This is a genomic window from Chitinophaga sancti (assembly GCF_034087045.1).
GTDB lineage: Bacteria > Bacteroidota > Bacteroidia > Chitinophagales > Chitinophagaceae > Chitinophaga > Chitinophaga sancti_B.
In genome coordinates this window covers 7429642-7544984 of sequence record NZ_CP139247.1, presented here as the reverse complement: position 1 = coordinate 7544984, position 115343 = coordinate 7429642, and the positions used below count along the sequence as shown (strand labels likewise).

Annotated in this window: 94 protein-coding genes, 1 tRNA gene and 1 pseudogene (2 of these 96 only partly in view); 62 read left to right on the top strand and 34 right to left on the bottom strand. The window is 42.8% G+C overall.

What is annotated here, in order from left to right; all coding sequences use genetic code 11:
* The 6 genes from SIO70_RS30150 to SIO70_RS30135 form a co-directional block, all read left to right on the top strand.
* Positions 1 to 160, top strand: the 3' portion of a protein-coding gene (locus SIO70_RS30150; RefSeq protein WP_320577175.1) for a transposase. Its footprint begins 713 nt before the window's first position; the window shows 160 of its 873 coding nt (coding positions 714-873); its start codon lies beyond the left edge, outside the window; the stop codon is at positions 158 to 160.
* A 117-nt stretch (positions 161 to 277) separates the two neighbouring features.
* Positions 278 to 1003, top strand: a complete 726-nt coding sequence (locus SIO70_RS33595; RefSeq protein WP_414017887.1) for a reverse transcriptase domain-containing protein — start codon at positions 278 to 280, stop codon at positions 1001 to 1003.
* Positions 964 to 1584 carry a hypothetical protein gene (locus SIO70_RS33590; RefSeq protein WP_414017886.1) on the top strand — a complete coding sequence of 207 codons (621 nt, stop codon included), beginning with the start codon at positions 964 to 966 and terminating at the stop codon, positions 1582 to 1584. Before SIO70_RS33595 ends, SIO70_RS33590 begins: the two co-directional genes overlap by 40 nt.
* Before the next feature lie 444 nt (positions 1585 to 2028).
* A complete protein-coding gene (locus SIO70_RS33585) occupies positions 2029 to 2238 on the top strand; it encodes a helix-turn-helix transcriptional regulator (RefSeq protein ID WP_414017885.1) in 210 nt (69 codons plus the stop codon).
* On the top strand, positions 2231 to 2560 hold the full coding sequence (locus tag SIO70_RS30140) for a HipA N-terminal domain-containing protein (protein WP_320577173.1): 330 nt from the start codon (positions 2231 to 2233) through the stop codon (positions 2558 to 2560). Before SIO70_RS33585 ends, SIO70_RS30140 begins: the two co-directional genes overlap by 8 nt.
* A gap of 1 nt (position 2561) precedes the next feature.
* On the top strand, positions 2562 to 3500 hold the full coding sequence (locus tag SIO70_RS30135) for a HipA domain-containing protein (protein ID WP_320577171.1): 939 nt from the start codon (positions 2562 to 2564) through the stop codon (positions 3498 to 3500).
* Between the two features lie 127 nt (positions 3501 to 3627).
* Here the strand turns inward: SIO70_RS30135 and SIO70_RS30130 are convergent.
* Positions 3628 to 3701: transfer RNA gene (locus tag SIO70_RS30130), tRNA-Asp, on the bottom strand.
* Between the two features lie 169 nt (positions 3702 to 3870).
* Between SIO70_RS30130 and SIO70_RS30125 the strand changes: the two genes are divergently transcribed.
* The 8 genes from SIO70_RS30125 (at position 3871) to SIO70_RS30090 (ending at position 15795) form a co-directional block, all read left to right on the top strand.
* Positions 3871 to 4455, top strand: coding sequence for an RNA polymerase sigma-70 factor (locus SIO70_RS30125; RefSeq protein ID WP_320577169.1), 585 nt, complete (start codon positions 3871 to 3873; stop codon positions 4453 to 4455).
* Positions 4456 to 4694: 239 nt separating this feature from the next.
* Positions 4695 to 5828 (top strand): FecR domain-containing protein, encoded by a 1134-nt coding sequence (locus SIO70_RS30120; protein ID WP_320577167.1) that lies wholly within the window; start codon positions 4695 to 4697, stop codon positions 5826 to 5828.
* 309 nt (positions 5829 to 6137) lie between these two features.
* On the top strand, positions 6138 to 9494 hold the full coding sequence (locus SIO70_RS30115; RefSeq protein ID WP_320577165.1) for a TonB-dependent receptor: 3357 nt from the start codon (positions 6138 to 6140) through the stop codon (positions 9492 to 9494).
* A 23-nt stretch (positions 9495 to 9517) separates the two neighbouring features.
* Positions 9518 to 11071: a RagB/SusD family nutrient uptake outer membrane protein gene (locus SIO70_RS30110; RefSeq protein WP_320577164.1), complete on the top strand. Its 1554-nt coding sequence runs from the start codon at positions 9518 to 9520 to the stop codon at positions 11069 to 11071.
* Positions 11072 to 11089: 18 nt separating this feature from the next.
* Positions 11090 to 11911, top strand: a complete 822-nt coding sequence (locus SIO70_RS30105) for a PKD domain-containing protein (protein WP_320577162.1) — start codon at positions 11090 to 11092, stop codon at positions 11909 to 11911.
* A gap of 119 nt (positions 11912 to 12030) precedes the next feature.
* Positions 12031 to 12882: a glycoside hydrolase family 16 protein gene (locus tag SIO70_RS30100; RefSeq protein ID WP_320577161.1), complete on the top strand. Its 852-nt coding sequence runs from the start codon at positions 12031 to 12033 to the stop codon at positions 12880 to 12882.
* Positions 12879 to 14312 carry a glycoside hydrolase family 30 protein gene (locus tag SIO70_RS30095; protein WP_320577160.1) on the top strand — a complete coding sequence of 478 codons (1434 nt, stop codon included), beginning with the start codon at positions 12879 to 12881 and terminating at the stop codon, positions 14310 to 14312. The genes SIO70_RS30100 and SIO70_RS30095 overlap by 4 nt, the downstream gene beginning before the upstream one ends.
* A gap of 34 nt (positions 14313 to 14346) precedes the next feature.
* On the top strand, positions 14347 to 15795 hold the full coding sequence (locus SIO70_RS30090) for a glycoside hydrolase family 30 protein (protein WP_320577158.1): 1449 nt from the start codon (positions 14347 to 14349) through the stop codon (positions 15793 to 15795).
* A 201-nt stretch (positions 15796 to 15996) separates the two neighbouring features.
* Here the strand turns inward: SIO70_RS30090 and SIO70_RS30085 are convergent, their stop codons facing one another.
* The 4 genes from SIO70_RS30085 to SIO70_RS30070 all read right to left on the bottom strand — a co-directional run bounded on the left by SIO70_RS30085 (position 15997) and on the right by SIO70_RS30070 (position 23096).
* Positions 15997 to 17592, bottom strand: a complete 1596-nt coding sequence (locus tag SIO70_RS30085; protein ID WP_320577156.1) for a RagB/SusD family nutrient uptake outer membrane protein — start codon at positions 17590 to 17592, stop codon at positions 15997 to 15999.
* A 20-nt stretch (positions 17593 to 17612) separates the two neighbouring features.
* On the bottom strand, positions 17613 to 20906 hold the full coding sequence (locus SIO70_RS30080; RefSeq protein WP_320577155.1) for a SusC/RagA family TonB-linked outer membrane protein: 3294 nt from the start codon (positions 20904 to 20906) through the stop codon (positions 17613 to 17615).
* A 318-nt stretch (positions 20907 to 21224) separates the two neighbouring features.
* Positions 21225 to 22400 carry a FecR family protein gene (locus SIO70_RS30075; RefSeq protein WP_320577153.1) on the bottom strand — a complete coding sequence of 392 codons (1176 nt, stop codon included), beginning with the start codon at positions 22398 to 22400 and terminating at the stop codon, positions 21225 to 21227.
* Positions 22401 to 22544: 144 nt separating this feature from the next.
* Entirely contained in the window at positions 22545 to 23096 is a 552-nt protein-coding gene (locus tag SIO70_RS30070) for an RNA polymerase sigma factor (protein WP_320577152.1), read from the bottom strand.
* 189 nt (positions 23097 to 23285) lie between these two features.
* Between SIO70_RS30070 and SIO70_RS30065 the strand changes: the two genes are divergently transcribed.
* The 9 genes from SIO70_RS30065 (at position 23286) to SIO70_RS30025 (ending at position 40215) form a co-directional block, all read left to right on the top strand.
* Positions 23286 to 24266, top strand: coding sequence for a glycoside hydrolase family 43 protein (locus SIO70_RS30065; protein WP_320577150.1), 981 nt, complete (start codon positions 23286 to 23288; stop codon positions 24264 to 24266).
* Positions 24267 to 25248: 982 nt separating this feature from the next.
* Positions 25249 to 28347 carry a SusC/RagA family TonB-linked outer membrane protein gene (locus tag SIO70_RS30060; protein ID WP_320577148.1) on the top strand — a complete coding sequence of 1033 codons (3099 nt, stop codon included), beginning with the start codon at positions 25249 to 25251 and terminating at the stop codon, positions 28345 to 28347.
* Positions 28348 to 28352: 5 nt separating this feature from the next.
* Entirely contained in the window at positions 28353 to 29954 is a 1602-nt protein-coding gene (locus tag SIO70_RS30055) for a SusD/RagB family nutrient-binding outer membrane lipoprotein (protein WP_320577146.1), read from the top strand.
* Positions 29955 to 30057: 103 nt separating this feature from the next.
* Positions 30058 to 33339, top strand: a complete 3282-nt coding sequence (locus SIO70_RS30050) for a VCBS repeat-containing protein (protein WP_320577144.1) — start codon at positions 30058 to 30060, stop codon at positions 33337 to 33339.
* A gap of 58 nt (positions 33340 to 33397) precedes the next feature.
* Positions 33398 to 34729, top strand: a complete 1332-nt coding sequence (locus SIO70_RS30045; protein ID WP_320577142.1) for a vanadium-dependent haloperoxidase — start codon at positions 33398 to 33400, stop codon at positions 34727 to 34729.
* Positions 34730 to 34785: 56 nt separating this feature from the next.
* Positions 34786 to 35463 (top strand): LytTR family DNA-binding domain-containing protein, encoded by a 678-nt coding sequence (locus SIO70_RS30040; protein WP_320577141.1) that lies wholly within the window; start codon positions 34786 to 34788, stop codon positions 35461 to 35463.
* Between the two features lie 126 nt (positions 35464 to 35589).
* Positions 35590 to 36702, top strand: a complete 1113-nt coding sequence (locus SIO70_RS30035; RefSeq protein ID WP_320577140.1) for a DUF3500 domain-containing protein — start codon at positions 35590 to 35592, stop codon at positions 36700 to 36702.
* Between the two features lie 9 nt (positions 36703 to 36711).
* Positions 36712 to 37836 (top strand): HupE/UreJ family protein, encoded by a 1125-nt coding sequence (locus SIO70_RS30030; protein ID WP_320577138.1) that lies wholly within the window; start codon positions 36712 to 36714, stop codon positions 37834 to 37836.
* A 207-nt stretch (positions 37837 to 38043) separates the two neighbouring features.
* Positions 38044 to 40215, top strand: a complete 2172-nt coding sequence (locus SIO70_RS30025) for a TonB-dependent receptor family protein (RefSeq protein WP_320577136.1) — start codon at positions 38044 to 38046, stop codon at positions 40213 to 40215.
* A 71-nt stretch (positions 40216 to 40286) separates the two neighbouring features.
* Here the strand turns inward: SIO70_RS30025 and SIO70_RS30020 are convergent, their stop codons facing one another.
* From SIO70_RS30020 to allB, 6 genes are read right to left on the bottom strand one after another with little or no spacing between them, the layout of a single operon-like run.
* A complete protein-coding gene (locus tag SIO70_RS30020; protein ID WP_320577135.1) occupies positions 40287 to 41642 on the bottom strand; it encodes a DUF6986 family protein in 1356 nt (451 codons plus the stop codon).
* Positions 41643 to 41654: 12 nt separating this feature from the next.
* A complete protein-coding gene (gene uraH / locus SIO70_RS30015; protein WP_320577133.1) occupies positions 41655 to 41993 on the bottom strand; it encodes a hydroxyisourate hydrolase in 339 nt (112 codons plus the stop codon).
* Positions 41990 to 42460 (bottom strand): 2-oxo-4-hydroxy-4-carboxy-5-ureidoimidazoline decarboxylase, encoded by a 471-nt coding sequence (gene uraD, locus SIO70_RS30010; protein ID WP_320577131.1) that lies wholly within the window; start codon positions 42458 to 42460, stop codon positions 41990 to 41992. The genes uraH and uraD overlap by 4 nt, the downstream gene beginning before the upstream one ends.
* Positions 42457 to 43191, bottom strand: coding sequence for a (S)-ureidoglycine aminohydrolase (gene allE / locus SIO70_RS30005; RefSeq protein ID WP_320577129.1), 735 nt, complete (start codon positions 43189 to 43191; stop codon positions 42457 to 42459). The genes uraD and allE overlap by 4 nt, the downstream gene beginning before the upstream one ends.
* A gap of 4 nt (positions 43192 to 43195) precedes the next feature.
* On the bottom strand, positions 43196 to 44407 hold the full coding sequence (locus tag SIO70_RS30000) for a M20 family metallo-hydrolase (protein WP_320577127.1): 1212 nt from the start codon (positions 44405 to 44407) through the stop codon (positions 43196 to 43198).
* Complete coding sequence (allB, locus tag SIO70_RS29995; protein WP_320577125.1) at positions 44404 to 45720, bottom strand: allantoinase AllB; 1317 nt, start codon at positions 45718 to 45720, stop codon at positions 44404 to 44406. The genes SIO70_RS30000 and allB overlap by 4 nt, the downstream gene beginning before the upstream one ends.
* Positions 45721 to 45785: 65 nt before the next feature.
* Here allB and pucL point away from each other — a divergent pair, with 65 nt between their 5' ends.
* The gene (gene pucL, locus SIO70_RS29990; RefSeq protein ID WP_320577123.1) at positions 45786 to 46610 is read left to right on the top strand and encodes a factor-independent urate hydroxylase; all 825 of its coding nucleotides are present in this window, start codon (positions 45786 to 45788) and stop codon (positions 46608 to 46610) included.
* Positions 46611 to 46650: 40 nt separating this feature from the next.
* Here the strand turns inward: pucL and SIO70_RS29985 are convergent, their stop codons facing one another.
* The 4 genes from SIO70_RS29985 to SIO70_RS29970 form a co-directional block, all read right to left on the bottom strand.
* Entirely contained in the window at positions 46651 to 47619 is a 969-nt protein-coding gene (locus SIO70_RS29985) for an XdhC family protein (RefSeq protein ID WP_320577122.1), read from the bottom strand.
* Positions 47582 to 49882 (bottom strand): molybdopterin cofactor-binding domain-containing protein, encoded by a 2301-nt coding sequence (locus SIO70_RS29980; RefSeq protein ID WP_320577120.1) that lies wholly within the window; start codon positions 49880 to 49882, stop codon positions 47582 to 47584. Before SIO70_RS29980 ends, SIO70_RS29985 begins: the two co-directional genes overlap by 38 nt.
* Positions 49879 to 51285: an FAD binding domain-containing protein gene (locus SIO70_RS29975; RefSeq protein WP_320577118.1), complete on the bottom strand. Its 1407-nt coding sequence runs from the start codon at positions 51283 to 51285 to the stop codon at positions 49879 to 49881. The genes SIO70_RS29980 and SIO70_RS29975 overlap by 4 nt, the downstream gene beginning before the upstream one ends.
* A gap of 65 nt (positions 51286 to 51350) precedes the next feature.
* On the bottom strand, positions 51351 to 52244 hold the full coding sequence (locus SIO70_RS29970; protein WP_320577116.1) for an Abi family protein: 894 nt from the start codon (positions 52242 to 52244) through the stop codon (positions 51351 to 51353).
* A gap of 409 nt (positions 52245 to 52653) precedes the next feature.
* On the opposite strand from SIO70_RS29970, the gene SIO70_RS29965 reads away from it, so the two are divergent.
* From SIO70_RS29965 to SIO70_RS29955, 3 genes are all read left to right on the top strand, one after another.
* The gene (locus SIO70_RS29965) at positions 52654 to 53466 is read left to right on the top strand and encodes a ThuA domain-containing protein (RefSeq protein ID WP_320577115.1); all 813 of its coding nucleotides are present in this window, start codon (positions 52654 to 52656) and stop codon (positions 53464 to 53466) included.
* Between the two features lie 67 nt (positions 53467 to 53533).
* Complete coding sequence (locus SIO70_RS29960; protein WP_320577113.1) at positions 53534 to 54136, top strand: class I SAM-dependent methyltransferase; 603 nt, start codon at positions 53534 to 53536, stop codon at positions 54134 to 54136.
* A 20-nt stretch (positions 54137 to 54156) separates the two neighbouring features.
* Entirely contained in the window at positions 54157 to 54399 is a 243-nt protein-coding gene (locus tag SIO70_RS29955; RefSeq protein ID WP_320577111.1) for a hypothetical protein, read from the top strand.
* A gap of 75 nt (positions 54400 to 54474) precedes the next feature.
* Here SIO70_RS29955 and SIO70_RS29950 read toward each other — a convergent pair whose 3' ends face one another.
* Positions 54475 to 55143 (bottom strand): hypothetical protein, encoded by a 669-nt coding sequence (locus SIO70_RS29950; protein ID WP_320577110.1) that lies wholly within the window; start codon positions 55141 to 55143, stop codon positions 54475 to 54477.
* Positions 55144 to 55567: 424 nt separating this feature from the next.
* Here SIO70_RS29950 and SIO70_RS29945 point away from each other — a divergent pair, with 424 nt between their 5' ends.
* Positions 55568 to 56224 (top strand): class I SAM-dependent methyltransferase, encoded by a 657-nt coding sequence (locus SIO70_RS29945; protein WP_320577108.1) that lies wholly within the window; start codon positions 55568 to 55570, stop codon positions 56222 to 56224.
* Between the two features lie 82 nt (positions 56225 to 56306).
* Positions 56307 to 56729, top strand: a complete 423-nt coding sequence (locus SIO70_RS29940) for an OsmC family protein (protein WP_320577107.1) — start codon at positions 56307 to 56309, stop codon at positions 56727 to 56729.
* A gap of 80 nt (positions 56730 to 56809) precedes the next feature.
* Here the strand turns inward: SIO70_RS29940 and SIO70_RS29935 are convergent, their stop codons facing one another.
* Positions 56810 to 57586: a hypothetical protein gene (locus SIO70_RS29935; protein WP_083726869.1), complete on the bottom strand. Its 777-nt coding sequence runs from the start codon at positions 57584 to 57586 to the stop codon at positions 56810 to 56812.
* Between the two features lie 121 nt (positions 57587 to 57707).
* Between SIO70_RS29935 and SIO70_RS29930 the strand changes: the two genes are divergently transcribed.
* Together SIO70_RS29930 and SIO70_RS29925 are read left to right on the top strand one after the other, a co-directional pair.
* Positions 57708 to 58658: a bifunctional helix-turn-helix transcriptional regulator/GNAT family N-acetyltransferase gene (locus SIO70_RS29930; protein ID WP_320577104.1), complete on the top strand. Its 951-nt coding sequence runs from the start codon at positions 57708 to 57710 to the stop codon at positions 58656 to 58658.
* Positions 58659 to 58833: 175 nt separating this feature from the next.
* A complete protein-coding gene (locus SIO70_RS29925) occupies positions 58834 to 60063 on the top strand; it encodes an IS110 family transposase (protein WP_320577102.1) in 1230 nt (409 codons plus the stop codon).
* A gap of 287 nt (positions 60064 to 60350) precedes the next feature.
* Here SIO70_RS29925 and SIO70_RS29920 read toward each other — a convergent pair whose 3' ends face one another.
* Together SIO70_RS29920 and SIO70_RS29915 are read right to left on the bottom strand one after the other, a co-directional pair.
* On the bottom strand, positions 60351 to 61349 hold the full coding sequence (locus tag SIO70_RS29920; protein WP_320577099.1) for an aldo/keto reductase: 999 nt from the start codon (positions 61347 to 61349) through the stop codon (positions 60351 to 60353).
* An 84-nt stretch (positions 61350 to 61433) separates the two neighbouring features.
* Positions 61434 to 62330: a helix-turn-helix transcriptional regulator gene (locus SIO70_RS29915; RefSeq protein ID WP_320577097.1), complete on the bottom strand. Its 897-nt coding sequence runs from the start codon at positions 62328 to 62330 to the stop codon at positions 61434 to 61436.
* Positions 62331 to 62541: 211 nt separating this feature from the next.
* Here SIO70_RS29915 and SIO70_RS29910 point away from each other — a divergent pair, with 211 nt between their 5' ends.
* Positions 62542 to 62688, top strand: coding sequence for a hypothetical protein (locus SIO70_RS29910; RefSeq protein ID WP_320577096.1), 147 nt, complete (start codon positions 62542 to 62544; stop codon positions 62686 to 62688).
* A 25-nt stretch (positions 62689 to 62713) separates the two neighbouring features.
* Positions 62714 to 63124, top strand: coding sequence for an SRPBCC family protein (locus tag SIO70_RS29905; protein WP_320577094.1), 411 nt, complete (start codon positions 62714 to 62716; stop codon positions 63122 to 63124).
* Between the two features lie 53 nt (positions 63125 to 63177).
* Here SIO70_RS29905 and SIO70_RS29900 read toward each other — a convergent pair whose 3' ends face one another.
* Entirely contained in the window at positions 63178 to 63774 is a 597-nt protein-coding gene (locus SIO70_RS29900) for a phosphatase PAP2 family protein (RefSeq protein WP_320577092.1), read from the bottom strand.
* 371 nt (positions 63775 to 64145) lie between these two features.
* Here SIO70_RS29900 and SIO70_RS29895 point away from each other — a divergent pair, with 371 nt between their 5' ends.
* Both SIO70_RS29895 and SIO70_RS29890 read left to right on the top strand, forming a co-directional pair.
* Positions 64146 to 66632 (top strand): DUF5686 and carboxypeptidase-like regulatory domain-containing protein, encoded by a 2487-nt coding sequence (locus tag SIO70_RS29895; RefSeq protein ID WP_320577090.1) that lies wholly within the window; start codon positions 64146 to 64148, stop codon positions 66630 to 66632.
* Positions 66633 to 66661: 29 nt separating this feature from the next.
* Complete coding sequence (locus SIO70_RS29890) at positions 66662 to 67066, top strand: response regulator (RefSeq protein WP_320577088.1); 405 nt, start codon at positions 66662 to 66664, stop codon at positions 67064 to 67066.
* Positions 67067 to 67224: 158 nt separating this feature from the next.
* Here the strand turns inward: SIO70_RS29890 and SIO70_RS29885 are convergent, their stop codons facing one another.
* On the bottom strand, positions 67225 to 68400 hold the full coding sequence (locus tag SIO70_RS29885) for a sensor histidine kinase (RefSeq protein ID WP_320577086.1): 1176 nt from the start codon (positions 68398 to 68400) through the stop codon (positions 67225 to 67227).
* 83 nt (positions 68401 to 68483) lie between these two features.
* Here SIO70_RS29885 and SIO70_RS29880 point away from each other — a divergent pair, with 83 nt between their 5' ends.
* Positions 68484 to 70304: a beta-N-acetylhexosaminidase gene (locus tag SIO70_RS29880; protein ID WP_320577084.1), complete on the top strand. Its 1821-nt coding sequence runs from the start codon at positions 68484 to 68486 to the stop codon at positions 70302 to 70304.
* An 18-nt stretch (positions 70305 to 70322) separates the two neighbouring features.
* On the opposite strand, the gene SIO70_RS29875 is transcribed toward SIO70_RS29880, so the two are convergent.
* Positions 70323 to 70682: an iron chaperone gene (locus tag SIO70_RS29875; RefSeq protein WP_320577082.1), complete on the bottom strand. Its 360-nt coding sequence runs from the start codon at positions 70680 to 70682 to the stop codon at positions 70323 to 70325.
* A gap of 57 nt (positions 70683 to 70739) precedes the next feature.
* Here SIO70_RS29875 and SIO70_RS29870 point away from each other — a divergent pair, with 57 nt between their 5' ends.
* Both SIO70_RS29870 and SIO70_RS29865 read left to right on the top strand, forming a co-directional pair.
* A complete protein-coding gene (locus SIO70_RS29870; RefSeq protein ID WP_320577080.1) occupies positions 70740 to 72029 on the top strand; it encodes a hypothetical protein in 1290 nt (429 codons plus the stop codon).
* Positions 72030 to 72059: 30 nt separating this feature from the next.
* On the top strand, positions 72060 to 72308 hold the full coding sequence (locus tag SIO70_RS29865) for a hypothetical protein (protein ID WP_320577078.1): 249 nt from the start codon (positions 72060 to 72062) through the stop codon (positions 72306 to 72308).
* Between the two features lie 64 nt (positions 72309 to 72372).
* On the opposite strand, the gene SIO70_RS29860 is transcribed toward SIO70_RS29865, so the two are convergent.
* Together SIO70_RS29860 and SIO70_RS29855 are read right to left on the bottom strand one after the other, a co-directional pair.
* A complete protein-coding gene (locus SIO70_RS29860; protein WP_320577076.1) occupies positions 72373 to 72879 on the bottom strand; it encodes a YkgJ family cysteine cluster protein in 507 nt (168 codons plus the stop codon).
* Between the two features lie 259 nt (positions 72880 to 73138).
* Positions 73139 to 74011 carry a MerR family transcriptional regulator gene (locus tag SIO70_RS29855; protein WP_320577074.1) on the bottom strand — a complete coding sequence of 291 codons (873 nt, stop codon included), beginning with the start codon at positions 74009 to 74011 and terminating at the stop codon, positions 73139 to 73141.
* A 115-nt stretch (positions 74012 to 74126) separates the two neighbouring features.
* Here SIO70_RS29855 and SIO70_RS29850 point away from each other — a divergent pair, with 115 nt between their 5' ends.
* Genes SIO70_RS29850 through SIO70_RS29835 form a run of 4 tightly spaced genes read left to right on the top strand, consistent with a single transcriptional unit; the run spans position 74127 to position 77625 of the window.
* Complete coding sequence (locus tag SIO70_RS29850) at positions 74127 to 75632, top strand: phytoene desaturase family protein (protein ID WP_320577072.1); 1506 nt, start codon at positions 74127 to 74129, stop codon at positions 75630 to 75632.
* The gene (locus SIO70_RS29845) at positions 75616 to 76455 is read left to right on the top strand and encodes a phytoene/squalene synthase family protein (protein WP_320577070.1); all 840 of its coding nucleotides are present in this window, start codon (positions 75616 to 75618) and stop codon (positions 76453 to 76455) included. Before SIO70_RS29850 ends, SIO70_RS29845 begins: the two co-directional genes overlap by 17 nt.
* Positions 76452 to 76916, top strand: coding sequence for a sterol desaturase family protein (locus SIO70_RS29840; RefSeq protein WP_320577069.1), 465 nt, complete (start codon positions 76452 to 76454; stop codon positions 76914 to 76916). Before SIO70_RS29845 ends, SIO70_RS29840 begins: the two co-directional genes overlap by 4 nt.
* Entirely contained in the window at positions 76849 to 77625 is a 777-nt protein-coding gene (locus SIO70_RS29835; protein WP_320577068.1) for a lycopene cyclase domain-containing protein, read from the top strand. The genes SIO70_RS29840 and SIO70_RS29835 overlap by 68 nt, the downstream gene beginning before the upstream one ends.
* A 255-nt stretch (positions 77626 to 77880) precedes the next feature.
* On the opposite strand, the gene SIO70_RS29830 is transcribed toward SIO70_RS29835, so the two are convergent.
* The 5 genes from SIO70_RS29830 to SIO70_RS29810 all read right to left on the bottom strand — a co-directional run bounded on the left by SIO70_RS29830 (position 77881) and on the right by SIO70_RS29810 (position 85430).
* Positions 77881 to 78780 (bottom strand): PorP/SprF family type IX secretion system membrane protein, encoded by a 900-nt coding sequence (locus SIO70_RS29830; RefSeq protein ID WP_320577067.1) that lies wholly within the window; start codon positions 78778 to 78780, stop codon positions 77881 to 77883.
* A gap of 5 nt (positions 78781 to 78785) precedes the next feature.
* Entirely contained in the window at positions 78786 to 83534 is a 4749-nt protein-coding gene (locus SIO70_RS29825) for a tandem-95 repeat protein (RefSeq protein ID WP_320577066.1), read from the bottom strand.
* Between the two features lie 236 nt (positions 83535 to 83770).
* On the bottom strand, positions 83771 to 83974 hold the full coding sequence (locus SIO70_RS29820; protein ID WP_320577064.1) for a helix-turn-helix transcriptional regulator: 204 nt from the start codon (positions 83972 to 83974) through the stop codon (positions 83771 to 83773).
* A 2-nt stretch (positions 83975 to 83976) separates the two neighbouring features.
* Positions 83977 to 84600, bottom strand: a complete 624-nt coding sequence (locus SIO70_RS29815; RefSeq protein ID WP_320577063.1) for a DUF2975 domain-containing protein — start codon at positions 84598 to 84600, stop codon at positions 83977 to 83979.
* 212 nt (positions 84601 to 84812) lie between these two features.
* A complete protein-coding gene (locus SIO70_RS29810; protein WP_320577062.1) occupies positions 84813 to 85430 on the bottom strand; it encodes a hypothetical protein in 618 nt (205 codons plus the stop codon).
* Between the two features lie 103 nt (positions 85431 to 85533).
* On the opposite strand from SIO70_RS29810, the gene SIO70_RS29805 reads away from it, so the two are divergent.
* Complete coding sequence (locus tag SIO70_RS29805) at positions 85534 to 86421, top strand: winged helix-turn-helix domain-containing protein (protein WP_320577061.1); 888 nt, start codon at positions 85534 to 85536, stop codon at positions 86419 to 86421.
* A gap of 204 nt (positions 86422 to 86625) precedes the next feature.
* On the opposite strand, the gene SIO70_RS29800 is transcribed toward SIO70_RS29805, so the two are convergent.
* From SIO70_RS29800 to nhaA, 3 genes are read right to left on the bottom strand one after another with little or no spacing between them, the layout of a single operon-like run.
* The gene (locus SIO70_RS29800; protein ID WP_320577060.1) at positions 86626 to 88515 is read right to left on the bottom strand and encodes a mechanosensitive ion channel family protein; all 1890 of its coding nucleotides are present in this window, start codon (positions 88513 to 88515) and stop codon (positions 86626 to 86628) included.
* A 30-nt stretch (positions 88516 to 88545) separates the two neighbouring features.
* Entirely contained in the window at positions 88546 to 89874 is a 1329-nt protein-coding gene (locus tag SIO70_RS29795; RefSeq protein WP_320577058.1) for a TIGR00341 family protein, read from the bottom strand.
* A gap of 43 nt (positions 89875 to 89917) precedes the next feature.
* Positions 89918 to 91237 carry a Na+/H+ antiporter NhaA gene (gene nhaA, locus SIO70_RS29790; protein WP_320577057.1) on the bottom strand — a complete coding sequence of 440 codons (1320 nt, stop codon included), beginning with the start codon at positions 91235 to 91237 and terminating at the stop codon, positions 89918 to 89920.
* Between the two features lie 144 nt (positions 91238 to 91381).
* Between nhaA and SIO70_RS29785 the strand changes: the two genes are divergently transcribed.
* From SIO70_RS29785 to SIO70_RS29775, 3 genes are all read left to right on the top strand, one after another.
* Positions 91382 to 93118 (top strand): APC family permease, encoded by a 1737-nt coding sequence (locus SIO70_RS29785; RefSeq protein ID WP_320577055.1) that lies wholly within the window; start codon positions 91382 to 91384, stop codon positions 93116 to 93118.
* A 45-nt stretch (positions 93119 to 93163) separates the two neighbouring features.
* Positions 93164 to 94396, top strand: a complete 1233-nt coding sequence (locus SIO70_RS29780) for a sodium:proton antiporter (RefSeq protein ID WP_320577053.1) — start codon at positions 93164 to 93166, stop codon at positions 94394 to 94396.
* 83 nt (positions 94397 to 94479) lie between these two features.
* Positions 94480 to 94923 (top strand): DUF305 domain-containing protein, encoded by a 444-nt coding sequence (locus SIO70_RS29775; protein ID WP_320577051.1) that lies wholly within the window; start codon positions 94480 to 94482, stop codon positions 94921 to 94923.
* A gap of 102 nt (positions 94924 to 95025) precedes the next feature.
* On the opposite strand, the gene SIO70_RS29770 is transcribed toward SIO70_RS29775, so the two are convergent.
* Both SIO70_RS29770 and SIO70_RS29765 read right to left on the bottom strand, forming a co-directional pair.
* Positions 95026 to 96408, bottom strand: coding sequence for a HAMP domain-containing sensor histidine kinase (locus tag SIO70_RS29770; protein WP_320577049.1), 1383 nt, complete (start codon positions 96406 to 96408; stop codon positions 95026 to 95028).
* A gap of 3 nt (positions 96409 to 96411) precedes the next feature.
* Positions 96412 to 97095, bottom strand: a complete 684-nt coding sequence (locus SIO70_RS29765; protein ID WP_320577047.1) for a response regulator transcription factor — start codon at positions 97093 to 97095, stop codon at positions 96412 to 96414.
* Between the two features lie 377 nt (positions 97096 to 97472).
* Here SIO70_RS29765 and SIO70_RS29760 point away from each other — a divergent pair, with 377 nt between their 5' ends.
* From SIO70_RS29760 to SIO70_RS33575, 16 genes and pseudogenes are all read left to right on the top strand, one after another.
* Complete coding sequence (locus SIO70_RS29760; RefSeq protein ID WP_320577046.1) at positions 97473 to 97661, top strand: hypothetical protein; 189 nt, start codon at positions 97473 to 97475, stop codon at positions 97659 to 97661.
* A gap of 40 nt (positions 97662 to 97701) precedes the next feature.
* Entirely contained in the window at positions 97702 to 99558 is a 1857-nt protein-coding gene (locus SIO70_RS29755; RefSeq protein WP_320577044.1) for a chloride channel protein, read from the top strand.
* Between the two features lie 488 nt (positions 99559 to 100046).
* Positions 100047 to 100960: pseudogene (locus SIO70_RS33580) on the top strand (reverse transcriptase domain-containing protein).
* Between the two features lie 7 nt (positions 100961 to 100967).
* On the top strand, positions 100968 to 101213 hold the full coding sequence (locus tag SIO70_RS29740) for a hypothetical protein (protein WP_320577038.1): 246 nt from the start codon (positions 100968 to 100970) through the stop codon (positions 101211 to 101213).
* Between the two features lie 377 nt (positions 101214 to 101590).
* A complete protein-coding gene (locus SIO70_RS29735) occupies positions 101591 to 104110 on the top strand; it encodes a histidine kinase dimerization/phosphoacceptor domain -containing protein (RefSeq protein ID WP_320577036.1) in 2520 nt (839 codons plus the stop codon).
* A gap of 19 nt (positions 104111 to 104129) precedes the next feature.
* Positions 104130 to 106097: a sigma-54 dependent transcriptional regulator gene (locus SIO70_RS29730; protein WP_320577034.1), complete on the top strand. Its 1968-nt coding sequence runs from the start codon at positions 104130 to 104132 to the stop codon at positions 106095 to 106097.
* Positions 106098 to 106322: 225 nt separating this feature from the next.
* Entirely contained in the window at positions 106323 to 106892 is a 570-nt protein-coding gene (locus SIO70_RS29725) for a Crp/Fnr family transcriptional regulator (protein ID WP_320577032.1), read from the top strand.
* A 229-nt stretch (positions 106893 to 107121) separates the two neighbouring features.
* Positions 107122 to 107310: a 2TM domain-containing protein gene (locus SIO70_RS29720; RefSeq protein WP_320577030.1), complete on the top strand. Its 189-nt coding sequence runs from the start codon at positions 107122 to 107124 to the stop codon at positions 107308 to 107310.
* Between the two features lie 22 nt (positions 107311 to 107332).
* Positions 107333 to 107902, top strand: coding sequence for a cupin domain-containing protein (locus SIO70_RS29715; RefSeq protein WP_320577028.1), 570 nt, complete (start codon positions 107333 to 107335; stop codon positions 107900 to 107902).
* 251 nt (positions 107903 to 108153) lie between these two features.
* Positions 108154 to 108489 carry a hypothetical protein gene (locus SIO70_RS29710; protein ID WP_320577027.1) on the top strand — a complete coding sequence of 112 codons (336 nt, stop codon included), beginning with the start codon at positions 108154 to 108156 and terminating at the stop codon, positions 108487 to 108489.
* Positions 108490 to 108525: 36 nt separating this feature from the next.
* Positions 108526 to 110754 carry an FAD-dependent oxidoreductase gene (locus tag SIO70_RS29705; RefSeq protein ID WP_320577025.1) on the top strand — a complete coding sequence of 743 codons (2229 nt, stop codon included), beginning with the start codon at positions 108526 to 108528 and terminating at the stop codon, positions 110752 to 110754.
* A 384-nt stretch (positions 110755 to 111138) separates the two neighbouring features.
* Positions 111139 to 111951 (top strand): alpha/beta fold hydrolase, encoded by an 813-nt coding sequence (locus SIO70_RS29700; RefSeq protein WP_320577023.1) that lies wholly within the window; start codon positions 111139 to 111141, stop codon positions 111949 to 111951.
* A 242-nt stretch (positions 111952 to 112193) separates the two neighbouring features.
* Positions 112194 to 113516 (top strand): antibiotic biosynthesis monooxygenase, encoded by a 1323-nt coding sequence (locus SIO70_RS29695; protein ID WP_320577022.1) that lies wholly within the window; start codon positions 112194 to 112196, stop codon positions 113514 to 113516.
* Positions 113517 to 113541: 25 nt separating this feature from the next.
* On the top strand, positions 113542 to 114363 hold the full coding sequence (locus SIO70_RS29690) for a type 1 glutamine amidotransferase domain-containing protein (RefSeq protein WP_320577019.1): 822 nt from the start codon (positions 113542 to 113544) through the stop codon (positions 114361 to 114363).
* Between the two features lie 38 nt (positions 114364 to 114401).
* On the top strand, positions 114402 to 114746 hold the full coding sequence (locus tag SIO70_RS29685) for a hypothetical protein (RefSeq protein ID WP_320577017.1): 345 nt from the start codon (positions 114402 to 114404) through the stop codon (positions 114744 to 114746).
* Positions 114747 to 115053: 307 nt separating this feature from the next.
* A protein-coding gene (locus tag SIO70_RS33575) for a group II intron maturase-specific domain-containing protein (protein WP_414017884.1) crosses the window boundary here: on the top strand, positions 115054 to 115343 show its 5' portion. 73 nt of this gene lie beyond the right edge of the window; 290 of the gene's 363 nt are visible here — the first part of the coding sequence; it begins with the start codon at positions 115054 to 115056; its stop codon lies beyond the right edge, outside the window.

The window sequence follows — 115343 nt, the reverse complement described above, 5'->3', positions numbered from 1 at the left end:
AGCAACCGCCAATAAAATAGCAACTATTTACTATAAAATGGTTACAAATAAGGTAGAGTTCAATCCTTTAGATTTGCAACAATATCAGGAACAGCGGAAAAATGCCAAAATCGCTTACTTGGAAAGAAAGCTGGAATCACTAAAAAAACATGTCGCTTAGTTATATGGAAGTACTGTTAGAAAGGTGGAAAATCAGCTCTATGAAAGCCACTGAGTAAGGAAGGGGGATGTCTGTTTACGGAACTAACATCTTAGCAACACTAAATGTACCAGAGACATGAAAGAAGTGTTAACAGTAGAGATGCAGATAGCGGCACGGGCAAAGAAATATCCGGGAGAAGCCTTGACGAACCTGCATGAGTTTATTAATGTTGATATGTTAAATACCTGCTTCGATAGCCTCAATAAGAAAGTGGCAAGCGGAGCAGATGGAGAAAAATGGATCGATTATAATAAGCAAAGACAAGAAAGAATACCTCAATTATTGACTGCATTTAAGAGCGGTGTTTATCGTGCGCCCCATATCCGACGCGTACTTATACCTAAAGGAGCGGGCAAATACCGGCCGCTTGGCTTGCCTACGTTAGAAGTTAAATTACTTCGGACTTCGGTAACCCGAGTCCTGACACCAGTCTACGAGGAAATATTCTATCCATGTTCGTATGGTTTTAGACCGGGGAAATCTCAACATCATGCATTGGAGGAATTATCCAGAGAAATAAGTGTAAACCGGATGCGCTATATAATAGACGCTGACATGCAAAACTACTTTGGCAGTATCAATCATCAATGTTTACGGGAGTTCCTTGACCTGAAGATAAAAGATGGCGTGATAAGGAAAATGATCGACAAGTGGTTAAAGGCCGGCATATTTGAAAATGGCCAGGTGATGTATCCGACAGAAGGAACGCCGCAGGGTGAACCCTATCCCCGTTGCTTAGCAACATTTATTTACACTATGTTTTGGACACCTGGTTCAAAGAGCAGATCCAGCCATTATTGAGAGGTGGCAGCTTTATCATCCGCAAAGCGGATGATTTTCTGTTGGGTTTTACAAACAGGGAAGATGCTTTACGGGTGATGGATGTACTGCCGAAGCGACTAGGGAAATTTGGCTTGACCTTACACCCTGAAAAGACCAGACTAATTGATCTGGAAGAAGAAAGGAAGGGCGGAAATCATCCAATTAAAACGTTTGACTTTTTAGGATTTACCCATTACATGAGTAAAAGCCGAAAAGGAAAACCAATCCTGAAGCGCAAAACAAACAGTAAGAAACTGAACCAGGCTTTGAAACGCTTAAGCGACTGGATCAAGTGCTACCGACATAAGCTACCGATAAGGGAACTGATCGAAGAGCTGAACCAAAAGCTGCGTGGCCATTATGCTTACTACGGTATAACGTTCAACTGTAGGAAGCTGCATACTTATTACAACGGAACAAAACATCTGCTCCATAAATGGCTCAACCATCGGGGTGGAAAACGAGTCTGGACATGGAATAAGATTGCAAAGCTGACTACAGAGTGGATACCCCTTGTACAACCGAAGATCTATCACAGCTATCAATTGGCGAAACCGTAAATAGAGGAACCGTGTACAGGAAATCTGCTCGCACGGGACTGTGGGGGAGCGGGGAGGCAACGAACCGCTCTACCCGGAACCAGTTTGTGGAGAGTTTATCTGAAATCCATATGTTTATTAGTGAAAATAATTGCATAACATGATATTGATGATAAATAATTGGGGCACTGTCATTGTTTTGCCTTGAATCAGAATGAAAAAAGCTATCCACATTTGAGAAGACGATTTCCATGATAAATGGAATACCAGAATAACAAACAGGCCCAATTCCCCAACAAAATTGCGTTTAGTTAATTGAAATACAGCCGTATTAATATTGTTTATAATTATATATTTTAGAAATTTATACCCCTTAAGGTATAGTTTGCCGACATTTCTATTTTTTATACCTTTTAGGGTATAGAAATGTAATATTTTGTATTTTTATACCTTAAAAGGTATAAAATGACTCTCTTGTCGAAGACGATTAAAGCCAAGCGAAAAGAAAACGGTTTAACACAAGAAGACCTATCCATAAAATCTGGATTGGGATTACGGCTAATCCGGGAAATTGAACAGGGAAAGACAACGATGCGTATGGACAAGGTGAATCAGTTACTTAACTTATTTGGGATGGAACTTGTACCTGCACCTAAATCAAGATCTAATGAGTAAAATAGCAAAAGTATATTATAACAGCATACTTGCTGGTACGCTTACAGAATATGATGGTGGTTATAAGTTTATATACCATGAAGATTATTTGGTTGATGAATTGGCAATGCCAATAAGCTTAACTATGCCCTTACAAAAGGAAACCTATCACAGTTTTACGCTCTTCGCTTTCTTTGATGGACTAATTCCTGAAGGTTGGTTATTAGACATAGCCAAAGATCATTGGAAAGTCAAAGGCAATGATCGCTTTGAATTATTATTACTTACATGCAGAGATACCATCGGTGCGGTAAGCATAGAACCTGAAAATGAAATTGAATAATATGTCCAATTGTTTATTCTGCTATAAAGATTCTGGGGATAAGGAGTATCATATTAAATGTGCAAAACGATTTTTTGGTACTGAAACAATGCCGGAGCTTAATCTGGACAAACAACTTTTAAAAGATCTGGCAGAAAAGACTATTAGCAGGCATATAGCCCTGACAGGAGTGCAACCTAAGTTATCTGTTACACTAGAAAGGAATAAAAACAATGGCAGACTTACAATCGTGGGACTATGGGGAGAATACATATTGAAACCTCAACATGAGAAACTGAAAGCCATGCCAGAAACGGAAGACCTTACCATGCATCTTGCGGAAGTATTTGGGATTCTAATATGTAAGCATACGTTGCTCAGGGCTACCGATGGAAATCTTGTTTATATTGCCAGGCGTTTTGATAGAGTGATGGGGAAAAAAATTCATGTTGAGGACTTCTGTCAACTATCTGGTTTTTTAACAGAAAATAAGTACAAAGGATCTTATGAAAAAGCGGGAAAACTAATACTTCAGTATTGTACTAATTCAGGACTTGATGTACTGAAATATTTCGAATTACTGCTTTTCTGTTATTTGACAGGAAATAATGATATGCATCTTAAGAACTTTTCTATACTCCATCTTGAGAATAGCATTGCATTAAGTCCTGCTTATGACCTGCTGAATGTTAACCTCGTTTTCCCCAAAGACCAGGAAGAGATGGCATTATTGCTAAATGGCAAAAAGAAGCATATAAAATTAAGAGATTTTGAAGCGTTGGGAACTGTCTTAAACATCCCTGAAAAAGTGAGACATAATACTTATCGAAAATTCAAGTCTCTTAGTTCAGAGGTACACATACTAATTAATAGCTCTTTTCTGAGCAGCGAAAAAAAGGAAAACTATTGGGAAATATGGAATAAAAAACAACGGATCTTTGAAGAAGATTTTCAATTGTAAATTGGTTCAAAAAATCAATTCATATTATTTCGAACACGCAAAAAATTAAATACAAACAATTTGTAGATTCATTATTAGTCATTTAAAAAGCAAAACCCGCTCTTAGAGCGGGTTTTGCTTTTCCTTGCGGACCAGACGGGACTCGAACCCGCGACCTCCGCCGTGACAGGGCGGCATTCTAACCAACTGAACTACTGATCCTTACACCCCGTTTTCTCTGTGTCGGGGGTGCAAATATATGTACTTTTATTTCAATTGTGCAAATAATTCATATAAAAATCTTTCCCTACCCGCAATCCCCATCTTTTCTTTAGCTTTACACCCTCCGGGGGCAGGAGCCAAAACGATTTGATTTTTAACTATGGATCGTATGCCATCAGATGAAGAAGTACTGATCAAAATGAAGCAGGGAGATGAAGCTGCATTCTCAACAATCTACCGTCATTATCACGCTTCTCTTTACATATACCTCTTACGGTTTTGCAAAATACCTTCGCTGGCAGAAGACCTCGTCCACGACGTATTTCTGAAAATCTGGGAAATCAGAGACCGTATAAATCCTCAATTGTCTTTTTCAGGATATCTATACCGTATTGCCCGTAACCATGTAATTAAAACAATTGACAAACTAGCCACTGACCAGGCCATGCGGGAACAACTGTTCGCACAACTTAATGAACCCGTTTCCTCCACACCAGAACAAATGGTCCGGGCCAAAGAATATGACAGGCTTTTTCAGGAAGCATTGGCCCAAATGCCACCACAACGGTTACGGGTATTCCAACTCTGCCGGCAGGAAGGAAAAAGCTATGACGAAACTGCCCAACTACTCGGCATCTCCCGCAATGCTGTAAAAAAACACATGGTGCTGGGTATGCGCTTTATTTATGAATATGTTCATCGCTATGGCGATATCATGGTCGCTGTTTACGTAGCCCAAAATCTGCTCTCCTAAAAATACTCCCCCAAAATCTACTCTCCTAAAACCTGCCCTCCCAAAACTTGCTTTCCCAAAATCTGCTCTCCCCCCAAAGAACCCTTAAAATACTCCCCCTAAAAATTCCCCTCCCAAACCCTATCCCCAAACCCCACCTCCAAACCATCCCCTCCAAAAAAATCTCAAAAAATATTTCCCCCCCGAGGTACCCTAAACCATCATTTCCGGATAATATATACAGACACCTAAATAAAATTATGTCAACAACCACGGAACATTACGAAAAACTGTTAGCAAAATACCTTGACGGTCAATGTAATGCAGCTGAAACTGCCGAGCTGTACTCCTGGCTACAAGCCTCCGGCTCACACCGTGCGCTGTTGAAAACCATGCAACAGGAATTTCAAAAAGCCCTCGACTCTCAGCCGGAAATCCCCGCTGAAATCTCCGATCGCATTGAAACCAAACTGCTGCAATCCATCTCTACAAAGAAAGTCCGCACCCTCTGGTATTACGTAGCAGGCGCTGCCTCCATCGCCGCCGCCGTATTCCTCCTGATAATATTAACACAACCTGCCACCCAACCCGCGAACACGCAAATCGCAACTACCTCCGTCGCCCCCGGCACCAACAAAGCCATCCTCACCCTCTCCAATGGCTCCACCGTCATCCTCGACTCCGCCGGTAACCAAACCATCCTCCAGGGCGCCACCACCGTACTCCAAAAAAATGGCCAGTTGCAATACGACGCAAAAGCTACCGACGACGCCATCGTATACAACACCCTGACCGTTCCCCGTGGCGGTCAATTCAATATAATCCTGCCCGACGGCAGCCACGTATGGCTCAATGCCGCCAGCAGCCTCCGCTATCCTACCTCCTTCAATGGAAAAGAAAGAAGAGTGGACATCTCCGGCCAGGGATACTTCGAAGTCACTCCCAACGCCAAACAACCCTTCATCGTCCAGGTCAATAACATGGAAGTACAAGTACTCGGTACCACCTTCGACATCATGGCCTATTCAGATGAAAAAAGCGTAAACACCACGCTGGTACAGGGTGCCGTAAAAGTGAACGACAAACGCCTCTTCCCCGGTCAGCAAGCCGTAATGGACCCGTCCACCGGCCAGATCACCATCCACGAAGCAGACGTAGAACAAGTGATCGCCTGGAAAACCGGCTTCTTTGAATTCGACAACGCCCGCCTGTCAGACATCTTAAGACAGCTCTCCAGGTGGTACGACATAGATATTAATTACAATCAGAAAGGAAACGAAAAGCTGCTCGGCGGCCGTATCAGCCGAAGCCTTCCCCTCACTGATATCCTCCATATGCTGGAAGCAAATGGACCTGTATTCGAACTTGTTGGAAGAAAATTAACTGTCAGATAAGGCTGGTATTCCACGTAAAATACACCAGTCATTCATAAACCTAAAACAACGTTATGGAAGTAGCAGAAACAAATTAATCATGTGTGGCCGTACATAAAAAAAACCGGAAGCGCTTGCAACACTCCCGGTATATAATGTCTGGGCCCAAAAAGAAAACAACATCCCGTTACGAATTATTGATTTCAAATTCCCAAACACTACAAAAGTATGGATTTAAACTTATGTGGTAGGGCTTCCTATTCCCGGAAGCACTCATCAACCAAAAATTATTTCGGAATCCACGTTTTCCGAAGTCAAATTTTACTCGTTATGAAACTGACTACCTTTTTGTTGCTAGTGGCCTGCCTGCAGATCAGCGCAAAAGGATTATCCCAGCAAATATCCCTGTCTGAAACGAAAGCACCCCTCAAAAAGGTGTTAAAATCAGTAGCTCGTCAGGCGGGTATCTCCATCATTTATGATGAAGATTTGCTGGCTACTGCTCATCCTGTCACTATTGAGGTTAAAAACGTACCAGTACGACAAGTCCTGGATATGGCACTCGCAGACCAGCCCTTCTCCTATGTGGTGGATGGCGCCCGCATCATCGTCAAAAGTCTGCCCGAAATAAAACCTGCCGACGCTGATACCATTATCACCCTTACCGGCCGTATCACGGATGAAAAAGGTGACCCTTTACCCGGCACCAGCATCCGTATAAAAGATAGCAAAAGTGGTACTGTGACCGATGGTACAGGTTTCTATTCAATCAAGGTTCCTCCCGGCTCCACCCTGATCGTGAGCGCGGTGGGCTTTGAACCTGTCAACTGGGCGGTGACTAAGTCATCTATGAACTTTATCCTGAAAATATCACAGACTGCCCTCACCGAAACTGTGGTAGTTGGTTATGGTGTACAAAAGAAAAGTGTTGTCACCGGCGCCATCTCCAGCGTAAGAGCTGCTGACCTGGAAAGCCAGCCTGTTACCCGCCTCGAAGGTGCCCTCCAGGGCCGTACTTCAGGTGTTACCATCGCTGCCGGTTCTGGTCAGCCAGGTTCCAGTGCTACTGTACGTGTGAGAGGTCTCACTACCTTTAATAACAACGATCCTCTCTGGGTAATTGATGGAGTGGTGGTAGACAATGGCGGTATCGGTTACTTAAACCAATACGATATCGAATCTATCGAAGTATTGAAAGATGCCGCTTCCCAGGCTATTTATGGTGCCCGTGCTGCTGCGGGTGTAATTCTCGTGACTACCAAAAAAGGTAAAGCCGGTACCCTGCAGGTGAACTACAATGGTTACTATGGTAACTCTGAACCTGCCCGCAAACTGAAGCTCCTCAATGCTACGCAATATGCTACCCTGCGTAATGAAGCTTCTGTAGCTGCCGGCAATGGCATCGTCTACGCTGATCCTGCTTCTTTAGGTAAAGGCACCGACTGGCAATCCCTCATCTTCAACAACAGCGCTGCGCGCCAAAACCATGAAGTGAGTGTAAGCGGTGGTAATGACAAATCTACTTTCTATTCCTCTTTCGGTTACCTGAAACAGGATGGTATCGTTGCGACCGACATCTCTAAATATGAACGCATCAACCTGCGTCTGAACTCTACACACAAACTTTCCAAATACGTAACCCTCGGCGAAAACGTAGGCTATGCTTACGACAAAGCCCTGGGCGTAGGTAATACCAACAGCGAATTCGGTGGGCCCCTTAGTTCCGCTATCAACCTGGATCCAACTACGCCTGCAGTAATTACGGATCCTGCTGTTGCCGCTGCCGCACCTTATACCAACACCGGTATTCGCCGCGATAAGAACGGTAATCCTTATGGTATTTCCAGCGCTGTAGGACAGGAGATCACAAACCCGCTCGCCTATATTTCCACACGTCTGGGTAACTATAACTGGTCACACAACATTGTGGGTAATACCTACCTGGAAATAGTGCCTGTTAAAGGCTTGAAACTCCGCTCCACCCTCGGCACTAAAATCGCCTTCTGGGGATCTGAGACTTTCACACCCATCTCTTACCTGAACTCATCTACCATCTCTTCCCGTACTTCTTTTTCACGTAATCAGAATTCAGGATTTGCATGGAATATAGAAAATACCGCGTCTTATACTAAAGATATCCGTAAGAACTCCTTCACCATCCTCTTAGGTCAGGGCGCTTATATGGACAACCGTACAAGAGCAACCACCGTTACTTTCTACGACGTGCCTGCTAACACTTTTGAAGAAGCAAGCATGAACTTCAAAGTAGCTTCCGACAACCGTACTTCCGACGGTAGTGAAGGCGCTGACCATAGGATCTCTTCCCTCTTTGCCCGTGTCAATTACGCTTACGATGAAAAGTACCTCATCGAAGGTATCGTACGTCGTGATGGTTCTTCCCGCTTCGGTGCCAATAACAAGTATGGTACTTTCCCATCCTTCTCTCTGGGTTGGAATATCTCTAAAGAAGGCTTCTGGCCTCAACAGAATCTCGTAAATTTCCTCAAACTGAGAGGTGGTTATGGTGTGGTGGGTAATGATAACATCGGTGACTTTGCCTACCTGTCTACCATCGGTAGCGGCAGAAACTATGCCTTCGGTAATTCCGGTAGTTACCAGATCGGTTACAGTCCGAACGCCCCTTCTAACCCTGACCTGAAATGGGAATCTACCAGTCAGACAAACGTTGGTTTTGAAGCCACTGTTTACAACGACTTCAGGGTAGCTTTCGACTGGTATAAAAAGGTGACTAAAGACATCTTGCAGAACCCACGCATTCCTTCATACGTTGGTGCGATCTCTAACCCTGCTGCGAACGTGGCTGATATGGAAAACACCGGTGTGGAACTGGAGCTGGGGTATCACAAAAAGGTAGGCGAAGTAGACCTGAATGTAAATGCGAACGTTTCTTATACGACTAACAAAGTAACCAACCTGGGTACAGGTATCAAATACCTCTCCGGTGGTCAGACGTTCCAGTCTTCCAGCTACCCAATTACCCGTACTGCCCTTGGTCAGCCACTGAATAGCTTCTATGGTTTCAAGACAAACGGCATCTTCCAGAACCAGTCCGAAGTAGATAACTACACCAGCAAAGCAGGTGGTAAAATTCAACCTGATGCAAAACCCGGTGATTTCCGTTGGGTAGATACTGATGGTGATGGTACAATCACAGAAGCTGACCGTCAGTTCCTCGGCAATCCTACACCTACCTGGACATACGGTGGTACTATCAATGCTGCTTACAAAGGCATCGACATCGTATTATTCATTCAGGGTTCCGCTGGCAACAAGATCTTCCAGGGTCTTCGTCGTCTGGATATCCTGAATGCAAACTGGCAGACAAAAGCCCTGGGTCGCTGGACTGGCGAGGGTTCTACAAACGATTATCCAAGGCTGATATCTACTGATCCTAACAGGAACTTTACCAATCCTTCCGATTTCTATCTGGAAAATGGTAGCTATTGCAGGATCAAATCTTTACAGCTGGGTTACTCCATTCCTAACACGATCACCAAAAGAGTGGGCATCGAGAAATTCAGAATTTATGTAATGAGCGAAAACCTGCTCACATTCACCAAGTACACCGGTTATGATCCTGAAATCGGAGGTGGCGTATTCAGCATCGACAGAGGTATCTATCCTCAGGCAAGATCCTTCATGCTGGGTGTGAACGCTACTTTCTGATAAACTGATAAAAGCAAATTACAATGAAGAAAAAATACATTCCACATATATTGACATTCGCTATTGGCCTGCAAATAATGAGCGGCTGTAGCAGTAGTTTCCTTGAAGTAAAACCAAAAGGTACAGACCTCGAAGCGAACTATTATAAAGATCAGACAGAGGCTTTCAACGGGCTTGTAGCTTGTTACGATGTAGTAGGCTGGCAGGGTGGTAACTACGTGACCAAAGTTGGCGCCATGAACGCCGGTTCTGACGATCACTATGCTGGTGGTGGTGGTGCCAATGACGTAACCGCTTTCCAGGTATTCGCCAATTATACACTGACACCTGATCAGGGGCCACAGGATGAGCTCTGGAAGAAAGGTTTCTCTGGTATCTTCCGTGCAAACACACTGCTGGAAAAGCTCCCGGGTGTCCCCATGGACGAAGCGACCAAAGCCCGTTATACTGCGGAAGCAAAATACCTTCGTGCATTCTTCTACTTCGACCTGGTACGTTTGTTTAAAAATATACCACTCTTCACCAAACCTGTTTCTACCAGCGACATGTACAACGTGTTGCAGGCGACTCCTGAAGAGGTGTACAAACAAATTGAAACAGACCTGCAGGATGCCATTGCAGAAACCAATCTGCCTGATCAGGTACCTATTGCTACCGAAGGTGGTCGCGCTACCAAAGGTGCTGCACACGCACTGTTAGGTAAAGTATATCTCTATGAACAAAAATATAGTGCTGCTGCAACAGAACTGGCCGAAGTAAATGGTACAGTGCCTGGTAGTACCAATGCAAAATATGGTTATAACCTGCTGGCTAACTTCGCCGATCTCTGGAAGTCAGACAACGGTACCAAGTTTAACAGCGAGTCTGTTTTCGAAGTAGCATTTACAGCTAGTTCCGCAGGCTCATGGGATTGCGTGTCTTGTACAGAAGGTAATGTGCTGAACATTATGGTGGGCCCAAGAGGTTACAAAGCATTGAAAGCAGGTGCACCTGATTACGTATCAGGATGGAGTTTCCTCGTAGTGACAAAGGAACTGTTTGATGCCATTCACTACGATCCCCGTTATAATGCAACCGTTGCCAACCTGGATAGCTTACAGGCCAATGGCATTGCCAGCTATGAACCTGGTTATAAAAACACCGGTTACTTCCTGCAAAAGCTCATTGGTTTTAACTACAATAAAACTACCGGTGGTGGTAATATTGAGTTGAACTTTCCACAGGATCTGTACGAAATCCGTTTAGCTGATACGTACCTCATGGAAGCAGAAGCACTCGTGAAAGCAGGACAAGGTGGTGGCGCCGGTACCCGTGCCTACCAGTTGCTGAATGCAGTACGTGCCCGTGTAGGTCTTACTGCTATCGAAGCGACAGATGACAACATCTTCAATGAAAGAAGACTGGAACTGGCTGGCGAAGGTCATCGCTGGTTCGACCTAGTACGTACTGGCAGAGCACCATCAGTGCTTGGTGGCCGTGGCTTTGTTGCTGGCAAGCATGAAATATTACCAATTCCATTGTTAGAGTTGGAAAATACAAAGCTGGAACAAAGCAAAGAATGGGGAGGAACTAAATAACATATCAAACCGATTTATATGAAACGCTATATAGGTACTTTGGCAGTGGCAGCTATGTTGTCCTGCGCTATGCCGGCTTGTACGCCGGAATCATCCACAAAGGAGCTGGGCGCTTTGCCTACTGCCTCTTTCTCCGCTACTCCCTTATCGTCAAATCCGAATAGGGTAGTGGTCACTTCTACTACCAAAGGAGGCTTTATCTGGAACTGGACGATCAGCGATGGAACGACTGCCACAGGGGAATTTGACACACTGCATTTCTCCAAAGCAGGAGAGTATACAGTACAACTTACCGTATTCACCAACGGTGGTTATGCCACGACTGCACAGAAACTTACGATTGCCAATGATGCACCCACAAAAGATTTGCTGAATGCAACAGACTGGACGATCCTGAATACAGGGGGTACGCAAACCACCATCACCAATACAAATGGTACATTGAATTTCTCCAACACCGGCAATACCAATGGTGCAATCTACCAGATGGTAATGGTCAAAGCACACACACCTTACACCGTGGCTGCTAATATCAAAGGTGCTGGTGCTACAAATAGCTGGTTGGAATTATATTGTGACACCATCGCGCCAGTTCAGGGCAAAGATTATGGTGGAACAAAATACATAGCGATGAATACCTGGTCCGGTTGTGGTTCCATTCCATTCGATGGCAACATCGCTACAATAGGCTGTGATGGCGGTGGAAAAGGGAAGAATGGGTATATGGAATTTTCCAAAGCTGATACTGTATGGGTAGTGATAAAAGGTGGTAGCTCCGGTGGTACATTGGGTACTGGCGGAATGACGCTGTCTAATATTCAATTCCTCGAAGAACAATAATTCTAACTCTTACCAGCTGTTTTTTGGAGCTGCCTCAGGTAGCTCCAAAAAAACAGCCAAACCCGATTTTCATCGCCGCCGAAGGCGGCAATCAAAATCAGGAAATTCAATCCACGCTTATGCTCGCAAGATACCTCCCTCTTCTCCTCCTCATCTTTACCTCCTGCTCCGGCAAAGGTAGTACCGACACTACCTCCACCGGGCCCGTCACCCCCACATCCCCCGTCGATAGTGGCTGGACCTTCGAATCTACTCCCACCTGGGCAGATGAATTCGACTACACCGGTGCTCCCGACCCCAACAAATGGGGCTACGACCTGGGCGGCAGTGGCTGGGGCAACAACGAGCTGGAATACTACACGAACTCCACCGACAATGCCAGCGTGGCAAACGGTGTACTGAGCATCACTGCCAGGAAAGAAACAAAAGAAAACAGGAACTACACATCTGCCAGGATGGTTACCACCAACAAAGGCGACTGGCTTTATGGCCGTTTTGAAATCAAAGCAAAACTTCCCGCCGGCAAAGGCACCTGGCCTGCCATCTGGATGCTACCCACTGACTGGGCATACGGCGACTGGCCTAAATCAGGCGAAATCGACATCATGGAACATGTCGGTTACGACCCTGGAAATGTACACATCAGTGCCCACACAGAAGCTTATTATTTCAAAATAAACACCCAGAAAACAAGTACGAAAAAGGTAGACAACGTTACCTCCGCCTTCCACCTCTACAGATTAGACTGGACACCATATGCCCTTAGGGGTTATATCGATGACATGCTGGTGTTCCAGTTTGTAAACGAAGGGAAAGGGTACACTGTATGGCCATTCGACAAACGCTTCCACATCCTCCTGAACCTCGCTGTAGGTGGTGACTGGGGTGGAGTGCAGGGCGTAGATGACAGCATCTTCCCGGTAGCAATGGAAGTCGATTATGTAAGGGTATATAAAATGAAAAGTAAATGAGACTAAACCATATATGCTTCTCCCTGCTCTTCTGCTTTGCCAGTTGTAAGGGAGGTAGCAATGATACGACTACCATCATCGTCCCACCTCCCGTAGGTGAATTAACTACTGACGTCACTTTCTGGCTCACCAAAGCTGATAAAAGTGTACTGCTGTCAAAGCAAAACGTAAGTCTGCTATTTAAAGATACTGTCAATGTGTATCCTACTATTAAGGTAGAAGATGGCACCACTTACCAATCTATCGATGGTTTCGGTTATTGCCTCACCGGTGGTAGTGCAACACTCATTAATAAGTTGCCATCCACCACCCAGGATGCCCTGCTCAAAGAGTTGTTCGCTACCGACAGTGGATGCATCGGCGTTAGTTATCTCCGCATCAGCATCGGTGCCTCCGACCTGAGTGCAGCACCTTTCACATACGATGACATGCCTACCGGTCAAACGGATGTAAACCTTGCCCAGTTCAGCATCAGCAAGGAGCAAACCGACCTGATACCCGTACTGAAAAAGATCATAGCCATCGCACCGAATATCAAAATACTCGGCTCTCCATGGTCCGCACCAGTATGGATGAAAGACAACGGTGGCTTTGTAGGGGGTAGCCTCAAACCTGAATACTACACTACCTATGCACAATACTTTGTAAAATACATCCAGGCTATGAAAGCGGAAGGTATCACGATCGATGCTATCACTCCGCAAAATGAACCTTTGCATGGTGGCAATAACCCCAGCATGGTCATGCAGGCTACTGAACAGGCAGCATTTATTAAGTCTGCTTTAGGTCCCGCATTTAAATCAGCAGGTATCACGACGAAGATCATCACCTACGATCACAACGCTGACAGACCTGACTATCCTGCCACCGTACTGCAGGATGCAGATGCCAAACAATATGTAGATGGCTCTGCATTTCACCTGTATGGCGGTGATATCAGTGCATTGACACAGGTACATAATGCATTTCCTGATAAAAATGTCTACTTTACAGAGCAATGGGTAGGTGCCCCTGGCGATTTTGCTTCTAATCTGCAATGGCATATAACAAATCTCATCATCGGCGCCACCCGCAACTGGAGCAGGAATGTGCTGGAATGGAATCTGGCCGCCGATCCTAACTATAATCCACATACGGATGGCGGTTGCAGTACCTGTATGGGAGCACTCACTATCAGTGCCGACGTTACAAGGAATGTATCTTATTATATTATTGCACATGCATCAAAGTTCGTAAGGCCCGGTTCCACGAGGATTGCTACCAATGTCACCAGCCAGCTGGACAATGTGGCGTTCAAAACGCCTGATGGGAAAAGAGTATTAATTGTGATCAATAATGCCAACGCTCCCCAATCATTCAACATCCAGTTCAATGGCAAAATCGTTACATCCACGTTGACAAATGGTGCCGTAGGTACGTATATCTGGTAAGATGAACACGTTTAAACTGGTAATAATTAAAACAATGAAGAGAGCAATTTTGGCAGGGCTGTTGCTGGCTACTTACGCCGGTTACGCAAAAGGTCCTCAACCGGGAGATACCCTTTCCCGCAAAACAGTGACCGTTTACACTACTGCCGCGAGTACACAGTTAAGAATGTCAGCAACGGACAAGTTATCCTTTACCTCCGCAAAGCAACCGTTTGAAACAGAAGCCTGCATTTTCGTAGATCCTGCAAAGACCTTCCAGACCATGACTGGTATTGGTGGTGCACTGACAGATGCTTCTGCAGAAGTATTTGCAAAACTCCCGAAGGAGAAGCAGGCAGAACTCCTGAAAGCTTACTTTGATCCCGTTAATGGCATTGGCTATACATTGGCCCGTACCAATATTCATAGCTGCGATTTTTCCAGCGATAGTTATACCTATATTGAAGAAGGCGATAGTGCGTTGAAGACATTCAATGTAAAGCATGATATGACTTACCGCGTACCATTTATCAAAGCTGCCATTGCAGCTGCGGGTGGTAAGCTCACACTCTTTGCAAGTCCATGGAGCCCTCCGGCATTCATGAAAGATAATGGTAGCATGCTGCATGGTGGTAAACTCCTGCCTCGTTACTATCAGGCATGGGCAAATTACTATGTGAAGTTCATTAAGGCATACGAATCTCTCGGTATTCCGGTATGGGGTTTAAGTGTGCAGAATGAACCGATGGCAAAACAAATATGGGAATCCTGCAACTTTACTGCGGAAGAAGAAAGAGATTTCATTAAGTATTATTTAGGTCCCACCTTACAACGTGCGGGTATGAGCACGAAGAAACTCATCGCTTGGGATCATAACCGTGACCTGATCTATCACCGCGCCAGCACAATTCTTGAAGACCCTGCAGCTGCAAAGTTTGTATGGGGTATTGGTTACCATTGGTATGAAACGTGGACTGGTAGTACCATGGAATTTGATAATGTACGAAATGTAAAAGAAGCATTTCCTGGTAAGAACCTCATCTTCACAGAAGGTTGTGTAGAAGCGTTCAAACTGGATAAAGTCAATGATTGGGCACTGGGTGAGCGTTATGGTAACTCTTTATTGAATGATTTCAATAGTGGTACTGTCGCCTGGACTGACTGGAATATCCTGCTGGATGATAAAGGTGGTCCTAATCACGTAGGTAATTTCTGTTTTGCACCTGTGCATGCAGATACAAAGACGGGTGAACTGATTTATACGAATGCTTATTACTATATGGGGCATTTTTCTAAATTCATACGTCCTGGTGCAAAGCGTATCGTCGCATCTTCAAACAGGAGTGATCTCCAAACGACTGCTTTTGTAAATAAAGATGGTAAGACGGTAGTAGTGGTGCTGAATACAAGTGATAAAGAATTCGCTTATAAGCTGTGGATAAAAGGGAATAGTACAGATGTAAAGAGCTTACCACACTCAATTGAAACCTTAGTCATCAACTAGCAATTTATACTTCGCTAATTAGTACTTCGCGCTATTTCGTGCTTTATGGTGCTTGCCCTCTGGCAAGCACCATAAAGCACGCGAGCCGATTAAACCGTTCGCGAAGCGAACGGTTTAATCGGCTCAACAAAAGCAAACAACTATAAACTAAAAGCCCCGCCTCAACCGAGGCGGGGCTTTTAGTTTTATACATCACACGACTTAATTCTTATCCCACCACATATGCGTAGCCGCATTATCAACCCCACCTAACAATGAAATCCCCTTATTCAACTCCGTCGCATTCGTATTATACTCCTGCTGTGGATAAGGCAACCTTCTCACACCTTCCGCATCACTCACCACACCTGAACTCTGATTATGCGCCACAGGGAACAGTTTAGGATACCCTGTTCTCCTATGCTCTGTCCACGCTTCCTGCCCCTCAGGGAACATCGCAATCCATTTCTGTGTAATAATACGCTCCATTTTCACCTCCGTACTTGCTGCATCATCCCACTGAATAGTAATAGTAGACTGTGCCTCCTTATCATTCGCACTATTCTTCGGATCTACATAAGCCGCAGGCGTACTTGTAGCATCACTCAGATAACTACCAATCGTTGCACTCCACTGGTTCATTGACGTAGTAATACCTTCATTATACAACTCCTGTGCACTTCCACCAGCATTTGCCCAACCACGTACCGCAGCTTCGGCTCTCAGAAAGTATACTTCCGCAGCTGTCATAATCTGCACAGGTGTAGCCAGTGAAAATGAAGAACCCAGTGCAGAATACCCGAGATAATCATCTTTAGTATTAGAGCTGGTCACCGCACCTAAACGGATACCAATATATTGCGAAGTAATTTTGGAATCGGTAGACATGCCCAGGTACTTGCTGATCCTTGGATCATTGTACCCATTCAGATAACAGGCAATATCAGCACCTATACGGGTATCCCCCCAGTTCCTGTCGATATACACCAGCGGATTAGTAAAGCTACCACCCAATTGTACGTTCATGTTACCACTATTAGCAGTGATTACACCACCATTGGAAGGATTCAGTGCTTTCTCTGCCTGCGCCTGTGCTGTAGTTGCATCCGCTTTCACAATGTGCATCGCTAAGCGCAGACGAAGAGAGTTGGCGAACTGTAACCACTTGGTGAAGTTACCGCTATACACCAGGTCGAAGTTTGCAAAGGTGAAAGGCAGTGAATCACCATTGTTGATAAAACTCTGCAAATTGGCAGTAGCTGTATCCAGCTCCAGGAAAAAACGTTTGTAGATATCTTCCTGGCTGTCATAAGGCAGATCAGTCTTTGAACTACCAGCCTGGCTGTATGGAATAGGACCATAGATGTCAGTCACACGGCTCATACCTGCTACCCGTATGATCTGTGCTACCGCCCATACTGCAGGATATGCAGTATCGATTCGGTTAGTACGCAGTTTGGAGATAGGAGACATGATGTTCAGATAACCTACTTTAAAAGCCTCACCATTCCATCCTGTCATCATAAAGTAGTTGGTATTATTCAGACCTCCATTGAATGGGTTGGGAGACATAAAGTAACCTGAAAACAAATCCGCATTCAGGTTCTGCTGTACCTGGTAAGAGTTAGGGTCGCCACCACCGGAAAAGTTGATGATGGAACGCTCTGCCTGCAACAGGTAAATGCCCACATCATTAAAGTCAGGTTTCAGCTGACCAGTGGAAACACCAGTATTATCCGTATTATAGTCCTCAAAGTTCTTCGTACATGCAGTAGCACCCAAAAGTAGTACTGCAATAATTATATAGTAGCGTTTCATTTTTTCGATCAGTTTTACAGTTAGAAAGTAGCATTCAGACTCAGACCATAACTGCGTAATGCAGGCTGCATGAAAATATCTACACCAGACAAACCATTTGCTGTAGACATTGTCAACTCAGGATCAAACGGTGCTTTCTTATAGAAATAAAGCAGGTTACGTCCGGTCAGGGAGAATTTCAGCGCCTTGATAAATACATCTTTCAGCGGAACGGTATAACCCAGTGCCATTTCACGCAGACGAACAGTCGTCGCATTGTACATGTACTCGCCAGACACCGCTTCACGACCACCTACAGTAGAATACCAGGTATGTGCATCAACAGATGTAACAGCATTACCACTTGGATCAACACCGTTTATTTTTACACCGCCAGCATCTCTTGCATCACCAGATGCTTTAGACACACCGTACAGGTCCATCATAGACTGAGTCACAGACATTACCTTGCCACCGAATTTACCATCAATCAGCATAGACAGGGTGAAGTTCTTATAACCGAAGTTGTTATTCCATCCCAGTTGGAATTTGGTGTTGGAATTACCGATATACACCATGTCGCCAGTCTGTTTAATAGGCGTACCAGCTGCATCCACCATAATCCTGCCTTGTGCATCTTTCTTCAGTACTGTACCATAGATGTCACCAAAAGATCCACCTACTTTGAATTTAGATGCATAGTTGGAACCAGAAGCACCTGTCAGGGTGAAGTAGTCTACACCATCCGCCAGTTCGATGATCTTGTTTTGATTGGTAGCGAAGTTCACACCGGTGTTCCATTTAAATTTGGAATCACGGAATACATCGTAACGAACTACTGCTTCCACACCCTGGTTCTGAATGTTGCCAGCATTGATATAATAAGAATCATAGTAAGAAGCCTGGCTTGCAGAGATCTGCAAAGTCTGGTTCTTGGTATTCGTCTTATAATAAGTCGCATCCACGCTCAGCCTGTTGTTGAAGAAGCGCCATTCAGTACCGAATTCCAGTGAATTTGTTTTCTCTGGTTTCAGATCAGTGAAAGGAGCGACGGTATTACCAACGATGGAACCACCCGCACCAAGGGTATTCAGGGCAGGATAGGATTGGTAGGCTAGAGGAGCGTTACCCACCTGGGCATAGGAACCACGCACTTTGGCGAAGCTCACCCATTCAGGCAACCTGGTTACAGAACTAAGGATGACATTAAGACCGACTGAAGGATAGAAATAAGAATAAGTAGAAGTAAAGGCCAGGTTGGATGACCAGTCGTTACGGGCAGTCAGATCCAGGTAGAACCAGTCTTTGAAAGAGATATTTGCACTTCCGAATACAGACTGGAACTGGCTATGATTGTTAGGCAGTGTACCGGAGTTCGCTGCGTTCATGGTTACAAAGTTCTGAAGGGTGAAAATGTTCGGAATATGCAGACCATCTTTACCGGAGTTGAATTTCTCACCGGTAGTCTTCACATCGCGCAGCGCACCACCTACAACACCTGTTACGCGCCAATCTTTTCCGATAGGAACATTGAAGTTCAGCAACAGGTCGCCGTACTGCTGGTTGGTAGTCAGGTTCTGGTATACATATACCCCACTGGAATCAGATACATAAGTAGCATTGTCAGCATATACTTTCTGATCGTATACGTCATTGATCCTGTCAATACTTCCTCTTGCCTGTACGCTCAGGTATTTGTTGATTTCATATTTCAGGCTGGCATTCAGCAGAATGCGGTTTCTGTCCAGCTGGTTAGGATCGCGGTACAGGATCCACCATGGATTTTGCTGTACATCTTCATTGAAAGCCCAGTTCTGCACCATCAGGCCGTTTCTGGCCGGATCGGCTACTTCAAAATTATTTTTGTACTGAGACAGGTTGCTGCCACGAGGGTAGAGGTATAAACCTGTAAGCGGATTGAAATAAAAACCGGAGAGCGGTGTATTGTCAATCTTCTGGGTCACGTAGTTTACATCCGCTTCAGCAGTCAGCTTATCATTCAGGAATTTACCGGTTTCTTTAAAGCTGATGTTGTTACGACCCAGTTTATTGGTTGGCTGAATACCTTTTGCACTGGTATTAGCATAAGAGAAATAAGTCTGTGTCTTATCAGTACCACCTGCAAGGCTGATCGCATTGGTGATATTATTACCTGTCTGGAAAAAATCACCCAGGTTATCATGCGCTTTGGTGGTCAGTTTGTCGCCCCAGCTCTGGGTACTACCATCTGTGGTCTGGCCATAAGTGTTCTGGAACTCAGGTTTGTAGGCAGCCTTGCTCAGGGTAAGACCTGAAGAGAAGTTGATGGTAGTACGACCTGCTTTACCACTCTTGGTCGTGATCAGTACCACTCCGTTTGCACCCTGGCTACCATACAGCGCAGCTGCAGAAGCACCTTTCAGAATAGAGATGCTCTCGATATCTTCAGGGTTCATGTTAGAGATAGGGTCACCACCATCATAAGCGGTGCTACCACCATACGCACTGTTTGGCTGGTTGGTAAGGGTGTTGTTCATAGGCACCCCATCAATTACATAGAGTGCCTGGTTATTACCCAGACCAGATTTGCTACCACGCAGTATTACTTTTGCAGAACCACCCACACCTGAAGCGCTGCTGGAAATAGTCAGACCAGCTACTTTACCATTCAGGGTGTTCATCAGGTTGGGATCTTTTGCCTTGGTCAGTTCCACACCGCTCACCTGTTGGGTGGCATAAGTGATGGATTTCTCAGAGCGTTTGATACCCAGTGCTGTAACGACTACAGTGCCCAGCTGTTTGTTGGTTTCAGCGAGTTTGATCGTCAGGGAGGTGTTATTACCTACAATAATTTCCTGCTTGTCAAAGCCAATGTAGCTGATAACCAGTACGTCTGTAGGTTGTGCCTCCAGGGTAAAATGACCGCTTGCATCCGTCATCGCACCTCTGGTTGTACCTTTTACCTGGATACTTACATTCTGAAGCGGATGGCCAGCAGAGTCAGTAACAGTACCAGAGACAGCAGCTGTAGGAATGGGAGCGGGAGCGACTTCCCGGGGAGCCTTTTTAGGACTGATCACGATGATCTTGTCCACAATAGAATAAGTCAATGCTTTGTCGTTCAGACAGTTGTTCAGTACAGCTGTAAGCGCTTGTCCCTGGGCATTGATATTAATGGCGCCTTTGCCTTCCAGCAATTTGGCGTCGTACACAAATTCATAACCCGTCTGCTTGCTGATGGAATTGAACACCTCATACAGAGAAAGGTGCTTTCCTGAGATGCTAACGGTTTGGGAATAGGTTTTAGCAGATAGCTGGAGTGTAAATACCAGCGTTAAAATGGCAGTTAATTTCATAACTAACAACAATTTTCTGTGCAAAAGTCTTACTCCACCATGTGAAGTAGTTTTGCATGAAGCGCATAGTTCCATACTTTTGTTTCCTGGCTTTTTTAGTAAATCAAATTTTTCTTGAGTCAAAGAGAAATTGGTAGCCATGTTGCCGGGTTCCGATGGCAGTCGGGCCCGGTTTTTTTATGTTCAGACGTGGCAGCGTCATTGACAAGTGTGGGTACCTTTCTTTATTGTTCACATGCAACAATAGTCTCTACGTGGTCATAACGGAATTGTTTTAAAAATTTACAAAATATATATCCCCCCTCTAGCCGGGATTGATTAGTGCAACGTGGCAGGTGAAACGGTCACATTGTGGCCATTCACCTCAAAATGAACCCTTTGGGTAGCTTCAAGGGCCTTGAACAGGTTACTGGCATCTTCCCTGCGGGAGATCACTCCTGTCAGGTCGATGTCGGATACATCACCATTGTACGCCACATCCATATCATACCACCTGGATAGCTGACGCATGATGGTTTTGATATTGGTGCTCCTGAACCTGAACTTGCCGTCTTTCCAGGCAAGGGTTTGTTCCAGGTCTGCGGGAGCAATGGCAAAGGTGTTGTCTGTCAGACTAGCTTCCAGTCCGGGTTTCAGTACATTCTTCTGGTTGCCGTACTGTACCTGTACAGCGCCGTCTACCAGGGCGGTTTTTACAGCTTTTTCATCGGCATAGGCCATGATATTGAAACTGGTGCCCAGTACTTTTACAGTCATCTCCTTATCAGCAGCCTTTACCTGTACAGAAAACGGGTGGCTGGGCTGCTGGGCGATTTCGAAATATGCTTCTCCCGTAATGCTTACCTGCCTTTCCTTTCCAACAAATGCAGTTGGGAAACGGATGCTGCTGGCGGCATTGAGCCATACCTTGCTACCATCGGCCAGCGTGAGCTGGTATTGGCCACCGTGAGGAGTAGTGACGGTGTTGTACATCACTTCATTGCCTCCGTTTGCCTGATAACTCAGGTTACCGTTGGAATTTTTGATCTGGGTGTTACCTTGTTGGGCCAGGGCGCCATTGGCAGCACTGTCAAGTGGAATCTGAGTACCATCAGCGAGGGTCAGCATGGCTTTGTTAGAGCCGGGGGCCAACACCTGAGTTTTTGCAAGGGTAGGGGCCTTTTCAATGTCTTTCTTGTATAAAAGACTCGTGGTCAATATAATACCAGCAGTTACAGCGGCTGCGGCATACAGGTAGAAACGGCGTTTGTTTTTGACAACAGTCAGCCTTTCAGGCTGATCCACCTGAAAAATGGCATGAAGTATAGCTGCATGATCTTCTTCTTCCCACCCTGCAGAAGGAACGATCCCCTGTAATGAGCGAAGAATATCTTCCCGGAGCAAATCATCCTGCTCCCCGTTGTTAATAGCGTCCATAAGGCGCGCTTTCTCATCGGGAGAGATGTTGTTTTGCTTATACTTATCAAGCAAGAGTTTTAATTCCTGTGCTGTCATAATAGTAAAGACGATAGTGGAGAATAAAAGGAGTATCCGAAATAAAAAAAAAGTCAAAAAAAAGCAAAAAGGCCGGCTGAAGGGCCTTTCCGGAAAATAAAAAGCGCTTCCGGCCTTAGGCGGAAGCGCTTTCACTATTTAATACTATATACTTTTCTTAACAAAATTCCTCACCGTCTGCACTGCAATCTGCATCTGTTTCTTTACGGTATGGATTGATATATTGAACTTATTAGATATTTCTTCGTTACTAAAACCTTCTTTTCTTGCTATATACACCTTCTTCCGCTCCGGTGGCAACGCGGCAATCGCCCTTTCCACAATCCCCGCATACTCCCTGTCCTTCACCCTGTAATCCGTATCATTCACCACCTCCAATTGCTGGTGATACAATTGCTCATATGCCTTCTCCCTCACCGCCTGCTTCTTAAATACATCAAATACATGATTCCGGGTCAGGATAAATAAATAGTCAGAAAAGTCTTCCACCTCAGGCAATACCTCCCTCTTCAGCCAGATTTTCAAAAAAACCTCCTGCACAGTTTCCCGTGCCGCCAGATTGTCTTTAAGATAAAGCATGGCCACATCAAACACCTGTTTACTGTACTGATTAAAGACAAGTGTATAAGCAGACTGGCTTCCTTCTCCTATCTGCTGCAATAGTTCCCGTTCTTCCTGTATGAATGAACCTTGCAAAAGTCAATCGTTTGAATGCTGTAATTCCTCGCTAAAATTAGGAACTTACCCCGTATATGCCCAAATATTTATTTTTTAAGTATTAATTAAAACACTCATTGGGCAGTAGCTTTCACGGATGCCTTTCCATATTCAGGAAAAGATAAAACTACTATCTTGTGTTATCTATTAAACAGGAATCAACTCACTATGAGAAAGGCTATCACGTTATTACTCGGGGCTATTGCTCTGACAAACCCGCTTTCTGCTCAAAAGAAAAAGCAAACCTCCGGCAACCCAATCATTCAGGGTTGGTACGCCGATCCGGAAGCTGCCGTATTCGGAAAGGAATACTGGATCTTCCCCACCTATTCCGACAAATACGAAAAGCAGGTCTTCTTCGACGCTTATTCCTCCACTGACCTCGTCACCTGGAAGAAACACCCGAAAGTCCTCGACTCTTCGAATGTAAAATGGGCCAATCGTGCCATGTGGGCGCCCGCCATCATCCGGAAAGACGGAAAATACTTTTTCTTTTTTGGTGCTAACGACATCCAGAACGACAAAGAGAAAGGTGGTATCGGCATAGCCGTTGCCGATAAACCAGGCGGTCCTTACAAAGACTATCTTGGCAAACCGCTCATTGATAAGTTCTACAATGGTGCACAACCCATCGATCAGTTCGTATTTCACGACAAAGATGGTCAGTATTACATCATCTACGGCGGCTGGCAACACTGCAATATTGCCCGCTTAAAATCCGATTTCACAGGTATCGAACCTTTTGCTGATGATCAGACCTTCAAAGAGATCACACCAAAAGGATATGTAGAAGGTCCATTCATGTTCATCCGCAATGGTAAGTACTATTTTATGTGGTCAGAAGGTGGCTGGACCGGACCCGATTATAGTGTGGCATATGCTATCGCCGATAGTCCAATGGGTCCATGGCAGCGCATTGGCAAGATCTTACAACAGGATACAGCCATCGCCACCGGTGCTGGTCATCACTCTGTAATCAACGTACCCGGTACAGATAGATGGTACATCGTATACCACCGTCGCCCCCTTGCAGAAACTGCTGCCAATAACCGCGTAACCTGCATCGACGAAATGCATTTTGACGCAGATGGGAAAATTCTCCCTGTAAAGATGACGAAAGAAGGTGTAAGGCCCGATAAGTTAAAATGAAATAATCTGAAAGGATTTGCAATACCCGGTAAACTTTGCCTCTGTTTTAATTGTTATAAATTAAGGTAAACGTTTACAAAGAGTTACGCTTATAAAAAGGGGGTACTTTTTGTATCCCCTTTTCGTTACTTACCGTTCCATTTTTTGGAATAATACAGGGGTTTTCAAGTGTATGAAATACCTTTATACCCCTTTTTTGCTAAAACGGTTTACATAAAACCAATACTTGTTAAAATAGTATTTGTTTTACCGCGCAAATGGTAATAATTATGTACAACTTCTTGGGGATTGTATGAAATGTTAAAATTTCTGTACTTTGGATCCAGAAATCAGCCGTAAGTAAATGAAATCTACAACGAGAAAATGAAAAGCTACCGTTTAAAACGGATATGAGAATTAGAACAGTGAGAAAACGGTAATCATATAATAATCGTAAATAAAATAATCAGTGTTGTCATTTTAAGACTTGTCATTTTAGAATGTATGACAATACAGTAACAGTGAAACTTAAAATTTCGGGAAAAACGTAACAACAACCAAAAATAGCCCTCTTTAATTATTGACTAAATAAGACTATTGAACGAGGGCAAATTACAAGGAGTATTTAAGGGGTGAACATGTTGTTGCTGAACAGATCTAACGTCGTAACAATGATGAACAAGCATTTTTAATCAAAAATTTCTTCTGTGGTTTTAAACTACCAGCTCTGCTGTGCACATACGTGTAGCAAAATGTACTGTAATACACATTAAGGGGTAGTTACAACCTTACATACCGTCATCTTTACTTCCCATCCACATGTGGTTGATGTATTTCTCTTGCCTTGAAAGAAGGCGAGCCTACCACGTATTTTCTAAAACGAAAATTTTATACAGAAACAGAACCAAATGAAATGTAGAATCAAAGCGGATTTATCCCGCCGTCAATTTGAGAAAGGAGTGCACATCACTCATTTATTACCTAACCAAAAACTAAATCGATAATGAGACAACTTCGTTTGCTGGTCATCGCAATGCTGCTTTCAACGGTAGCATTTGCACAAACAAGGCAGTTGAAAGGGACTGTAAAAGATTCCAAGTCCGGCGCGCCGCTTGGATCTGTTAGCGTCAAGGTTCAGGGTAAAAATGTTTTTGCTGTAACTGGAGCTGATGGCGCCTTTGTACTGAAAAATGCTCCTGATGGGGAAATGCTCCTCGAAATATCCCTCATCGGTTATACTTCTAAAGGTGTGAAAGTAGCTGCAGGTCAAACTTCAGTAGATTTCACGCTTGAAGAATCTTCATCACAACTTGGTGAAGTAACGGTAACAGCTTTGGGTATCTCCAAAGAATCAAAGAAAATAGGTTATGCTGTAACTAAAGTAGACGGTAACGTTATGACCCAGGCCAGGGAAACAAACGTTGCTTATTCATTAGGTGGCCGCGTAGCAGGTCTGAGCGTAAGTGGTACAAGTGGTGGTCCTGGTTCTTCTGCCCGCGTATTGTTGCGCGGTATGGCCAGCTTTGGTGCCGCCAGCCCACTGTATGTAATCAATGGTGTACCAATGGACAACTCCCAGAGAGGTAGCGCCGGTGAGTGGGGTGGTTCTGATAATGGTGATGGTATCCAGAATATCAACCCTGATGATATCGAAACAATGACTGTACTGAAAGGCGCTTCTGCTGCTGCACTGTACGGTTCCCGCGCTTCTAACGGTGTAATCCTGATCACTACCAAAACTGGTAAGAAAGGGAACATGCAGGTGGAATACAATGGTAACTTCACTGTTGATAAAGCGATCGACTTCACTGACTTCCAGTATACTTATGGTCAGGGTCAGTTAGGTGCAAGACCTACTACTGCAAACGCTGCACTGAACAGCACCCGCCTCAGCTGGGGTGAAAAACTGGATGGTGCTTCTACTATCCAGTATGATGGTAATTCTTACGCTTATTCTGCAGTTAAAAATAACCTGACTAACTTCTACAGAACTGGTCCTACCTGGACAAACACTGTATCTGTTTCCGGTGGTGGCGACAGAGGTACCTTCCGCCTGTCTGCATCTGCGCTGGATAATAAATCAATCGTTGAAAACAGCGGTCTGAAACGTAAAACTTTCAACCTGAACATCGATCAGAAAGTAACTGATAAATTCAAAGTATCTGCCATGGTAGATTACATTGATGACTATCAGAGAAACAAACCTTACCTGAGTGATGGTCCGCTGAACCCTAACAACGGTCTGTTCCTCGCTACTAACATCGACGAGAAAATCCTCGCTCCTGGTTACGACGTTAACAACAACGGTAAAGAAGTAACCTTCACGGATGATATTTATGTAACCAACCCATATTTCGTAACCAGCCAGATGCAAAACAATATTGGTAGAAAACGTTTGATTTCTGCCGTTACTGCGCGCTATGATCTGACTGAATACCTGTATGGCCAGGCCCGTGTGGGTTATGACCTGATCAACGACAGACGTTTCAATATCACACCATGGGGTACTGCTTATTCCTTCACTTCTCAGGATGGTACTATCGTGAGTGGTAATATGACACTGAGCAATGAACAGATCAGCGAAATGAACGCAGATGGTCTCCTCGGTTTCAAGAAAGATATCGCTAAAGATTTCAACGTCGACATCGCTGTAGGTGCGAACGTAAGAAAGAGAAACGATGAGCTGATACAGATTACCGGTAGCAACTTCATCCTGCCTTATGTATATAGCTACAACAACGTTAAGACTTATAACAGGCAGAATACTGTGTATCGCAAGCAGGCTAACTCCGCTTACTATACTGCAGACTTCTCTTATAAAGGTTTCCTGACTGTCGGTACTACCGGCCGTTATGATACTTACTCTACACTGCCTGCAAGCAACAGAGGTATCTTTGTACCATCTGTCAACGCCAGCTTCATCTTCTCTGAACTTTGGGATATTCCATCTCTGACTTATGGTAAGTTCCGTGCTTCTTATGCAAAAGCCAGCGGTGAGCCTGATGACTATTATATCACCCAGTCTTATTACACCATTGATGGTGCACTCAACAGCAAGAGCGTAGGTAGCTTCCCATCTTCTCTTCCAAACCTGAATCTGAAACCATTCACATTGAATGAAGCAGAAGTGGGGCTGGAACTGAAATTCCTGAATAATCGTTTAGGTGTTGACCTGGCTTACTTCCAGCGTAAAACACAAAATGAAATCATTAAAGGTACCATCTCTCCTGCAACCGGTTATACCAACGCTTACTTCGGTACTGGTTCTACCCAGAACAAAGGCCTGGAAATGCAGATTTCAGGTACACCGGTATCTAATGGTACATTCACCTGGAACGTTAGTGTGAATGCAACCAACATCAACAACAAGATCCTGGATATCTACGGTAGCAACAGCTCCAGCACTACCCTGACCTTAGGTACATATCGTCCGCTCAATGCGAACACTGCACTGGTAAAAGGTATGTCAGGTCCACAGGTAATGGCGTACGACTGGAAACGTAACGCTAAAGGGGAAGTCCTGCTGACTGACGATGGTCTGCCTCAGCGTGGCAATCTGAACCCAATGGGTAGCGTACTGCCTAAATGGTTCGGTGGTATCAACAACGATTTCTCTTATAAATCCTTCACTCTCTCCTTCCTGGTAGATGGTAAATTTGGAAACAAAATGCTGTCTGCTACTAACTACTACTCAATATACCGCGGTCTGAACAAAATGACCCTCGAAGGTAGAGATGGCGTTGTGGCAAAAGGTGTTAAATCTGACGGTACTACAAACACTACTTCTGTAGCAGCACAGACTTACTACCAGACACTGGCTAACCAGGTTTCTTCCATCGATGTACTGGATGCAAGCTTCATCAAACTGCGCCAGGTCACTTTTGGCTATGTATTCGATAGCAAAATACTGGGTAAATCACCATTCTCTTCAATCGGTGTGTCTCTGGTGGCCCGTAACCTCCTGACATTAATGAAACATACTGATAACGTGGATCCTGAAGCTGGTTTCTCTTCCCTGATTAACTACGCTGGTATTGAAGGTACAAGTTTACCAAGTACCCGTTCTTATGGTGTGAACGTAAACTTCAAATTTAAAAAATGATGATTATGAAAAAAGGATTGCTCTGCTTAGGTCTGGCTTCAACACTGTTCGCTACGAGTTGTACCAGAAACTTTGACGATATAAATAGTAACCCTACCGCGGTATCCGGTTCTCAATATGATCCTAACTACCTGCTGTCAAGGGCACAATATTCTTATGCAAACACTGGTTATAGCCAGTTGTTATTCCAAAGTATGTGGGTACAGTTGTTGTCTTCTACCTTCAACTACTACAGCAATGGTGATAAATATGTAGCTTCTTCCGGTCAGATCGGTTACCAGGACAGGATCTGGAACGAAGACTACCAGGCTGCCAGCTATGCCTACGAAATGGATACATTGGCGCAGCAGAAAAGTCTGCCAAACCTTTCGAATATCGGTAAAATCATGAATGTGCTGATTATGCAACACATTACTGATTGCTATGGTGATATACCTTACTCCGAAGCACTAAAAGGTAAAGCTGGTACCTTTACCCCGGCTTACGATTCACAGGAATCTATCTATACTTCCATGCTGACAGAATTGCAAACTGCCATCTCTGCATTGGATGAAAGCGGTACCAAACCAACAGCAGACCTGTTCTATAGTGGTGATATCGCTAAATGGAAAAAATTCGGTTACTCGCTGATGCTGCGTACAGCTATGCGCCTGGTAAAAGTAAATCCAACCCTTGCACAAACATGGGCTGAGAAAGCTGTTGCGGGTGGCGTGTTCACAAGTATAGCCGACGATGCTGTGGTGATTTGTGACAATTCTGGTGGTTTCAGCAATGGTACTACCAACGCGCTGATGGTTCAGGATGACTACAGGGAAGTAAAATGGTCTAAAACCCTCATCGATTACATGAGGAAAATGAATGACCCCCGCCTGGAATACATCGCTGAAATTGCACCAAACGGTCTGGCTGCAAATAACAATACCGCGCTGGCTGGTTCTACTGATTCCAGCATTCAGTTAGGTATGCCAAACGGATATGACCTGAATGGTGGTACTACCGATATCACTAACAGAAGTGATTATCCTGGTGCTACTGCTGCTGCAACTTCCGATGACTCTCCTGCTCCTCTGGGTAAATATTCCCGTCCTACCAATGCACTGTACAGAAACTACAGCGGTCCTGAATTCGTATTAACTTATGCTGAAACAGAACTGCTGCTGGCCGAAGCTGCTGCACGTGGATGGAGTGTAGGTGGAACTGCTGTTTCTCACTACGCAGCTGGTGTAACTGCTTCTATGCAATCGCTGGCTACCTTCTCTTCAGATGCTACTATCTCTACCACAGTTGCAACGCTCTTCATAGCTGCTAATCCGCTGGATGTTACTTCAACTACCGCTTCTATCAAGCAGATCAATGAACAGCTCTGGGTAACAGAAGGTACGCTGATGAACTTCATCGAAGCATGGAATAACTGGAGAAGAAGTGGTTACCCTGTACTGACGCCTGTAGTCTATACCGGCAACTTCACAGGTGGTACTATTCCAAGAAGAATTCCTTATCAGTCTACTGAAAATTCTACAAACCCTTCAGGTTATGCTTCAGGTGTGAGCAGTCTCTCTAATGGAGATACTTACACTTCACGTATCTGGTGGGATGTAGCTCAATAATGACTTTTGTTCATGACTAGCTAAATTAAGAAAAGTTAATGCGGTAAACTGCCGCATTAACTTTTCATCTTTAAGAATGTGAACACTGAAAAACTATTTATCCATGCGTTATTCCACCTCCTTGCTGGCCCTCATGATAGCCTCCTGCATTCCTTGCGCTATCCAGGCACAACAGCAACTTTTCCAACAGCTACCTTCCAAAACAACCGGCATTAAGTTCTCCAATCCTTTGAACGAAACAGAAGGATTGAACGTACTGCAATACGAATACTTCTATAACGGTGCCGGCATAGCCGTTGGAGATCTGAACAACGATGGATTACAGGACCTGTACTTCACTGCAAATATGCAGCCCGGTGCCCTCTACCAGAACATGGGCAACATGCAGTTCAAAGACATTACCAAAGATGCAGGCAAAGGCATCGGCGGGAAATCAGATAGCTGGAAAACAGGCGTAACCATGGCTGACGTAAACGGTGATGGCCTCCTCGATATCTACATCTGCTACTCCGGTAAACGGGATGATGCTACCCGCCGCAATCAGCTCTTTATCAACCAGGGCAATATGAAATTTGTGGAAAAAGCAAAGGAATATGGTCTCGACGATCCGGGATATAGCACAAATGCTGTCTTCTTCGATTTCGACAACGACGGCGACCTCGATATGTTCCTCCTCAACCACAGCACGAACAAGATTGACAACATGGAGTTTGCCAAATACAAAGCCCTGACCGACTCTCTGGCAGGCAACAAACTCTATCGTAATGACAACAACCACTTTACTGATATCACCCTCAAATCCGGTATTATTCAGAACCCGCTTACCTTTGGGCTGGGGGTTGCCGTAGCAGACATCAACAAGGATGGCTGGGAAGATATTTATGTGACCAACGACTACAACGAACCTGATTATCTATACATCAACAATCACGACGGTACTTTCAGTGAACGTACTAAAGAAACTTTTAAGCACCTTTCTCACTTCTCTATGGGTGTAGACATTGCTGACTACAACAACGATGGACTACCGGATGTGCTCACGCTCGATATGCTCCCTGAAGATAACAAGCGTCAGAAACTGCTGCAGATGGAAGAGAGCTATGAAATGCATGACCTCATGAAGTCACAGGACCTCTATGAACAGTATATGCGCAATATGCTGCAACTGAACAATGGCGATGGCACCTTTAGTGAAATCGGCCAGCTGGCCGGTGTATCAAATACAGACTGGAGCTGGTGCCCGCTCTTTGCTGACTTTGACAACGATGGCTATAAAGATCTCTTTGTAACAAATGGCTACCTGCGCGATTATACCAACAAAGACTTCCTGCGCTATTGGGGTGATTATAAAATAAAAAAGGCAATGGAGCGTGAACCCATCAAGTTTATGGATCTCGTTACCGCTATGCCTGTCACACCTTTAAAGAATTATATCTTCCGCAATAATCATGACCTCACCTTTGCCAATAAGCAACAGGAGTGGGGTATAGATCAACCTGGCGTATCCAGTGGAGCAGTGTATGCAGATCTGGATAATGACGGCGACCTCGATCTGGTCATCAACCGCATCAATGATCCGGCAGGTGTTTACCAGAACATGACGAGAGAGCAAAGCAAGACAGCGTATCTATCCTTTAAATTGAAAGGAGAAGGAAAGAATACACAGGCCATCGGCGCCAAAGTATATGTTTATACAAATGGCATGCAGCAATATCAGGAAGTTAATCCCGGCAAAGGCTATCTGGGTGCAGTATCTACCCAGTTGTTATTTGGTTTGGGTAATGCAGCCAAAGCTGATTCCGTATTGATCATATGGGCCGGTAATAAGGAACAACGCATGACGGATGTAGCCGCCAATCAGTTATTGAAAATAGACTACGCGCCAAATGCACCTTTACCACCTGCTACCCTTACAAAACCCGTCTTTACAAAAGCAGATGGCCTTATTGATTACAAACATGAAGAAATGCCGGCAAATGATTTCAAACGTCAGTTCCTCATGTTATTCATGTATTCCAAAACAGGTCCTGTCATTGCAAAAGCAGATGTGAATAAAGATGGAAAAGAAGACCTGTATATAAGTGGCAATAGGGAATTGCCCGGTCGTATCTATACACAATCAGGTAGTGGCAGCTTTGAAATGAATAAGAGCATGAAGCTGGAAGACCCCACCGAAAACTGCGTGGCCGATGCCATCTTCTTTGATGCCAACGGAGATGGTTATCCTGATCTGTACCTGGCAATGGGCGGTTACTTTAATTGCGATCCCAATACACCCATGTTGCAGGATGAATTGTTTATCAACAATGGAAAGGGGATACTCGTAAAAGCCAGTGAGAACATGCCTGATGTGAGTGCCAACAGTAAATCCTGTGTACGTCCATGTGATTATGATAATGATGGAGACATAGACCTCTTTGTAGGTGGTCGTGTTATTCCCGGTCAGTACCCTGTATCACCAGTATCTTACCTGCTGATAAATAATGGTAAAGGAAAATTCACTGTAGCAGATGTACCTTTTGCGAAAACTGGTATGATCACAGATGCACAGTGGATAGACCTCGATAAAGATGGTCGGAAGGATCTGGTAGTATGTGGAGAGATGATGCCACTATCAGTATATATCAACAAGGCAGATGGCTTTAAAGATAAGACAGCGGATTACTTTGATCAGCCACAAAATGGTTTTTGGTTTAGTCTGGCAGTGAAAGATATAGATGGTGATGGCAATGATGATCTCATAGCTGGTAACCTGGGTCTGAATACACAAATCAAAGCTTCAGCCAAAGAACCTGTTGAATTGTATTATGCTGACTTTGATAAAAATGGCAACATCGATCCATTCCTCAACTTTTATATACAGGGGGTAAGTTATCCATACGTGAGCAGGGATGAGCTGAATGACCAGATTTATCCAATGCGAAAGAAATTCACATCTTATAAAAATTATTCAGATGCAACCATGAAAGATATTTTGTCGCCTGATGATCTGGCAAAGGCCGACAAACTCACGGTGACTGAAACCCGCAGTTTATGTCTGCTGAATAAGAACGGCAAATTTGTTGTATCACCATTACCTGTAGAAGCTCAATTCACCGTAGTCACCAAAATCCTGACCGGTGATTTCAATGAAGATGGTAGACCAGATTTATTGTTGCTTGGTAACCATTGTGACAACCGTCTCAAGCTGGGTAGTTTTGACGCTGGTTATGGTTGCCTGCTCAAAGGCGATGGCAAAGGAGGGTTTACCTATGTAGATCAGTCAGCAGCAGGTATCTGTATCAAAGGCGATGTAAAGTCGGCCGGCGAAATCGCCATCAATGGTAAAAACTTTGTGGTAGTTGGTGTAAACAATGAAGGTGTCTCACTTTATAAAGAACAATGAAGGTGTCTCACTCTATCAGGAACAATGAAGGAATCTCACTATATAAAGAACAATAAGTATGAAGAAACTCATCTTTGGATTGTTACTCGTTAGCAGGTTGGGTTATGCACAACAGCAGTATGACAAGGCTCCCTTTACTGATTATATACAGCCGGCAGTGTTTTCTCTTTCTATGGTGATGATGCACGATGTAGTGAATCCGCCTGCGGCGACTCGTTTTTACAGTTATGCAACACTGGCGGCTTACCAGATTGTGGCAAAGCATGATCCATCCATGCCGGGTGCTGCTACTTTTATAAGATCTTATCCGGCAGTGACCGTACCCGATAGTGGCAGAACCTACGATTATAAGGTAGCGGCTGTGTATGCGATCTTAGAAGCAGGCAAGCAGTTGTTACCTTCCGGGTATATGCTGGCAGATGATGAGGAGAAGCTGATAGACCTGTTTAAGAAAGACCAGGTACCTGATAGTATTATAAAGAATTCTGTAATGGTCGCAGAGGAGGTGGTAAAGCAGATAATGGTATGGTCTAAAGCAGATGGATACGGCAAGCTTAGCACCTTACGCAGGTATACACCACTGAAAGGGGAGGAGTATTGGTATCCTACACCGCCTGCATACATGGATGCAGTAGAACCTAATTGGCGTACCATTCGGCCGATGATGATCGATAGCTGTACACAATTCAAATCTAAACCGATGGTAGCCTTTAGTAAAGACACCACCAGCGAGTTTTACAGGCTGAATATGGAGGTGTATAACTATGGAGTGCATCCAACTAAGGAAGAGATGACGATCGCAGGATTCTGGGATTGTAATCCATTTGCAGTAAGTACTTATGGACACATGGCCATTGGTTTTAAGAAAATCACTCCTGGTGGCCACTGGATGAATATTACAGGTATTGCCTGCCGCAAAGCAAAACTGGATTTTGATCATACCATACAGGTACACATGCTGGCAGCCAATGTGATGATGGATGCATTTATCAGTTGCTGGGATGCGAAATACAGCACCAACCGTATCCGTCCGGAAGCGTTTATTAATAAGTATATAGATGTAAAATGGAAGCCGAATTTACAAACCCCGCCCTTTCCTGAATATACCAGCGGACATAGTGTGGTATCGTCTGCCGTCGCTACCATGCTGACTTATCTGTTTGGAGATAACTTTGAATACACAGATAATTCAGAAGAGTTCTGGGAATTGACACCTCGGCATTTTACTTCTTTCTGGAATGCAGCAAAGGAAGCAGCGGTGTCACGCATTTATGGTGGAATCCATTACCGCGATTCTGTGGATAATGGAGTGGATCAGGGAACACGGGTAGGTACATTTGTAGTGGAGAAAATAAAGAAAGCAGGGATCAACCCGGTAACAAAGAATTAATATTTTTTGAGGGCGGGACTTCGGCCCGCCCTCAAAAAAAATATATATTTGCCTTCATGATGACAGCCATCGCCCTTGATGACGAGCCACCTGCATTAGCCGTAATTGACACTTACTGTCAAAAGATCGACTACATCCGCCTGGAGAAAACCTTCACAGGCTCCACCGAAGCTATGTCCTTCCTCCGCCAATACCCCATCGACCTACTCTTCCTCGACATCAACATGCCCTCCATCTCGGGACTCGACTTTTACAAATCTATCCCCCAACCCTCCCTTGTTATCTTCACCACTTCCTACCGCGACTACGCCGTAGAAAGCTACGAAGTCAACGCAGTTGACTACATTCTTAAACCCTTCACCTTCACCCGCTTCCAGCAAGCCGTCGAAAAAGCAGTTCACCGCAGTAAGGATGCCGTTCAGTCCCCTCAACTTGTACTCAGATTAGACTACGGATTAGTCAAAGTCTTCATCTCAGACATCCAATATATCGAAGGCTGGGACAACTACCTTAAGATCTACCTCAGATCCCAAAAACCACTCCTGGTGCGCATGACCATGAAAGCCATCATGGAAAAGCTTCCCCGGAAAAACTTCATTCGCGTACACCGCTCTTACATCGTGGCCCTCTCCGCCATTGAAAATGTACGTAACAAACAAATCCTCATCGCAGGATCCGATATCCCTTTGAGTAACAGCTACGAATCGGCGTTTTTTGAGGTTTTCAAATCCTGACTTTCACCACAACAAATCCACCATTGACCCCAATTTCTCCCCCAATGGCTAAACCTTGTCTTTAATTACAGGTCTTATGTACAAACCAGTGTGAAATACCTTTTCCCTTTCACCAAAAATTTGAACATGAAAATGCGCACAATCCATTTCAGTTTACTAGCCATCATACCGGCTATGCTGTTACTCTCCTGTAGTAAGAAGGATGCGACAACCACTTCTACAACTACCGACAGTACCACGACAACTGATACTACCACCTCTACTGCGACATCAGATTGTAGTTCCGCCGCCAACACCACTGCCAAGGTAGTTTGTCTGGCCGAAGCCTTTGAAGCTACGCTAACAAGCACACAGCTTGCCTCACTCATCACCAGTTATTCCAGCACGTATGCCATTAAGTGGTCCAACCTTCCATGTGGTAGTACTTGCCGTAATGGCTTGCAGTATTCTTCCCTGACCAGTACCCAGCTGGCCGCTGCCAAAGCAATCGTAGTGGCTGCGTCCGGCACTGCCGCCAACGAAGGATATGATGAAATCACCCAGATCATAGCTGCAGACGATGTATTGAATACCGCCAGCAGCAGCAGTAGCTATGGCTCCGGTATCTACTTCATTGCATTTGTAGGTACGCCTTCCACTACAGGTACCTGGCAATTGCAATTCGGTGGTCACCACCTGGCTGTAAACATTACATTCAGTGGTGGTGCTGTAACCGGTGCTACGCCAAGATTTGAAGGTATCGAACCAAAGAGCTGGACATCCAGTGGTACTACATATGCTCCATTGGCACAGGAACAGGCTGCTATGTTGGCAATGCTGGCTTCGCTTAGCACATCAGAACTGGCAAGCGCCCAACTGACCACCAAGTTCAGCGATGTACTCTTAGGCCCTAACGAAGACGGACAGTTCCCAGCCACCAAAGTGGGCATCGCCGTTAGTTCACTCACAAGCGCACAACAGGCATTGGTATTAGCTGCTATGAAACCATGGGTCAATGATGCAGACAGTACCACCGCTGCATCACTGCTTACTACCTATAGTAATGAGTTGAGCAGCACTTACATTGCTTATTCTGGTAATGCCACACTGGATACGAATGCTGACTATGTACGTATCGATGGGCCAAGTGTATGGATAGAATTCGTTTGTCAGACAGGGGTGGTATATCCTTCCCAGATACACTACCATAGTGTATACAGGGATCATAACCGGGATTACGGCAATAACTTTACTTTCTAATCTTATTGTATGCGATATTACTTTCTGCTGGTGTTTTGCTGTGTATGCACGCTGGGTGCAAAGGCACATCCCATGCCTAACTCAGTGATACTACTGGATATTAAATCCAAAGGTGTTGCTGCAGAAGTGCAATTGCCCCTAAGCGAACTTGAACTGGCCTTAGGTCACAAAGTAGAATTAGGCCCGGCGCTGCATGCATACCTTTTGGCACATGTAAGGCCACAAAGCCTGGAAGGCCAACCCTGGACAGTGCAGGTAAAAGATCTGCATATACAACCTGCGGAGCAAACGGCAACAGGTCCTTATAATGAAGTCACGGCTACGTTATGGATGGAACCTGTAAATGGTACGTCTGTGCGTAATTTCAGTCTGCATTACGATGCGATCATTGCAGAAGTCAGTTCTCACAAAGCTCTCGTCTCAGTTCGCCAGGATTGGGAGAGAGGTAAATATGGAGAACACACTTTTGAGGTCGGCGTAATCAAACTGGATGTAAAGAGTGGCACCATAGAACCTTTGATTGTGAGCCAGGAACAAGGTAGTCTGTGGAAAGGATTCCAGAGCATGGTGTCATTGGGCATGCAGCATATCGCAGAAGGTACGGACCACCTGTTGTTTCTCTTAGTATTGTTATTACCTGCACCACTGTTGGTCAGACAACAACGCTGGGATGGTTATGGTGGTACAAAGTACGCCCTCATGCACTTACTACAGATCGTCACAGCCTTTACGATTGGTCATTCCATTACATTGCTGGCTGGTGCATTGGGATGGTTACGGTTACCATCACAACCGGTAGAAGTACTGATTGCAGTGTCAATCCTGGTATCGGCAGTACATGCATTGCGTCCCATCTTCCCCGGTAGAGAAGCTTTGGTGGCTGCAGGTTTCGGCTTGATACACGGATTGGCATTTGCCAGTACGCTGGCCAATTTACAACTGGATGCCACGAGAATGGGATTGAGCATATTAGGGTTTAATGTGGGCATAGAACTGATGCAGCTGATAGTAATACTCTTTGTGATGCCCTGGTTAATATGGCTTAGCCGGATACCCGCGTATAAATATGTACGTGTAGCTGGCGCTGTAATAGCTGGAATAGCAGCAACTGTCTGGATCACAGAACGCATATAAAATAATATAATTATTGGCGGGCGCCCGCCAATCTCTCCTTCACAAACGAAGAGCGTGTATCAAAATAGGATACACGCTCTTTTAATTCGGATAGCTGACGAAGCCAGGTTTCTAAGTAATTTCATTTATTTTGATATATCCTCATGGTTTGTGTTATTCTTTATAAGAGGGAATTTGTTAACTTCATCACAATACCAAAATCGAACAATGAAGTTACTGCTTTTACTCTCTATGTATTCCCACTCGCCACAGCATGACACTACTATTCTAAAGAACCTGGATAGTATTACTGTCAGCACCTACAAAAAGAACAGCGCGGGCACCAGCCTTCCAGATGTGTCAGGCACAATCATCTACGCAGGTAAGCATACCAACCAGTTACTCTTGGACGGCAGCAAAGGTAATCTTGCACAGAACCTCGCCCGCCAGCTATTTGCACAGATCCCCGGTTTAATAACATGGGAAATGGATGGTGCGGGTACACAGGTGAATATCGGTGTAAGAGGTACGGATGCACATCGCTCTATAGAAATGAACATGCGTCAGAATGGGTATAATACCAACAGTGATCTCTTTGGCTATCCTGAAAACCATTATTCATTGCCGTTACAGGCAGTGCAAACAATACAGCTGGTACGTGGTTCAGCAGCATTACAATTCGGTCCGCAATTCGGCGGAATGATGAATTATGTATTAAAACAAGGAGATAGTACCCGCCCGTTTGTATTGGAAAGTGAACAGACCATAGGTGGTAATAACCTGTTTAATTCTTACAACGCAGTAGGCGGCACCAAAGGTAAACTCACCTATTACGCTTACTACGACTACAGGCATGGAGATGGGTGGAGAGACAATGCCCGCTTTGATTACCACGCTTACTATGCAAATCTTCAATATAACTTCAATGATAAAGGTAGCCTGAGCTTTCAGTTCTCACGAATGGATTATGTACAGCAAATAGCAGGCGGATTGACAGATGCACAGTTTGCAGTAAGTGCAAAACAATCCTTCCGAAAGAGAAATTTCTTCCAACCAAAAATAAATATCCCTGCCCTTTCATTCAAGTATAAATTCTCTGAAAATACAAAACTGGATATTACCTCCAATGCCCTCTTCGGAGAAAGGAACAGTGTACAATTTATCAATGCGCCAAATGTAATGGATACCATCAATACCAGCTTAGGTACATACAATCCAAGGCAGGTAGACAGGGATTACTACACCAGTTTTACTACAGAAGCACGCTTATTACATAGTTATCATATTGGATCAGTCAAAAGCACACTGGCAACCGGGTTTCGCTTTTCCACCAGTAAAACCAAAAGAGAACAAAAGGGTACAGGCACCACCGGCAGTGACTTTGACCTGGGTCTCACAAAAACCTATGGCATCGATCTGCATTTCAATACAAAGAACTATGCAGCCTTTGCAGAGAATATCTTCCAGCTGACAGATCGTTTTTCCATCACACCGGGTGTAAGATATGAAATCATCCACACCGATCTTACAGGTGTGATCAACAATGCCAGCAGTGCAGTCAGCTATAAAGGCAACCGGCATTTCCCGCTGTTCGGCACAGGAATGGAATACAAGGTGAATAGCTTTAGCCAGTTGTATGGCAATATATCACAGGCATACCGTCCTTATCTCTATGCCAGTGTTACCCCTGCTGACAGACTGGATCAGGTAGACCCCAACCTGAAAGATACCAAAGGCTATGATGTGGATTTGGGTTATAGAGGGCATTTTAGTGATATGATCCGTTTTGATGTGAATGTATTCTATGTGTATTATGGTAACAGGATTGGCCTCCTCACCTTCAAAGGAGAAGACGGGACAAATCATTTATTAACTACCAATGTGGGGAACGCTGTAAATAAAGGAGTCGAAGCCTATGTAGAGCTTTCATTGTTCAGGGTTTTCCAGGCGGCACGTACCGCCAATGACCTGCGTGTCTTCAATTCACTCGCCTGGCAGCATGGCCGTTACAATAGCACGACTATCAATAACGCAGGTGTGAATACAGATGTTAAAGGACACATGATAGAGAATACACCAGACTGGATCAACAAGACAGGTATTACCTTCCAGCACAAAGGACTCTCTACCGGTTTCTTATTTAGTTACAACAGCAGGAGTTACAATGATGCACTGAATACAGAACATAGTGCAGCCGGTGTAACAGGTGTTATTCCTGACTGGCATGTATTTGACTGGAGTTTTGACTGGCAGCTGGCCAAAGGTTATCACTTCTCCGCGGGTGTGAATAACTTTACAAACGAAAAATATTTCAACCGCAGAATTACCATGTACCCGGGGCCGGGTATCTTACCAGCTGATGGCAGAACTTTTTATATTACAGCAGGTATAAGGATTTAAACTGTTTAAATTAAAAGATTCCAGCCGGCCCCCAGCCTTGAGATGTAAGAATTTCGCCAAAGGAGAAATTCTTACATCTCAAGGCTGGCCCCTTTTCTCCTTCCTTCCAATATCCTGAAAAACGACCTCGTCCTGATCTCCTCCATCGTCAACCCTGTCGCCACCACCTCCTCTTCGGTAACCGCCCCACAATTAATCGCCTTCAAAAAGAAATTCAACAACCCCTGACCCGTAGCAGCATCATCAAAAATATCTTTCGTCAAAGTTGAAATAGCCGCCCTTTCCACAAATGTTTTCAACCTAAACAACGCCTCCTCATAATTACTCAAAAAGAAATGATAAGTCGCCGCATATCGCATAGGTAACTGGGCCGGATTCAGATCCCACCCCTGATAAAACCCATTGATCAGCGAATGCATCGTATGATTGTAACCCGTACGCCACGCCTGGTGTACGTGTTCCCTGTTCTCTTCCAGTTGTGCATAATTCAGATAATCTCCTTTATGCAAAGCTACCGGTATCACATTCGTAGCCCCATCTGATAAAAATATCCCGGTACCCCCCAATGCCACCTTCGTCATATGATGTGCAAAATCACAAACCGGGTGTGCCATCGTCTGGTACTTCGCTGTAATACCACAGGAGGCAGTATAATCATACGTACCAAAATGTGCCGCAATACAACGTCCTTCACTCGCCCTTATAATGCGCATCAGCGGATTACGTCCTTCATCATCCATAATGATCTGCGTCGCTTCTACCATCGTTTCCATTTTCAAAGTACCGGGTTCCAGCTCGTGAACTTTTTCCAGCACTTCAAAGAAACGTACTAAAGTACTGACCTGTTCAGGAATAGTCACCTTTGGCAGCATGACCACAAAGTTGGCCGGCAATACACCATTTGTATGCTGCAGTAAAGTCGTTAAGAACAGATCCAATGTACGCACGCTTCGCTGTTTCAGATCTTCAGTAAATGGCTTGATCCGGATACCAATAAAAGGAGAGATCGTTGAAGCGGCCATACCCTTTGCCAGTTCAATAGCCGCTGCAATGGCGGTGGCATCTTCTTCCTCATCAGGTCTGTTACCAAAACCATCTTCAAAATCGATTCTAAAATCTTCAACAGGTTCGGTCTGTAATTTATAAATGATCTTATGATAAATGATTTCGGATGGTGTTGTACTTTCCCAACATAAAGCAGCTGCCAGAATATTGCTATCAGGGGCATAGGTATGAAAATGTTGCAGGGCGATTTCCCCCATTCTGAAACAGGTATCTGCCTTGAACAGGTTCGCACCGCCATACACAGTATGTACTGGTTGCCGGTCAGGTTTATCGCCGGGGTAAGTTTTCTGAAAGGCGAGGTTTGCTATTTTTAAAGTACCCAGCAGGGCCAATTTGTCCGATTCGGGGATAGAGAGTTGCATAGTTTGATCAGTTTAAGAACCACGGTAAGTGGAATAACCAAAGGGTGATAACAAAAGGGGCACATGATAGTGCTCATGGCTGTTGATATAAAAAGCAATTTCTACAAAAGGGAAAAAGGAAGCGGTAAAGTTGCGCTCAAAATATTCCTTCGTATTGAAATGCAATTTATACAGTCCATGAGGCAGGAGGGAGGCATCATCCAGAAGGTTGGTGATTCTGCCATCATTGTTAGTGAGGCCGGCAGCTATTTGTTTCCACTCCTTATCGTGCAGTGCAAATAACGTAACAGATACTTCCCGGGCGGGTATGCCCAGGGAAGTATCTAATATATGGGAAGTTAACTGGCTCATGAAAGTAATTTTTCAAGACGTAGTTGTGTAATTTTTCCTTGCTCTGCCATGGCGATCTTAATTTCTGCTGAGGGGGTATTGTTTATCCTGGCATTGAGCAAAGACAACATTTCCGAAGCAGATTTTCCGGTGGCACATACGATGAAGATATACCCGAATCGTTCTGCATAGATTTGATTACCGGTGGCTAAATCGGCCAATACATCTGTTGATGCATTTACTACACCAGCCTGTTCTTTATGCAAATCCGGACGATCACCTATTCGGGGATGATGACTGAATGCCTCCAAACCATCGGCAGGCGTACATGCCAGCCAATGTCTGCTGGCTGCATTCAGCAAGGTAGCTTTATCCATCATAGGAAAATCCGCTATCATCTTTTCTACCCATACATGTGATCCACAGCATTGCAGCAATGTGGCGTACAACTCAGGTTGGGGTAGGTGGTTGAGTGCATCCAGTGTCATATGGCAGTTGGAAACCTGTTTACATTTTTGTAATAAATATACACTGCTGGTTCCTTACCCATCGCCGTAAACCATTGCTGGCAGTACGGCGCCATCCAGATAGCATCTCCTTTTTTGACAGGGTACCATTGGTGATCCAGCATATACACCCCTTGCCCCTGTAAGTATAGCAATCCATGTTCCATAATATGGGTTTCTACAAATGGCAGGTGCCCACCGGGGTCATAAGTAAAGATATTCACGGCCATATCAAAAGAAAGATCTTCCGGCAACAATACTTGTAGTCTGAGTGCAGGATCACCCAAAAAAGCAGGCCCGGGTATTTTGGCACTATCGCCAAACAGTATACCCGGTGTGCTATATCCATCCAATGGCTCGTACACCTTGTGGAAGGTAAGCAACTGCGCCCCGGTGCTGGCTTGCACAATCTGGTACTCCTCTCCGGGAGGAAAGTAAATGTACTGACCAGCGAAGAGCACGGTGCCATTTGCAGTACAATGCCCTTCTATCACATAAAAGAAGATTTGTGAAGCAGCGGTTTTACCACTGACTATACTCTCCGGATTCAGGGTGATGAGTGTCTGACATAACCGTGCACCCATCTGTTCATTGATGAGTACATGAACGGTACAATTCGTCCAACCCGGTATCACGCTATTTACATGTCCATCCGGGCATATCAATGCATGATTACGTTTTACGACCGAACGGGTGAGTGCTGAAATCTCCATATGTTTATCTGATAAGTTGTTGAATAAATGCGTGGGCTACCTGTAACGATGCTTCAATATCACCTGGTTCCACATCTTCCAGTGGATGATGACTGATACCTTTGAAACAACGAACAAAAAGCATGCAGACAGGGGCTACGGCAGATACGGCTACGGCATCATGACCCGCCCCACTGACTAGTTTTACTATTTCGATATTAGTTATTTGAATAGCCTTTTCCAACAACGCTGTTATTTCCTCATCACATTTTACCGGTGGGGTTTCCTGCACAATGTTCCATTCAAAACTGATATTCCTTTTCCCACAGATGGTAGAGAGTATTTGGGATAATCCGGCATGCGATAACTTAATTATTTCAGGATCTGCACTTCTTAGATCAAGACTACACACCACCTCTCCCGGAATCACATTAGAAGCGCCATGTACCACCTGCAAAGTGCCAACCGTAGCCACTACCTTCTCTCTATGCTGCATGGCCCATTGTTCAATCATCACAATACACTCCGCTGCACAACAAAGGGCATCCTGCCGCATGGCCATCGGCACTGTACCTGCGTGCCCCGCCATTCCTTTAAAAACCAGTTGGCTACGTTGCTGACCCGCTATAGCAGTAACAATCGCCGCCGGAATATGTTTTTCATATAATACAGGTCCCTGTTCAATATGTATTTCAAAATACCCCAGCCACTGATCAGGAGGGATCTGATCGTCGGCTAACTGGTCCGGGCAACCTCCAATCAAACGAATGGCATCACCCAGTGTAATGCCGGCAGCATCCCTGATTTCCAATAGCTGTGGGTCAAAAGCCCCTGTCAATACTTTACTGCCCAGGTAAGTGGTATGAAAACGTACGCCCTCTTCATCACAAAAAGCAACGACTTCAATATGAAAAGGTAGATCAGTTTCAATAGCACTCACTACATCGAGTGCCATCAGTACACCCAACGGGCCATCCCATCTTCCTGCATTGGTCACCGTATCAAAGTGCGAAGCAAATACCAGTGTACGTGCCTCCGGATTTTTAGATACTAACCGGCCTCGTACATTGCCAATATTGTCGATGCGTGTGGATAACCCTGCTTCCTGCATCCATCCCATTATCATTTGACTGGCTTTAATAAAAGCGATAGAACCAAAGGTGCGGGTCAGGCAGCTACTATCTTCACTAATAGCTGCTAATTCCGCTATGCGTGTAAGTATGGTGGCTGTACTCATGATCGTAAGATATTTTGCCCCCGTGGTGCACCTGTATATACACCTTCGTCATATACTTTTACACCTTTGAGGTAGGTTTGGAGCACTACACCATCCAGCGTTTCGTGTGCATAAGGCGTAATAGGGTGTTTATGTTGTAAGTTTTCAGGAATGACAGTAAAAGACTGATCGGGGTTCCAGATCACCAGGTCTGCGTCATATCCTTTCGCTATTTTTCCCTTGTAATTTTGGGTACCTGCCAGCACTGTAGGGGCGGTGCATAGCCACTGTGCTAACTGCGTCAATGAAACATTCCTTTTTCTAGCAGCCGTCCATAAAGCAGGCAATGCCAGTTGTAAAGACGAGATGCCACCCCATGACTGCAAATAATCACCTTGTTTCAGATTGGCCGGACTAGGAGAGTGGTCAGTTGCCACCATGTCAATAATACCCGATTTCAGGGCCAGCCAGAGCAGTTCGTTGTTTGCCTGCTCTCTTATCGGTGGTGCACATTTAAACGCCATATTGCCATCCGGAATATTTTCTGCGTTGAAGTATAAATAGTGTTGCGCAGTTTCTACAGTCAACGGTAATCCTTCCGCCTTTGCTTTTATAATCTGTGGCAGTGCAGACGCCGCGGAAAGATGTACGATATGCACCCTGCAATTGAACTCCTCACATAAGCGTATCATCATTGCTATCGCATTTTCTTCCCATGCAGCAGGGCGCGATGCCAGATATGCTGAATAAGTACCCACTATGGAGGATGGTACAGGTGTGGATAACTCACAGTGTACTAACAACGGCAACCCATGTTTTGCAATTACCGGCATCGCCTTTCTCAGATCTTCGGCTGTCACATTGGGAAAATCGTCGATACCGGAATGGGTTAAAAATGCTTTAAACCCTAATACACCGTGTTCAATCAATGGTTCCAGCTCATTCACATTCCCGGGTACGACTCCTCCCCAATAACCACAATTGGTAAATAGGTTAGCCGCCGTGATCTTTTCTTCCAGTGCGGCTACTGTCGTCGTCACGGGGTGTGCATTCAATGGCATATCTACTAAAGTCGTAATACCACTGGCCAGTGCGGCACAGGTAGCGGTAGTAAACCCTTCCCAGTCAGTTCGGCCGGGTTCATTGATATGTACATGCGGATCCGTGATGCCGGGCATCAATACATAATCCTGAATATCTATTATTTTTTTAACAGCATCGCCGGGTATAACAGTTGCAACATCTGCAATCAATCCATCTTTAATCAATACCACGGCCGGTTGAATACCTTCTGGAGTAATAATGCGACTCCCTTTTATCGCCAGGTCAAACATAAATGAGATCTTATTTAAAAATAGGCATTTAATTTTTTAAATTAGAGAAGTAAATGTTAACCATCATGATCAAACTAGGCGAAAATTCATACGGCAAAAACGCCGTACAATTATCCAAAATCATCCGTCACCCGGACTACCATGAATTCAGACAAATTACTGTCAGTGTATCTCTGAAAGGCGACTTTGAAACCGCCCATACACTTGGTGACAACACGAAGATCCTGCCAACGGACACACAAAAGAACACAGTGTATGCACTTGCCAAAGAGCATTTCACTACCAGCATCGAAGCCTTTGCGCTCCATCTGGCAGAACATTTTGTGCATACCCAGCAACAGGTATCTACTGCTACCGTCGAAATCGCAGAGGCAGCGTGGTCAAGGCTTACGCCTCATGCTTACATCAGTGGCGGCAGTGAAAAACATACGACTAAAATCGTCTACAATGCTGCTTCGACTACTATTACCAGTGGCATCACTGACCTGCTCATTCTCAAAACCACTGATTCTGGTTTTGAGCACTTTATCAAAGATCCTTACACCACTTTAAAGCCAACCAGCGACCGCATTTTCGCTACCCAATGTGAAGCGAGCTGGATATACAAAGGGCAGCTAAAAGATTACAGGGCTATTTTTGATAATATCCGCGCTACCTTGCTGGGTACCTTTGCCGGCCATAATAGCCTGTCTGTACAGCAAACCCTGTATGCTATGGGAGAAGCTGTGCTGGAAGCTTATCCTGAAGTACTCGAGATCACCCTGAAAATGCCTAATAAACACCATATTCTTTTTAATTTAGAGCAGTTTGGTATGAGCAATCAGAATGAAGTTTTTATAGCTACAGATGAACCTTATGGGTATATTGTAGGCACTGTCATCCGGGAGTAGGCGTATTCAGCGAGGGCTTCTGATTTAATCATTGGCTCTCTTATCCAGAAGCAGGCGTATTCCTTTCCCTGATTATTTCCGCTGCAATACTGATCGCAATCTCTTCCGGGGTCTGACTCCTGATCTGCATACCCACAGGAGCGTGAACCCTTTGCAATAACTGAGAAGATATCCCTTCCGCCCGATACCCTTCAAACAACTGTGTGATCTTAGCCTGACTCCCCAACACCCCTAAATACCTGAACTGCTTGTGGAGCAAAGCCCTGATCACCACATCATCACTGCGGTACCCCATGGTCATGACCACTACATAATTATGCTGTCCTTCAGGTATCATTCCCTTCAGTAGACTATAATCTTCTACAATCACTTTCTCATGCGCACATTCATTCTGTAAAAACGTATTCAGCTCAGGCCTGTTATCATATACGTGGATATAAAATTCCAACATAGACATGATTTTCGAAAATGCTAAAGAACAATGTCCTCCCCCCACCAGGTATAAATGATCTCTATAACCCAGTTGTTCTGTATAGACCCAGTTATCAGGTGAGTGCATTATAAATTCCGAACTACCCAGCCCTTCCCTGAACTGTAATCCCGCTGGCGATAAATGCAGTAACCCATTTTTATACTGGGAAAGACAGTGAATAATCTGCTGAATCACAGTAGCGTCTTTGTCAGCAATACGATACAATAAGATCGTCTGTTCCCCGGAACAGATCATACCACTTTGATCTCTGGGACTACTTTTATCATGCACCTGTCTACGTACTGCCGCCACTTCTTCTTCCTGCATCAACTGTTCTCTGGCCATCTCTACAAATTTGTGCTCCATAATCCCCCCTCCGATAGACCCAGCCAGGTTCCCCACAGCATTCACTGCCATGAAAAATCCTTGTCTGCCAGGACTACTCCCGTCACTCTGCAATACGTATAGTAGCATGACGGGAATATGTTGCCGCAGACTCTCACTGATCAATTCCCAGATGACTAACTTTTTCTTCATGGGCAGGAACAGGTTGTTTTGGGTACAATGCCATCAATACTTTTTCAGGTGTCATAGGTGCTACAAACGGAATCAGGGCCTTCGGATGGAAAGCCAATATCGCATCCCTTAGCGCAAACCATGCACCTATTCCATACATCAGTGGTGGCTCTCCCACAGCTTTTGATCTGAAAATAGCCAGGTTATCATTATCAGTATGTAAATGGTCAATGAGAATATCTTTTGGTACTGCATAGATATCGGGCACCTTGTAAGTGGACAGTGCATTTGATACCAGCTTTCCATGTTGGTTATAAATTACTTCTTCCAGCGTCATCCAGCCTATTCCCTGTACAATACCTCCTTCAATTTGTCCCCTGTCGATATCAGGATTCATGCTTAGACCAAAGTCGTGTACGACTTTCACGCTGTCGGTTTCATAAGTGCCACGCAAACAATCGATAGTGACTTCAATAATAGCTGTACCGTATACATGATAGGCAAAAGGATGTCCTTTGCCGGTTTCATTATTATAATGAATAGTGGGCGTGGCATAATGACCATGTTCAGAGAGGGATACCCTTTGCACAAAAGCAGTATTCACAAGGCGGAGCCAGTTCCATTCCGTAGGCGTACCATTCAGAAATACAATTTCATTTTGAATAGTCAGCTGTTCAGGAGGAACTTTTAAATCTGCTGCCGCTAAAGCCAATAACCTTGCTAGCAATGCATTGCAGGCTACCCAGGTCGCTTTGCCATTCAGGTCCGCTGTAGCACTTGCCGCAGAAGGAGAGGTGTTCGCAATAGTATAAGTACTTGTCACATTGATCTTTACTCTCTCATCAACAATGCCCAATGTCTGTGCGGCCACCTGCAATATTTTTGTATTCACACCCTGCCCCATCTCCACGGCACCGGTACTGATCCCGACACTACCATCACTATATATATGCACCAGTGAACGTGCATTATTCATCAGTGTATTTGTAAATGAGATACCAAAACAAATCGGCATCAGCGCCATTCCTTTTTTAACTAATAAATGTGCTTCATTAAAGGTATTGATAGCAGCACGTATCTTATCCAGGTCATACAGTGTAACCGCTTTATCCCAACAGGCGATGGCTTCACTTTCCGCTAACTGTCCATAAGGGAATGGCTCGCCTGTCTGGATTAAATTCGCTCTTTGAATCAGGGCTTTGTCAATATGCAAACCTGCAGCAGCAGCGGCTATCGCCGCTTCAATCACATACATGCCCTGTGGACCGCCAAAACCCCGGAATGCTGTATTGGGTGGCAAGTGTGTTTTACAGCTATACGCGGTCGCAGTTACATTGGGTATATAATATGCGTTGGTACAATGAAATAAAGTTCTTTGCAGCACAGCAGGAGAAAGGTCTGCACTGGCTCCGGCATTCTGGAAAAAAGTTACCTCATATGCCAGTATTTTTAAACGACTATCCAACCCAATTTTAAAATCAGCCATATAAGGATGACGCTTTCCCGTCATGGCCATATCTTCCATTCTATGCAATGAATATTTCACAGGTTTATTCAGCAGATGTGCTGCCAGTGCACACAACGCAGCCCAGGTATTTGCCTGATCCTCTTTTCCGCCAAATCCTCCGCCAAGGCGGGATACCACTACCTCTAACCGGTGCATGGGGATACCCAATACCCTGGTAATAGTTCTTTGTACCGCAGTAGGTCCCTGTGTAGAAGAAAATACTTTCAGGGATCCATGTTCCTGCGGAATAGCATATGCTCCCTGCGTTTCAATATAAAGATGTTCCTGGCCGTTGATGTCAATAGCACCTTCAAAGATATGTGTGCACTGTGACCATGTACTATTCGTATCTCCCTGTATCACTGATTTTGGGGGCATGATCAGTTCTCCTTTTGCCTGTGCCACTCTTGGATTCGTGATCACTTCCAATGGGTCGATAATGGCCTGGATTTTCCTTACCGCCGCTCTGGCAGCATCCCTGCTTTTTGCTACAACCAGTGCCAGCGGCATTCCTGCAAAATGAATATGATGATCGGCAAACAGGGGTTCATCCTGAATAATTCCACCGATCTGGTTCTCCCCGGGAATATCGCTGGCTGTGAAAATGCGTACGACCCCCGGTATCTGTAATGCTTCGGCAATTTCCAGTCTGCGCAGTATACCATGTGCTACAGGAGAGCCATAGGCCGCGGCAAAGAGCGTGCCCTGTAGTAGTGGCAAATCATCCAGGTACACCGAGGTACCTGTGACGTGGGTATCGGAGTCTATGTTTTTCATCGGATCAGGATGGCTGTTTCCAGTTGAGGAAACAGGGTAATGAAATGAGCCTTGAACAATTGTGCCAGTAATAATCGTTTGTAATCTTCCGTGCCTCTGGCATCAGAGATGGGGGTGACTTCCGTTTGCAATAGAAAGCTGGCTTCCCTGATCAGTGATTCAGTCAATAATTTGCCTGTCATGAACCGGGCTGTTTCCTTCAGCAATTGTGGTACTGGTCCGACCCCACCTGCAGAAATGCGGATGTCGTCAATGATGTCGTATTGCATGGTGATGCTGATGGCAGTATTCACACTGGCAATATCGAGGTGGGTGCGCTTGCTCACTTTTTCAAAGTTGAACAAAGTATGTTGTGAAGGCAGATTAAACCACATATGGGTGATGTATTCATCGCCTGATTTGTTCAGTTGTTTATAGCCTTTGAATAAATGTCTGAGGGGAAGTTCTCTTTCTCTTCGTCCGTCGCTAAGCACGAGGGTGGCATCCAGTGCCAGGAAAAAAATAGAGAGATCGCCAATGGGGGATGCGTTGATAAAATTACCTGCGATAGTGGCCATGTTCCGGATCTGGGTAGAGCTCACCTTTTTCAGGTACTTACTTAAATAAGGAAAATAAGCCTGTAATAATGGGGATGCTAACATGTCCGAGACGGTGGTGGCGCCGCCCAGTATACATTTGTTCCCTTCCTGCCGGATGCCTTTCAGTGAAGGTTGATCATACATGAATCGCAGTGCTTTTTTCCCTAGGGCGTCATGTTGTTGTACATACAGGTCAGTCCCTCCGCCAATAGGCTGAGCTCTGACATCATCGGCAGATTCCAGGATGCTATGGAGTGTGCGTAACCGTGCTGGAATTTGTACAAAATAATCAGGCAATATCTGTGCACCGGCAGCGTATTGTGCCGGCGTCGTACCATTCCGGGGTTGTAATATTTCTGCTACCCTGGCGGCAGCTCTTTCTATGGATTTATAACCGGTGCAGCGACAGATATTTCCATCTATGGCGGCAATGGCATTGGTCAATGTAGGTGCCTGATGGCTTAGGCAAAATCCCGTGAGGGACATGACAAAACCTGGTGTGCAGAAACCACATTGGGTAGCAGCACAATCCTGCATGGCATATTGAACCGCGGTGAGTGAGCTGGTTAGGTTAATACCCTCAATGGTTACCACGTGTTTACCTCTTACATTACCCAGGGGGGTGAGGCAGGAAGTAAAGGATCGGTAATGCATGGACCCGTTTTGCAATTCCCCTATCAGTACGGTACATGCTCCGCAGTCGCCCTCGTTACAGCCTGTCTTGGTACCGGGCAGGTGCTGATGATACCGGATAAAATCCAGCAGCAGCATACCTGGGGGAAGAGCGGTACCAATGTCGTCATTATTGAGAATGAAGCGTAGCAATGGGGAAATGGGTTTATTGGAAGATAATAAAAAAATGCCAGAAAAGCAATTCCCCCGATAAGCTATTACTGCCAGATAGCTTCTTCTTTCCAATTTTCAGTAAACCCCATATGTACATAGTCAATATCCGGATTACTATTGATAAGCTGTAGAAGATTAGATTTGAATTTCGAAGTAGGTTGAATTTTATTGATTAAATGTAAAATGCAGCAAATTGTAGCATAAAGACTATTTACATCAATGTTGTCAATATCATTTATGAATTGATGTTTTTTCCTTGATGGGAAAATAATTGTTTTTGCCATAGATCTAAATACGATCCTGCCGTGGTGAGCGCATCTGTTTCTTAACTGGTTGATACAATGTAACCAATTATTAAGGATAGTATCTGGCAAATTAAACCTGCTACATATGCTCAATTTTACATCTCTGGCGCCTAAATGCTCAAACATTTTAGACATTTTGCCAAAGGAAATAATTTCCATTATCATCCAGCATGGCGGAAGAGATGGGGTGTCATATGTTCTTCTATATAGTTTTATCGGCATTTCATCTGCATCCTTAACATCCGACTCTATAGCGGATGAAAAATCATCAAAATCAAATGTGGGCAGGAAATTGGATCTGGTCATATACCAATGAGCGCCAAATTTCTGTGCCATGGAATTTGATATTAAAGTCTTGAAAGAAACTTCAATCGTTTCAATCGCATCAAACAGGATGAATTTTAAATCCCTGTCAAACAAATACAGTTTAATTACCTTATTAAAGGTGGTATTGGGTTCAAAGTTGCGTTTTGTAGAATCCTTAAACTTATTTGTATAATGTTTCAACCTGAAATAGCTGACATGTGACAGCCAATGAGTTAAATCATCTTCAGGTAGGATGTTTAGACCTTTCTGTTGAAGCAGCTCAATTTGCTCTTCAATAGAAAGAGGTGGTGTAGTAAACAAATTCATAAATGTGATGAAATTGGCCGGCCTGTATTCTTTTGGAGTCAAATAGGCTGGCTACAACGTGGTCTTAAAATAAAATAGCCTGCCAAATTTGCCCTTGCAAGCAGAGGGGTGGCAGACTGTGTTACTACAAATCTAATGATATTTTTATTAGATAAAAAAACTTTTTGTAAGCCATTTTACTGGAATTCCAATCTTTTTCCGACAGCTTCATATAAATCCCTCGATGAGTCTTCAATACATCTTCGACGCTTCTTCGACGCTTCTTCGACGCTTCTTCGTCTCCTCTTCGTCACTTCTTCGTCACTAAAAGGTCACCTCAATATCCCCTGGATAATGAAGTGACCTTTTAGTGCCCTTTTAGTACCGAAGAAGTAGCGAAGATCTACCGAACTTGTAGTATACTTGAACTATGAAACTTCTTACCTTCTTCCTGGCATCACTCCTTTACCTCACCCCCGGATTCTCCCAGAAAATCCTTGCCTTCTACACTGCCAAAGAAGACGCCGCCCACATCAGCTTCGTCCACGAAGCCAACAAATGGTTCCCCACCGCCCTCGCCCAATACCACTGGACCTACGACTCCACCAACGACTGGAGCAAATGCAACCCCGACACCCTGGCCAGATACAACGTCATTCTCTTCCTGGACACCCGTCCGGAAGCTCCTGCTCAAAGAGCAGCCTTTCAAAAATATATGGAACAGGGCGGCACCTGGATGGGATTTCACTTTTCCGCCTTCGCCCTCACTCCTTCGGCATACAACCAGGATTGGGACTGGTATCACAACACCTTCCTGGGCTCCGGATCTTATGGTAGCAATACCTGGCGACCGACATCCGCCATATTAAGAGTAGAAAACAAACAACATACAATCGTTCACGAGCTGCCGGATACCTTCCGGTCAGCACCAAATGAATGGTATCGGTGGTCTAACGACCTCCGGAAAAATAAGGATATTACCATCTTATTGTCCATCGACCCTGCCAGTTTTCCCCTGGGTACCGGCCCTAAACCCAGTGAAATCTGGCATGGTGGCTATTACCCGGTAGCCTGGACCAATAAACGATATAAAATGGTCTATGTAAACATGGGGCATAATGACATTGACTATGAGCATGGTACTAATAAGGAATTATCTTATACATTCTCAAACCCTTACCAGAACAGGTTTATACTCAACTCTCTTTTTTACTTAATAAATTCAAGTAGAATATTACCCTAATGCTGACAATATTTTGCTCAATATTTACAATATTTCCTGACAGAATCAGGTTAACTTTGACCTCGGAATGTCTATAAGTGATTCGCGTGTAAATACGCAAATGTTTGCTTCTGATGATGCCTTTGACCAGGTCTATCCACAAGGGATTCAACAATTGTCAAAGAGGCACTGGACCCCGCTTCAGATCGCTACTGCGTCTGCAGCGTTCCTGGCTGAAAAGCCGGGTTCCAGGATCCTGGATATAGGTAGTGGAGTTGGTAAATTCTGCCTGATAGGGGCATGTTTTCACCCAAAATCTTATTTTTACGGAATCGAACAACGAAAAGAGCTGTACCTGTACGCCAGAACTGCCAAGGAAGTATTGAAGGTGAACAATGCCGATTTTATATTAGGCAACTTCACCCGTTTTAACGCAGACCAATACGATGGTTTTTACTTTTACAATTCATTTTTTGAACATCTGAATCCGGAAGATGGTATCGACCAGCAGATCAACTATTCAACAAGTCTTTACGATTATTATACCTGCTACATGCAGGAGATAATGGATCAAAGGGTTTCGGGCACCCGACTGGTCACCTATTATAGTATGGGCGATGAAGTTCCGGATAGTTATCAGCTAGTAGACGCTTCCGATGATATGCTTCTTAAAATGTGGATAAAACGTTAACGGAAAAATTGATAAATGACATGAAAACAGCAGAATTAGCGTCGAAGATAATCGTCCAACTAAAAGATGCAAAAGACGACGGCGCAGTTGAAGCTTTATTAGATGTTTCTCTGAAAGAAATGGAAGCAAGCAAAATTTCCATCAGACAACTGGAAGAGAAACTGGAAGAAGTGTCACCCCTGGAAGTAGATAGTGTTCAATGGATGAACCTGCGATACACTCGCATCTATCTTCGAAAGCAGGAGGAACTACAAGAAATTTAATAAGGAAGGCCCCGGCAGAAGTCGGGGCCTTTTTTTATTACTAGTGATTTATAGTGAGAATTACTTGTTCAAAATTTAATGGTCATGTCTGCCATGGTCTCCACCACGGCCACCTCCATTTCCTTCATGACCACGTCCGCCACCATTCCAACCAGGACCACCGCCTTCATGACCACGTCCACCACCATTCCAACCGGGACCACCGCCTTCATGACCACGTCCACCACCGTTCCAACCAGGACCACCGCCTTCATGACCTCTGCCGCCACCATTCCAACCGGGACCACCACCTTCATGACCACGTCCGCCATAATATCCGCCACCTCCATGAGGTTGTGCAGCGAAGTAACGGGGATTACGTGAATCTCTTATGATCGTCTGACGGCCCCATGCTCCTCTATATCCTGCATATCTGTTCCTGTAAATGCCAGGGTGCAGGTAAGGACGGGGATCATTTACCACTACTTTATAACCGCGATACAGGTCATAATGAAAGCGTGGAGGTAAAGCCGGTGCAAACACCCATCTGCTTCCTTCCAGGTATATAAACTGGCGTTCAGGTACGTAATAATATGCATCGATATCAGGCATGTAGTAATATTCAGCATAGTCATAACCCTCAGGTCCCCACGCTGGCTGGCTGCCAATATTCACGTTCACATTAAACCTAACCTGTGCGTCTGCCTTATAACCGTATATTGAACCAATGGCTACTAAACAGGTAATAAGAACTATCTTTTTCATAACAAGTTTTTTATACTTATCAATAGCCAAATAGAATGCCAAACTTTAAAAATCCGATGAAACCCTTATCTGGTAAGGGTTAAGGGGTGTTGCCGAAATGCTTTTTAAAGGAACTGCTACATTACTGCGAGTGATTTCTGAACATGTGAATTGATTTTCAGAAAGAATGAATTTCGCCTACTACAAACGTGTTATATGGACGCCGGTTGTTAAAGATTTACTTAAATCCTTATGGCAATTATATATACATGACCGTTATACAATATCCGGATCTTTGCCGTTAATGGAAAGATAATATCCTATTTGGAAGTATGACCCGGATGGGTTTGTCGAAAAATTCCTATATTCAACACCGGAATTGTAACAATACCACGTTTATAAGACCCAATCGCTCACCCCATTTTTAAACCTTGTAAATCCCCCAATGAGATATCTTTCCTACTTTTTCTATATCGGTTGGCACTGGGGCATCAGCATGGCATTTTTTGTCATCTGGTATGAGATTCGCGGCGAAAGGCAGTTCGGTGTAAAAACAATCGGCACAGATGACCTGGTAACACATGTACCGGCAGCAGAACTGGAGCATGCATCAATGTATGAACCAGTGAACTATTACACAGGTAGCTGGTTATTTGATCATGTAGAAAGGCATGAGCTGGATACAGCATTCCTGGATGTAGGTTGTGGAAAAGGAAGAGTGCTGGCCATTGCTGCTGCATATGGTTTCAAACAGATCACAGGCATTGATTTCTCGCCCAAGCTATATAGCTATGCACTTGAAACCGCTACCGCCCTGGAAAACAGGTATGACGGTTGTAAAGTAGATATTGTGTGCGCAGACGCCCGAAAATATGATATTCCCGACCAGGTAGGTGTGATCTTCCTTTTCAATCCATTTGACGAGGTGATCATGGATGACTTTATCAGCCAGGTCATGGAGAGCCTGATCCGAAAACCCCGGCCTCTAAAGATCTTATACGCCAATCCTCAATGTAAACAACTTTGGCTGGATGCTGGTTTTAAAGAGCTGGATGCGTTTCAGAAACTGAAATACCTGAGAGGATCAGTATTGACATTTTAACCCAGGTTAAAATTATTGCGCTAAGAAAGATTCAATTTTACATCAACAAACAAATACACAAAAAACCTAAAAACCAGATATTATGAAAAGAACAGCAAATGCACATTGGAATGGTAATTTAAAAGAAGGTCAGGGCAATATCTCTACCCAGAGTAACGTGTTGACCAACACACAGTATTCTTTTAACGCCCGTTTTGCTGATGGAGTAGGTACTAACCCCGAAGAACTGCTGGGTGCTTCTCATGCAGGTTGTTTTACCATGGCACTGAGCGCAGCGCTCACACAGGCTGGTTTTACAGCGGGTGACCTGGATACAAAGGCAACTGTAGAACTGGATCCATCTATTCCTGGTATTACAGGGATTACACTGGACCTGGTTGCTGCCGTGATTCCAGGAGTAAGCGAAGAGCAGTTTAATGCGATTGCGAAAGGAGCAAAGGAGAATTGCCCGATTTCAAAGGCGCTGGCAGCTACGCCAATCACTTTGAATGTGATATATAAATAATAAAATTTGCCTGCCGCAGGCAATCGAGGTATATAAAAAAAACGCTTTTGCCGGAGGCAAAAGCGTTTTTTTTATAGGATTTAATTCTTTGCGGGAGTGATCTCATCTGCCTCAGGCGTCGGATTCAACACATATTCCTTTTTCTTCGGATCGTATATAATATACAGGTACCCACCTCGCTTTCCAACATCATTCCACACAGTAATATCCTTGTTCCCATCATTGTTAATATCATCTACGATCGCATTGCCATAAATAATAGTCCACACATTTCCACTGGCAGTTTTTACTTTTTCAAAGTCAATTTCCTGGGTCACCTTGTTGGTCACTTTATCCACAATTTTCAGCTTCCGCATAATCGCTTGTTTGCCAATAACTTTCTTGCTATATACCCCTACCAGGTATTTATCTTTCAGACTGGCACTCTGTATAATATCGATGGGAGCGATCTTCGAAGTCGCCACTGTATCAATCAGTTCACCGATCTTTTCCAGTTCTAACACCTCAGGTGTCATGTTGTTTTTCAAAGACATCCAGGTACCTTTCATTTTGGTCCCGTAAAACAGGAAGTCCATCATCGCATTTGGCTGGTTATTGATGGTCTCTTTCAGAACCATGTGGGTACGTTCGTTGAGTATACCATTGAGCGCAATAGGTTCATTGAGGTTATCATACATATACACCCCTTTCACAGTAATGGCTTCCGGATCATCTCCATACCCGCGCAGCAACTGCACAGAGAGATGAATGGGTCGGTCTCCGATCTTCCCTTTGAAATTATAGCAAACATACCAGCCTGCATGACTGGTGCCGGCAAATAGCAGGCATAGAAGCAGGGATAGGATAGATTTTTTCATAGGTATTGGTCATTTGGAATAGGACAAAGATACCCTAACTTATTGAGATTTTTCATATATGATGGTAATTCCTTTAATACTTATTACATTTACGTAACTAGTTACGTAAATTATGTCAACAATGGAATTCTTCAAAGATGCGGGTAAAATGGCACTTGGCAGCCGACTCCGGCTACTCACGGAAAAGATCACTGAGGACGCAGGGCAGATTTACAGCCTCTATGGTATCGACATGCAACCTAAGTGGTTTCCAGTTTTCTATGTGCTCTCAAAAGGTGAAGGCAAGACCATCACCGCCATCGCCAAAGAGATAGGTCATACCCACCCATCCGTGAGTAAGATCACCACCGAAATGGCAAAGGCCGGTTACCTGCTCGAGAAAAAGGATAAAACCGATGGCCGCAGGAATGTGGTGCAGTTATCTAAAAAAGGGAAAGATACCGCCCTTCAGATTGCGGATCAATATAAAGATGTGGAACAGGCCATCGACGAGATCTCTTCCCAGACAAGAAATGACCTTTGGAAAGCGATTGAAGAATGGGAATACCTGTTGGAAGAAAAAAGTCTGCTGCGCCGTGTAATGGAAACCAGAAAACTAAGAGAAGGCAATGCCATTCGTATCGTGGAATACACGCCTGAATATCAAAAAGCTTTTCGCGATCTGAATGAAGAATGGATCACTACATATTTCAAAATGGAAGAGGCGGATTATAAAGCCTTAGATCATCCTAACGAATACATCCTTGATAAAGGAGGATACATTTTAGTGGCTTTAGATGGGGAGACACCTGTAGGTGTTTGTGCACTCATCAAAATGGCAGATCCTGTGTATGAATATGAACTCGCTAAAATGGCCGTATCTCCAAAAGCACAAGGCAAAAGTGTGGGCTATAAACTAGGTAGCGCGATTGTAGAGAAAGCACGATCATTGGGTGCTAAAAACCTCTACCTCGAAAGTAATACGATCCTCAAACCAGCTATTGGATTATACCAGAAATTAGGATTTAAAAAAGTAGCCGGACGCGCTACGCCTTATGAAAGATGTAATATTCAAATGGAGTTGATCTTATAAAAACATTCATGGAAGGGGTTATTCACCAACGGGGATGAAAACCATTTTCAGAAAAAACATTCATGAAATAAGTAATTCTCCAACTGAGAATGAAAAACATTTTCATAGAAAACCCTCATGAACCGAATTCACAAACGACTATGAAAATGGTGGTACCTTCGACAAAAGTACTACCATGGAACAATCACATATCAGTTTTGAACAGGTTGTGAGTCGTGGCTGTGGCCTCGATGTTCACCAGGAGAATGTAGTAGCTACCATCAGGGGTGATAATTTGCAGGAACAAACCCGCACTTTTAGCACCTTCACAAGTTCACTTAAGGACCTGGTAGCCTGGTTGGAAGAATCGGGCATTACACATGTCGCAATGGAGAGCACGGGTGTTTACTGGAAGCCTGTTTTTAATATACTAGAACCTCACTTTGAACTTATTTTGGTCAATGCCCGGCATATTAAATATGTGCCGGGTCATAAGACTGATCGTAATGACAGTGCCTGGATTGCAAAATTATTGCTAAGCGGGCTACTAAAAGGAAGTTTTATTCCACCCCAATACACTCGTGAATTACGGGAATTGTACCGATACAAACGTAAAGTAATAGGCCAACGCTCCAGTGAATATAACCGATTACAGAACATTTTAGAGACTGCCAATATCAAATTGAGCAGCGTTGTCAGTGATGTGTTCGGCATAAGCGGCTGGTCAATGATCTCTGCTATTATTGATGGAGAACAGGATCCCATGATATTGGCCAATCTGGCCAAAGGTAGGCTCAAAATCAAGAAGCAAGAACTTATTCTTGCTTTAGAAGGTAATCTTAATGAGCATCACCGTTTTATGCTCAACCTGTCTAAAGCTGCTATCTTACAGCTAAATGAACTGCTTTGTCAGGTAGATAACCGTATTGATCAGTACTTAAGAAAATGGGAAGAAGAAGTAAAATTACTTCAGACTATTCCCGGAGTACAAAAACAAACAGCTACAGCCATCTTAGCCGAAATAGGTACAGATATGCATGCCTTCCCAAATCAGCATCATTTAGCCAGTTGGTGTGGCTTATGTCCGGGTAATAATGAAAGTGCCGGAAAAAAGAAAAGTGAACGTATCAATCATGGCAACAGTTCTCTTAAAACAGCACTGGTGGAGGCGGCCTGGGCCGCTGTACATACAAAGGAATCTTATCTGAAAAGAAGATATTACTCTTTAAGTGTGCGAAGAGGTAAAAAACGTGCTCTTATCGCCATTGCACACAAAATCCTCATTGCCACTTATTTTATACTCAAAAATAGAGTGCCATATATGGAACCGGATAATCAGGAGTGGCTTAAAAAAAGAAAGCAGGCGCAGATAAATAATTATCTCAGGCGCCTGCGCGAGCTTGAGGCATTACCCCCATCTCAATAAGATTACTAAGTTACAAAAATCGACCTCTTATTGGTGCTTTTTAAGCCTGTAAAGAAAACTGATTTAAGACTCTAAGTACAAACGATTGTTGCTATAAGCACGAAATGAAAATTTTAAGCATATAGAGTCATATCAAAATTATGACACAGACTAACTATTTTCAATGAAAAGAGGATGTATCGTAAGTAACAGGATGGTCATGAGAATTGCATGTACGAAAATTCTCTCCATCAGGCAGCTGAATAAAAATGGGCCGTCCCGAAGTTTTAAGACGGCCCATTTTTTAATTAGTTATTGACTAATTTCATGGCACCAGGCAGGTATCTTTCTCCTAAATTCGGATACTTAATCACCAGCGCATCAATTGCTGCCAGATCAGCTGCTGACAATGCAATATCCACCGCTGCTGCATTTTCTTCCAGGTACTTTATCCTCCTGGTTCCGGGAATCGGAATAATATCTTCTCCCTGTGCCAGTACCCATGCCAGCGCTAGCTGTGCAGGCGTGCATTGTTTACCCGCTGCCAGTGCTGCGAATTCAGCTACCAGTTTCTTATTGTTTTCCAGGTTCTCTTTCTGATAGCGAGGCAGTCCTTTTCTGAAATCACCTTCTACCAGATTGTCCGCATTTGCATTGATCAGCAAACCTCTTGACAACGGAGAATACGGAACCAGTGAGGTGCCAAATTCTCTGGCAGTATTGAGTATATCACCTTCCACATCTCTTGTCAGTATAGAATACTCTGATTGCAATGCTGCAATAGGGTGCACTGCGTTTGCTTTTCTTAAAGAAGCTGCAGATGCTTCGCTCAAACCAAGATATCTTACCTTACCTTCTTTCACGAGTTCCGCCATCGCACCTACGGTTTCTTCAATAGGAACATTTGGATCTACACGATGTGCATAATACAAATCGATCGTATCTATGCGTAGTCTTCTCAGGCTATCTTCCACAGCGCTTTTAATCCAACCAGGAGAGCCATCAAAGTACGTGTTGGTAGTGCCACTCGGACCCGCTTTACCATCTCTGAAGCGGAAACCGAATTTAGTAGCGATAAAAATTTTATCCCTGTTAGGGAGCAATACATTTGAAATAAGGGCTTCATTTGCACCAGCGCCATACATATCTGCCGTATCCCAGAAATTGATGCCCAGTTCCAATGCCCTGTGCAGGGTGGCAATGCTTTCAGTATCATTGCTGGGGCCATATGCAAAGCTCATACCCATGCAGCCCAATCCTGTAGCGGAGAGCTTTTCGCCGGTATTGCCAAGGGTTCTGTACTTCATATCGTGCGTGTTTTTTTGTAGCTACAAAGGTAGGAGCCGCATAGCAGGCGGCTATTAAGGGATTCAAACGGAAACTTACAATTTTCAAACAAGTACGGCTCCGTTACGGATTTCGCCCGGTGCTACGCCGGCATGCTTGCGGAAGAAGTTAGTAAAGTAAGGAGGTGACTCAAAACCCAGTGCGTATCCAATTTCAGCAATGTTCCAATCAGTGTGCTGCAGGAGTGCTGTTGCTTCGCGGGTAATGCGGGCAGCGATGTGCGCAGTGGTAGTCTTGCCGGTGATTTCCTTGACGGAACGGTTCAGGTGATTGACATGTACTGAAAGACTCTGCGCAAAGTCGTTGGCAGTCTTTAATCTGAGTGCCGCCTCAGGTGTATCGATAGGAAACTGTCTTTCCAGTAGCTCCAGGAATAAACTGGAAATACGGGTCGAGGCATTGGTATGTTTTTCAAATGAACCTGCAGGCGTCATCTTCATACCTTCGTGAATGAGTAGTTGAACACAATTGCGGAGTACGCTGAACTTGTGTACATATTCGCTGTTCATTTCCCTGACCATTTTATCAAAAATGGAGGAGATTTCCTCAATTTGCGCTCCATTTGGAAAGAAAACAGGATGAGGCGTGCCGATGCTGAACAGGGGAGCATCCTGTAATTTCTCTATCTGTGACAGGAATGATTCCGTGAAAATACAGTACCAGCCACGCTGATCCGGATCGTTCGTTTCCCAGGAATAAGGTACCATGGGGTTGGAGAAGAGCAAAGCAGGCCGGTCAATATTGATCCAGGTATCGGCATAGTGAATCTTGCCAGTACCAATGATCAGTGATATTTTATAGAAGTCCCGCCGACTGTATGGGCTGTTTGTCACACAGGCCTGCCGCCTGAAGATGTTAAAATGCCCAGGGCCGTTTTCGCTCATGGGCGTCGCTTCGGGGTGACGATTGTAAAATTCCTGGATACTTTCGGCGCGTTTCATACATTAAAGTTATAAAATTCAAACATGAATACGGCTAATATATGGAGGCTTACCTTTACCTATTTAATAAAATAGCTGTACTTCCGCAGATATGCGTGTTTTCAAAGTAATCTACGTGATTTTTAATTTTGTTAGTAAAACAATACCCACGTAAATGAAGTCTCAGGTATACTGGTAACCACCGTACAAGGCTATACCGATCTGCGTCGTTATGATGATAAGTTTATATAGAGGTGATGAAGACCTGCATGGCAACTACCTGCGCATTGCACAGTTTCCTGTAGTGAACAGATATGTGACGCATCGTACCCGGCAATTGTCGGAATTGCCCATAATTGGAATAAATGACTTAACTTAAATTTGTTGTATAAAAATCAAACACCATGAGCGCGATCACCATCAAAACCACGGTTCATGCACCTGTAGACAAGGTGTGGAAAATCTGGAGTAATCCCGAACACATTGTTAAATGGAGCACAGCTTCTGAAGACTGGCACACACCCACGGCAACAAATGACCTGCGTCCGGGAGGTCGGTTTTCTTCCAGGATGGAAGCAAAAGATGGCAGTATGGGCTTTGATTTTTGGGGTACCTACGATGTGGTAAAGCCGCACGAAAAAATCGGCTATACCCTCGGCGATGGCCGAAAAGTAGATATCTATTTCCACAGTCATGGAGACTCAACTGATATTAACGAGACTTTCGAACCTGAAAAGCAAAACCCCGAAGAAATGCAAAGAGCGGGATGGCAGGCAATTCTTGATAATTTTAAGAAGTACACTGAGTCCATCTAAGCGAATTAAAAAGGGGGTGTATCATACATTTGATACACCCCCTTTTCAAGTCATTATTTTTGATATAAACCCTTTTTAATATTATAGACGAATTGCCATCTTAGTGAAAGCTGAAAAACTGCAACACCCACCAGCGAACCGATGATTGCCCCACCTAACACGTCAGAAGGGAAATGTTTACCGACGTACACCTGTGCATAACATACTGCTGCTGCCCATATCCACAACCAGTGCCATTTTTTATCTAAGTAATGTCTGATTGCAAAAAACCAGTAGGTTGCCAATGCAAAGTGATTGGCAGCATGATTGGATGGGAAGGAGTATTGGCCGCCACAATCTACCAGGCTTCTCACCATACCGTTCAATTCAGGATCATAGCAGGGGCGTAGTCTGCCTATGAATGGTTTAACAAACTGTGCACACATTGCGTCTGTAAATGCAAAGGCCACCAGGGTCATAATAATAAACAACACTGCATTGTGTTTCAGCTTACGAATGCTGAACCATAACATAAACGCATAGAGGGGAATCCATGTGAGTGGTTCTCTTATTGCCATCATGATAGGATCCAGGTATTTAACATCTGAATCGTGATTAATAAGCATAAAAAGGACCTTGTCCAGTTCCCTGAACGAATGTAAAATGTCCATAAATAAAGTCGTTTACACTGAGTTTCAATTGCCATGCCGGGGTTGACAATGTAGGTCTTGTCACTTGCGGCAGCTTCTATCAATCGTTTTTTTTAAGTTGTAGGTATTCTATTCAATCTATTCAGACTGTAAGGTAATTATTTATTCAAATGTCCTCTTTTTGTTCATAATCATTTAATATTAGCGACAAGGGTCAAAAGTTTGTCGATGTACCGTTTTTGCATAGCTGTGTTCGCTTTTAGGGTCATATCGCAGGAATCTGAGTGCTGGTCGCGACAATTCCGGCATATGCCTATAAGCTGGCCTGATTTATCGGATTCAGTTGTAGTATTGACCCGCAGGCTACCTGTACGCGAACGAACAAAGACCTTATGAAGTGTACGATACTATCGTATTTTTTATTGATTGCCTTTCCTATTTCTCTTGTTGCCCAGACTATTGTGTCAGGAACAGTGACCGACGCCGGAACCCATGCTCCCTTGCAGATGGTGAGTATTGTGGTTGCTGGCAAAACAATCGGTACACATTCTGACGAAAAAGGTCATTTTACATTGACGACCAACGAACCATTTACACAGATCTCCGTTTACGCAATGGGATACAAAACGGTGAAATTTGCCGTAGTACCCGACAAGCAGCAGGTGATCAACGTAAAACTGGTACAAGATACCTATGGCCTGAACGAAGTCGTGGTCAAATCGGGAAAAAAGCAGAAATATTCGAATAAGAATAATCCTGCCGTAGACCTGATCAGGGAAGTGATTGCACATAAATCAAAGAACCGTCCGGAAAATTATGACTATGCAGAGTATCATAAATATGAAAGGATGTTACTCTCCCTCAGTCATCTGACAGATAGCTTTCGTAACCGGCATCTCTTTAAAAATTACCAGTTCCTTTTTACAGAGCAGGATTCCAATGCCATTGGTGGCAGGCTGATGCTGCCTGTGTATATGGAAGAAAAGATGTCTGACAATTATTATCGTCGCAATCCTTATACCAAAAAGCAGGTTATCCGTGCCAGCAAACAGGTGAAGTACGATGAAAATCTGATAGATAATAAGGGCTGGTCTTCCACACTCAATTTCTTTTACCAGGATATAGATATTTACCAGAATAATATCATGGTGATGACGAACCAGTTATTGAGTCCTGTGGCCGGTGGTGCACCAGGATTCTATAAATATTTCATCACCGATACTGTAGATAATCAGGTGGTACTGGATTTCAGTCCCCGGAGTAAAACAGACCTGCTCTTTGAAGGACGGTTGTATATCAGGCTGGATGGTACATATGCCATATCGCGGGCAGAACTGACTGTGGATAAGCGTATCAACCTGAACTTTGTACGGCGTATGGAAGCCAACCTCACTTTTGATGAGCGAAACCAGTTGAAAGAAAGTACGCTGAAGATGGATTTTGGTCTCAGCAAAGAGAAAGGAAAAGGAATGTATGGAGAACGCATTGTGCAGATAGATAGCTTTTTCCTGGATAAAAAAAGACCTGCTGCAGATTATGCAGGACCTGCGGTAGAAACGCTTGCAGATGCTGAGAAAAAGGATACCGGTTACTGGACGTCGAATCGTCCTTTTGCATTGTCAGGACCAGCGTCGGATGTGTACAAAAATATGGATAGCCTGCAGCATACCCCTTCTTTTAAGAGAGCGGTGAACTGGGCGACATTTTTATTGATCGGGTTTAAAAACTTCGGACCTTTTGAAATAGGACCGGTGAATACTTTCTACAGTTTTAATGCAGTGGAAGGTTTCCGGCCACGTTTTGGTGGCAGAACGACGGAGAAACTGAGCAAGCGGATTTACTTTGAAGGGTATGTGGCATATGGGGTAAAAGATGAACGCTTTAAGTATTTTGCGAGTGCCACTTATTCATTGAACAATAAATCAATTTATACTTTCCCTCAACATTACATCAGGGCTAGTTTTCAACACGATACCAAGATTCCGGGTCAGGAACTGCAATTTGTGCAGGAGAACAACGTGTTGTTATCATTCAAGCGCGGCACCAGCAATCAGATGCTGTACAATGATTTTTTCAAGGTAGAGTACATGCATGAGCTACAGAATCATTTCTCTTATTCCTTTGGATTTAAATACTGGAATCAGCATCCGGCAGGAGGGTTGTCTTTCCAGAAAATGGTGAATGAAGATGTGGTCAATGTAGCAGGTGTGAAGACCAGCGAAGTGAATATGACATTGCGTTATGCACCACATGAACAGTTTTACCAGAGTAAATTATACCGCACACCGATCACAGATAAGTATCCTGTATTTACACTGCGGTACAACCAGGGTATTAAAGGATTGCTGAATAGTGAATACAATTACCAGCATATAGGATTGAATATATCAAAGCGGTTTTATTTGTCACAGTTGGGGTATACGGATGTGAGTGCAGAAGGTTCATATTTGTTTGGACAGGTACCGTTTCCATTGCTCGATATTCACAGAGCGAACCAGACATATTCCTTTCAGTTGCAGTCTTACAACCTGATGAACTTTTTGGAGTTTGTGAGCGATCATTATGCAGGTGTGAATATAGATCATCACTTCAATGGATTTTTCTTTAACAAGGTGCCATTGTTACGCAGGTTGAAATGGAGAGAAGTGGTGAATGCGAAGTTCCTGTGGGGTGGGTTGAGGAGTGAGAATGAAGGAAAACTGATGCTGTTCCCATCCGGCACCTATTCGTTGAATAACGGGCCTTATATAGAGGGAAGTGTGGGTATTGGCAATATCTTTAAGATCATCAGGGTCGATGTGGTAAAGCGGTTCACCTATCTCGATCATCCGGAGGTGCCATCTTGGGGAATCAGGGCGATGTTGAAGTTTGATTTTTAAGCGATAAGTAGTATATTAGTTATCGCGCTATGAATGAGAGAATGTTTAAATTCCTGTTAGCCGACGACGACAGGGAGGATCAGGAAATATTGATAGAGGCTATATTACAGGAGCAGCCAACTACACAAATCAATACTGTTTTTAATGGGCAGAAGGTATTGGATTACCTTGCTGAGCAGGCACCTGTTGAGTGGCCGTCATTGATCATATTGGATTATAAGATGCCGGTGATGAATGGGAGGGAGGTATTGGAAAAGATACTGCAGGTGAACATACCGAAGGTGGTATGGAGTACATCCAGTCAGCCGGAGCATATGCAGTTATGCCGAGAGCTGGGTGCAGTGAAATATTTTGTAAAGCCGAATAACAGGCCTGAATTACAAGCGATGGTACAGGAGTTATTTCGGATTTGTGAGGGAGGAGTGGCGAGGTAATTGAGCGGAGTATAGAAATTATTTCAGATTTATGGCAAAGAAGTAGTTGTTCCTTATTAGAAGTAGTAATTCAATATTAGAAGCAGTTTTTATTAGAAGTAGTTCTTTCTTATTAGAAGTAGTTATTCCATATTAGAAGCAGTTGTTATTGGAAGCAGTTATTCCATATTAATGATAGGTAAGGTGATGGTAAAGGTAGCTCCTTCATTCACCTGGCCGGTAGCGGTAATAGTACCCTGATGGTTTCGTACGATACGCTGGCAGAGGGCCAGTCCTATGCCGGTACCCGGATAGTTTTCACGACCGTGAAGGCGTTCAAAAATTTCAAATATTTTTTCACAGTTTTGCGGTTCAAAGCCAATGCCATTATCCTGGATGGTGATTTCGCATTTGTCATTATATACGGTCGATTGGATAACAATATGAGGGGTTTTCTCTGTGTGATGGTATTTCAGGGAATTGCCGATCAGGTTGTCCAGCAGCTGGCGTAACTGAAAGGTGATGCCGGGCACGACAGGCAGAGGGCCGATTTCGATATAGGCGTTGATGGATGCGATTGTTTCCTGGTGGTGGGAGAGGACGTCTTCAATTAAATTATTGAGGGGAACCTGCTCAAAAGCAGGAACTTCTCCTGATATTCTTGTATAAGTAAAAAGGTCTTCGATGAGCCGCTGCATACGCTGTGCGGCATCTACGGCCCTTTCCAGGTAAGACCTTTCCTTGGGTGGCAGGGTGGCGCCGATGCCTTCTAATAGTGTGGATGTATAGAACTGTACTTTACGGAGGGGTTCTTTCATATCATGGGCGGCGGCGTAGGCAAATTGTTGGAGGTCCCTGTTCTGGGCTTCCAGCTCTTTGGCGTATTGTTTTATCTTGTTTTCGGCGATTTTTCTTTCAGTGAGGTCACGGGTCACTTTGGAAAAGCCGATGATGTTGTGATGATCGTCGTGGAGCGCAGTAATGACTATGCTACCCCAAAAGGTGGTGCCGTCTTTGCGAACGCGCCAACCTTCGTGAATGGCTTTGCCGGTGCTGCGGGCCTGTTGAATGAGTTTTTCGGGGAGTTGCCTTTGTTGATCTTCCTGACGGTAGAAGATGCGGAAGTTACGACCTATTATTTCTGCTTCTTTGTAGCCTTTGATTTTTTCAGCGCCTTTATTCCAGTTCATGATACGGCCATCTATGTCGAGGAGAAGGATGGCATAATCTTCCACTTCTTCCACCATTTTGTGGTAGCGCTCTTCACTGAGAAGGAGAGCTGCGTTTTTTTGTTCAGCAAGCAGTCGCAGGCGCTCGTAGGAAGCGGAGTCATCTGGTAGTGGTCTTGTGTCCATTAGAATAGTGTGCGTGTCGTCCAAAACAAATATAAGATAATAGGAAATAGTTTCTTATTTTATCGGGAATAAAGAGTTCACGTATGAGATTACTTACCGCTATGATGTTGGCAATGTTTTGCAACATAAATAGTCATGCACAACAACCGAATATTATTCCTGAGCCTGTATCTATGCAAGTCCATAGTGGCAGTTTGGCATTGGGGCACGACATCAGCTGGACGACGGATGTTAAGAGTGCTTCCTTATCATTAGCGAAGGCACAGCTGGAAGCGGATTGCAGGAAGAATATAACAGGTTTGAATACGACTAGGATTTCCCTGGCCCTGTTGAAAAAAGAAGATAGTGGTATTGGTGCAGAAGGCTACCTCCTTGAAATTGATAAGGAGGGGATTCATATTACTGCAAATAAAGAGAATGGATTGTTTTATGGGTTACAGACTGTGCGGCAGTTGCTGGTAACGCCGGAGGTGCCTTACCTGACAATCAGGGATTATCCTTTGGTAGGGTGGAGAGGCATGATGCTGGATGTATCCAGGCACTTCTTTACAAAGGCAGAAGTGATGCGGTATATTGATGAAATAGCAGCTTATAAATTTAATGTGCTGCATTGGCACCTGACAGATGATGGTGGGTGGCGTATAGAAATAAAGAGTTATCCCAGGTTGACAGAAGTAGGTGCATGGTGTGTGGAAAAGTATGGTTATTACGGTGAGTTTTCAGCACCTGAAAAAGATGCAAAGTATAACTATGGTGGATTTTATACCCAGCAGGATATCAAAGACATAGTACAATATGCAAAGGCGCAGTATGTGGATATCCTTCCTGAAATAGATATTCCTGGTCACTCTATGGCTGCGGTAGTGGCCTACCCGGAGTTGTCAGGTACAAAGGATGCAGTGAATTACAAGGTGTATTCCGGTGAAAAGGGTTTTATGGATTGGACGGATCATGGTATAGTAGCCCGGTATGATAATACCCTCAATCCAGCCAAACCAGAGGTATATAAGTTTTTGGATAAGGTTTTTGGAGAAGTGGCGGGATTATTTCCCTTTGGATACATACATGTAGGTGGTGATGAATGTGCGAAGAACTATTGGCAGAAAGATCCGAATGTGACTGCGCTGATGCAGAAGGAAAAACTGAAGAACTATGAAGAGGTGCAGGCTTATTTTGAAAAGAAAGTAGAAGCGATTGTTGCATCCAAAGGTAAGAAACTGATAGGGTGGGATGAGATCCTGGAAGGTGGAGTGGCACCAAATGCTACCATTATGAGCTGGAGAGGCGAGAAGGGGGGAATAGAGGCCGCCCGTTTGAAACACCAGGTAGTGATGACCCCGAACAACTATGTGTACATTGACTATGTGCAGGGAAATAAATACATGGAATCAAAGGTGTATGAAAACCTGCGATTGAAGAAGGTGTATGCATTCAACCCGGTACCTGCTGGTGTAGATCCAGCCTACGTTTTAGGTGGGCAGGCAAATTTGTGGACAGAGCAGATCTTCGATTTCAGCAAGGTAGAATATATGACCTGGCCACGTGGATTGGCGGTGGCGGAGAGTTTGTGGAGTCCGGCATCAAAGAAAGACTGGCCGCGCTTTGTCGAAAAGGTAGAGCAGCATATGAAGTTATTAGAGAGGGATACGGTTAATTATGCACCTTGTATGTATGAGCCGGATGTAACCCTGCAGTCAGGTGTGTGTACGTTTATTCCTGAAATAGATGGATTGGAAATGCATTATAGTGTGGATAATTCATTCCCGGATATAAAGTCTTTATTATACAAGGGGCCTTTTGTGCTGCCGGAAGATGCGGTAATGCTAAGGGTTGTGAGCTTTAAAAAAGGCAGGCCGGTAGGCAGGATAATTTCCATACCTGTAGCTGAATTGAAAAAGGGGTAAGTAATTTTAAAGGGGAAGCTATTTCTTCTTTTTTTCGGCATTCTGTTTTACACGGTAAATAACAATTTTAGTAATAAGATCCAGGGGAAGGGGTTGATCAAAGGGAAACTGGATCGATCCCTTTCCCTGTTTATAAGGCGCTAATTCCTTTTCAAATGCCCTGATGCCTGTTGGGGCAGGGTAGAACCCAATGTGGTGCTTAAATGCCGCATAATGCACCAGATTGCCATTTAGTACAAAAGTAGGTATGGCATATTTTATAGTTTCTGTAGCATCAGGGGCAGCCTGCTGTATGGTTTGCCGTACCTGTTGTAGCAGGGCCTGGATGTCAGCGGGAAACGAAGTGATATAGTCGGTGACGGTCATGTAGGTTGTCATGTTGGTTTAAAATTTGTTTCCGCTAATTTAATGTTACCTCTCTACAAAACCGTTTTATTGAAGGGCCTGTTTCTGTTCATTTTGGCAGGTTGCTGTACCAGTGCATTTGGCCAGGTACCTGTACCGGCTGCCGATACGCTGAAGGTTGATTCTTCGCGTGTTCATTTGAATAATCCTGTAGTCGTTGAAAGGCTGGAAACGCAATTTGACTTTACCGATCTTGTCAGGGATATTTTTCATGTGCACAGGGATCCGAATAAGAAACCTTCGGGTATCATCATCGTTCCGAATATCGCCTCCAATCCCAGTATTGGGTCACAGATAGGGATCAAGGCGGTAGCAGGCAGGAAGCTGGGCAATGATTCGAATACGTTATTATCAGTAGGTGCCACTTCAGCATCAATTACCACCAAGGGGATCATATATTTTTACATCAGTCATAATATCTACACACCGGGGAATAAATGGAATTTTCAGGGGAACCTGGTAGCTGCAAAAACGGTGACACCTGATTATGGTTTGGGTATAGGAATAGATCCGGCGGGTAGTGCCACGGATAAACAGCTGGCAAATCCTGAGAGAAAGGCGCGGGGACTGCATGCACAGTTTTATAACTTCAGGGAGAAGGTGTATAAGGAGGTGGTGCCACATTTGTTTTTAGGGGCGGGGGTATCATTTGATATCAGGAGAAAGCTCACCGAAACGGATACCTCAGGGAATACGCCTTATGATATTTATAGTGACAGGCATGGGTTTCACAGGGATCACTATATGGCAAACGGGTTATTGTTCAATGTACAGTATACCACGCGGGATAACCAGAACCGGGCATATAAAGGGATGTATATAGATGCGGGTTTCAGGTTGAATCAAACCTGGCTGGCGAGTACGCGGAATGCGTTGCAGTTTACATCTGATTTTAGAAAATACTTTAGTTTGTCGCAGCGGAATCCGGAGCATGTGGTGGCATTCTGGAACTGGGGATCTTATTTGATAGCAGGGAATATTCCTTACCTGGAATTGCCGGGTACGAGCAAGGATCCCTCGTTTAGAAGTGGGAGGGGGTATACGGTAGGGTATTTTAAAGGGAGGCAATATAACTATTCAGAGGTAGAGTATCGGTTTCCGATATTAAGAAATAAGTTCCTGAGTGGGGTGGCGTTCTTTCATATGCAGACGGCGAATGATGCATCTGGTACAAAGTTGTTTCAGGTGTGGCAACCGGGTGGTGGTGCGGGTTTGCGGGTGTTGTTTAATAAGCTGACGAGAACGAATTTGTGCCTGGATTATGCCTGGGGGAAGTTTGGGGCGAAGGGGTTCTTTTTGGGGTTGAATGAGGCATTTTAAAATAGCTTAAATTGGAGAAAATGATCCCTCATGAAATACATATTGTTTGTTTGTCTGTTTTCCCTGTTTCAGGGGGTAAATGACCCCGGAATAATTTTCATTTCCACAGATCATGGTGTTACCTGGAAGAATACTTCCAGTGGATTGCCGGCCGATGCCAAAGTTGGGTTGGGTGCCATTGCTTTGGCCAATGGGGAGTTGGCGGTAACGGTAAAGAATCATGGTATCTATCGGTATAATTTTGCATTGGTGAGTGGTAGTGAGGGTATTCACAGGTGAAGGGTTAGATTGTTAGTATTTACAATTACACATGAAATGATGGAGGATCTTTTCTACTACTACATTATACATGAAATGATACTCTTTTCTTCATTTCTTCTACTACATTGTAAATAATCAGACATGTGCTGTAATGAGTGAAAGTGGTGAAGAGGCGTTTATTAAACTTTGGCAGGTGTAATGCTGGAAATTCACGGCAGCCGGCAAAGCGGTGTTCGTAAATAGTGCAGCGGCTTTCGTGCAGAAAATGACAGGGGATGGTGTTGATGATCATCATGTCATTGCTGGAGCCGGTTTCGATATATTTTTCCTTGAGTTCGGTATTGGTGGTATTGAGATGTGTGGCTAATGCGGTGACTTCATCTTCCGTAACATTGATCATAAGGTTACGGCAGCAATTACCACAGGAGGTGCAGTCTATTTGTGGGGTGATGAGGGTATCCAGTTCCTGTACAAGCTCATCTATGTCATCTGAGTTTTGCGATTGCAGGTAGGATCTGAATGCGAGATTTTCAGCTTCCTTTTCTTCAGCAGCGCGTGCAATTTCTGTGAGTGTGGTAGTTAGTTTCAAGCTGCGAAGGTAGGTAAATTTTTAAAGTTTGCTGGTTAGCAGTCGCGTGTAGCGGTAGTCTCCCCGGAAAGCGGACGAGGGCCGGGGCATCGGAATTTGGAAGATTTAAATTTTAACAACCAGGAATATCTTAAGGACAAGCTTTAGCACAAAAAAAGTGATTTCGAAAGAAAAGCAATCACAAAAAAGGGCAGACCTTTTAAGGCAAGTTTGTTTTGTAAATTTGTTAAAAAGTTAAACAAAAGCTACTGCTTATCCGTTAAATTTTCATTAGGGCAATCAGGTCATTGACCAGCAAGGCATTTTTTGGCAGTTTATCATGTATATTTTCAGGCATGGGGCCGGTAAAGTAAATGTTTACTTCCGGGGCTAAAGCGCACAAATTCTGGCAATATAACAACGTGTCTTCATTGGAAAGCGGGTTAGTAAGGCTGGTAATAATAAATGACGGCTTACAGATAGCAATTACACGATCCAGCCCGTCGTATGGAACAGACTGTCCAAGGTAAAAAGTCTTGAATCCCCTTGCCCTCAGTGCGTAATTGTAGAATAACAGGCCAATTTCATGCAGTTCATTCTCCGGCAGAAAAAGTAGTGCGGTACCCAGGGTTGGGTCCGGGGGCTGAGTAACTGTTTCAGTAGCAGCTATGATTTTATTTCTAATGAGGTTGGAAAGGAAATGTTCCTGGGCAGGGTTGATCGCTCCTATCTGCCACATAATGCCTATCCGTTGGAAGAATGGGAAAATATATTTTATAAACGACTTTTCAAATCCATGGCTAATTACAATAGCGGTAAAAGTTTTATTAAATCGCAGCTCATCCATTTCAATGAGGCTCAGTAATAGGCTTTCGAGATAGGTATCCGTCTGACTTACAATAGAAACAGCTGCTATTTTTTCCCCAATTTCTTTTTCAGACATGTTGCTGATAGCAGATATTTTGTACCCATGCTGATTTAGAAGACTGATATTCAGCAGTTTTCTAAGATCCTCATTGGTATAAAACCGGATGTTTGTGTCTGTTCTTCCAGGATTAATGATTCCATATCTTTTTTCCCAGATTCTGATTGTATGTGCCTTGATGCCTGATAATAGCTCAAGGTCCTTTATTGAATACATGTCAGATGTCATTGCTTCCAGTTTCGCCATCCAAGATAGCACATGTATTGTATTTAGTCAAAAAACTCTGTTTAATTTTTGTTTCCTAAACTTAAACAGTATATTTGTTTAAGAGTTTTGGGAAAACATGAAACAAAACAAGCATAATAAAGTACTGGTAATTGGAGCCGGATTTGCCGGTTTATCTGCCGCCATCACGATGGCTAGCCAGGGTTATCATGTAACAATTGTTGAAAAACATAGTACGACAGGGGGACGAGCAAGGGCTTTTACAAGTGCTGGATTCACTTTTGATATGGGGCCAAGCTGGTATTGGATGCCAGATGTTGCTGAAGGTTTTTTTAAACGGCATGGCCGATCTATCAGTGATTACTTATCATTGGTAAGGCTCGACCCTTCCTACCAGGTGATATTCGGGAAAGATGAATTTGTGGCACTCCCGGCTTCATTTGCCAGTATGCGTGATCTTTTTGAAAATATCGAAAAAGGTGCAGGCAGACAGTTAGATAAATTTATGGTGGATGCCGGGTACAAATATCATACTGCAATGAAGACGTATGTGAACAAACCCGGACTTCATTTTAGAGAGCTATGCAATACTGAAGTATTAAAATCTGTATTTAAAATGCGCATGTTACGCTCTTTCAGTAGTCATGCGAGCCGTTACTTTAAACACCAGAAATTACGCAGGATCATAGAATTCCCTGTTCTCTTTCTTGGCGCTACTGCCAAAAAAATACCGGCTATGTACAGCATGATGAACTATGCGGATATGAAACTGGGTACATGGTATCCCATGGGTGGTATGGTTCGTCTGGCACAGGCATTTACCTCCCTTGCCGAAGAATACGGGGTAAAAATATTGTTGAATACAGAAGTAGACAGCCTTTCTGTTATTAATAATCAAGTAACCGGCGCAAATACCAGCAATGGTTTTTTGAACGCGGACATAGTCATATCCGGAGCAGATTACCACCATACAGATCAGAAAATGCTTCCTCCTGCAATGAGCAATTACTCAGCCGGTTATTGGGATAAACGCACAATGGCTCCCTCTTGCCTCATTTATTATGTAGGTGTAAAACGTAAAATTCCAGGCTTGCTTCATCATAACCTTTTCTTCGAAAATGATCTTCAGGCACATGCTGAGGCCATCTATAACAAACCCGCATGGCCAAGCCATCCACTATTCTATCTTTGTTGTCCTTCAAAAACAGATACTACAGTGGCACCTGAGGGAATGGAAAATCTCTTTTTCCTGATTCCCGTTGCACCAGGACTTGAAGATACCCCTATCATACGCGACCATTACCTCAAACTGGTACTAAAGGAGACTGCTACTTTCTGTGGCGATAATTTTGAACAGGATATAATTTTCTCTAAAAGCTATGCCTGCAGCGATTTCATAACAGATTATCATGCATTCAAAGGGAATGCTTATGGATTGGCAAATACATTAAAACAAACAGCCTTTCTAAAGCCATCTATCCGCCATAAAAAGATCAATAATTTATTTTTTACAGGGCAACTGACAGTTCCTGGCCCTGGCGTACCTCCCGCCATCCTTTCCGGAGAACTGGTTGCTAATCATATTTCAAATCAAAAAATCTTTACCCATGAAGACTTTATTTGATAAAGTTAGTGCTGCCTGTAGCAAATTGACTACTAAGGAATATAGTACCTCTTTTTCTTTGGGTATCAAATTGCTGGATAAAAGTTTTCATGCACCTATATATGCCATTTACGGGTTTGTTCGCTTTGCTGATGAAATAGTGGATTCATTTCATGAGTATGATAAAGCAGATCTGCTTTGCCATTTCAAAGAGGAAACTTATAAGGCTATCAGGGATAAAATCAGCCTCAACCCGATTTTAAATAGCTTTCAAAAAGTTTATCATGACTTTAATATAGAACAGCAGCTGGTGGATACATTTCTGGATAGTATGGAAATGGACCTCCACCAGCTTTATTACACCCATAGTATCTATGAACAATATATTCTGGGTTCGGCTGAGGTAGTAGGACTGATGTGTCTGAAAGTTTTTACAAATGGCGACGTAGCATTATACGAAAAGCTGTTACCCTCCGCTATGAAACTTGGCGCAGCATTTCAGAAAGTTAATTTTCTGAGGGATATAAAAGCTGATAGCCAGGAACTGGGCAGACACTACTTTCCATTTGTGAATTTAAACAACTTTACATCCGGAGATAAATCTGCGATAGAATCTGAAATAGCATCAGATTTCAGGGAAGCTTTGCCTGGAATAATGCAATTACCGCTAAGTTCCAGGAAGGGAGTTTACCTGGCATATGCCTACTACCAGGTGCTCTTCAATAAAATCCGGAACCTGCCGCCCCATCGGATTTTGACAGAAAGAATCAGGGTACCTAATCGCCATAAATTAGGTATCATGCTGCAAACATTACTGTTTCCAATTAATCAGATCCAACTATGAGATTGGTAATATTCATTATCCTATTGCTGGGAAGCTTTGTTACAATGGAAGGTGTTGCCTGGTTTACACACAAATTCATTATGCATGGCCCCCTTTGGTTTTTACACAAAGATCACCATCGAAAACCGGAAGGACAATTTCTGGAAAAGAACGATTTTTTCTTCCTGATTTTTGCAATGCCTGGGATCGCTTTATTTCTGCTTGGTACAGTACATCAGAATTTTTACCTCATTGCGCTGGCTTCAGGTATTACACTATATGGATTTACCTACTTCCTGGTACATGACGTTTTCGTTCATCAGCGATTCAAATGGCTGAGAAGTAGTGATCATCCTTATTTTAAAGCACTCAGACGTGCTCATAAAATACATCACAAGCACCTGGGCAAGCATCATGGAGAATGCTTTGGGATGTTGCTCTTTCCTGTCCGTTATCTTAAAGAGGTGGCAAAAAACAGATAAGATGCATTATACATACCTGGCAATTGACCTGGGGGCGATATTGGTTCCATTACTTGCAACATTCCATCCCCGGCTGCAATTTTATAAAAAATGGCCCATATTATTTCCCGCACTGTTTTTGTCAGGCGGTATTTTTATATGCTGGGATATCTATTTTACCAGCATTCATGTTTGGGGATTCAATGATGCATATATAACGGGATTACACATTTTCTCACTGCCAGCAGAGGAAGTTTTTTTCTTTCTATGCATACCGTATGCCTGTATATTTTCCTATCATTGTCTTAAAACGCTTTGGCCAGGTTTTAAGCTATCACAGCGTATTTCGGCCTTTATTTCATGGATAATGATGATAGGTGGCATAAGCATAACAATTTTCTTTTCGCATTATAAATACCCGGCTACTACTTTTCTGCTGCTGACAATTTTCATCTGGTATAGCAGGAAAAGACATTGGATAGGGAATTTTTATCTTTGCTATGGAATCATGTTAATACCGTTTGTAATCGTTAATGGGCTTCTCACAGGCAGTTGGATTGCGGAACCTATAGTATGGTATAACAACAATGAAATAATCGGATTAAGAATACTGACAATACCAGTAGAAGATATTTTTTATGGTTTATTAATGATAGGCTCACAGGTAGCACTATATGAATATTTTGCAGTTACTGTTGCGAAAAAAAATGCCTGCCGCTCAACCATATAATGTCGTGCAGATATGATCGATCAGAACAGGAAAGTGATTCCTGAATTGCCTGCATACTGTTTTGATCTAATTGAAAAGAGCAGATATCTTTCTCCTATAATAATCCCCAGGTTATAAAATAAATTTAGCCTTCATTATATTCGGTTCACTTTGTCAACTTATAATAAAGTCTGTATGACCCACTCTAAATGGGTATAAATAATATAGGGGCATATGTCTTTCAACATATGCCCCTATATTCCTGATCAGCTGTATCTATTTCGCGATATTCACGCGCAGGTTGATCTCGAAACTATTTCCCATAATAGTACTATAGCCCGTAGTCTGGGTGATGTATATCACCTGCACGGAAAAAAGTGATTGGTAATTAAATCCTGCTCCTGCGCTTACGCTTCCACTGCTATGATACATTCCTGATACATTGGCCCAGTCATCCAGCAAACCAATATTTACTCCTGCGTCAATAATATTGTCAGCGCCATTTACACCCCGGTAGGCGATTTTAGGTTCCACTTTAGAAATCTCCGTACCCGTATAGAATTTGTAAGAGACTGCGGTATAGTAAGTGGCAAGTCCGGAAACATCCCGGTTATCGTTTTTAAACGTCGATATCAGGTTCGGCAAGGCTGCCTGAACTGTTAAGTGCTGATCAGTATAAGCCACCCCAAAATCACTTTCAAAGTAATTATCCCGCCTGTTAAAACGACCCAGCGACGGGTCATTTGTCTCTCCATCTACGCTTTTGGTATCAAGACGCTGTATGTCCAGCGCCAGTGATAATCCGAAATGTAACGCCTGTGCATGCATGCCCAATGGCAGGTGATATGCATAAGTAAGCCCTACCTTGGTACGCTGCAATAAGCCAGACTTATCGTTGAAAATATTCAATCCGGCACCGACCCTGTTCTTCAGGTTCGCATCGGCAGTAAAAGTTTGTGTAATGGGCGCACCAGGTATAGCATCCCACGGACGTCTGTAGGAAGCATTGATATGAATGCCTGAATCCAGTCCGGCCATTGCCGGATTAGCCAGGTATTGATTAAAAAAGTACTGTGATTCCGGTGGTTCAAAATTCGAAACAGCGTTGCCAGCAGATTGCGCCTGTAATGTCTGTGAGCTACAAATTAAGAGTATAAGGGTATAGAATTTTTTCATTTTATTTATTTCTGATCGCGAACAATAGTGATGAATCCTTTAAATGTATGATGTCCTGAAGGGAACGTTACAATGTAGTAGTAAGTACCTTCGGCCAGCGGAGATCCATTAATTGTAGCGTCCCATTCATTCTGATATCCTTTTTTGTGATATATCAACCGGCCTGTGCGGTCATATATTTTCACCTCATTATCAGGATAACTGTCAATATTCCGGATCACCCATTTATCGTTAATACCGTCGCCATTTGGTGTCAGCAGGTTTGTAGCATCCAGTTTATAATCATCTGTTACTGTGATAACGATAGATCCCTGGGCGGTACAACCTCCGGCTGTTACTCCATTTACAGTATAGGTAGCCGTTGCCTGTGGGCGAACATTTAAAGTAGCGGTGTTTTGTCCGCCAAGAATGTTATCAGCATCCTCCCAGGTATAGGTTGCAGCTCCTGTGGCAGTGAGATAGATGGTAGCACCCTTTGACACGGTAGTACCCTGATCGCTGCTGATGCTGAGAACAGGAGGAACGGATACGTTTACAGTAAATTGTGTACTGATTTCATCAACACCGCCATTGGCAGTCCCCCCGTTATCTTTCACGGTTAATGTAACAGTAGCGTTTTCTGTCACATCCGCTTTCAGCTCATAGCGCAATGTTGCAGTCCCATCACCGTTGTCTGTGACAGTCTGTGTGGTGAATGCATCTTTGTCTGCCGAAACAGTAAGTGTGGTGGTTTGAGCGATCTCTGGTCCTGCAGAGATGCCGGTGACCGTAACAACCTGCTCACCACCTGCGCAGATTGTCTGATCCGTCACTGTGCCTACTGTCGGCGTTTCGTTCACATCTTTCAGGAAGATGCTGACTATGCCTGCAGCGCTTGTATTATATCCATCGCTGACAGTTACAGCGATATTGAACTGAGCAGTTTTTTCGAAATTGAATTCGTCAGCATCGTTTACAGTTAATTGTCCGGTTGTGGCATCGATAGCAAATGCGGGCACATTATCATTGTCTGTATCTGCATTTTGTGTGATCTGCCAGTTTTTCAAGGTACTGCTATTGTCTGTTGCCACTATAGTACCAATGATCGTACTACTGTTGCTGTTTTCAAACAAGCTGAAAGATTGGCCGGCAGTCACAATAGGAGCTGAAGCATCTACCAGCACAGCATTCAATGAGGCGACGTTGTTGAGTGCAGGGAGCAATTCGTTGCCTGCCAGGTCGGTGATCTTACCTGCAGGAACGCTTAGGGGGCCTGTTACAGCAATGCCATCATTGTCGGAATCACCGTTGACTACCGTGTAATTGAATACCAGTTGGGTAGCGCTACTGCTTACGAGTGTCGCATTTACCTGCATGGTGCCGATCGTCACGGGCAGAGTTACGCCTGTAGGGTCTACTGTTATAGTCTCATCTACATTTACGTTGAAGCTAAGTATTTGTCCGGCATGATAAGTGCCATCGGCAGGACCCGTTACGTTTACTACGGCAGGTGCTTTGGTATCCACATATACAATTCCCGGCGTAGTCGCGTAATTAATAGTAAGATCCGCAGCGTTACCAGCAGCATCTTTGATAGTGCCCATAGCAATCACTGTTCCGATCCCGATTCCATCAGTATCATTATCTCCAGCCTGCACGGTGTAACGGAATGTGAGTGTGTTAGTACCGGAACCGCTTATATAGGTAGCATACCCGGATGTGCTTCCTATCAGTAGACTGATACGTGGCGTACCTGTTACGAGCACACTTTCCTGCCAGGTAACGGTAAGATCAATGTTTGTACCTTCTTTATAGTATCCTGGCGTAACGGTTAAGTTATTTATTGAAGGAGCCACTGCATCTACAAGTATACCCGTGGTATTGCCAGGAGTAAATGTAAGTACGGTATTGTTGCCAGCAATGTCTGTGATTGTAGTAGTGCTCAATTGTAATTGTCCTATTCCTATTCCATCAGTATCCTGTTGTCCTGCCAGTATGGTATAGTGGTAAGTCACACTTGTGGAAGTGGATGACAGGAAGGTGGCATTTACAGTATTGGCCCCAACCTGTATGGGCAAATATGAAGCGGCACCAGTGAGCGTTATTGCTTCACTGAAATTGACTACAAATTTCAGTTCATCTCCTGTTTTATAGGTGCTGTCAGAGGGTAAAGTAACCGCAGTGACTACGGGTGCTATACCATCTATCTGAAGATTTTTATTAGCAGATAATGAACCTGTGGCGCCCGGTGCTGGCAGGTCTAACAATGCATCTTTACTGCTGGTATTATTCTTAATTGTACCACCGCTTAATGCATTCATTGAAGTATAATCCAGGTCGGCAGACAGGTCGCCGCTTTGTACAGTATAAGTGAATTGCAGCGTATCTGTGCCTGTACCTGCAGCATAAACGGCATTTTGATCGACAGTACCGGTTTCCAAAATTAACACCGGCGTGCCGGTTACAATTACTTCCTCGTTAAATACAACTTTCACGGTAATGATATCCCCTGTTTTATATACCTGATCCAGGTTAGTTGAAGTGACGTTGATGATGAATGGTTTTAATGGTCCGACTGCAATATCAATTGTTTTGGTATCCGTTTTTGATCCACCGCTACCTGAATTACCCTGGTCATTAACTGTGATCTGTAAGGTAGCGGTACCTGTATAATTACCTGTTGGAGTGTATATAATTGTGCTTAAAGCGTTGTTGATATCTGTAAGTGTACCAGAGAATGTGTTCGTAGCATCGGCGGTGCCTGAGCCAATCAAAAATACCAGTCCGGCTGTAGACGATAACGAGATCACACCGTGGGTGACAGTCATTGTTACCTGTACGGAATTTGATCCTGCATCCACGTCGGACACAGACACTTCATTACTGATAACAAGATTAGTGTTCAGGGCTACTGTTTTGGCAGCAGGTACGGTAATTACGGGTGAATCATTGACCGCTGTAATATTGAAAGAAATTGTTTTGGTACTTTCCTCACTGCCTGCATCTCCTGAAGTACCCGGATCTTCGCCGGTAAATCCACCATCGTTGATTGTAATAGTCAGCACTACGTTACCGTATGTATTAAGAGCACCTGTAAATTTTACGCTATCGCTTGAAATATAGGTATTGATATCAGCAATAATTCCTTTAATAATGACGGAATCATTCGCTGATGGAACGATCGTAATTCCGGGAGCAGGGTTCGCTGACAATGTACCAACGGCGGAATTAACTGACAATATTACTGTAACCGCATTGCTGTCGGCATCTGGATCTGAAAAATAGAAACTATTGATAGCTGTAGGTATATCTTCCTGTCCAGCAGCCTGGGTTGTAGTCGTAATTACAGGCGTAGCATTCACGCTTTTAATTACAAATATCAATTCTGCGGTATCACAATTAGAAGGTATGCCATTATCACAGACCTGGTATTGCAATTTATCTATACCGCCGAACGGATTAAAGGGCGTATAGGTAAATGAACCGTCTGCATTAAAAATAACAGTACCGTTTGCGGCCGCGAATATAAGAGAAGCAGTTAGTGCATTTCCCTCATTATCAGTATCATTCGATAATACATTGCCGGTAATCGCGGTATTATCATCCCCTGTATAAACATCATCTACTGCATAAGGAGGTGTATTAACGCTGTTTATTGTGATGGTACAGGTAGCGTTTGCACATGCACCCTGCGCATCGCAGTTACTATATACAAATTGATCTGTGCCACTAAATCCCTTATTGGGATAATAGTCAAAACTACCATCAACAGCCAGTCTGAGGATGCCGTGAGCGGGTGCCGTAACCAGCGATGCCTGATTGAAAATGCGGCTTGATCCGCTATTAGGATCATTGTCGTTACTTAACACCCCAGTAGTTTTGCTTACATATAGCGCTACATCCTGGTTGACAGTGTAATTATCATTGGCTGGGGAGGGCGTAACGTTAGCGCCTCCTATAAAGAAGAGTGCTTTCGCTGCACCGGAACAGGCGCCGGCAGGATCACACAACTTATATGTAAAACTGTCTAATCCTATATAACCAGCGTCAGGTGTAAATGAAAAACTACCAGAGTTGCTGAGAGATAAGCTACCATGCAGTGGTAGACCGACAGGACTAAATGTAGTGGCATCGCCATCAATATCGTAATCATTCGCTTTGAGACCTGGGGCGGTTTTAGAGATGACCTGATCCATAGCGCCAACATAATATTCATCATTAGCTATTGGGGTGTGGTTAATATTGATAAACGATACCGTAATGTTAGCAGGAGTACTTATACCACCATTCCCATCACTTAAAATAAACTGAATGATACGTGTGTCCGTAGAGGGCCAGTAGCTGTAATTGTCATAGTAGGTAATACTCTGCAATAATGCATCAATAGCCGTGGCTGTGGCATTGCTGTTAAACCGGATTTTCATGTTCCTGCCTGATTTGCCACCCGAATATGCGGCGATTTGGGTGCCTGCATAATAGACCAGGTTTGCGTTGACAGTAATTTGTCCGGTAGTTTTGATACTGATTTCATCTTCACTGAATCTCGTACTGTTGGTAATAGAAACAGTCAACATTCCATCGGTAAAGTTATTCGCGGTTCCGGCTGTAACATTTGCATTGCTGCCTGCATCCAGCAGAACGGGGGCTCCTGCTACAGTAAAAGATACTGCGTCGCCATCCAGGTTAGCAATTGCCGGAGGGGTAATCGCATACCCTTTGGGCGCCAATATCAATAAAAATAGAATAAGGAATGTAAGGGTAGCTTTTTTATTCATAAATATTGGTATAAAGAAAACAGATGGCAGGCAGCGTAGCTGGCATGCTTACTAAGGGTATCAAATATTGTTGTGGTTAAAATATTTCAGAATTTGTGTTGTGTCTCTAGTTTATAGCGATTTTTTAGTCAGATTTAGCGCTATAGGTGGAGCAAATATAACATTTAAATACCCGGTGTTTCTAAAATTTAGAAGAAAAAATGGGACAATAATAAATTCAGGATCTTATGGTGACATCATTCTGTGTAATCCAAAAGATCTCCTGGCTGGCAATTCAATACCCTGCATAGCGCGTCAAGCGTTTCCAGTCTGATCGCTTTTGCCTTACCTGTTTTTAAAATGGAAAGATTTGACATAGTAATGCCGACTTTTTCACTTAGTTCTGTCAGAGACATTTTGCGCCGGGCCAGCATTACGTCTAAGTTTATTATAATCGGCATAATTATACAGTTAAGTTGTTTTCTGTTTGTAATTCTACTCCGCGTTGAAAAATTGCCACAATTATCCATGTAATTGAACCAATGATAAATCCACTACCTATCTCTGAAACCAACTTAAATCCCATTGTCGGCATTTGTTGATGCAGATATTGATTGAAAATGATATAATTTATCACATTTATTAAATCAGCCGTTATAAATACAGCCGCCACATATTTTAAAAGTGGTACAATCTTTCCGGCGAATGGAGCTTTCAGCTGGATTTCTTTTAGGATCTTTCTGAACGTCCAGAGGGTAAAGATACCTAGTAACAGGTGAATGAAAGTAATGAGCATTGTATAATATCCAAATGGGGTAGATGGATTGATCTGCACATAGTATTCATTTTGCAGTAACTGGTAACGCAGCTGTTTGTCAGCTGAATATTGGATTTCAGTCTTGCCTTTGCTTTCACTAAAGGACATCACCTTGTAATTGTTGTTTTTGAACATTGGCGTATTAAATGATTTACTGCCGGTTGCATTCATCAATGAGAAGAATAGGAAGACTGTTGTTATAATTAAGAGAAAATAAAAGCCTATAGTGGTAAGCACTTTAAAAGTAGCGATAATGTATGTAGGTTTCATGAGGTGGTAATTTCCAACAAAGGAAATTATAATTTATTACTTCTCAAAATAAATTTATTGAGTAGCAATAAATATTTACTGAGATAAATAAAATGGAGGCATGTTCGAGGCCATGATCCGGGGGGTAAAATTCTTGTTTGGCCCTCTGCAAAAAGAGTACAATACAGTTACCAGGCATAAGGCATACCATACGTATTTCATAATTTATTTGATCAGCAGCCACCTTTGCGAGGGACACGTTTAAAAATTACTTTACTATCTCGTTCTGCATATTCACCCGATACTATTGGGTATAAATACTTGGGTGCGTACGATACGTAATGGCTTCTTATAATTATCTTGTCGTTAACTTTCAGGCTATGCAATTGTTCAAGTTGAGACTTTTCCGGATCAAATGTTACAATGTAATCGACACCATTAATCCTGGCCATCACACCGAAACCTAATCTTGATCCTGGCGGAAGAGAAAGAGAGGTTATAATAGCCTCCATATTTGTAAAATTGATTATATGTTTCTTTATTTTAGCAGCACCGGCATACACATTTTTACCTGCGGGAGACGCTTCCCATTTTTTGAACTTTACACCCTCAGGGGTAGCCTCCCATTTCTTCAGTTCGGATTCCCTTTCAGCAGCTGAGAGGGATTTTGGGGTTGGCCTTTTAGAAGTTTCATTTTTAATTTCGCGATTAGCAAATACCAGTCCGCTTACTACAACCAGCAGTAAGATCAGCGCATAAATGACTTTTTTCATATTTTTTGTAGGTTTAATCAACATAGATCTATCTGCTGATAAATCAGATTCGTTTAAGGCATTTTTTAGATTTTTCATATCCATTTAAATTTGATGCAACAAAAATACTTTGATATGTTTCAGCCTGACGAACTTGCATTGTAAATAAAAATGTAACCTTTGTAAATAAATTGTAAATGGTATGTTTTATGGCCGAAATTTACTTTCCGGGAGGCGCAGGTACCTGTGGGGAGTGATATTACTCTCGCTTATCTCTGTGATTTGCGCGGCATTCATTATGACCGGCAGTGACGATTTTGATCTCGCCAGGAGAGAAGTTTTGCTTCGGAAGATAGGAGATGAGCTACTCACCCAGTCGGGCGACAGTAAATCAAGGGTGCTCCCGGTAATAAAGATCGCGGAAAATGAGTACCAGATCAGGTTTGAGAATGAGTTTACTTTTCAACCGGACTCGCTGGTGAATACTACCCGGCGTTTGTTGGCCAAAGACCCTCTCGCAAGTGATTATGTAGTTAACGTTCTGAACTGTGGCAACTCCAGTGTAGCCTATGGATACGCTATATCCAACAATAAAAAGGATGATATTGTAGCTTGTAGAGGGAGGGTGCAACCCAAAGGATGTTACATGGTCAACTTTAAATTTAAACCGACAGGAATAAATACGGCAAATGGATATCTTCTGGGCAGCCTGTCGGTTTTGGCGTTTGTTGGTTTTGTTTTTGTTAGATCGGTTAAACCGAGAAGCACCGTGCCTGTGGCTCAAAATCCAGACATGTTAACTTTGGGCTCGGTGTTGTTCGATGCGAAGAACCGGCAATTGACAATAAATGAGAAAACTATAGACCTGACTGGAACTGAAGCACGTCTGCTGCTTATTTTTGCCTTGTCTCCTAACCAGACAATAGAGAGAAGCCGGCTGCAAAAAGAGATATGGGAGGATGAAGGTGTTATTGTAGGGCGTAGCCTGGATATGTTCATATCAAAACTTAGAAAAAAACTGGAATTGGATCCGAATATCAAAATTGCTGTTGTACGCGGCAAAGGATATAAGCTTGAGATTAGCGCTTAAGATGCGGGGAAAGAGGGATTCGCCGCCCCAGACCCGTTACCGTCTAAATCTTTTATGACATGACCTCCGGATTCCATCTTAAACTTCCCAAATACAAAAAGGCCTTCAGATTTTTCACCTGACCAATTCCGCTGCTGCAATATGTTTGACACATTCCTCTATACTGCTGCAATTGCATCTTTAGTTGGCATTGACAAGCTTCATTTAGCTGGGAGAACCATTATCAGATTGATCATTTTTAATTTTGATATTAAATTCGGGCACTTCATAGTTCTTGTCTAAATAGTCCTTTGGAATAGTTGTCATATTACCATCCCGCAATTGACGATAATGAGGAGATAATATTTCTATCCCTGCTTCATTACAGCAATCCTGTATATTTTTATGTAAATCAGAATATATATTGGCTTGTTTGTTTGCCTCTTTAGAATATCCATTTATCTGATAAGAAACGTAAAAGTCGTCAAGCCCGGTTTGCAACACAAAAGGAGTGGGGTCACTGAGGATCATGTCAGTTCTTAATGCTGCTTTTATCAGCGCCTGGTGAACCTCTTGCCATGGTACATCGTATCCAATAGTAACGGTAGTATGCAGAATTAACCCTTTATCCTCAGGTTTGGTGTTATTGGAGTAGTTAATCGTATTACCCGATAAAACAGCAGAGTTGGGTAAAGTTACATCTTCATTTTTGATAGTTCTGATTCTTGTAACCAGCATCGTTTTTTCAATTACATCTCCTGTTATTTCCCCGATTGTTATACGGTCACCTATTTTAAATGGACGCATGTAAGTAATCACTAAACCTGCAACCATATTTGAGATAGCACTGGATGATCCAAGCGAAAAAATCACACCTACGAAGACAGAGACGCCCCGAAATGCGGCAGATCCAGATCCAGGTAAATATGGAAAGATAAGAACTAACATGAATGCATACAGCATGAATTTAGTAATGTTGAAGGTCGTTTGTGCCCAATCGGCATGAAAACCGCTAATGGTAATATTACCCTTATCAATTTCATCTACAAAATATTTCAACACTTTTATAGCATATCTGAAAAGGAAATATATAACCAGTATAGTAAACAAATTAGGCAGGAAGTGCATGATTCCATTTAGTGCAGATTTAGTAGGGGTGAATATCCATTCCAGTAATTTCCCTGTCCAGGTTTTAGTTTCGGGGAAAATATTAAATAACAGTGGAAGTGAAAGATATATTGATAGTATAATAACAGCAACCCTAAGTATATTCTTAATTTTTATAGCAACCTGTTGAAGTTGTTCGGCACTCAGTATTTTTATTTTCCGGAAGGTCAATCCTTTTAAATACCGGTCCTTCTTTTGATTTAATAAATTTGTGAGATGCTTGAAAATCTTATTGATTAGAAATATCAGAATAGCTAACCCTGCAATAATGATCAGGACAAGTGCGAAATGTTTGAGCCATGTATCGAAGCTGTTTGCCTTTTTTTCAGCAATAATTGATTTTTTAATTATGTCCAGGTATTCATTCGCCAGCAGCTTCTGCCCTTTATTTAACCAAAGAGCATCAAGACTGGTGATAGATAGTACAAGCTTCTCATTATTATATAAAATATCATAACTGTCATCTGATTCGCTTATTTTCAAAGAATCTGACTGGAAAAATGGATCTTCATATAATTGTATTATTCTTTGATTAATGGCTACAGCCCTCTCCTGGGGGCTAAATGATCCTATTTTGGTGTAGATATAGAATAAAGTATCAGAAAAGGGGGCTACCGCAAAACGGGTGGCTCGTTTTTTTAGTTCACTTAGTCTCTTATATTGTGCTGCTTTTTGAATGGAATCCTGAATAGCCATTCGACTTATTTTATCTTCAAGTTCTTTTGTTTTTTGTTTATCATTTGCTGCAGATAAAAGATCTTTTTGCAATTGACTTTTTAGTAATGAATCTATTAGCTTTTGTTGCCGGCTCTGTATCAATAATTGCTCAGTTTCCTCATGTAAAGAATCAGCATACATGCTGTCTTTCGTCAATTTGCTTTGAGAAAAAGCAATCATTGAAAAAAGGCATACTATCGCAAATATGACGAATGATTTTTTGCTGTACATAATAACTGAATGACCTTTTATGAACAAATATTACTGAACTATTAACTTTATGGAATCTGCTTCTAATCTTTGTTTGAGCCAATTCTGCAACTTATTCGCATCTATCTTCCTGATAGGTTTAACAAATTTTGCTATAACAAGTGTGAGGGTATCATTCCTGAGGGAATCCATACTGTGAAAAACCACATTAGATAAAGTATAATATTTTATCTCAGGATATAATGATTTTAATTCTTCACGGATATCGGGCAATTGCTTTTCTGAATAAGATGATACAGTAACTTTTTCTTTTATAGCGGAATCTCTTTTAAAGACATCTTCAAGAATACTGGCTTTAATTTGGGTGAAATCAATTTCCTGTTTGGCATTCAAGCCTTGTCTCACTGAAAGTTTAGTGTTTTTAAGATGATATTTTTTCATTTTCCCTTTTATGGAGTCGATTGTTTCGGGGCTAAGATCTCTTCCTATAAGTAACAGGTCAATCTCATTTCCTTTGGGATTATAAAGGAACGATCTATTTACAATCTGTGTGTTTTTAAAATTGAATTCTTCCCTTAGAAAGGACCTTGCGTTATTCTCAAAGATACTTTTATCTACAATACGGTATGCCATAAAAATACTTGGTAATATCGTAATGATGATAGTGAGAAGAATATACCGGGATACTTTTTTCTCATATCCTTTATCCTCAAAGTGGATTTTTTTGAATTTTAGAAACCGGACTATTAAAAATGTACTTATGCAAATAAATACACTATTAATAAAATACAGGTATAGTGCGCCTAAAAAATAATAAAGGTTTCCTGAAGCCAATCCGAACCCTGCGGTACATAATGGGGGCATCAATGCTGTTGCAATGGCTACCCCGGGAATAACATTACTTTTTTCCTTTCTTGTCCCTGCTACAATACCTGCAAGACCACCAAGGAAAGCAATAAAAACATCCCATAATGATGGGGTCGTCCTGGCAAGCAACTCACTTTGTGCATCATGTAAGGGTGTTATCCAGAAATAAAAGGTAGAAGTGGAGATAGCAATGAAGGTAGCAAGCAGTAAATTACGACTCCCCTTTTTTACTAACTGAAAATCATTCGTTCCGATGCCAAGACCAATTCCCATTATTGGACCCATTAGCGGAGATATAAGCATCGCTCCTATAATGACAGCAGTGGAATTAACATTAAGGCCTATCGATGCCATGAAAATGGCAAATATCAGCGTCCATAAATTAGCACCGATAAAATCAGAATTTTTCTTAATAGTGAGCACAACGTCATCCTCATTTGCTTTATCCAGATGGAGATTAAACCTTCTGCGAATCGTAACTTTTAATATTCTTATAAACCTCAGTTCTGTCATATTCTTGTTATAAGCATTCTCTGGTAATATATACGTAACCGGTTTACATTTGTTTTTCGTGGACCTGACCTTTCCTTAATATAACAATTCCGGCAATGCCTGCTATTATTGAGGCCAGGAGAATGCCATATTTAGAATGGTCAATCATTATCTCATCATTAAAGGCAAGACCTGTAACAAAAAGAGACATGGTGAAGCCTACCCCAGCCAGCATTGCGATGCCGGATATATGTTTCCAGGTTCCCTGGTTAGGTAATTCAGCTAATTTAAAGTGGATCATCAACCAGGTAAAAGTAAGTACACCTATAAATTTACCTATAAGGAGACCTGCGGCTACACCCATACTGACTGGATTCATGAGAGAAGAAAAGAAATTACTACCGATATGCATGCCTGCATTAGCCAATGCAAACAGCGGCATAATTATAAATGCTACCCATGGATGTAACGCATATTCAATCTTTTGCAGAGGGGTTTCCGCATCAAGGCATAATTGTTTTATTTTCTCAATAGTTTGATGTTGTTCCGTTGTAATAAGAGATCCATTCTGAGGAATAGATAATTTAAACTCTTCTGAATGTTTATTTATTTTATCCAGGTATTCGTTCTCATCTATTTTTGTTCTTGCAGGTATCATAAATGCAACGAGTACGCCTGCAATAGTTGCATGAACGCCAGAGAAAAGAAATCCTCCCCATATAGCTATGCCTACAATAAGATAAAACAGGGTATTACGAATACCAAGAAAATTGCCTGCTCCTAGTAATAAGAGCAATATACCGGAAATAACTAATGGAGCTACGGCTATTTGTGCTGTATAGAAGAACGCTATTATCAGAACAGCCCCCAGATCATCAGCCACAGCAAGCGCAGAAAGAAATACCTTGACAGATACCGGAATATGTTTTCCGGCAAGAGATAAAAGACCAAGTGCAAAGGCTATATCAGTAGCCATAGGTATTCCCCAGCCGTTTTCAGATGGAAGGCCTTTATTAATTGAGTAATAAATAATTGCAGGAACTAACATTCCTCCCAAAGCAGCCATCATAGGAAGAGATGCTTTCTTCATAGATGAAAGTTCGCCGGCCATAAATTCCCTTTTTAGTTCCAGTCCAATTACAAAAAAGAATATAGCCATTAAACCATCATTTATCCAGACATGAAGCGGTTGGTCAAGTTCTTTTCCTGCAAAGCTAACGGCGAATTTTGTATCCCACAGATTATGATAAGATTCCTGCCATGGAGAATTTGCCCAGACAATAGCTAACAATACGCTTACAAAAAGAATAATTCCACCTGTAAATTCCTGATGTATAAATCTGTTAACAGGTTGAAGTAGTTGTTCAATAGGAGATTTAGCCATATATTTTATTGTGTTATATGAAAACATCAGATTAAAGATACTCAAACATCTTAAATCGGCCCGAAAATAAGGGATACACTATTTTTCCGGCATTATTGTGTTAATTTAGAATCATGGCTGTCTAAAGGCTAAAGAAATACCTGTATGAAACATCCTAAAAAATTAAGTGAACTCGCCGCTACAGCAATTTGTGGAAATGATATTACTTCGTCATGCCTGTATGTATCTGCTCTTACTATTATCTATGCGGGACAATATGCCTGGCTGGCATTACTTATTGTGGCAGGAGTATTGTTTCTCTTCCGTAAAATATATAGTGAAGTGGTAGGTGCACTTCCATTAAACGGGGGAGCTTATAATGTTCTGCTAAATACTACCAGTAAAAGTAATGCATCCATTGCAGCATGCCTTACTATACTATCTTATATGACGACCGCGGTAATATCTGCAAGTGAAGCTATGCATTACCTGCATGGTATTTTCCCGTCCGTTAATGTTATTTTAGCAACTACCTTACTGATCACCGTATTTCTGCTATTGGTGATGTCAGGTATAAGTGAATCCTCGGTTGTTGCGATTATCATTTTTGTATTGCATATATTGGCCATGTTAACGCTTATCATTAGTGGCATATGGTATGTTACTTATCACGGGCTGAATATTGCAAAACTTAATTTTCATACACCAATGAATGGTGGCTTTGGGGTTGCTTTGTTTTTAGGATTTAGTACTGCAATGCTTGGGATTTCTGGTTTTGAAAGTTCTGCTAACTTTGTAGAAGAACAAAAAAACGGAGTATTCAGAAAAACCCTGAGAAATATGTGGGTAGCGGTTACTATTATTAATCCGCTGATGGCACTTACGGCAATAATGGTTCTCCCGATTTCGGATGTTATAAGTCATGAAGAAGCCTTGCTCTCTTACCTGGGAAATAATACAGGTGGGCACTGGCTTCAAATATTCATTTCAATTGACGCTGTACTGGTATTAAGCGGAGCGCTCCTTACTTCATATGTTGGTGTCAATGGATTGATAAAAAGAATGACACTTGACCGTATTTTACCACAATTTCTGCTGAAAGAAAATAGAAATGGTAGTACTCCAAGAATATTGATTCTATTTTATTTACTTTGTTTGTCAGTACTGTTTATTACTCATGGGGCGCTAGGCCCTCTTGCAGGTGTTTATACTATTTCGTTCCTACTGGTAATGATCTATTTTGGATTTGGAAATTTCCTGCTAAAAATTAAAAGAAGCCGGTTGCCCAGACATGAAAAGGCAAGCACCTTTTCTGTTGCTATCGCTATTTGCGCAGTAGCTGCTGCCCTTTATGGTAATATATCTTTGCATGCAGGTTACCTTATCGTCTTCCTGCAGTATTTCCTGCCTTCCATCATAATTATATTTCTACTCTTAAATAGGAATGAAATTCTGAAGTACATGCTAGTTGTAGTGGATAAGTTTTTTATAAAATTAAAAAATGCAGCAGCTATAAGCAGATTCCATCTTTCCCGAACATTGAAGAAATTGCAGGAGCAGGAATTTATTTACTTTACTAAAGGGGACGACATTTCAATATTGAATAAAGTAATGATCTATGTGCAGGAGAATGAAATTACAAGGAAACTTAAAATAGTTACTGTATTAAATGAAAGCATTAGAATATCGGATCATTTTCTAAGCGATCTGGAAGTATTGGATCGGGCATATCCAGATATCAAAATAGAATATGTACAGGTACATGGTACATTTTGTCCTGAAATGATTGAAAAGCTAAGTAAAGAATGGAATATTCCAATAAACTTTATGTTTATAAGTTCACCTAGTGACCGTTTTTCTCATCGGGTTTCAGATCTTGGAGGAGTGCGCCTGATTATCTAATTTTAAATTAATCACTTCCGACTATCTATTAATTAAAAAATATACATGAGCATACAGGAGATTTTAGCTATCACAATTGTACTCACAGCCATATTTGCTTACATTAATCACCATTTCATCAAATGGCCACCTACCATAGGAATAATGGCGCTATCCTTAATGTCATCGATTGTGCTTGCTTTTATGGGAGGCGCTCATTCTGTATTATCAGAGAAGGCCGTTCAACTTGCGGAATCTGTTGATTTTAAGGATCTGCTGATGAATTTTATGCTAAGCTTTCTTTTATTTGCTGGCGCGATACATATCGATGCACAAAAATTGAAGCAGGAAAAATGGGCTGTTATGCTACTGGCCACATTGGGGGTACTAATTTCTACTTTTATTATTGGAGGTCTTGTGTGGTATCTTTTTGGATTATTCAAGCTGCCAATTTCTTTTATATATTGTCTGCTTTTTGGGGCTTTGATTTCTCCAACAGATCCTATTGCTGTACTTGGAATTCTAAAGAAGACCAATATCCCTTCTTCACTTGAAAGTAAAATTTCCGGGGAGTCGTTATTTAATGATGGAGTGGCAGTAGTGATATTTATCAGTATAGAAGAGATTGCACGTTCCTCAGGGGGAGAGTTTTCAGCATTGGCGATTGGACGTTTATTTCTCGAAGAAGCTATAGGAGGTGTGTTGTTTGGTGCACTGCTGGGATATATGGGATATTATGCCTTGCGTTCAATTGATGATTATAAGGTAGAGGTGTTAATTACTTTAGCTATTGTGATGGGCGGTTATTTTTTTGCAGATCACCTGCATGTGTCAGGGCCACTGGCAATGGTTGTAGCCGGTATTATTACGGGTAATAAAGCAAAAAAGGAAGGAATGTCTGACTTGACGCGTGATTACCTGGGGAAATTCTGGGAGTTAATTGACGAAATTTTAAATGCCATTCTTTTTTTATTAATTGGTATGGAAATGCTGATTGTAAAGGTGAATACAACTATATTTATAATAGGAGTAATATGCATCCTGATTGTACTTTTTGCCCGCTGGGTATCAGTTATTTTCCCCGTGTTTTTACTGCGTTACAAGATAAAGTTTGAAAAACATGCCGTGGCTATACTTACATGGGGAGGACTTAGAGGTGGAATTTCAGTAGCACTTGCACTTTCACTTAGTCCATTTATGCACCGTGATGAGTTTGTTTTCATTACATATATTGTTGTGGTATTTTCAATTCTTGTACAAGGCTTAACAATAGGCAGATTTGCAAATAAATTACAATAATGAGCTCTTCACTTAGATTCATGGCCCTATAATTGAGCGCATATTGTGGATAATCTAACCAACTAATCCAAAAATATGTAAAGATGAGTTATAAAAGATTTTTCATTACGCTGGGCCTTTCGTTTATAATTATGTATGTGGTAATGTTTTTAAACGTGGATGAGGTCAGTCATGTTTATTTAAGCATTACCCGGCTCTACATGACAATTCTGATGGTTGCCCCAATGGCATTGATTATGCTATTAATGATGGGTAAAATGTACGCGAACAAAAAACTTAATTATAGGATTCTTGCTTCCAGTGCAGTTATATTTATAATTGTACTTGTTATGTTAAGAAAGCAATTTTTTATAAGTGATGCCGAGTACATGAGGGCCATGATTCCCCATCATTCTTCTGCGATCCTTACAAGCAAACATGCGGATATTCAGGACCCGGAAGTAAAAAAATTATCAAATAGTATTATAGAATCGCAGGAGAGAGAGATTGCTATTATGAAAGCGAAGTTAAAGGAAATGGAAAACTAATTTTAAGACACAGGCTATAAGATGGTAACCAATAGCTTTTGAAAAAAAAGAATTTGATCTTATATGTTATCCTCTATTAATAATATAGTAATATTTTCTGCATTAAAGTACTTGTAAATAAGGAAGATAAATGGTAAATGTTGTGCCTTCTCCTTTTACAGATGTGACTTTCACTTCACCCTTGTGCAGTTTGATGATTTGTGAGGCAAGTGCCAGACCCAGCCCAAAACCTTTTACATTACTCCTTTGCTGAATTCTGTAAAAGGGTTGAAAAATATTTGCCAGTTCTTTTTCTTCCATTCCGATTCCTTTATCAACAATTGTAATAACAAATTCTTCCTCGTTTAAATAGAGAGTTACTTCTGCGTGATTATCATGAGAATATTTACAGGCGTTTAAAACGATATTTGATATGGCGGTAAAAAGCAATTCTTCATTCCCGAATACCAGCATTTTTTCATCCTGTTCTGGTAGTTCCGGAAAATGAAGTGCAACACTATGGTTTTTCGTATTATTCTGTATTTCGGCAGGAAGACGCATTAATACTTCGTCTATACGAACGGGGTCCAATCGGAGACCACCTGCATTACCTGAGGTAGTTGCAAATTTTAACAGGGTCTGCACGAGATTATTCATGTGTTGTACATCTTTCAGTACCTGAGTCATAATACGTTGATATTCTTCTTCACTACGATTGCGCTGGAGAGTTATTTCAACCTGGGTAGAAATAAGCGTTAGTGGGGTAGACAGCTCATGTGAGGCGTTCGAAATAAAACGTCTCTGGAGCTCAAAACCGTTTTTTAATCTGTCAAGCAGACGGTTAAGTGTTTCAGAAAGCCTGTACCATTCATCTTTACTCCCAGTGGTATTAATACGCCTGTCCAGATTGTATGCGGATATATCATTTACTTCTTCAGTAATCTTCCGTATTGGCTCCAGTAGCCCCCTTGAGAAAAAGAGTCCTCCTCCGAATGATAATAAGGTGCCAGAGATAAAACTGAAAATTAGAATTTGTCCAAGTTGTTCAAGTGCTTTATTTCCCTCACCATCCTCGGCAGCAGAAATGATAATGTTGCTTTCCTGATTTTCCTGGGCATAGTATGCTACCGCTTCCTTATTGCCGGCTGTAAAATAAAATGTCTCCCGTTTTCTTGCTTGCTGTAGTATTTCGTAACTCACATCCATTGTGTCTCCAGGAATGTCACTATAATAATATATCATCTCACCCTGGCTACCATACACCTGAACACATTTTCTTTTTAAAGATAGTGCAGTCAGAGAATCAATACGGTGCATGAGGCCTTTATTAATCTGACCTGAACTTTTAAGTAATCTGGCAGTAGTAATAGCCCGATTGGTTAATCGCGTTTTTATAGTATTTAATCTTACAACAGCAGAAAAATAATAGATGGCAAAGCAGACAATTCCAAGAATGATCATTGCCAATAATGTGAATAGGTAAGTAATACGTAGACGAATAGGCATATATTACTTAGTTTCTTTCAAAATATAACCCAATCCCACCTGTGTATGAATAAGCTTTTCAGAAAAAGGCTTATCAATTTTATTACGCAGATAATTTATATATACATCAATTATATTTGTGTTTGTTTCAAAGTCAATTTCCCATACACTTATGGCGATATCTGCCCGGGATATAACCCTATTTTTGTTCCTCAAAAGAAATTCCAGCAATTGTGATTCCTTCACCGTCAGGTTGACCGGAGTACCGGCACGGGTTACCTCACGTGTATCGGCATTCATTATAAGGTCTCCTGCATGGAGTAAATTTCCAGTGGGCTGAACTGTATTGTTACTCCGTCTGAGTAATACCTTTATCTTCATCATCAGCTCCCTGAATTCAAAAGGCTTGACAATATAATCGTCTGCGCCGGCGTCATAACCTTCTATTTTATCTTCCAATGTTGAAAGAGCTGTTAGCATGATAATAGGTATTTTAGCATTTTCTTTCCGCACTCGTTTACATAACTCATAACCGTTCAGTCCGGGAAGGTTGATATCCAGGACCAGGAGGTCAAATTGTTGCTGATGAAACATGCCATAGCCTGTTTCTCCATCATATGCCACTGTAGCGTTGTATCCGTTTTCGAACAACCCAAAAGAAAGGGTATCAGCTATCCGGGGCTCATCATCTACCAATAAGATACGCATATTATTCATTGTCATGTAAGTATTCTAAATAATGCAATTTACAACTTAAACTTTCCTTCCGGACGATTATCCTCCCGCTTCATTTCTAATTTAATTCTAATGTCATCCTGGGGGAATACCTGGTTTAGTGGGGGATTTTTGATGCCGGTTAAGCATTTGTATACTGGTAGGATTGGACGAAATAAGGAATTCTAATCTTATTCTAATACGGACAGGGCATCCTTCTTTTCATATTTATGTAGGTTTGCGGATGCTGGATATGTGATGTATCAGGAAATTATATTACAGTTGGTGTAACTATTGGGATAAAGGTACAACTAACAGATACGCATCCCGTGACCATACAATCTCAGCGTCATACAAATCTATTTGTCATAATGGAAGCAGGAGAACTGAAAAATCTGGATATGATTACAATGGTAGATATGCTTGCGAATAAGACCTCTGATTATATGAATATGCTTAGGATAGGTGGCCCGGAAGAAGAGTACAGAAAATGTAAAGAGCTGATTAAGCTTTTAACAGAAGAAATAAAGAGTAGAAAGAATGGGGCGCTTGAGAAGTAATGCAGTATATATGAGGTTAATTGCCTCCTAAAATTACCTGATGAAGAATTCAAAGTATATACGTAAATATCATAGTTTCTTACGGTTTAAACAGGATTTTCAACGTTATAGTTTAAAAAAGGCAAGGAGTTACGAGGTTGTTTTTCATTGGCTAAGGAGTAAGATGAACCGAAAACAGTTTCTTATACTGTCAGGTATATTAGTTGGTATTGCTGCTGGTTTAGCTGGTGTAGGTCTGAAAATGTTAGTGCATTATATTCATTATGTGATTACGTATAAAGTACATTTTAGCACACAGGTAATATTTTATGCACTGTTTCCTTTTCTTGGTATTGTATTAACCACACTTACAGTATCGTGGTTTTTCAAAGGTGAGTCCCGCAAAGGTATACCTGCAATTCTTTATGAGGTTGCCCAAAATAGCAGTCTGGTACCATCGGTAAAAATGTATTCGCAGATCATACAAAGCGCTATTACTATAGGCTTTGGAGGTTCTGCAGGATTGGAAAGTCCAATTGCAGTTACGGGAGCTGCTATCGGTTCTAATTATGCCCGAACTTATCTTCTTGGATATAAAGAAAGAACCCTATTACTGGCAGCTGGTGCAACGGCAGGTATTGCTGCCGCATTTAATGCACCAATAGCAGGTGTGATGTTTGCTTTTGAAATACTCCTTACTGGTGTTGTTTTTTCAGACTTCATTCCATTGATATTGGCAGCCGTATGTGGTAGTTTGCTCTCTAAGATTATTTTGCAGGAGGATGTGCTTTTTCATTTTGAATCCCGTCATCCATTCAACTATCATAATGTGCCATATTATCTGGTATTGGGGATATTGTGTGGGTTTTATGCACGTTATTTTGTAGTAGTATCACAAAAGATTGAATATTTATTTCATAAATTATCCTGGAGCAAATTGCAGAAAGCCATACTTGGCGGTATTGTAGTATCCTTATTATGTGTTTTGCTACCTCCTTTATTCGGAGAAGGCTACTTATCTGTAAAGTCGCTGGCAAATGGAGATATCGGAGGTATAATGCAGCACACTCTTCTTCGGTTTATGCCATTAAAAGGTTGGATTATATTATTGTTTACGGGTTGTATCTGCCTGGTAAAGGTTTTTTCTACAGCCTTTACGATACACAGCGGTGGGAACGGAGGAAATTTTGCACCTTCTCTGTTTGCAGGCAGTTTCCTGGGATATTTTTTTGCAATGATTTGTACTCAGTTAGGTATAACTGACGTACCGGTAGTAAACCTGGTAATTGTAGGTATGGCAGGTGTAATGAGTGGCGTATTATATGCTCCCTTAACTGCTATATTTCTAATAGCGGAATCAAGCTCTGGCTATGACCTTTTTATTCCATTAATGATTGTAAGCACTTCATCTTATCTGATAGGCAAATGGTTTTCGCAAATTTCACCAGACCTGAAAGAGTTAGCAGACGCTGGAAAAATTTTTACTAATGAGCATGACAAGAATATATTATCTATACTTAAAGTAGAAGACCTCATAGAAAAAGATGTGCAGGAGATTGATATTCATTCTTCTTTACGACAATTGGTAGAACTGGTAAAATATGGTAAACGTAATATAGTTGCAGTAGTTAATCAGCATCATGTATTGGAAGGTATCATAACAATGGAGGATTTACGTCCAGTTATGTTTAATCATAATTTATATGATACTGTTACAGTTATGGACTTAATGAAAGAGGTGCCTGCTGCTATTCAATTAGAAGACAGTACGGTTAGCGTTTTACAAAAACTGGATGAAGTGAATGCCTGGGATTTGCCTGTTATAAAAGAAGGCCGCCTTATTGGGTTTATATCTAAATCAGATATTTTAAATCGTTACAGGCAATTACTACATGAATATTCTGATTTGGATAATTAATTACTGAACAATAGTAGGGGCTTAAGATTGCACGAATTATTTTATGGAGATCTTTGGGATATTCCAGGAGGAATCTATTATAACCAGAAAAAGCATCAACCTCGAACCGAAAAGATGAATAGAATATTTTCCTTTTTGCAGATTTGTCGGGCACTTCAGAAAAAAGCGAAACCCGACTTTCTGAGATTATTCTCATTAAGCCGGGTTTTGCCGACCAGACGGGACAGTTTTCGATTGCGCTGTGCAAAGTCCGTGAGGTGGGGATTTATAGATGAAACACCTCGAAATTACCCAGCAGGTACCTAATCCTGTCCTACAAGATCTAGTCAACCACCGGAAGCGAGTCTTGCGTAGTCATCAGAAATGATGGCACGAAGCGTAGACAGCGACTGCTGCAGGTATGCTACCAGAGCCTCGAAACTGTCCTGTACGTTGAAGCTTTAGTTGTTCGAAAAGCGAAGGCAATATCAAACCTGCTTTAAAGACGAGTGGGGGCGATTCGACCGGGGTCTGAGAACATATCAAAGGCAGACTGGGGTGATACGGGAACACAGGAGAGCCTAACGTTTCCAAATCGTGCACCCCATATTCGACGCGTACTTATACCCAAAGGAGAGGGCAAATACCGGCCGCTTGGCTTGCCTACGTTAGAAGTTAAATTACTTCAGACTTCGGTAACCCGAGTCCTGACACCAGTCTACGAGGAAATATTCTATCCATGTTCGTATGGTTTTAGACCGGGGAAATCTCAACATCATGCATTGGAGGAATTATCCAGAGAAGTAAGTGTAAACCGGATGCGCTATATAATAGACGCTGACATGCAAAACTACTTTGGCAGTATCAATCATCAATGTTTACGGGAGTTCCTTGACCTGAAGATAAAAGATGGCGTGATAAGGAAAATGATCGACAAGTGGTTAAAGGCCGGCATATTTGAAAATGGCCAGGTGATGTATCCGACAGAAGGAACGCCGCAGGGGTAAACCTATCCCCGTTGCTTAGCAACATTTATTTACACTATGTTTTGGACACCTGGTTCAAAGAGCAGATCCAGCCATTATTGAGAGGAGGCAGCTTTATCGTCCGCTTTTCGGATGACTTTCTGTTGGGTTTTACAAACAGGGAAGATGCTTTACGGGTGATGAAAGTACTGCCGAAGCGATTAGGGAAATTTGGCTTGCCCCTACACCTACACCCTGAAAAGACCAGACTAATTGACCTGGAAGAAGAAAAGAAAGGCGGAAATCATCCAATTAAAACGTTTGGCTTCTTAGGATTTACCCATTACATGAGTAAAAGCCGAAAAGGAAAACCAATTCTGAAACGCAAAACAAGCAGTAAGAAACTGAATCAAGCTTTGGAAACGCATAAGCGACTGGATCAAGTGCTACCGACATAAGCTTCCGATGAGGGAACTTATCGAAGAGCTGAACCAAAAGCTGCGCGGCCATTATGCTTACTACGGTATAACATTCAACTGTAGGAAGCTGCATACTTATTACAACCGGACAAAACATCTGCTCCATAAATGGCTCAACCATCGGGGCAGGAAACGTGTCTGGACATGGAATAAGATTGCGAAGCAGACTACAGAGTGGATGCCACTTATACGACCCAAGATCTATCACGGTTATCGATTAGCAAAACCGTAAATAGAGGAACCGTGTGCAGGAAATCTGCTCGTACGGGTCTGTGGGAGAGCGGGGAGGTAACAAACCGCTCTACCTGGCACCAGTTTATGGAGGATTTATCAACATTTGTGAATGTATGGGTGACATATTTTGCTTAACTCATCATTGGTAATTATGATATATCTATTAATTTAATTATTTTTTTGTCGGGGAATTTGAATACTGCTTTCCCCTCTAATTCAATCTTATACCCCTTTTTTTGAGTTCATTAGGTAAGTCAATAGGTTATTGAATTCAGTTTCAATTTGATTATTATTGCTAAAATTTGAAGACACCCATAACCTGAAAGTTGAATGCTACACAGCCAGGCCTAATTACATGAAATTCTCTTATAATACATGAAGCTTTATAATAGAAGAACCGCTTTTTTTATTACCACAATTGTCGTTTTGCTGGCTACTCCTCTATTTTCTTTTGCTCAAAGGATATGGAAGGAACAAGCAGATTTGTTATTACAACTCCGGGAAAGCAATGCGGATACTGGCCGGGTGCATGTTATGTTAAAACTTGGCCAATATTACTTGCTGAGGGAATATTACGTTTACAAAACAGGAAATCCATGGACACAACTTGATAGCGCAAAATTGTTTGCAACCCAGGCCTTCCATCTTAGTGAGGCCTTAAATTATGAAAATGGGAAAAATGAAGCCCTTTTGTTAAAGGGAGATGCCTTTATTAGAAAAAATGAAATAGAACCTGCGCTTAACCTATTAGGCACGCTACAGGATTCAACCCGTTTCCGTTTATTGATCATATTGGGCCGCCATTATCTGTTTCATAAATCCGGATACACCAAACAGAATTTAGACAGCTCAATGATTTTCCTTGAGCAGGCAGGTAAAGTAGCACCGGTTTATTTGTCGGCAAAATGGCTACCTGAACGTGCACATATCAAGGCAATGGTTAGCTTTATTACCAAAGGGTTGCAGCCAGCTAAAAACCTATATCAGGAAGCGATAGATCAAATAAACATGCCTGGTAATGAAGAAAGAGAAGCCCTTTTGTGGTACGAGCTGGCAATGCTGATTCCGTTACGTGAGAATACTGGAATAACCAGATTGTATTGTTTCATGAAAATGCGCTCACTTTATAAAAAAAGTGGTAACCAGGAAAGAGAAGCATTTGTTTTAAAAACGATAGCTGATATACATTTAGTAAATGGCAGGTTAAACCTGGCGGAAACAGCGTTATTGAATTCACTGGATCTTTACAAAGCGATCGGCTATCGGGACCTGCATTATATTTATGATCTGCTGGCTGTTACCTACCGTTATAAAGGCGATTTCAATAAGTGTGTTGCTTATGGGCTAATGGCAATAGAAAGCATTGAAGCTACAAATGATTCCACTTCATCTCTTACGTTTTACAGTCGCCTTGCCAATATGTACCGGGAAATAGGGCAGCCAGAAAAAAGTGTGGAGTGGTACTCGAAAGCGCTCAATAACCGTGTATTTAATGATAGCGACAATTTTTATAAATTCAGGGATGCGGGATTCTTTGCAAGGGAACTTGTAAAAATAAAAAGAGAGAAGGAAGCGCTTGCCTATATTATTGACATCAACGCTAAAAACAAACCTATCGGGGTTGACGCAAAAATATGCCTGGTAAGTTCATTGGCGTATTGTTACCAGGCTGTGAAGCAGCATCGACAGGCCGACAAGTATTATCTTGAATTAATAACGCTGGCAGGGCAGCTGCAGGAAGATAATGAAATAACCACTGATGTCTATTACGAGATAGGGCAATATTTTATCAATAAGCTACAATACAGGAAAGCAATTTCCTATTTGCAAAAAGCACTTGGCGCTGCAGAAATAAGGCATTCCCTTGCACTAATTAAAGATGTGCACCTGATGCTCTTCAAGGGGGATTCCGGCGTAGGGAATTATACCTCCGCTATACAGCATTTACTGAGACACAAGCAATTGAGCGACTCTATCTTTAATGAAACCAAGCACTGGCAAATAGAAGAATTACAGGTTCAATTTGAAACCGCTAAAAAGGAAAAGGATATTAAACTGCTTAACAACCAAAATCAACTGCAGCGTATTCGTATTGAGCAGACTAATAAAACAAAGAACATAATCCTGGCCTATGTAGCACTACTGCTGATCATTGTAGGCCTGCTATTTAACCGCTATCTGATAAAACAAAGAAACAATCGCAAGCTCAAGGCTAATCAGAAAGAACTGGATCAGAAAAACTTATTTTTGGAAAAACTGACTACAGAGCAGGATAAATTACTCAAAGAAAAAGAATGGTTGATCAGGGAGTTACACCATAGGGTTAAGAACAACCTCCAGATGGTAACCGGCTTACTGTATGCACAATCTAAGTATCTTGAGGATGATATAGCCCGGCTTGCTGTAAATGATAGTCTGCGACGGATGCAGGCGATGTCAATGATCCACCAGAAGCTTTACAAGGATGAAAATACGTCAACCATTTTGATGCCCGCTTATATCAAAGACCTGGTGCGTTACCTGCATGAAAGTTTTGATGCTAACAATCAGATAACTTTTCAACAAACGATCGAATCGGTTGATCTTGATGTATCGCAGGCCATCCTCCTCGGATTGATCATTACAGAAAGTATTGTCAATGCTATCAAATATGCCTTCCTGAATGAACAAAAAGGCATTGTAAGCATTCATTTGCAATATGAGGGCGCTGATCAATTATTGCTGAAAATATCGGACAATGGTATTGGTTTACCGGCAGGACTTGACACCAGTAAACATCATTCACTCGGGCTGGATCTTATGCAGGGGCTTACCAGGCAGCTAAAGGGCAGCTTTTACATTGAAAGCAATAATGGCGTACACATAACGGTAAGGTTTCCAATCTTAATTAAATGAACTCAGTAACAATATTAATATGAATATCAAAATACTGATTGTAGAAGATGAATTTATTGTGGGAAATGCACTCCGTTTAGCAGTGGGGTCGGCTGGTTATAGTGTAACAGGTATAGTGGCGTCGGTGGAAGAGGCAGAAGAAAATATCCGGAACCAGCAACCGGACCTGGTGCTGCTAGATATCCGATTAGAAGGGGAAAGTTCAGGTATAGACCTGGCCAGGAAACTGAGGACCGAAAATATTCCTTTCATTTATTTGTCTGCACATTCAAGCCAGAAAATACTGGAAGAAGCAAAGAAAACTGAGCCTTATGGATTTCTTGTAAAGCCATTCAGGGAAAATGACCTGCTGGTAGCATTGGAAATTGCCCTATATCGTCATCGTCATAGCCTGGAAGCCCAGCTCAGGCAGGAGGATTTTTTGCAAAAGCATTTAGCAACAATAAGCAATGAAGCTGCAACGGCTGAACAAAGGCTACTGAAGATCGCCCGTTTGTTACAATCATATATCCCATTTGACCTTATTTCCATAGGGCCCAGGCCATTTGATAATGCGCAATTCAATGATACAGCCTTTCTACGTATCGGGTTTGATGAATACCAGCTTATTCATGAAAATGAATTAAGAACAATTACCGGTTTAAGTAAAGACGAGCTTTCCAATATCATTAAGAACAGCCATACAGATGCGCACGCGAACATTTACAAAAATGATATAACAAAACAGGAATTGAATGATCCTTCGCTACAAAAAACATGGTTTGATTCCTTTAATTGTCAGGCTTCCCTGGTTTTCCCGGTGGCTGTAAAGAATGGTTTGGCAGTTCACTACTTCTTTTACAGCCGACAGTGCGCTATTTACACAGAGAAGCACATTGCTTTACTGGATCGTTTAAAAATGTACCTGGCAAAACTTGCAGAGAAAATGACGCATGCACCGCGCGCAGCCGATCAACGCGGTTCCATTAACAAAGACCATAGTGAAGTCGCGAATCGCCCCGGATTTCAGGGTATTATTGGCAATCACCCGCTTTTACTGGCTGCATTGGATCTTACCACTCAGATCGCGCCTTATAATACATCGGTCCTGATACTCGGTGAAAGTGGAACAGGAAAAGAGAAGGTAGCTCATTATATTCACGCGCTGTCACAAAGAAAAAAGGGCCCATTCGTAAAAGTAAACTGTGCTGCCATTCCAACCACATTGATAGAATCTGAGTTATTTGGCCATGAAAAGGGAGCATTTACCGGTGCTATAGAAAAACGAAAAGGAAGATTTGAACAAGCCGATGGAGGCACTATTTTTTTAGATGAGATTGGAGAGCTGCCGCTGGATATGCAGGTAAAATTACTCCGTGTTTTACAGGAAAAGGAAATTTCATCTGTAGGGGGCAGTTCATCTGTAAAAGTGAATGTCAGAATTGTATCCGCTACCAACCGAAACCTGGAAAAAGAAGTAGCAGAAGGGAATTTTCGGCTTGATCTCTATTATCGACTCAATGTTTTTCCCATTACCTTACCTCCTTTACGTGAACGGAAAACTGATATTGAAACACTGGCACTTTTTTTTGCAAACAGGTTTTGCCAGGAATTTAATAAGCTATTCCACGGTATTTCAGCTTCCATGATGGAAGAGATGCGTGCTTACAACTGGCCAGGGAATATTCGGGAGTTGGAGAATATTATGGAGCAGTCTGTAATCCTTAACGATGGCAAATCGAAACTGGAATTAAGGCGAAGCCTTACCGTGGTAGTGCCTGCGTCAGGCGGTGAAATAAATATCGAAACACTGGAAGATGTAAAGCACGTTCAGCAGGAAACAGAAAGAGCTTATCTTATTTCGATCTTAAAAAGAACGAATGGCCGTATACGCGGAACAAATGGCGCTGCGGAAATATTGAATATCAAACCAACCACGCTGGAAGCAAGAATAACTAAGCTGAACATTAAGAGACAGGATTTTATCCAATCCACAGGAACCCCGTAAAGGCCAACTCCAATATTTTTAGACTTCTTGTAGCCACCTCCAAAAAAATTGGAGGTGGCTGTTTGTCTTTGTTTGTAAGTACCCCTCATTATAAGAGTATTAAAACTTTCATTTTCAATTCGTTGTGAATAAAAATATCCTGTTCATACTATCTGGATTAAATGGCATGCAAATGGCGTCACTTGGAGTTAGTATCACTTTAAAATATTATATAGACCTGATAACATGAACAGATTGAGGTTACACATTGAAGAAATAACACCCATTAACGATGAAGAATTTGAATTCATCAAATCGTTCTTTACATTAAAAAGAGTACGCAAGAATCAATACCTGATACAGGAAGGAGATGATGTTAAATACGAGTACCTGGTGCTCTCTGGCATATATAGAGTATTTTATTCCGACGATCAGGGAAGGGAATATGTTTGCATGTTTGCCCAGGAGAACTGGTGGATGTCTGACTATAATTCCTATTTTAACCAGAAGCCGGCAAGCATGTACCTTGAATGTTTAGTGCCAGGTGAAGTATTATGCCTCAGTCTTTATGGCAGAGAAAAGCTGGCTGCAGAGCTGCACAAAATGGAACATTTTTTCAGGATGAAAATGACCAGGGGGTTTATTGCCCTGCAGCTACGGATCAAAATGTTGCTTTGCAATGCACCCCAAAAAAGATATGAAGAATTTGCAAAATTATATCCCGTCTTAATACAACAAATACCCAAAAAAATGATCGCCGAGTTTCTTGGCCTGCGCCGCGAAACGCTAAGCAGGTTATATACTAACCATAAGTAAGTCTTTTAGATTGTGATTAAAAAAGATGAGGGAGTATTGATACTGATACTCCCTCATCTTTTTTAATCAGCTCCCTGCTTATGAGTGAGTAGACTCACCCGGCAATAGTGAGTCTACTCACATCCAAATAGTGAGCAGGCGTCCTCGTCTCCAACTGTGATGATAGTAATTTTATTTCACAAAAGTTGTTATACAAAATCCTATACATCACATCAGAAAATTAATGCGTATGTCACATCCGATATCCCCCAAAAAAGGTTTCAGGATCCATCTGATCGTTTTCTTATTGACCACACCCGCCATCTGGATAGTGTGGTATCTGACCGACCGCACTTATCCATGGCCTTTATGGTCAACACCGGCATGGGCAATAGGCGTCCTGTTTCACTACCTGGGCGTTTTTGTTTTTAAAAATTAATGAACATCTAAAAACTACATTCATGGATCAGCAACAAAAAACAGTCAGACGTATCGTAACAGGTCATAACGCAGATGGGAAAGCAATTATCGTGTCAGACGCTTCACCCGGTCAAACGTATATGATTGGAGGACCAGGCGGCGCAAAGTTTCACGAAGTATGGAATACCCGCCAATCACCCGCACTGATTGATCCTGTTTCCGGCGATCCGGAAGAAACCAGCCTGGTATTGGGACCTCCTAAAAATGGTACCCGTATCAGGGTTATTGATTTTCCACCAGAAGGGGAAGAGATCCGAAATCTTACGAAAGAAGAAGCCGGTTCGCACTTTAAAGCAATGGGTGGCGAAGCTGCTTCGAAAGCAGGACTGGGTGCACCTCATCCTTTGATGCACCGCACGGCGACGATTGATTATGGTATTGTGCTGGAGGGGGAAATGACATTGATAGTTGACCAGGATGAAGTAATTATCAAAGCCGGCAACATTATCATTCAACGTGGTACCAACCATGCCTGGGCAAACCGGTCGGGACTTCCTTGCCGTATGGCTTTTATTCTTATCGACGGTGAATTCACCAAAGAACTTCTTTAGAACATAAAAACAACATCATGCGCTTACAACCGTTGCCACCTCATACACTTAGTCCCGAACTCCGATATGTACATGATGAGATCGCAAATTTGATCACCAGAAGCCAGGGCCCGGTCATAATGATCAATAGCGAGGGGGCACTATTGGGTCCGTTTCCGCCCATGTTACATTTTCCGCAATTTGGCATACCTGCACTAACATTTTTGAAATCGTTAGATAATCACGCAACACTTCCGAAAACAGTGCGTGAAGTGGCCATCCTAACGGTAGGCAGTGCCTTTGGTTCCCGCTTTGAGCTATATGCGCATGAGATCATGGCGGAGGCCTTTGGTATTTCAACAGGTATTATCGCAGCATTGGCTGCAGGTGGCCGCCCGGAAGGTTTAAACGAGCAGGAAGCGATCGCACATGACGTAGCATCAGCATTGGTTAAAGGCCATGTCGTTCCCGCTTCAACCTATAATCAGGCTGTCAAGGTGCTTGGGCAAAATGAAACCGGAGAGCTCATTTTTCTCATCAGCGGCTATTGCCTCATTGCAACGGTATTAAATGGATTTGACATGCCTGCGCCTGAAAGTAATGGATAAAATAAAAAATACTTCCACTGCAACAATTGCCAAAATATGGATGCGATCAATAAATTCAATGCAGTAATTATAGGAAGCGGACTGGGTGGTTTGACAGCCGGCGCCACGTTAGCAAAATTGGGAAAGAAGGTGCTGGTCCTTGAGCAGCACTATATACCTGGGGGATGCGCCACTAACTTCAAGCGCAAGGATTTTATCATGGAAGTAGGGTTACACGAGATGAACGGCTTTCATGATAAAGATATCAAAGCTGAAGTATTCGGTCTGCTTGACATAAACAAGTTTATACAATTTGTTCAGGTGCCAGAGCTCTTTCATGTAAGCTCTGCAGCTACCAAATTCACCTTTCCACATGGCACAGCACGCGCTCAACAGGCCCTGATAGAAAAATTTCCTCACGAAACAAAAGGTATTCAGGCTTTTTTCAGACTGATGACCAATGTGCTCGATGAAATTTACCGGATGCCCAAAGAAAAGTGGAAGATGACACTGATCTATCCATTTATACCTGTTCTGTACTCAAATATTTTCAAGTCAATAAACCTCAGTTGCGGCGATTGGCTTGACAAACACATCACCGATGAACAGCTTAAACTGGTGCTTACTGCCAACGTTTTGTATTATGGTGATGATCCATACAATTTATCGTTATTACATTTTGCTATTGCACAAGCTGGTTATATAACCGGTGGTGGCTATTATATCAAGGGCGGCTCACAAAATCTTTCCGATTACCTTACCTCCTTTATTGAAAAGAATGGCGGACAGGTATTGGTAGGTAAGAAAGCAGAAAATATCCTGGTTGAAAATGGCAGGGCTACCGGTGTGCAATACCGCGATGCTTTCAATGATTCGCTGGAACCTGTCACCATTTATGCAGATGCCATTGTTGTGAACGCGGCCATACCATGTGCTATAAAGATGATCCCCGAACCCTATAGACAATCATTGAAAAACAAAACGAAAGATCTGGAAGCATCCTGCTCGCTTATTTCAATTTACATAGGTTTCGATATTGATCTGAAACAATTTGGGGTACAACATTATTCCACTTTTATTCAGGGCGAAGGAATCAACCAGCTGAAAGACATTAAAGCCAACAACATTGGAGACTGGGGGAATAAATCTTTTGTATTTGTCGATTACAGCCAGATCGACTCCGGCATTACACCTGCAGGCAAAAGCTTTGGCGTGATCTGCGCAGCCGATTATTTATCGGAGTGGGAAAGTTTGGATGAACTGGCCTATAAAAACAAAAAGGAACAGGTTGCACAGCTCTTTTTAAAAAGACTGGAGACCTATTACCCCGGCATTCTTCAGCATATCATTTTTTATGAAGTAGGTACCGCCAGAACTATTCAACGGTATACACTTAATCCCAATGGTACACCTTATGGTTACGCACAGCGCCCTTCACAATCGGGTATAAAAAGAATTCCCGCAAGATCTCCTGTTAGAAATATGTATTTCGCTTCAGCATGGTCTTTTCCCGGCGGCGGATTTACCGGGGCCATCTCCGGCGGATATTGGGCTGCCACGTCTATGAATAAAGCGATCAAATGGCAAACTTATAACAAACAGTTAATGGAAGATAGCAGGATCGTCAAATTATTGACAACGCAGGTAATCGCGGAAAACAGTATAGAGCTGACCTTTGAGAAACCACCAGGATTTTACCATAAGCCAGGACAATACGCCATTCTTCGTCTGAATAAACCAAAGAATATCGAGTTGGATCTTCCCTTTCGTTCACTCTCTATAGTCTCTCATCCCGACGAACCCACCCTTCGTTTTGCCATGAGAGTAAGTGAAAGCAGCTTTAAAAACTCCTGTTTACAAATGGAGATAGAGGAGGAAGTCACCATCTTTGGGCCCTGCGGTAATTTTCTGTTGAAACCAGGCATGGGGCACATCGTATTCCTTATTTGTGGCATCGGCATAACCCCCGTCCTTCCCATGCTAAAGGAACTGAAAAAGAAACAATTTAAAAGCAAGGTCTATCTTTTTAATTCCAATAGAACAATAGCATCCGCAGCATATCAACGGGAGCTGGAAAATACAAAAATAAAAAATTACACCTATCTACCTGTCATTACTTCAACCAGCAAGAGGATCGATATTGATCTGCTAAAATATCATTTGAATGACCTGCTGCAATATGATTATTACTTAGTGGGCACTTCTCCCTTCCTGGCTTCAATGAAGCAGTTATTGATCCGGGAAGGTGTTCCCATTGACAAAATAAATATGGACGACTTCGGTTAACGCGCAATATTATCCAATTAAATAAGAGATGGAAGCCGCTGGAAGCCAATATTATAGTCAGTCTCTTTGGTGAGGGCCAGGACATACTATGGAAACTTTCCTTTCAAACAGCGAATATTTTACGCAGAAACGCGGCTGTGTCGCTCGGCCCAATAGCTGCCATCTCCTTCGAAACCCGCTTCCTGCTTGTTTTGTAAATTACTATAACGGCCATCTGTGGACTTATACCACTTGCCCTGAAACCTAACCCGCTGATCGCCCCATTGGCTATTGTACTTATTGGCGCTTAATCAGTTCAACCATGCTCTCAAGGATTCTTAACCGGGTAATGTACAAACTGATTCCGCCCCATATAGAAACATCAACACAAAAAAACAACAAACGATGACAAAAACAATTTCCCTGCTGCTAGCAGCAGCATTCACGATCTCCACATTTGCGGACTGCAAAAAAAATGGAGACAATACTATCAGAACCCCCAGGACCTATGTACTGGTACATGGCGCATGGCAGGCGTCTTACGTCTGGGATGCCGTACGTACTGATCTTTTAAATAAAGGCAACAAAGTAATTGTTGTTGAACTTCCGGGGCATGGCAGTGACAAAACACCCCCACAATCATTGAGTCTGGATGTTTACCGGGATAAAGTGATAGCTGCCATTGCTACAGTAAATGAAAAAGTTATCCTGGTTGGGCACAGCATGGGAGGCATGGTGATCACTGCTGTGGCAGAGATGATCCCTTCCAAAATCAGCCAATTGGTTTACATTGGCGCTTTCCTGCCAGCATCGGGACAGGCCCTGGCTGATCTGGCGCCCACTGATCCTGATTCTAAACTGGGCGGTTCATTAATTCCCTCTTCCGACATGTTGACGCTCGATGTAAAGGCCGATAGCCTTACCTGGCTTTTTATCAATGATGGTACGCCCGCTGTTAAACAACAGGTAATTGATAATTATCGTGCAGAGCCAGCCATTCCATTTTCCAACAAGGTTACGTTGACTGATGCAGCTTTTGGCGCAGTTAAAAAAATATATATCAAAACACTGAAGGATATTGTTATTTCACCAGCCCTGCAGGACAATATGATAGCTGCAGCACACATTACTACCGTCCTTACAGTAAATACCAGTCATTCCCCATTTCTCTCTCAACCACATGAAGTGTCTAAGCTATTGCTCAGCATAGCGGAATAACAACGGACACGGCTAATGGTGCACATCATTGGCCGTGATTCAAATCACACTTTATTAGTGATCTGATTACTTCTTAAAGAATATATACTCATCTAATTTTGAATTGGCAATTTATTCATACACGTTAAAAACAAAATGAAATGAGGGTAAATGCTTGCCTATTTAAGACCAATAGTGTGCTTGTATTGATAACGGTTCTCTTGTTAAGCACCTCATATACAATGGCACTAAATGTAAGTAAGATGAAAAAGAAAATTCTATTTGTAGTAACCAGTCACGATAAAAAAGGGAATACTGGTGAAAGAACAGGATTCTATTTATCAGAAGTGGCCTATCCCTGGGAGGTGCTTACGGATGCTGACTATGATATTGATTTTGTTAGTCCCAAAGGAGGAGAGGCACCTGTGGATGGTTTCAACCTGGGGGATGCTGTCAATAAAAAATTCTGGAACGATGCTATTTACAGGGAGAAAATTAAAAACACACGAAAACCATCCGAAGTTGATCCCGCTCAATATGCTGCCATTCACTATGCGGGTGGGCATGGTGCTATGTGGGATCTTGCAGATGATACAGCTTTAGCTGCCATTGCGGCAAAGATCTATGAGAACGGAGGCATTGTAAGCGCTGTTTGTCATGGCCCGGCAGGACTTGTCAATATCAGGCTTTCCAATGGCCAATACCTGGTTGATGGCAAAAAAATAAATGCCTTTACCAATGAAGAAGAAGTAGCTGTTAAACTTGACAAGGTTGTGCCCTTTCTGCTGGAGTCGAAACTAATAGAGCGGGGGGCCATATTTGAAAAATCAGGTCTCTGGCAATCAAATGTTGTAACGGACCAACGCGTGGTTACAGGTCAGAATCCACAATCGGCCAAAGCTGTTGGAGAAGCTGTATTATCAGCCTTGCAACAGCAACAGGCTGTGGCAAGGCTTACCCGTTATGAAGTAAAATCCGAATACCAGGACCAGTTCAAAGAAGCAATTACGGAATACATATCATATGCTATCGATATTGAAAGCAATATTATGGCAGAAGCCTATTATGAAAGGGAAAATCCTTCCATACTTTGGGTAATAGAGCGGTGGGGGAGTATTGAAGAATGGATGAAAACAAAAAGTAACGCTCAATCGCAGGCAGTAAGTCAATTAGCTGAAAAGGCTTTGCTGAATCCGATAAAAAGCATACTTATAAAAGACCTGGAACCACTTTCAAAACAACAATGGCGTAAAACAGCCAATGCAGCAGACAGTCAGCTTACCATTATGCTGTTTGTAAGTGCAAAGGTTGGAACACAGCAGCGATTTAAGGATGTTTACCATGTAGCAATGCCACAATTCAGAAGTGAACCTGGCGTCATTACTTATCAACTATCACAATTGGAAGAAGACGATACTCAGTTTGTGACATATGAAAAGTTTAGAAGTAATGCGGCTTTTCAATATCATCTTAATTTTCCGCCTATTCAACCGGTGATCGATTACCTCAATTCAAGTATCAAAGAGCAGCCATTTCAGAAGGGACTGCATAACCTGATTGAATTCGCACCCCTTATTCTTCAATAGTATCATTAACTATTAAAATAAAAAAATGAAACCATTTAATCATGTCATTGTAGCGGTAATACTGACTATAATCGCTACAACTGCAAAAGCGCAGGTAAAAGTAAAAACGGAACATATGAATACAGTAAACGCAAACGAACTGGAAATTGTCAATCAATTATCAACACAATCCGCTATTGTAAACATGCCCGTATCAAAATTATTAAATGCACCGGGCAACGAAGCATTAAAAGCATTTTTCTTAACCCCGGTAAAAAATAGTTCAGCTTTGAAAGGTAAGAAGATAGCGGTACTTGTGGCCGACGGTTTCGAAGAAATTGAATTAACAGGGCCGGTATGGTATTTCAGACAGTTGGGAGCAACCGTTGATATAGTGGCGCCTAAGTACAACCCAGCTCCGGAAAGATATGGGCTTGCTTATCCGGAGATGTCAAAGACTCACGTCATGGCTATACAATACCTGCAGCCCGTAGGTTGGATAAAATTCGATCGTACAGCAGACCAGATTAATGTTACTGACTATGATGCTGTATTCATTCCCGGCGGCGCCTGGAATCCGGATAATCTTCGGGCTGATAAAGATGTGATCAGATTTGTGCAGGAATTTAACAGATCCGGAAAACTAATAGCAGCCATTTGTCATGCACCTGTGGTATTGGCATCTGCTGATATCATCAAAGGAAAAAAGCTTACCGGCTACTGGAATATACAAAGTGACCTGATAAATGCCGGCGCCACTGTGTTAGAACAACCGGTAGTCACCGATGGCAATCTGGTTACCAGCAGACATCCTATTGATGTAGCAGATTTTTCCAGAGCGGTAGAAAACTGGTTGATTAAAAAATAGGTACATATAACAGCACAAAATGGGCATTAGAAGGATTTATGGAAGCGTTGCAATATGAACTCAGGGGCTTTAATATTCTTATAAAAAATCTGGAGCCAGCTAGTATCAAAAGTGAGTTTGTTAATAACATTCAGTTCGTTTCCAATAGCGACTACGATCATTATGCAAATAAGGTTCAGCATAATATGATAGCAAGCGATAAAAACGCACCAATCCCTGACGTTGTAGCCAAAGTAGCGTTTAAAGCCATAACTGATAACCGTGATAAATTGCGATATCCTGCAACTTATCTGGCGAAATCTGCATTCTTTTTCCGTTGGTTGCTTCCCCTGAAGATTTTTAATAAAATGGTTGCAAAGCCATTGGAAAGGGAATTACAATAGCTTCCTCGAGCACAGGATCAATTAATAAGCCTTCAGATTATATCTGAAAGTTTGTTACCTGGTTCAAAGAGCAGCTCCAGCCATTATTGAGAGGTGGCAGCTTCATCATCCGCAAAGCGGATGATTTTCTGTTGGGTTTTACAAACAGGGAAGATGCTTTACGGGTGATGGAAGTACTGCCGAAGCGATTAGGGAAATTTGGCTTGCCCTACACCCTGAAAAGACCAGACTAATTGACCTGGAAGAAGAAAAGAAAGACGGAAATCATCCAATTAAAACGTTTGGCTTCTTAGGGTTTACCCATTACATGAGTAAAAGCCAAAAAGGAAAACCAATCCTGAAGCGCAAAACAAGCAGTAAGAAACTGAATCAAGCATTGAAACGCATAAGCGACTGGATCAAGTGCTTCCGACATCAGCTTCCGATGAGGGAACTTATCGAAGAGCTGAACCAAAAGCTGCGCGGCCATTATGCCTACTACGGTATAACATTCAACTGTAGGAAGCTGCATACTTATTACAACCGGACAAAACATCTGCTCCATAAATGGCTCAACCATCGGGGCGGGAAACGTGTCTGGACATGGAATAGGATTGC

Excerpts from the sequence above, each read along its gene's own strand:
- SIO70_RS29875 (WP_320577082.1), bottom strand. The coding sequence starts at position 70,682 with ATGACAACCTACATGACCGTCACCGACTATATCACTTCGTTTCCCGCT.
- SIO70_RS29735 (WP_320577036.1), top strand. The coding sequence starts at position 101,591 with ATGAAGCTTTATAATAGAAGAACCGCTTTTTTTATTACCACAATTGTC.
- SIO70_RS30000 (WP_320577127.1), bottom strand. The coding sequence starts at position 44,407 with ATGAGTACAGCCACCATACTTACACGCATAGCGGAATTAGCAGCTATT.
- SIO70_RS29935 (WP_083726869.1), bottom strand. The coding sequence starts at position 57,586 with ATGAAAAAATCTATCCTATCCCTGCTTCTATGCCTGCTATTTGCCGGC.
- SIO70_RS30090 (WP_320577158.1), top strand. The coding sequence starts at position 14,347 with ATGAAGAGAGCAATTTTGGCAGGGCTGTTGCTGGCTACTTACGCCGGT.
- SIO70_RS29980 (WP_320577120.1), bottom strand. The coding sequence starts at position 49,882 with ATGAAAAACATAGACTCCGATACCCACGTCACAGGTACCTCGGTGTAC.
- SIO70_RS30110 (WP_320577164.1), top strand. The coding sequence starts at position 9,518 with ATGAAGAAAAAATACATTCCACATATATTGACATTCGCTATTGGCCTG.
- uraH (WP_320577133.1), bottom strand. The coding sequence starts at position 41,993 with ATGAGCCAGTTAACTTCCCATATATTAGATACTTCCCTGGGCATACCC.
- SIO70_RS29955 (WP_320577111.1), top strand. The coding sequence starts at position 54,157 with ATGAAAACAGCAGAATTAGCGTCGAAGATAATCGTCCAACTAAAAGAT.
- SIO70_RS29925 (WP_320577102.1), top strand. The coding sequence starts at position 58,834 with ATGGAACAATCACATATCAGTTTTGAACAGGTTGTGAGTCGTGGCTGT.
- SIO70_RS29765 (WP_320577047.1), bottom strand. The coding sequence starts at position 97,095 with ATGCGTATCTTATTGGTAGATGATGAGCCCCGGATAGCTGATACCCTT.
- SIO70_RS29840 (WP_320577069.1), top strand. The coding sequence starts at position 76,452 with ATGAGATTGGTAATATTCATTATCCTATTGCTGGGAAGCTTTGTTACA.
- SIO70_RS29835 (WP_320577068.1), top strand. The coding sequence starts at position 76,849 with ATGGAGAATGCTTTGGGATGTTGCTCTTTCCTGTCCGTTATCTTAAAG.
- SIO70_RS29720 (WP_320577030.1), top strand. The coding sequence starts at position 107,122 with ATGTCACATCCGATATCCCCCAAAAAAGGTTTCAGGATCCATCTGATC.
- SIO70_RS29855 (WP_320577074.1), bottom strand. The coding sequence starts at position 74,011 with ATGACATCTGACATGTATTCAATAAAGGACCTTGAGCTATTATCAGGC.
- SIO70_RS33585 (WP_414017885.1), top strand. The coding sequence starts at position 2,029 with ATGACTCTCTTGTCGAAGACGATTAAAGCCAAGCGAAAAGAAAACGGT.
- SIO70_RS29845 (WP_320577070.1), top strand. The coding sequence starts at position 75,616 with ATGAAGACTTTATTTGATAAAGTTAGTGCTGCCTGTAGCAAATTGACT.
- SIO70_RS29770 (WP_320577049.1), bottom strand. The coding sequence starts at position 96,408 with ATGCCTATTCGTCTACGTATTACTTACCTATTCACATTATTGGCAATG.
- SIO70_RS29880 (WP_320577084.1), top strand. The coding sequence starts at position 68,484 with ATGAGATTACTTACCGCTATGATGTTGGCAATGTTTTGCAACATAAAT.
- SIO70_RS29865 (WP_320577078.1), top strand. The coding sequence starts at position 72,060 with ATGAAATACATATTGTTTGTTTGTCTGTTTTCCCTGTTTCAGGGGGTA.
- SIO70_RS29820 (WP_320577064.1), bottom strand. The coding sequence starts at position 83,974 with ATGCCGATTATAATAAACTTAGACGTAATGCTGGCCCGGCGCAAAATG.
- SIO70_RS29815 (WP_320577063.1), bottom strand. The coding sequence starts at position 84,600 with ATGAAACCTACATACATTATCGCTACTTTTAAAGTGCTTACCACTATA.
- SIO70_RS29970 (WP_320577116.1), bottom strand. The coding sequence starts at position 52,244 with ATGAATTTGTTTACTACACCACCTCTTTCTATTGAAGAGCAAATTGAG.
- SIO70_RS29850 (WP_320577072.1), top strand. The coding sequence starts at position 74,127 with ATGAAACAAAACAAGCATAATAAAGTACTGGTAATTGGAGCCGGATTT.
- SIO70_RS29945 (WP_320577108.1), top strand. The coding sequence starts at position 55,568 with ATGAGATATCTTTCCTACTTTTTCTATATCGGTTGGCACTGGGGCATC.
- allB (WP_320577125.1), bottom strand. The coding sequence starts at position 45,720 with ATGTTTGACCTGGCGATAAAAGGGAGTCGCATTATTACTCCAGAAGGT.
- SIO70_RS30085 (WP_320577156.1), bottom strand. The coding sequence starts at position 17,592 with ATGAAACGCTACTATATAATTATTGCAGTACTACTTTTGGGTGCTACT.
- SIO70_RS30065 (WP_320577150.1), top strand. The coding sequence starts at position 23,286 with ATGAGAAAGGCTATCACGTTATTACTCGGGGCTATTGCTCTGACAAAC.
- SIO70_RS30080 (WP_320577155.1), bottom strand. The coding sequence starts at position 20,906 with ATGAAATTAACTGCCATTTTAACGCTGGTATTTACACTCCAGCTATCT.
- pucL (WP_320577123.1), top strand. The coding sequence starts at position 45,786 with ATGATCAAACTAGGCGAAAATTCATACGGCAAAAACGCCGTACAATTA.
- SIO70_RS29775 (WP_320577051.1), top strand. The coding sequence starts at position 94,480 with ATGAGTTATAAAAGATTTTTCATTACGCTGGGCCTTTCGTTTATAATT.
- SIO70_RS29950 (WP_320577110.1), bottom strand. The coding sequence starts at position 55,143 with ATGAAAAAGATAGTTCTTATTACCTGTTTAGTAGCCATTGGTTCAATA.
- SIO70_RS30050 (WP_320577144.1), top strand. The coding sequence starts at position 30,058 with ATGCGTTATTCCACCTCCTTGCTGGCCCTCATGATAGCCTCCTGCATT.
- SIO70_RS29900 (WP_320577092.1), bottom strand. The coding sequence starts at position 63,774 with ATGGACATTTTACATTCGTTCAGGGAACTGGACAAGGTCCTTTTTATG.
- SIO70_RS30075 (WP_320577153.1), bottom strand. The coding sequence starts at position 22,400 with ATGACAGCACAGGAATTAAAACTCTTGCTTGATAAGTATAAGCAAAAC.
- SIO70_RS29685 (WP_320577017.1), top strand. The coding sequence starts at position 114,402 with ATGGAAGCGTTGCAATATGAACTCAGGGGCTTTAATATTCTTATAAAA.
- SIO70_RS30115 (WP_320577165.1), top strand. The coding sequence starts at position 6,138 with ATGAAACTGACTACCTTTTTGTTGCTAGTGGCCTGCCTGCAGATCAGC.
- SIO70_RS29690 (WP_320577019.1), top strand. The coding sequence starts at position 113,542 with ATGAAACCATTTAATCATGTCATTGTAGCGGTAATACTGACTATAATC.
- SIO70_RS29920 (WP_320577099.1), bottom strand. The coding sequence starts at position 61,349 with ATGAAGTACAGAACCCTTGGCAATACCGGCGAAAAGCTCTCCGCTACA.
- SIO70_RS30055 (WP_320577146.1), top strand. The coding sequence starts at position 28,353 with ATGAAAAAAGGATTGCTCTGCTTAGGTCTGGCTTCAACACTGTTCGCT.
- SIO70_RS29760 (WP_320577046.1), top strand. The coding sequence starts at position 97,473 with ATGGAAGCAGGAGAACTGAAAAATCTGGATATGATTACAATGGTAGAT.
- SIO70_RS29730 (WP_320577034.1), top strand. The coding sequence starts at position 104,130 with ATGAATATCAAAATACTGATTGTAGAAGATGAATTTATTGTGGGAAAT.
- uraD (WP_320577131.1), bottom strand. The coding sequence starts at position 42,460 with ATGACACTGGATGCACTCAACCACCTACCCCAACCTGAGTTGTACGCC.
- SIO70_RS29905 (WP_320577094.1), top strand. The coding sequence starts at position 62,714 with ATGAGCGCGATCACCATCAAAACCACGGTTCATGCACCTGTAGACAAG.
- SIO70_RS30100 (WP_320577161.1), top strand. The coding sequence starts at position 12,031 with ATGCTCGCAAGATACCTCCCTCTTCTCCTCCTCATCTTTACCTCCTGC.
- SIO70_RS29985 (WP_320577122.1), bottom strand. The coding sequence starts at position 47,619 with ATGAAGAAAAAGTTAGTCATCTGGGAATTGATCAGTGAGAGTCTGCGG.
- SIO70_RS29700 (WP_320577023.1), top strand. The coding sequence starts at position 111,139 with ATGACAAAAACAATTTCCCTGCTGCTAGCAGCAGCATTCACGATCTCC.
- SIO70_RS30025 (WP_320577136.1), top strand. The coding sequence starts at position 38,044 with ATGAAGTTACTGCTTTTACTCTCTATGTATTCCCACTCGCCACAGCAT.
- SIO70_RS29910 (WP_320577096.1), top strand. The coding sequence starts at position 62,542 with ATGATGATAAGTTTATATAGAGGTGATGAAGACCTGCATGGCAACTAC.
- SIO70_RS29715 (WP_320577028.1), top strand. The coding sequence starts at position 107,333 with ATGGATCAGCAACAAAAAACAGTCAGACGTATCGTAACAGGTCATAAC.
- SIO70_RS30140 (WP_320577173.1), top strand. The coding sequence starts at position 2,231 with ATGAGTAAAATAGCAAAAGTATATTATAACAGCATACTTGCTGGTACG.
- SIO70_RS29885 (WP_320577086.1), bottom strand. The coding sequence starts at position 68,400 with ATGGACACAAGACCACTACCAGATGACTCCGCTTCCTACGAGCGCCTG.
- SIO70_RS29805 (WP_320577061.1), top strand. The coding sequence starts at position 85,534 with ATGTTTTATGGCCGAAATTTACTTTCCGGGAGGCGCAGGTACCTGTGG.
- SIO70_RS29965 (WP_320577115.1), top strand. The coding sequence starts at position 52,654 with ATGAAACTTCTTACCTTCTTCCTGGCATCACTCCTTTACCTCACCCCC.
- SIO70_RS33595 (WP_414017887.1), top strand. The coding sequence starts at position 278 with ATGAAAGAAGTGTTAACAGTAGAGATGCAGATAGCGGCACGGGCAAAG.
- SIO70_RS30135 (WP_320577171.1), top strand. The coding sequence starts at position 2,562 with ATGTCCAATTGTTTATTCTGCTATAAAGATTCTGGGGATAAGGAGTAT.
- SIO70_RS29825 (WP_320577066.1), bottom strand. The coding sequence starts at position 83,534 with ATGAATAAAAAAGCTACCCTTACATTCCTTATTCTATTTTTATTGATA.
- SIO70_RS29915 (WP_320577097.1), bottom strand. The coding sequence starts at position 62,330 with ATGAAACGCGCCGAAAGTATCCAGGAATTTTACAATCGTCACCCCGAA.
- SIO70_RS29785 (WP_320577055.1), top strand. The coding sequence starts at position 91,382 with ATGAAACATCCTAAAAAATTAAGTGAACTCGCCGCTACAGCAATTTGT.
- SIO70_RS29830 (WP_320577067.1), bottom strand. The coding sequence starts at position 78,780 with ATGAAAAAATTCTATACCCTTATACTCTTAATTTGTAGCTCACAGACA.
- SIO70_RS30120 (WP_320577167.1), top strand. The coding sequence starts at position 4,695 with ATGTCAACAACCACGGAACATTACGAAAAACTGTTAGCAAAATACCTT.
- SIO70_RS29890 (WP_320577088.1), top strand. The coding sequence starts at position 66,662 with ATGAATGAGAGAATGTTTAAATTCCTGTTAGCCGACGACGACAGGGAG.
- SIO70_RS30030 (WP_320577138.1), top strand. The coding sequence starts at position 36,712 with ATGCGATATTACTTTCTGCTGGTGTTTTGCTGTGTATGCACGCTGGGT.
- SIO70_RS29780 (WP_320577053.1), top strand. The coding sequence starts at position 93,164 with ATGAGCATACAGGAGATTTTAGCTATCACAATTGTACTCACAGCCATA.
- SIO70_RS29930 (WP_320577104.1), top strand. The coding sequence starts at position 57,708 with ATGGAATTCTTCAAAGATGCGGGTAAAATGGCACTTGGCAGCCGACTC.
- SIO70_RS30125 (WP_320577169.1), top strand. The coding sequence starts at position 3,871 with ATGCCATCAGATGAAGAAGTACTGATCAAAATGAAGCAGGGAGATGAA.
- SIO70_RS29695 (WP_320577022.1), top strand. The coding sequence starts at position 112,194 with ATGAAAAAGAAAATTCTATTTGTAGTAACCAGTCACGATAAAAAAGGG.
- SIO70_RS30105 (WP_320577162.1), top strand. The coding sequence starts at position 11,090 with ATGAAACGCTATATAGGTACTTTGGCAGTGGCAGCTATGTTGTCCTGC.
- SIO70_RS29740 (WP_320577038.1), top strand. The coding sequence starts at position 100,968 with ATGAGGGAACTTATCGAAGAGCTGAACCAAAAGCTGCGCGGCCATTAT.
- SIO70_RS30020 (WP_320577135.1), bottom strand. The coding sequence starts at position 41,642 with ATGCAACTCTCTATCCCCGAATCGGACAAATTGGCCCTGCTGGGTACT.
- SIO70_RS29755 (WP_320577044.1), top strand. The coding sequence starts at position 97,702 with ATGAAGAATTCAAAGTATATACGTAAATATCATAGTTTCTTACGGTTT.
- SIO70_RS29795 (WP_320577058.1), bottom strand. The coding sequence starts at position 89,874 with ATGACAGAACTGAGGTTTATAAGAATATTAAAAGTTACGATTCGCAGA.
- SIO70_RS29895 (WP_320577090.1), top strand. The coding sequence starts at position 64,146 with ATGAAGTGTACGATACTATCGTATTTTTTATTGATTGCCTTTCCTATT.
- SIO70_RS29705 (WP_320577025.1), top strand. The coding sequence starts at position 108,526 with ATGGATGCGATCAATAAATTCAATGCAGTAATTATAGGAAGCGGACTG.
- SIO70_RS29960 (WP_320577113.1), top strand. The coding sequence starts at position 53,534 with ATGTCTATAAGTGATTCGCGTGTAAATACGCAAATGTTTGCTTCTGAT.
- allE (WP_320577129.1), bottom strand. The coding sequence starts at position 43,191 with ATGGAGATTTCAGCACTCACCCGTTCGGTCGTAAAACGTAATCATGCA.
- nhaA (WP_320577057.1), bottom strand. The coding sequence starts at position 91,237 with ATGGCTAAATCTCCTATTGAACAACTACTTCAACCTGTTAACAGATTT.
- SIO70_RS30040 (WP_320577141.1), top strand. The coding sequence starts at position 34,786 with ATGATGACAGCCATCGCCCTTGATGACGAGCCACCTGCATTAGCCGTA.
- SIO70_RS29725 (WP_320577032.1), top strand. The coding sequence starts at position 106,323 with ATGAACAGATTGAGGTTACACATTGAAGAAATAACACCCATTAACGAT.
- SIO70_RS30035 (WP_320577140.1), top strand. The coding sequence starts at position 35,590 with ATGAAAATGCGCACAATCCATTTCAGTTTACTAGCCATCATACCGGCT.
- SIO70_RS29940 (WP_320577107.1), top strand. The coding sequence starts at position 56,307 with ATGAAAAGAACAGCAAATGCACATTGGAATGGTAATTTAAAAGAAGGT.
- SIO70_RS29800 (WP_320577060.1), bottom strand. The coding sequence starts at position 88,515 with ATGTACAGCAAAAAATCATTCGTCATATTTGCGATAGTATGCCTTTTT.
- SIO70_RS29810 (WP_320577062.1), bottom strand. The coding sequence starts at position 85,430 with ATGAAAAATCTAAAAAATGCCTTAAACGAATCTGATTTATCAGCAGAT.
- SIO70_RS30045 (WP_320577142.1), top strand. The coding sequence starts at position 33,398 with ATGAAGAAACTCATCTTTGGATTGTTACTCGTTAGCAGGTTGGGTTAT.
- SIO70_RS30060 (WP_320577148.1), top strand. The coding sequence starts at position 25,249 with ATGAGACAACTTCGTTTGCTGGTCATCGCAATGCTGCTTTCAACGGTA.
- SIO70_RS30095 (WP_320577160.1), top strand. The coding sequence starts at position 12,879 with ATGAGACTAAACCATATATGCTTCTCCCTGCTCTTCTGCTTTGCCAGT.